The organism is Meridianimarinicoccus zhengii, from assembly GCF_003254465.1.
In the GTDB taxonomy this organism is placed as follows: domain Bacteria; phylum Pseudomonadota; class Alphaproteobacteria; order Rhodobacterales; family Rhodobacteraceae; genus Meridianimarinicoccus; species Meridianimarinicoccus zhengii.
In genome coordinates, this window is sequence record NZ_QDFI01000007.1 from 1 (window position 1) to 98,518 (window position 98,518).

The 98,518-nt window shown below is 66.9% G+C and carries 102 protein-coding genes, 1 tRNA gene and 4 pseudogenes; 44 read left to right on the forward strand and 63 right to left on the reverse strand.

All coding sequences use genetic code 11. The features are described 5' to 3' along the window. The 3 genes and pseudogenes from DDE13_RS22750 to DDE13_RS03440 form a co-directional block, all read right to left on the reverse strand. Window positions 1–245 (reverse strand): annotated as a pseudogene (locus DDE13_RS22750) (signal recognition particle-docking protein FtsY); the annotation flags it as partial. A gap of 92 nt (window positions 246–337) precedes the next feature. Then, on the reverse strand, window positions 338–1,075 hold the full coding sequence (locus DDE13_RS03435; RefSeq protein ID WP_111401493.1) for an FG-GAP repeat domain-containing protein: 738 nt from the start codon (window positions 1,073–1,075) through the stop codon (window positions 338–340). Continuing rightward, window positions 1,075–1,398: a 2Fe-2S iron-sulfur cluster-binding protein gene (locus tag DDE13_RS03440; RefSeq protein WP_111401495.1), complete on the reverse strand. Its 324-nt coding sequence runs from the start codon at window positions 1,396–1,398 to the stop codon at window positions 1,075–1,077. The genes DDE13_RS03435 and DDE13_RS03440 overlap by 1 nt, the downstream gene beginning before the upstream one ends. A gap of 120 nt (window positions 1,399–1,518) precedes the next feature. Between DDE13_RS03440 and DDE13_RS23665 the strand changes: the two are divergent. Next, window positions 1,519–1,926, forward strand: a pseudogene (locus DDE13_RS23665) (OB-fold nucleic acid binding domain-containing protein); the annotation flags it as partial. Between the two features lie 294 nt (window positions 1,927–2,220). After that, entirely contained in the window at window positions 2,221–3,375 is a 1,155-nt protein-coding gene (locus DDE13_RS03450) for an MFS transporter (protein WP_111401499.1), read from the forward strand. 86 nt (window positions 3,376–3,461) lie between these two features. Here the strand turns inward: DDE13_RS03450 and DDE13_RS03455 are convergent, their stop codons facing one another. The 10 genes from DDE13_RS03455 to DDE13_RS03500 form a co-directional block, all read right to left on the reverse strand. Beyond that, window positions 3,462–4,928, reverse strand: a complete 1,467-nt coding sequence (locus DDE13_RS03455) for a DegQ family serine endoprotease (RefSeq protein WP_111401501.1) — start codon at window positions 4,926–4,928, stop codon at window positions 3,462–3,464. A gap of 135 nt (window positions 4,929–5,063) precedes the next feature. Beyond that, window positions 5,064–5,987 (reverse strand): hypothetical protein, encoded by a 924-nt coding sequence (locus DDE13_RS03460; protein ID WP_111401502.1) that lies wholly within the window; start codon window positions 5,985–5,987, stop codon window positions 5,064–5,066. Window positions 5,988–5,997: 10 nt separating this feature from the next. Continuing rightward, window positions 5,998–6,189: a DUF2065 domain-containing protein gene (locus DDE13_RS03465; RefSeq protein ID WP_111401503.1), complete on the reverse strand. Its 192-nt coding sequence runs from the start codon at window positions 6,187–6,189 to the stop codon at window positions 5,998–6,000. After that, window positions 6,186–7,064: a protease modulator HflC gene (gene hflC, locus DDE13_RS03470; protein ID WP_111401505.1), complete on the reverse strand. Its 879-nt coding sequence runs from the start codon at window positions 7,062–7,064 to the stop codon at window positions 6,186–6,188. The genes DDE13_RS03465 and hflC overlap by 4 nt, the downstream gene beginning before the upstream one ends. 3 nt (window positions 7,065–7,067) lie before the next feature. Then, the gene (gene hflK, locus DDE13_RS03475) at window positions 7,068–8,237 is read right to left on the reverse strand and encodes an FtsH protease activity modulator HflK (RefSeq protein ID WP_111401507.1); all 1,170 of its coding nucleotides are present in this window, start codon (window positions 8,235–8,237) and stop codon (window positions 7,068–7,070) included. A 106-nt stretch (window positions 8,238–8,343) separates the two neighbouring features. Then, on the reverse strand, window positions 8,344–9,699 hold the full coding sequence (gene gorA, locus DDE13_RS03480; protein ID WP_111401509.1) for a glutathione-disulfide reductase: 1,356 nt from the start codon (window positions 9,697–9,699) through the stop codon (window positions 8,344–8,346). 9 nt (window positions 9,700–9,708) lie between these two features. Further along, entirely contained in the window at window positions 9,709–10,482 is a 774-nt protein-coding gene (gene rpiA / locus DDE13_RS03485) for a ribose-5-phosphate isomerase RpiA (RefSeq protein ID WP_111401511.1), read from the reverse strand. 74 nt (window positions 10,483–10,556) lie between these two features. Continuing rightward, window positions 10,557–11,234, reverse strand: a complete 678-nt coding sequence (locus DDE13_RS03490) for a thiamine diphosphokinase (RefSeq protein ID WP_111401513.1) — start codon at window positions 11,232–11,234, stop codon at window positions 10,557–10,559. Further along, window positions 11,231–11,461: a DUF2842 domain-containing protein gene (locus DDE13_RS03495; protein WP_111401515.1), complete on the reverse strand. Its 231-nt coding sequence runs from the start codon at window positions 11,459–11,461 to the stop codon at window positions 11,231–11,233. Before DDE13_RS03495 ends, DDE13_RS03490 begins: the two co-directional genes overlap by 4 nt. Before the next feature lie 59 nt (window positions 11,462–11,520). Continuing rightward, window positions 11,521–12,816, reverse strand: coding sequence for an adenylosuccinate synthase (locus tag DDE13_RS03500; protein WP_111401517.1), 1,296 nt, complete (start codon window positions 12,814–12,816; stop codon window positions 11,521–11,523). Between the two features lie 157 nt (window positions 12,817–12,973). On the opposite strand from DDE13_RS03500, the gene DDE13_RS03505 reads away from it, so the two are divergent. Further along, window positions 12,974–14,005, forward strand: a complete 1,032-nt coding sequence (locus DDE13_RS03505) for a M42 family metallopeptidase (RefSeq protein ID WP_111401676.1) — start codon at window positions 12,974–12,976, stop codon at window positions 14,003–14,005. Window positions 14,006–14,084: 79 nt separating this feature from the next. Here DDE13_RS03505 and DDE13_RS03510 read toward each other — a convergent pair whose 3' ends face one another. Together DDE13_RS03510 and DDE13_RS03515 are read right to left on the reverse strand one after the other, a co-directional pair. Continuing rightward, window positions 14,085–14,600 (reverse strand): GlcG/HbpS family heme-binding protein, encoded by a 516-nt coding sequence (locus tag DDE13_RS03510; RefSeq protein ID WP_111401519.1) that lies wholly within the window; start codon window positions 14,598–14,600, stop codon window positions 14,085–14,087. Then, a complete protein-coding gene (locus DDE13_RS03515) occupies window positions 14,597–14,974 on the reverse strand; it encodes a hypothetical protein (RefSeq protein ID WP_111401521.1) in 378 nt (125 codons plus the stop codon). The genes DDE13_RS03510 and DDE13_RS03515 overlap by 4 nt, the downstream gene beginning before the upstream one ends. Before the next feature lie 99 nt (window positions 14,975–15,073). Between DDE13_RS03515 and DDE13_RS03520 the strand changes: the two genes are divergently transcribed. From DDE13_RS03520 to DDE13_RS03595, 16 genes are all read left to right on the forward strand, one after another. Beyond that, window positions 15,074–15,823 carry a cytochrome c biogenesis CcdA family protein gene (locus DDE13_RS03520; RefSeq protein ID WP_111401523.1) on the forward strand — a complete coding sequence of 250 codons (750 nt, stop codon included), beginning with the start codon at window positions 15,074–15,076 and terminating at the stop codon, window positions 15,821–15,823. Window positions 15,824–15,846: 23 nt separating this feature from the next. After that, the gene (locus tag DDE13_RS03525; protein WP_111401525.1) at window positions 15,847–16,431 is read left to right on the forward strand and encodes a thioredoxin family protein; all 585 of its coding nucleotides are present in this window, start codon (window positions 15,847–15,849) and stop codon (window positions 16,429–16,431) included. Window positions 16,432–16,548: 117 nt separating this feature from the next. Then, entirely contained in the window at window positions 16,549–17,034 is a 486-nt protein-coding gene (soxX, locus tag DDE13_RS03530; protein WP_111401527.1) for a sulfur oxidation c-type cytochrome SoxX, read from the forward strand. 22 nt (window positions 17,035–17,056) lie between these two features. Further along, window positions 17,057–17,473, forward strand: coding sequence for a thiosulfate oxidation carrier protein SoxY (soxY, locus tag DDE13_RS03535; protein WP_111401529.1), 417 nt, complete (start codon window positions 17,057–17,059; stop codon window positions 17,471–17,473). 17 nt (window positions 17,474–17,490) lie between these two features. Beyond that, window positions 17,491–17,820, forward strand: a complete 330-nt coding sequence (soxZ, locus tag DDE13_RS03540) for a thiosulfate oxidation carrier complex protein SoxZ (protein ID WP_111401531.1) — start codon at window positions 17,491–17,493, stop codon at window positions 17,818–17,820. Between the two features lie 25 nt (window positions 17,821–17,845). After that, window positions 17,846–18,697 carry a sulfur oxidation c-type cytochrome SoxA gene (gene soxA / locus DDE13_RS03545; RefSeq protein WP_111401533.1) on the forward strand — a complete coding sequence of 284 codons (852 nt, stop codon included), beginning with the start codon at window positions 17,846–17,848 and terminating at the stop codon, window positions 18,695–18,697. Window positions 18,698–18,792: 95 nt separating this feature from the next. Next, on the forward strand, window positions 18,793–20,490 hold the full coding sequence (soxB, locus tag DDE13_RS03550) for a thiosulfohydrolase SoxB (RefSeq protein WP_111401535.1): 1,698 nt from the start codon (window positions 18,793–18,795) through the stop codon (window positions 20,488–20,490). A gap of 34 nt (window positions 20,491–20,524) precedes the next feature. Further along, a complete protein-coding gene (soxC, locus tag DDE13_RS03555; RefSeq protein WP_222626021.1) occupies window positions 20,525–21,796 on the forward strand; it encodes a sulfite dehydrogenase in 1,272 nt (423 codons plus the stop codon). Beyond that, window positions 21,780–22,478 (forward strand): c-type cytochrome, encoded by a 699-nt coding sequence (locus DDE13_RS03560; RefSeq protein ID WP_111401537.1) that lies wholly within the window; start codon window positions 21,780–21,782, stop codon window positions 22,476–22,478. The genes soxC and DDE13_RS03560 overlap by 17 nt, the downstream gene beginning before the upstream one ends. A gap of 116 nt (window positions 22,479–22,594) precedes the next feature. Continuing rightward, a complete protein-coding gene (locus tag DDE13_RS03565; RefSeq protein WP_111401680.1) occupies window positions 22,595–23,371 on the forward strand; it encodes a c-type cytochrome in 777 nt (258 codons plus the stop codon). A 36-nt stretch (window positions 23,372–23,407) separates the two neighbouring features. Continuing rightward, entirely contained in the window at window positions 23,408–24,670 is a 1,263-nt protein-coding gene (locus DDE13_RS03570) for an NAD(P)/FAD-dependent oxidoreductase (RefSeq protein WP_111401539.1), read from the forward strand. 62 nt (window positions 24,671–24,732) lie between these two features. Beyond that, window positions 24,733–25,173, forward strand: coding sequence for a DUF302 domain-containing protein (locus DDE13_RS03575; RefSeq protein WP_111401541.1), 441 nt, complete (start codon window positions 24,733–24,735; stop codon window positions 25,171–25,173). 78 nt (window positions 25,174–25,251) lie between these two features. Continuing rightward, window positions 25,252–26,328, forward strand: a complete 1,077-nt coding sequence (locus tag DDE13_RS03580; protein ID WP_111401543.1) for a YeeE/YedE family protein — start codon at window positions 25,252–25,254, stop codon at window positions 26,326–26,328. A 71-nt stretch (window positions 26,329–26,399) separates the two neighbouring features. After that, window positions 26,400–26,765 carry a preprotein translocase subunit SecG gene (gene secG, locus DDE13_RS03585; RefSeq protein WP_111401545.1) on the forward strand — a complete coding sequence of 122 codons (366 nt, stop codon included), beginning with the start codon at window positions 26,400–26,402 and terminating at the stop codon, window positions 26,763–26,765. A gap of 148 nt (window positions 26,766–26,913) precedes the next feature. Then, on the forward strand, window positions 26,914–28,551 hold the full coding sequence (locus tag DDE13_RS03590; protein WP_111401547.1) for a CTP synthase: 1,638 nt from the start codon (window positions 26,914–26,916) through the stop codon (window positions 28,549–28,551). A 198-nt stretch (window positions 28,552–28,749) separates the two neighbouring features. After that, a complete protein-coding gene (locus tag DDE13_RS03595) occupies window positions 28,750–28,956 on the forward strand; it encodes a cold-shock protein (RefSeq protein ID WP_111401549.1) in 207 nt (68 codons plus the stop codon). A gap of 86 nt (window positions 28,957–29,042) precedes the next feature. Here the strand turns inward: DDE13_RS03595 and DDE13_RS03600 are convergent, their stop codons facing one another. Then, window positions 29,043–29,438 (reverse strand): DUF4168 domain-containing protein, encoded by a 396-nt coding sequence (locus DDE13_RS03600; protein ID WP_111401551.1) that lies wholly within the window; start codon window positions 29,436–29,438, stop codon window positions 29,043–29,045. Between the two features lie 256 nt (window positions 29,439–29,694). On the opposite strand from DDE13_RS03600, the gene DDE13_RS03605 reads away from it, so the two are divergent. After that, window positions 29,695–29,901 carry a cold-shock protein gene (locus DDE13_RS03605; protein ID WP_111401553.1) on the forward strand — a complete coding sequence of 69 codons (207 nt, stop codon included), beginning with the start codon at window positions 29,695–29,697 and terminating at the stop codon, window positions 29,899–29,901. 27 nt (window positions 29,902–29,928) lie between these two features. Here DDE13_RS03605 and DDE13_RS03610 read toward each other — a convergent pair whose 3' ends face one another. Then, window positions 29,929–30,798: a helix-turn-helix domain-containing protein gene (locus DDE13_RS03610; protein ID WP_235868569.1), complete on the reverse strand. Its 870-nt coding sequence runs from the start codon at window positions 30,796–30,798 to the stop codon at window positions 29,929–29,931. Window positions 30,799–30,902: 104 nt separating this feature from the next. Between DDE13_RS03610 and DDE13_RS03615 the strand changes: the two genes are divergently transcribed. Continuing rightward, a complete protein-coding gene (locus DDE13_RS03615; RefSeq protein ID WP_235868570.1) occupies window positions 30,903–31,118 on the forward strand; it encodes a DUF2061 domain-containing protein in 216 nt (71 codons plus the stop codon). A 3-nt stretch (window positions 31,119–31,121) separates the two neighbouring features. Here the strand turns inward: DDE13_RS03615 and parA are convergent, their stop codons facing one another. From parA to DDE13_RS03660, 9 genes are all read right to left on the reverse strand, one after another. Beyond that, on the reverse strand, window positions 31,122–31,757 hold the full coding sequence (gene parA, locus DDE13_RS03620) for a ParA family partition ATPase (RefSeq protein WP_111401559.1): 636 nt from the start codon (window positions 31,755–31,757) through the stop codon (window positions 31,122–31,124). A 145-nt stretch (window positions 31,758–31,902) separates the two neighbouring features. Then, window positions 31,903–32,898 carry a zinc-dependent alcohol dehydrogenase family protein gene (locus DDE13_RS03625; protein ID WP_111401561.1) on the reverse strand — a complete coding sequence of 332 codons (996 nt, stop codon included), beginning with the start codon at window positions 32,896–32,898 and terminating at the stop codon, window positions 31,903–31,905. 10 nt (window positions 32,899–32,908) lie between these two features. Beyond that, window positions 32,909–34,375 (reverse strand): mannitol dehydrogenase family protein, encoded by a 1,467-nt coding sequence (locus DDE13_RS03630; protein ID WP_111401682.1) that lies wholly within the window; start codon window positions 34,373–34,375, stop codon window positions 32,909–32,911. Window positions 34,376–34,386: 11 nt separating this feature from the next. Further along, the gene (locus DDE13_RS03635; protein WP_111401563.1) at window positions 34,387–35,151 is read right to left on the reverse strand and encodes an L-iditol 2-dehydrogenase; all 765 of its coding nucleotides are present in this window, start codon (window positions 35,149–35,151) and stop codon (window positions 34,387–34,389) included. Then, window positions 35,148–36,152: an ABC transporter ATP-binding protein gene (locus DDE13_RS03640; protein ID WP_111401565.1), complete on the reverse strand. Its 1,005-nt coding sequence runs from the start codon at window positions 36,150–36,152 to the stop codon at window positions 35,148–35,150. The genes DDE13_RS03635 and DDE13_RS03640 overlap by 4 nt, the downstream gene beginning before the upstream one ends. Before the next feature lie 11 nt (window positions 36,153–36,163). Continuing rightward, window positions 36,164–36,997 carry a carbohydrate ABC transporter permease gene (locus tag DDE13_RS03645; protein WP_111401567.1) on the reverse strand — a complete coding sequence of 278 codons (834 nt, stop codon included), beginning with the start codon at window positions 36,995–36,997 and terminating at the stop codon, window positions 36,164–36,166. A 13-nt stretch (window positions 36,998–37,010) separates the two neighbouring features. Beyond that, window positions 37,011–37,883, reverse strand: coding sequence for a carbohydrate ABC transporter permease (locus tag DDE13_RS03650; RefSeq protein WP_111401569.1), 873 nt, complete (start codon window positions 37,881–37,883; stop codon window positions 37,011–37,013). Between the two features lie 133 nt (window positions 37,884–38,016). Beyond that, on the reverse strand, window positions 38,017–39,339 hold the full coding sequence (locus tag DDE13_RS03655; RefSeq protein ID WP_111401571.1) for an ABC transporter substrate-binding protein: 1,323 nt from the start codon (window positions 39,337–39,339) through the stop codon (window positions 38,017–38,019). Window positions 39,340–39,436: 97 nt separating this feature from the next. After that, a complete protein-coding gene (locus DDE13_RS03660) occupies window positions 39,437–40,480 on the reverse strand; it encodes a LacI family DNA-binding transcriptional regulator (protein ID WP_111401573.1) in 1,044 nt (347 codons plus the stop codon). A gap of 207 nt (window positions 40,481–40,687) precedes the next feature. Here DDE13_RS03660 and DDE13_RS03665 point away from each other — a divergent pair, with 207 nt between their 5' ends. Together DDE13_RS03665 and DDE13_RS03670 are read left to right on the forward strand one after the other, a co-directional pair. Further along, window positions 40,688–41,638, forward strand: coding sequence for a sugar kinase (locus tag DDE13_RS03665; protein WP_111401575.1), 951 nt, complete (start codon window positions 40,688–40,690; stop codon window positions 41,636–41,638). Then, a complete protein-coding gene (locus DDE13_RS03670) occupies window positions 41,635–42,897 on the forward strand; it encodes a D-tagatose-bisphosphate aldolase, class II, non-catalytic subunit (RefSeq protein ID WP_111401577.1) in 1,263 nt (420 codons plus the stop codon). Before DDE13_RS03665 ends, DDE13_RS03670 begins: the two co-directional genes overlap by 4 nt. Before the next feature lie 9 nt (window positions 42,898–42,906). Here DDE13_RS03670 and DDE13_RS03675 read toward each other — a convergent pair whose 3' ends face one another. The 4 genes from DDE13_RS03675 to DDE13_RS03690 all read right to left on the reverse strand — a co-directional run bounded on the left by DDE13_RS03675 (window position 42,907) and on the right by DDE13_RS03690 (window position 46,510). Beyond that, window positions 42,907–43,575 (reverse strand): uridine kinase, encoded by a 669-nt coding sequence (locus DDE13_RS03675; protein ID WP_222626023.1) that lies wholly within the window; start codon window positions 43,573–43,575, stop codon window positions 42,907–42,909. 2 nt (window positions 43,576–43,577) lie between these two features. Beyond that, window positions 43,578–44,360, reverse strand: coding sequence for an ATP-binding cassette domain-containing protein (locus DDE13_RS03680; protein WP_235868571.1), 783 nt, complete (start codon window positions 44,358–44,360; stop codon window positions 43,578–43,580). Next, window positions 44,357–45,418, reverse strand: coding sequence for an ABC transporter permease (locus tag DDE13_RS03685; RefSeq protein WP_111401581.1), 1,062 nt, complete (start codon window positions 45,416–45,418; stop codon window positions 44,357–44,359). Before DDE13_RS03685 ends, DDE13_RS03680 begins: the two co-directional genes overlap by 4 nt. Before the next feature lie 78 nt (window positions 45,419–45,496). Continuing rightward, a complete protein-coding gene (locus tag DDE13_RS03690; protein ID WP_111401583.1) occupies window positions 45,497–46,510 on the reverse strand; it encodes a sugar ABC transporter substrate-binding protein in 1,014 nt (337 codons plus the stop codon). A 391-nt stretch (window positions 46,511–46,901) separates the two neighbouring features. On the opposite strand from DDE13_RS03690, the gene DDE13_RS03695 reads away from it, so the two are divergent. The 5 genes from DDE13_RS03695 (at window position 46,902) to DDE13_RS03715 (ending at window position 51,568) form a co-directional block, all read left to right on the forward strand. Next, window positions 46,902–47,393, forward strand: coding sequence for an OsmC family protein (locus tag DDE13_RS03695; protein ID WP_111401585.1), 492 nt, complete (start codon window positions 46,902–46,904; stop codon window positions 47,391–47,393). 38 nt (window positions 47,394–47,431) lie between these two features. After that, the gene (locus DDE13_RS03700; protein ID WP_111401587.1) at window positions 47,432–48,502 is read left to right on the forward strand and encodes a C4-dicarboxylate TRAP transporter substrate-binding protein; all 1,071 of its coding nucleotides are present in this window, start codon (window positions 47,432–47,434) and stop codon (window positions 48,500–48,502) included. Further along, the gene (locus tag DDE13_RS03705) at window positions 48,499–49,089 is read left to right on the forward strand and encodes a TRAP transporter small permease subunit (RefSeq protein WP_162630840.1); all 591 of its coding nucleotides are present in this window, start codon (window positions 48,499–48,501) and stop codon (window positions 49,087–49,089) included. Before DDE13_RS03700 ends, DDE13_RS03705 begins: the two co-directional genes overlap by 4 nt. Then, entirely contained in the window at window positions 49,076–50,413 is a 1,338-nt protein-coding gene (locus tag DDE13_RS03710; protein WP_111401591.1) for a TRAP transporter large permease, read from the forward strand. Before DDE13_RS03705 ends, DDE13_RS03710 begins: the two co-directional genes overlap by 14 nt. A gap of 96 nt (window positions 50,414–50,509) precedes the next feature. After that, on the forward strand, window positions 50,510–51,568 hold the full coding sequence (locus DDE13_RS03715; protein WP_111401593.1) for a LacI family DNA-binding transcriptional regulator: 1,059 nt from the start codon (window positions 50,510–50,512) through the stop codon (window positions 51,566–51,568). Between the two features lie 28 nt (window positions 51,569–51,596). Here DDE13_RS03715 and DDE13_RS03720 read toward each other — a convergent pair whose 3' ends face one another. Continuing rightward, window positions 51,597–52,661, reverse strand: coding sequence for a hybrid-cluster NAD(P)-dependent oxidoreductase (locus DDE13_RS03720; RefSeq protein ID WP_111401595.1), 1,065 nt, complete (start codon window positions 52,659–52,661; stop codon window positions 51,597–51,599). Window positions 52,662–52,665: 4 nt separating this feature from the next. Further along, window positions 52,666–53,898: an aromatic ring-hydroxylating oxygenase subunit alpha gene (locus tag DDE13_RS03725; protein WP_111401597.1), complete on the reverse strand. Its 1,233-nt coding sequence runs from the start codon at window positions 53,896–53,898 to the stop codon at window positions 52,666–52,668. Window positions 53,899–54,044: 146 nt separating this feature from the next. On the opposite strand from DDE13_RS03725, the gene DDE13_RS03730 reads away from it, so the two are divergent. Further along, entirely contained in the window at window positions 54,045–54,941 is an 897-nt protein-coding gene (locus DDE13_RS03730) for a LysR family transcriptional regulator (protein ID WP_111401599.1), read from the forward strand. A gap of 69 nt (window positions 54,942–55,010) precedes the next feature. Here DDE13_RS03730 and DDE13_RS03735 read toward each other — a convergent pair whose 3' ends face one another. The 3 genes from DDE13_RS03735 to DDE13_RS03745 form a co-directional block, all read right to left on the reverse strand. Beyond that, on the reverse strand, window positions 55,011–56,444 hold the full coding sequence (locus DDE13_RS03735; RefSeq protein WP_111401601.1) for an NAD(P)(+) transhydrogenase (Re/Si-specific) subunit beta: 1,434 nt from the start codon (window positions 56,442–56,444) through the stop codon (window positions 55,011–55,013). Between the two features lie 16 nt (window positions 56,445–56,460). Beyond that, a complete protein-coding gene (locus DDE13_RS03740) occupies window positions 56,461–58,032 on the reverse strand; it encodes a Re/Si-specific NAD(P)(+) transhydrogenase subunit alpha (protein ID WP_111401603.1) in 1,572 nt (523 codons plus the stop codon). Window positions 58,033–58,203: 171 nt separating this feature from the next. Further along, on the reverse strand, window positions 58,204–58,650 hold the full coding sequence (locus tag DDE13_RS03745) for a methyltransferase family protein (RefSeq protein ID WP_111401686.1): 447 nt from the start codon (window positions 58,648–58,650) through the stop codon (window positions 58,204–58,206). Window positions 58,651–58,893: 243 nt separating this feature from the next. On the opposite strand from DDE13_RS03745, the gene DDE13_RS22755 reads away from it, so the two are divergent. After that, window positions 58,894–59,412, forward strand: coding sequence for a GNAT family N-acetyltransferase (locus DDE13_RS22755; protein ID WP_162630841.1), 519 nt, complete (start codon window positions 58,894–58,896; stop codon window positions 59,410–59,412). On the opposite strand, the gene DDE13_RS03755 is transcribed toward DDE13_RS22755, so the two are convergent. The 3 genes from DDE13_RS03755 to DDE13_RS03765 all read right to left on the reverse strand — a co-directional run bounded on the left by DDE13_RS03755 (window position 59,399) and on the right by DDE13_RS03765 (window position 61,990). After that, window positions 59,399–60,175, reverse strand: coding sequence for a gamma-glutamyl-gamma-aminobutyrate hydrolase family protein (locus DDE13_RS03755; protein WP_111401605.1), 777 nt, complete (start codon window positions 60,173–60,175; stop codon window positions 59,399–59,401). The two genes, DDE13_RS22755 and DDE13_RS03755, sit on opposite strands and share 14 nt — an antisense overlap. A 112-nt stretch (window positions 60,176–60,287) precedes the next feature. Beyond that, window positions 60,288–60,458 (reverse strand): DUF2256 domain-containing protein, encoded by a 171-nt coding sequence (locus DDE13_RS03760; RefSeq protein WP_111401607.1) that lies wholly within the window; start codon window positions 60,456–60,458, stop codon window positions 60,288–60,290. Then, window positions 60,458–61,990, reverse strand: a complete 1,533-nt coding sequence (locus tag DDE13_RS03765; RefSeq protein WP_111401609.1) for an FAD-binding domain-containing protein — start codon at window positions 61,988–61,990, stop codon at window positions 60,458–60,460. Before DDE13_RS03765 ends, DDE13_RS03760 begins: the two co-directional genes overlap by 1 nt. 97 nt (window positions 61,991–62,087) lie before the next feature. On the opposite strand from DDE13_RS03765, the gene pepN reads away from it, so the two are divergent. The 3 genes from pepN (at window position 62,088) to DDE13_RS03780 (ending at window position 66,784) form a co-directional block, all read left to right on the forward strand. Then, complete coding sequence (gene pepN, locus DDE13_RS03770; RefSeq protein ID WP_111401611.1) at window positions 62,088–64,649, forward strand: aminopeptidase N; 2,562 nt, start codon at window positions 62,088–62,090, stop codon at window positions 64,647–64,649. 97 nt (window positions 64,650–64,746) lie between these two features. After that, window positions 64,747–65,796, forward strand: coding sequence for a glycerophosphodiester phosphodiesterase family protein (locus tag DDE13_RS03775; RefSeq protein ID WP_111401613.1), 1,050 nt, complete (start codon window positions 64,747–64,749; stop codon window positions 65,794–65,796). 106 nt (window positions 65,797–65,902) lie between these two features. Then, the gene (locus DDE13_RS03780; RefSeq protein ID WP_111401615.1) at window positions 65,903–66,784 is read left to right on the forward strand and encodes a lysophospholipid acyltransferase family protein; all 882 of its coding nucleotides are present in this window, start codon (window positions 65,903–65,905) and stop codon (window positions 66,782–66,784) included. Between the two features lie 3 nt (window positions 66,785–66,787). On the opposite strand, the gene DDE13_RS03785 is transcribed toward DDE13_RS03780, so the two are convergent. The 6 genes from DDE13_RS03785 to DDE13_RS03810 form a co-directional block, all read right to left on the reverse strand. Next, on the reverse strand, window positions 66,788–67,549 hold the full coding sequence (locus tag DDE13_RS03785; protein ID WP_111401617.1) for an ABC transporter permease: 762 nt from the start codon (window positions 67,547–67,549) through the stop codon (window positions 66,788–66,790). Next, window positions 67,546–68,475 (reverse strand): ABC transporter ATP-binding protein, encoded by a 930-nt coding sequence (locus DDE13_RS03790; RefSeq protein WP_111401619.1) that lies wholly within the window; start codon window positions 68,473–68,475, stop codon window positions 67,546–67,548. The genes DDE13_RS03785 and DDE13_RS03790 overlap by 4 nt, the downstream gene beginning before the upstream one ends. Then, on the reverse strand, window positions 68,472–69,560 hold the full coding sequence (gene ribD, locus DDE13_RS03795) for a bifunctional diaminohydroxyphosphoribosylaminopyrimidine deaminase/5-amino-6-(5-phosphoribosylamino)uracil reductase RibD (protein WP_111401690.1): 1,089 nt from the start codon (window positions 69,558–69,560) through the stop codon (window positions 68,472–68,474). The genes DDE13_RS03790 and ribD overlap by 4 nt, the downstream gene beginning before the upstream one ends. Before the next feature lie 26 nt (window positions 69,561–69,586). Continuing rightward, the gene (nrdR, locus tag DDE13_RS03800) at window positions 69,587–70,054 is read right to left on the reverse strand and encodes a transcriptional regulator NrdR (protein ID WP_111401621.1); all 468 of its coding nucleotides are present in this window, start codon (window positions 70,052–70,054) and stop codon (window positions 69,587–69,589) included. 99 nt (window positions 70,055–70,153) lie between these two features. Beyond that, window positions 70,154–70,585: a hypothetical protein gene (locus tag DDE13_RS03805; RefSeq protein ID WP_111401623.1), complete on the reverse strand. Its 432-nt coding sequence runs from the start codon at window positions 70,583–70,585 to the stop codon at window positions 70,154–70,156. Window positions 70,586–70,807: 222 nt separating this feature from the next. After that, the gene (locus DDE13_RS03810) at window positions 70,808–72,253 is read right to left on the reverse strand and encodes a TrkH family potassium uptake protein (RefSeq protein ID WP_111401625.1); all 1,446 of its coding nucleotides are present in this window, start codon (window positions 72,251–72,253) and stop codon (window positions 70,808–70,810) included. Between the two features lie 107 nt (window positions 72,254–72,360). On the opposite strand from DDE13_RS03810, the gene DDE13_RS03815 reads away from it, so the two are divergent. Continuing rightward, window positions 72,361–73,365, forward strand: coding sequence for a zinc-binding metallopeptidase family protein (locus tag DDE13_RS03815; protein WP_111401627.1), 1,005 nt, complete (start codon window positions 72,361–72,363; stop codon window positions 73,363–73,365). A gap of 108 nt (window positions 73,366–73,473) precedes the next feature. Here DDE13_RS03815 and folE2 read toward each other — a convergent pair whose 3' ends face one another. Both folE2 and metZ read right to left on the reverse strand, forming a co-directional pair. Further along, window positions 73,474–74,577 (reverse strand): GTP cyclohydrolase FolE2, encoded by a 1,104-nt coding sequence (gene folE2, locus DDE13_RS03820; protein WP_111401629.1) that lies wholly within the window; start codon window positions 74,575–74,577, stop codon window positions 73,474–73,476. Window positions 74,578–74,695: 118 nt separating this feature from the next. Continuing rightward, window positions 74,696–75,916, reverse strand: a complete 1,221-nt coding sequence (gene metZ / locus DDE13_RS03825) for an O-succinylhomoserine sulfhydrylase (protein WP_111401632.1) — start codon at window positions 75,914–75,916, stop codon at window positions 74,696–74,698. A gap of 90 nt (window positions 75,917–76,006) precedes the next feature. Here metZ and DDE13_RS03830 point away from each other — a divergent pair, with 90 nt between their 5' ends. From DDE13_RS03830 to coaD, 4 genes are all read left to right on the forward strand, one after another. Continuing rightward, complete coding sequence (locus DDE13_RS03830; RefSeq protein ID WP_111401634.1) at window positions 76,007–76,189, forward strand: hypothetical protein; 183 nt, start codon at window positions 76,007–76,009, stop codon at window positions 76,187–76,189. Window positions 76,190–76,448: 259 nt separating this feature from the next. Then, a complete protein-coding gene (locus DDE13_RS03835) occupies window positions 76,449–77,027 on the forward strand; it encodes a VPLPA-CTERM sorting domain-containing protein (protein WP_162630842.1) in 579 nt (192 codons plus the stop codon). 229 nt (window positions 77,028–77,256) lie between these two features. Next, window positions 77,257–77,694, forward strand: coding sequence for a CBS domain-containing protein (locus DDE13_RS03840; protein ID WP_111401638.1), 438 nt, complete (start codon window positions 77,257–77,259; stop codon window positions 77,692–77,694). Window positions 77,695–77,805: 111 nt separating this feature from the next. Beyond that, a complete protein-coding gene (coaD, locus tag DDE13_RS03845) occupies window positions 77,806–78,300 on the forward strand; it encodes a pantetheine-phosphate adenylyltransferase (RefSeq protein WP_111401640.1) in 495 nt (164 codons plus the stop codon). Window positions 78,301–78,399: 99 nt separating this feature from the next. Here the strand turns inward: coaD and DDE13_RS23170 are convergent, their stop codons facing one another. Both DDE13_RS23170 and DDE13_RS03850 read right to left on the reverse strand, forming a co-directional pair. Beyond that, window positions 78,400–78,564, reverse strand: coding sequence for a hypothetical protein (locus DDE13_RS23170; protein WP_222626022.1), 165 nt, complete (start codon window positions 78,562–78,564; stop codon window positions 78,400–78,402). A 161-nt stretch (window positions 78,565–78,725) separates the two neighbouring features. Then, complete coding sequence (locus DDE13_RS03850; protein ID WP_111401642.1) at window positions 78,726–79,265, reverse strand: RSP_2648 family PIN domain-containing protein; 540 nt, start codon at window positions 79,263–79,265, stop codon at window positions 78,726–78,728. Window positions 79,266–79,414: 149 nt separating this feature from the next. Here DDE13_RS03850 and edd point away from each other — a divergent pair, with 149 nt between their 5' ends. Together edd and eda are read left to right on the forward strand one after the other, a co-directional pair. Continuing rightward, window positions 79,415–81,244 carry a phosphogluconate dehydratase gene (edd, locus tag DDE13_RS03855; protein ID WP_111401644.1) on the forward strand — a complete coding sequence of 610 codons (1,830 nt, stop codon included), beginning with the start codon at window positions 79,415–79,417 and terminating at the stop codon, window positions 81,242–81,244. 25 nt (window positions 81,245–81,269) lie between these two features. Next, a complete protein-coding gene (eda, locus tag DDE13_RS03860) occupies window positions 81,270–81,914 on the forward strand; it encodes a bifunctional 4-hydroxy-2-oxoglutarate aldolase/2-dehydro-3-deoxy-phosphogluconate aldolase (RefSeq protein WP_111401646.1) in 645 nt (214 codons plus the stop codon). A gap of 16 nt (window positions 81,915–81,930) precedes the next feature. Here the strand turns inward: eda and DDE13_RS03865 are convergent, their stop codons facing one another. From DDE13_RS03865 to DDE13_RS03885, 5 genes are read right to left on the reverse strand one after another with little or no spacing between them, the layout of a single operon-like run. After that, window positions 81,931–82,287, reverse strand: coding sequence for a hypothetical protein (locus tag DDE13_RS03865; RefSeq protein ID WP_328587833.1), 357 nt, complete (start codon window positions 82,285–82,287; stop codon window positions 81,931–81,933). Continuing rightward, complete coding sequence (locus DDE13_RS03870) at window positions 82,271–85,150, reverse strand: [protein-PII] uridylyltransferase family protein (protein WP_235868572.1); 2,880 nt, start codon at window positions 85,148–85,150, stop codon at window positions 82,271–82,273. The genes DDE13_RS03865 and DDE13_RS03870 overlap by 17 nt, the downstream gene beginning before the upstream one ends. 25 nt (window positions 85,151–85,175) lie before the next feature. Continuing rightward, a complete protein-coding gene (gene htpX / locus DDE13_RS03875) occupies window positions 85,176–86,099 on the reverse strand; it encodes a zinc metalloprotease HtpX (protein ID WP_111401648.1) in 924 nt (307 codons plus the stop codon). A gap of 60 nt (window positions 86,100–86,159) precedes the next feature. After that, a complete protein-coding gene (ctaA, locus tag DDE13_RS03880; RefSeq protein ID WP_111401650.1) occupies window positions 86,160–87,302 on the reverse strand; it encodes a heme A synthase in 1,143 nt (380 codons plus the stop codon). 21 nt (window positions 87,303–87,323) lie between these two features. Beyond that, window positions 87,324–88,118, reverse strand: coding sequence for an RNA methyltransferase (locus tag DDE13_RS03885; protein WP_111401652.1), 795 nt, complete (start codon window positions 88,116–88,118; stop codon window positions 87,324–87,326). Window positions 88,119–88,331: 213 nt separating this feature from the next. Between DDE13_RS03885 and DDE13_RS03890 the strand changes: the two genes are divergently transcribed. Then, window positions 88,332–88,964 (forward strand): thiamine phosphate synthase, encoded by a 633-nt coding sequence (locus DDE13_RS03890; protein ID WP_111401654.1) that lies wholly within the window; start codon window positions 88,332–88,334, stop codon window positions 88,962–88,964. On the opposite strand, the gene DDE13_RS03895 is transcribed toward DDE13_RS03890, so the two are convergent. The 3 genes from DDE13_RS03895 to DDE13_RS03905 form a co-directional block, all read right to left on the reverse strand. Further along, complete coding sequence (locus DDE13_RS03895) at window positions 88,933–89,808, reverse strand: lysophospholipid acyltransferase family protein (protein WP_111401656.1); 876 nt, start codon at window positions 89,806–89,808, stop codon at window positions 88,933–88,935. The genes DDE13_RS03890 and DDE13_RS03895 overlap by 32 nt on opposite strands. A gap of 7 nt (window positions 89,809–89,815) precedes the next feature. Next, window positions 89,816–90,595, reverse strand: a complete 780-nt coding sequence (locus DDE13_RS03900; RefSeq protein WP_111401658.1) for a GNAT family N-acetyltransferase — start codon at window positions 90,593–90,595, stop codon at window positions 89,816–89,818. Between the two features lie 153 nt (window positions 90,596–90,748). Further along, window positions 90,749–90,922 (reverse strand): DUF3553 domain-containing protein, encoded by a 174-nt coding sequence (locus DDE13_RS03905; RefSeq protein WP_111401660.1) that lies wholly within the window; start codon window positions 90,920–90,922, stop codon window positions 90,749–90,751. A gap of 49 nt (window positions 90,923–90,971) precedes the next feature. Here DDE13_RS03905 and DDE13_RS03910 point away from each other — a divergent pair, with 49 nt between their 5' ends. Further along, the gene (locus DDE13_RS03910) at window positions 90,972–91,589 is read left to right on the forward strand and encodes a histidine phosphotransferase family protein (protein ID WP_111401662.1); all 618 of its coding nucleotides are present in this window, start codon (window positions 90,972–90,974) and stop codon (window positions 91,587–91,589) included. Between the two features lie 8 nt (window positions 91,590–91,597). On the opposite strand, the gene DDE13_RS03915 is transcribed toward DDE13_RS03910, so the two are convergent. The 7 genes and pseudogenes from DDE13_RS03915 to DDE13_RS03945 all read right to left on the reverse strand — a co-directional run bounded on the left by DDE13_RS03915 (window position 91,598) and on the right by DDE13_RS03945 (window position 97,496). After that, entirely contained in the window at window positions 91,598–92,866 is a 1,269-nt protein-coding gene (locus tag DDE13_RS03915; RefSeq protein ID WP_111401665.1) for a glutamate-5-semialdehyde dehydrogenase, read from the reverse strand. An 11-nt stretch (window positions 92,867–92,877) separates the two neighbouring features. Then, window positions 92,878–94,005, reverse strand: coding sequence for a glutamate 5-kinase (gene proB, locus DDE13_RS03920; RefSeq protein WP_111401696.1), 1,128 nt, complete (start codon window positions 94,003–94,005; stop codon window positions 92,878–92,880). Then, window positions 94,002–95,063 (reverse strand): GTPase ObgE, encoded by a 1,062-nt coding sequence (gene obgE, locus DDE13_RS03925; RefSeq protein ID WP_111401667.1) that lies wholly within the window; start codon window positions 95,061–95,063, stop codon window positions 94,002–94,004. Before obgE ends, proB begins: the two co-directional genes overlap by 4 nt. A 79-nt stretch (window positions 95,064–95,142) precedes the next feature. After that, a complete protein-coding gene (locus DDE13_RS03930) occupies window positions 95,143–95,682 on the reverse strand; it encodes a GNAT family N-acetyltransferase (RefSeq protein ID WP_111401670.1) in 540 nt (179 codons plus the stop codon). 145 nt (window positions 95,683–95,827) lie between these two features. After that, entirely contained in the window at window positions 95,828–96,097 is a 270-nt protein-coding gene (rpmA, locus tag DDE13_RS03935) for a 50S ribosomal protein L27 (protein WP_111401672.1), read from the reverse strand. A gap of 21 nt (window positions 96,098–96,118) precedes the next feature. Next, a pseudogene (rplU, locus tag DDE13_RS03940) lies at window positions 96,119–96,493 on the reverse strand (50S ribosomal protein L21); the annotation flags it as partial. A 172-nt stretch (window positions 96,494–96,665) separates the two neighbouring features. Then, complete coding sequence (locus tag DDE13_RS03945) at window positions 96,666–97,496, reverse strand: hypothetical protein (protein WP_111401674.1); 831 nt, start codon at window positions 97,494–97,496, stop codon at window positions 96,666–96,668. A gap of 149 nt (window positions 97,497–97,645) precedes the next feature. Between DDE13_RS03945 and DDE13_RS03950 the strand changes: the two genes are divergently transcribed. Further along, window positions 97,646–97,735: transfer RNA gene (locus DDE13_RS03950), tRNA-Ser, on the forward strand. Window positions 97,736–98,131: 396 nt separating this feature from the next. After that, a pseudogene (locus DDE13_RS03955) lies at window positions 98,132–98,458 on the forward strand (transposase); the annotation flags it as partial. Between the last annotated feature and the right edge of the window lie 60 nt (window positions 98,459–98,518).

The following is a 98,518-nucleotide window of genomic DNA, read 5'->3' on the forward strand; positions in this document are numbered from 1 at the left end:
GTCCGGGGCGCATCGGGCGCCTGCGCCACGCGGGCCGGGTCCGCCGTGGCTGCAGGTGCGGGTCCGGGTGCGGCAGGCGGCGGCAGCGGATCGGTGGGGTGCGGCAGGTCCGGACCCTTCGTCGCCGCTGGCGCGGATGACGGTTCGGGCGCCGCGGAATCCGATCCGACGATGGCATCCATCCCCTCCTCGATCTTCGAGGAGGATTTGAACATCCGCTCCTTGAGCTTCTTGAAGAATGCCATGCCGTGTGTCCTTGCGCCCGCGCGTTGCGCGCATCCCTAGCGAAGCGCGCAGGTGGATGGAAGGCCCGCGCCCTGCCCCGCCCGCGTGGTGACTAGCGCGCGCAGGCCAGCGCCGCGTCGAAATCCGCCGGGCCATCCAGCGGGCCGATCTGGTGCGCCGCCAGCGCGCCACCGTCAAAGCGCACGGCCATGATGTCGCGCCAATCCCCATCGGCCAGCACCAGTTCCGGTCCCGCGCCGCAGTCGCGCATCCCGCCCGAGATGAACGGATCCCCGATCCGGTGATTGGTCACACCGCCCATCGACGCGATCTCGGTCAGCCCGCCCGGCGCCCAGGACCACACGCGGAGCGTCTTGGCGAGGTGCGGCCTGTCCACATAGGCCAGATCGGTCACGCCATCGCCGTTCAGGTCCGCCACCGCCACGGGGGCGAGCCAGCGGAACCGCGTGCCGATATGGGGCGTCGCCGCGACCTTGGCGAGCGCGCCGCGCCGCAATCCGTAGACCGCCAGTTGCGCGCCTGCGGACAGGTCGGATTCCACCACCACGATATCCGGCGCCCCGTCGCCGTCGGCATCGACCACCCGCGGGGCCACATCCTCGAACACCGCCGCATCCCCCGGCGCGTCCCGCAGGTCGAACCGGTATTCCGCACCGTCCGCCCCGCGCGCGGCCAGCACGAACGCCTCGGGGATGTCGCCCAGCACCCGGTGGCCATAGACCCCGGTCGGCGCCTCCAGCCACGCCGCCACCAGTGGCGCCGGCGCACCGTCCGCCGCGGCCCCGCCCGCTGCGCAGACCACCGCGAAGGCGCAGGCGGCCCGGCCCATCAGATCTGCTTTTCGGGCATCTGCACCACCAGACCCTCCAGCGCCTCGGTCACCTTCAACTGGCAGGTCAGGCGCGACCGCTTCGGATCGGGCTGGTAGGCGAAATCCAGCATGTCCTCTTCCATCGGATCGACCGCGGGAAGCTTTTCCATCCAGTCGGGATGGACATAGACATGGCAGGTAGAACAGGCGCAGGCCCCGCCGCAATCCGCCTCGATCCCCGGAATGCCGTTGTCGCGCGCGCCCTCCATCACCGTCAGCCCGACCGGCACATCCACGACATGCTCGGTTCCGTTATGCTCGATATAGGTGATCTTGGGCATGGCTCGTCTCTTTCGCTGCTGCGGCATTGGATACCGCCCTCAGATATGCCAGTGCCCCGCCATTTTCCAGCCGCGGAATCACGGCTTGCGCCGCCGCGCATATGTTCTATTTTCGTTCTCATGGATCACGGACCCTACGCCCCCGACCCGCACCGCTTCGACCGCCCCCGCTTCGACCGCCCCAGCGTGCCGCCGCCGGGGCGGCCCTGGCCGCGCCCGCCCGCGGCCCTGCCCGCAAGCTGGCTGGACCGCCCGCCGGGGGGCGCGCGTGTGACGGTTGCGGGGCTCGTGATGCTGCGCCAGCGGCCCGGCACCGCCAAGGGGGTCATCTTCGTGACGCTGGAGGACGAGACCGGCACGGTCAACGTGGTCGTCTGGAAGAAGATCTATGAACGCTTCCGCCGCGCGGTGATCGCTTCCCGGCTGATGCGGGTAACGGGAAGGGTGCAGCGCGAAGGCCCGATCACCCATGTCATCGCCGACCGGGTGGAGGATATCTCGGACATGCTCGACCGGCTTCTGGCCGAAGACGACCGCGCGGGCCCGCTGGTCGCGCGCCCCGCCCCCGATCCGCGCTGGACCCGCCAGCTGGTGCCCGAACAGGCGCGCGCGGGCGACCAGCCGGGCCGGACCTATCCCGACCGGCGCGCGGCCCCGCCCGACTGGGCCGATTGAACGCCCCGCGCGCGGCAACGCCACACAGGGACAGCGCCACGCCCGGCACCGTGCCGTTCTCCTTGCCGGGTTCCCGGCCCTGTGGTTAGCCTGATCCGCCGGTGATCCTTGTCGCAGGCACATCGTGACCTGCACCGGGGCCGTGTCGTGCACAATCGCTGGATCATCCTGTTCGTGCTGTTCTTCGCCCGGACGACCATGGCGTTCCAGTTCCAGTCCGTGGCGGCGCTGTCGCCGCTCATGATGGACAGCCTGCTGCTGTCGGTCGTGGATATCGGGCTGCTGATCGGTCTCTATCTCGGTCCCGGCGTCGTCGTGGCCTTTCTCGGCGGGTCGGTCGCCTCCCTGCTCGGCGACAAGCGCGTCGTGGTGGCGAGCCTCGTGCTGATGGTCGCGGGCAGCCTGCTGATCTTCAACGCCACATCGCTGCCGGGGCTGATCGCCGGGCGCATCACCGCCGGTATCGGCGGCGTCGTGCTCAACGTCCTGATGACCAAGATGGTGATCGACTGGTTCGCCCGGCACACACTCGCCACGGCCATGGCGATCTTCATCAGTTCGTGGCCCATGGGGATCGGGCTTGCGCTGGTCGCGCTGCCATGGCTGGCCGACCGGGGCGGGCTGGGCGCGGCGTGGATCGGCGTCACGACCGTCACGGCGCTGGCACTGGTCCTGTTCACGGCACTCTACAGGACGCCCGAGGGGGCGGTGGCCCACGGGCGCATCTCGGTCGTCGGATTGCCCTGGTCCCCGCTTGTCCTCGCGGCCCTGACATGGGGGTTCTACAACGCGGGCCTCGCCATGGTCTTCGGCTTCGGTTCCATCATCCTCGTCGGGAACGGCCTGCCGGTCACAAGCGCCAGTACAGCCACCAGCCTGTTCATGTTCGCCATCGTCATCGCCGCCCCGCTGGGCGGCTGGATCGCCGACCGCACGGGCCGCCGCGACGGGGTGATCCTGTTCACCCTGCTGGCCGGAATCGTCCTGCTGCCGCTGATGCAGGGGCTGTCCGCGAAGGCGGCATGGATCGTCTATGGCGTGTCCGGGTTCGTCATCGGCCTGTCGCCGGGTGCCATCGTCAGCATGACATCGCAGATTCTGCCGCCGCAGGCCCGCGCCTTCGGAACCGGCGTCTACTACGCGATCTACTATGCCGTCATGATGCTGGCGCCGCCCGTCGCGGGTGCGGTCGTGGACTTGACGGGCAGCGCGGGCAGCGCCCTGTTCCTCGCGTCGGGCATGATGGGCGTCTGCGTACTGACGCTCGTGCTGTTCAGGCAGCGTGCCGCCGCCACGACCTGAAACGCAACAGCGCCCGGCGCGACCGGGTCGATACGAAAAGGGCGGCCCCGCAGGACCGCCCCCTCTAGCGTCACGCGCAAAGCGCCTCAGCCGTCCAGCGGCAGCGCCATGAAGCGCGGTTCGCCCGCGCGTTCGATCAGCAGCAGCAGCGAGGTGCGCCCGGCATCCTTCGCCGCATCGATGGCGTCGGACAGGTCGCTGGCATCCGCCACCCTTTCCTGACCGGCTTCGGTGATGACGTCACCGCGGCGCAGGCCCTTCTCGAAGGCCGGGCTGGCCTCGTCGATCTCCGTCACGACCAGCCCTTCCGCCCCCTCGGGCAGATCGAGCTGCGCGCGCAGCTCGTCCGTCAGACCCGTGACCTCGATGCCCAGCATCTCCTGCGGCACCGGGTCGTTCGCGGGCGCCGATGCGGGCACGGCCTCGGCCGTTTCGCGGCGGCCCAGCGTCACCTGCAGCGTGGTCATCTCGCCGTTGCGGAAAACCGTCACGGGCACGGTCGCACCAACGGCGGTGTTGCCCACGCGGCGCACCAGTTCGCGGGTATCCTCGACTTCGTTGCCGTCGAAGGACAGGATCACATCGCCCGACTGCATGCCCGATTCCGCCGCCGGACCCTCGGGGACATCCGTCACCAGCGCACCGGCCGCTTCTTCAAGCCCGAGCGCATCGGCCAGCTCGTCCGTGACGTTCTGGATGCGCACGCCCAGCCAGCCGCGGCGAGTTTCGCCGTATTCCTGCAACTGCTCGATCACGGGCACCACCACTGCCGAGGACATGGCGAAGCCGATCCCGATGGACCCCCCGTTGGGCGACAGGATCGCGGTGTTCACGCCAATCACCTCGCCATCCATGTTGAACAGCGGCCCGCCCGAGTTGCCGCGGTTGATGGCCGCGTCGGTCTGGATGTAATCGTCATAGCTGCCCGACAGCGCCCGGCCGCGCGCCGACACGATGCCCGCGCTGACCGAAAAGCCCTGCCCCAGCGGGTTGCCCATGGCCATGACCCAGTCGCCCACGCGCGCGGCATTGCTGTCGCCGAACGGCACGAAGGGCAGCGGATCGTCGCTTTCGACCTTCAGAAGCGCGATATCGGTGTTGGGATCGGTGCCGATCACTTCCGCGGGCAGTTCCTCGCCCGAGAAGAATTCGATCATGATCTCGTCCGCGCTTTCGATCACGTGGTTGTTCGTCACGATGAAGCCGTCCGCCGAGATCACGAAACCGGACCCAAGCGCCGATCCGCGGCGCTGGCGCTGCTGCGGACCCTCGCCGGGGCCGTTGCGCTCCATGAAGTCGCGGAAGAACTCCTCGAAGGGCGACCCTTCGGGCACCATCGGCAGACCGGGGTTGGCCGCGCTGGACACCGAGGTGCGCGTGGTGATGTTCACGACCGAGTCGCTGACCTGTTCGGCCAGTTCGGCAAAGCTCGCGGGGGCCGCGCTTTGGGCGGCCAGCGGCAGCGGCTGCCCCAGCGCCACCACGACTCCGAGACCCAGGGCCACGATCGCCGCCCGGAACCCCCCTTGCCGCGCTTGCTCGTTGCGTTCCATTCTCGTTCCTCTCTTCTGATCGACGCCGTCTTGAAACGGTCCTGGCACAGGATATGGGCCCCATCGACCCGGACTGCCAATGCGGGCGCGCGAACTGTCACGCACTCGTGACGCAAGGTCCGCCGCGACGCCGCGTCAGAACCGCAGCGACACCTGCCCGCCGACGACCGGCGCGTCGTCGTAGTCGGTACGCGACAGAAGCCGCCCCTCGTCGTCCCGCACCGTCAGCTCGCCCCCGTATTCCATGCCGGCGAACGCACTGACCGAGGTGCCGGGATTGGGCTGCCAGCCCACCGTCGCCACGACCGGGAAGCTGTCATGCCCGCCAACGCCGCCCGGCCCCGCGCCGCTGTCGTCGAGCCGGAATTCCGCGCTCTCGATCCGGCCCGCCAGCCCGACCCGCAGCGCGTCGGTCACCGCATAGCTGAGCGTCAGGCCCGGCCCCTGCGTCGCCCCCACGCCCTGCCCCGTGGACAGGTTCCAGCGGTCGGTCACGTCCCAGTCGATGGCGAGAAAGGGAAACACGGTGCGGTCCCGTTCCAGCCGGCTGAACACGCCGATGCCGGGGCCGATGGACAGGCGGTCGGACACGTCCCAGAACACCGCGCCGAACACGCCCCAGGTGCGCCCGTCCGACAGCGACGCCCCGGTCTCGGCGGTCTCGCGCAGGGACGGCACCAGGATCATGCTGGCTCGCTCCCCCAGCCGCGTGCGGAACGACACCGACAAGCGCCGCTCCTCCACATCGTCCCACAACGGGGCACCGCCGAAACTGTAATCCGCCCCGCCCGCACCGAGGCTGACCCCGAGGATCGTTCCGCCCGGCGCGATGCGCGACCCCGAAAGCGATGCGAAATACCGCGTCACGCCGACATCGCCGCCGCCATCGCGGTCGGCCTTGGCCTGGTGCCCCACCAGCGCGCTCACACCGGGGGAAAACCGCGGTGCATCGCCCATCGGTCCGCCCTGCCCCTGCGCCGCAGCCGGCACGGCCAGCACCGCGGTACAGGCGACCGCCAGCATCCGCCGCGCCCCGGCGCCCGTCTCCGTCACCCGCATTCCTGCCCTCCTACCCGACCGCCTGCGCGATCCACACCAGCATCACCCCGGCCGCCAGCGCACCCAGACCAAGCATGCGCCGCAGCGGCACAGGCATATCGATCAGCACGCGCAGCATGTCTTCCACGCGCGAAGGGGCCAGTGCAAGCACCAGCCCCTCGAACACAAGCACGCCCGCAAGCGCGACAAGCCACAATGTCACGGACGCCCCGTCGCGCTGTTCAGATAGTTGAAGAATTGGCTGTCCGGCGACATCACGATGGACGAATTCTCGCCCTGCAACGCCCTCTCATAGGCCGCAAGCGACCGGTAGAAGCTGAAGAACTCCTCGTCCGCGCCATAGGCTTCGGCATAGATCGCCGTGGCTTCGGCATCGGCCTCACCGCGGGTTATCTCCGCTTCGCGCCGCGCTTCCGACGTCAGTTCGACCACGGTCCGATCGGCCTGCGCGCGCACACGCTGCGCGGCCTCGTTACCGCGGGCGATCTCGTCCGCCGCCTCGCGTTCGCGTTCCGCCCGCATCCGGGCAAAGGTCGCCTCCAGGTTCTGGTTGGGCAGGTTGGTCTGCTTGAGCCGCACGTCCACGACCTCCAGCCCCAGCGCGTCGGCGCGCGCCTGCGCCTGGTCGCGGATGCGCACCATCAGGTTGGCCCGCTCGGGCGACAGGATCGTGTTCGACGTCACGCCTTCCGACCCCAGCACTTCCCGCGTCTGGGTCGTCAGAATGTCCGCCAGCCGCTGCTCGGCCACCCGCAGGCCGCCCACACCGACCGCCTGCCGGAACCGCACGACATCGCGAATCCGGTAACGCGCGAAGGCGTCGACGATCAGGCGCCGGTCGTCCGACGGCGTCACTTCGAGCGGCGAGGTGTCGAGCGCGAGGATCCGCGCGTCATAGCGCACGACTTCCTGGATCAGCGGCACCTTGAACGCCAGGCCGGGTTCTTCCTTGACCTGCTTGATCTGACCGAACTGCAGCACAAGCGCCTTTTCCCGTTCGTCCACGATGAAGATGGACGACAGGAACACGACCACCAGCACCACCAGAACGGGTACGAGATATGAGAGTTTCTTCATGGCTCAGTTCCCCACTGCCTGCTGGTTGCGGCGCAATTCGTTCAGCGGCAGGTACGGCACGACGCCATTCGCGCCCGAACCGCCTTCGGTTCCGCTGTCGAGGATCACCTTGTCGATATCGCCCAGCACCGATTCCATCGTCTGGAGATAGAGCCGCTGGCGCGTCACCTCCGGCGCCTGCCGATATTCCGTCAGAACCGCCGAGAAGCGCGACGCCTCACCCTGTGCGGCGTTGATCGTCTCGGCGCGATAGGCTTCGGCTTCTTCGAGGATCTGCGCGGCTTCACCGCGCGCCCCCGCAAGAACCCGGTTGGCATAGGCATCCGCCTGCCGCTGAAGCCGGTCGCGTTCCTGTTCGGCCGCCTGCACTTCGCGGAACGCGTCGATCACTTCCTCGGGCGGGTCGGCCTGGTCAAGGTTGACCCGGATGATGTTGATCCCGCTGTCATAGTTGCGCAGCGTCGTCTGGATCAGTTCCTGCGCGCTCGCCTCGATCTGCCCGCGGTCCCGGTTAAGGATCGGCGACAGGTTCGACTGCGCGATGATCTCGCGCATGGCCGATTCCGCGACCGACCGCACGGTCGCCTGCGGGTCCGCAAGGTTGAACAGGAACATGGCCGGATCACCGATGTTCCAGACCACCTGGAACTCGATATCGACGATGTTCGCATCCGTCGTCAGCATCAGGCCGCTGCCCGTGCCGCCGCCCGATGTCGCCGTCCCGATCGATTCCGACTGTTCGCGCGTCACCGGGATCACCTCGGCCGTCACCAGCGGCCACGGCGCGAAATTCAGGCCCGGCTCGCCGATGGACGAGAACTTGCCGAGGAACAGTTCCACCGACTGTTCTTCGGGGCGCACCGTGTAGAGCGACGAGAACACCCAGAGCGCGAAGGCCGCCAGAACGCCCAGCCCGACGGTGCCGCGCGTCAGCTTGGGGCCACCGCCGCCACCGCCCGTGCCGCGCCCGCCGCCAAAGCCGCCGCGCCCGCCCATGAGCACCTTGAGCTGTTCCTGCCCCTTGCGCACCAGGTCGTCGATCTCGGGGATCTGCGGGCCATCGCCGTTCTGGCCGCCGGGCCGTCGTCCGCCGCCCCGGTTGTCGCCGCCGCCGCCACCGCCGGTCGGGCGATTTCCGCCACCGCCCCACGGGCCTCCGCTGTTGCCTGCCATGGTCTACCTTCTTCCTGTTCCGATCCCGGATGCATGACCCTTAGATGATCGTCATGCCATCAATATCAACCCGCGCCGCGGCGCGGGCACGGCCGTCTGCGCGCGCTCAGGCGGTGCGCAGCGGCGTCTTCATCGTCACCAGCTCCTCGGCCATCGTGGGATGGACTGCAACCACGCGGTCGAAATTCTCCTTGGTGGCGCCCATCTTCACCGCGATCCCGGCCAACTGGATCATCTCGCCCGCCTGCGGTGCCACGATGTGGCAGCCCAGAACGCGGCGGGTGGCCGCACTCACGATCAGCTTCATCAGTACCCGGTCCTCGCGCCCCGCAAAGGCCTGCTGCATCGCCTTGAAGGACGCGCAATAGACCTCGATCGGTTCCTGGTCGCGGGCTGCTTCCTCGCTCAGCCCGATGGTGCCCAGTTCCGGCTGGGTGAACACCGCCGACGGGATCAGGTCGTGATCGGGCGATGTCGGGTTGCCCTTGAACACCGTCTCGACAAAGGCCATCGCCTCGCGGATCGCCACGGGCGTCAGGTTCACCCGGTCGGTCACGTCGCCGATGGCATAGACCGACGGCACGCCCGTCTGGCTGTATTCATCGACCTTGATCTGGCCATTGCGCCCCGTCTCGATCCCAAGCGCCTCCAGCCCCAGCCCGGCCGTGTTGGGCTTGCGCCCCGTGGCGTACATCACCGCGTCATATGTCTCGTGCGATCCGTCCGTCGCCTTGACCCATGTCCCGCCGTCGCGGGCTTCCATCTCCAGCACGTTGGTGCCCGTGCGCAGATGGATGCCGTTCTCTACCATCTTCTCGGCCACCAGTCCCCGCGCCTCGTCGTCGAAGCCGCGCAGCACTTGCGCCCCGCGGTAGAACTGCGTGACCTCGACCCCCAGCCCGTTGAGGATGCAGGCGAACTCGCAGGCGATGTACCCGCCGCCCACGATCAGCATCCGCTTGGGCAATTGCGGCAGGTGGAAGATGTCGTTGGAGGTGATGACATGCTCCGCACCGGCCATGTCAGGCACGAAGGGCCAGCCGCCCGTGGCGATCAGGATGTGCTTGGCGCTGATCCGCGTGCCATCGGCCAGTTCGACCTCGTGCGGGTCGCGCAGCACGGCGCGCTGCCCGAACCACGTCACGCCCGACCCGTCCAGCAGCCCCTGGTAGACCCGCTCCAGCCGGTCCAGCTCCGCCTCCAGCTTGCCGCGGAAATGGCCCCAGTCGAACGCGCCCACCGACGCATCCCAGCCATAGCCGCGCGCATCGTCCACCACCGCCGGATACCCGGACGCGAACACCATCAGCTTCTTCGGCACGCAGCCGCGGATGACGCAGGTGCCGCCCATGCGGCTTTCCTCGGCCAGAGCCACCTTCGCGCCGGTGCCGGCGGCCACGCGCGCCGCGCGCACCCCGCCCGAGCCCCCGCCGATCACGAAAAGATCATAGTCGAACGCCATGCGCCCCCCTCATTCCGGCAATTCCATGGCCGCGGCCATGTCCACATCGGCCCAGTCCACGCCGCCGCCACGGGTCCGCGTCTCGGCCCGCCCGTCGGGATGGCCGATCACCACCGTGTCGCACATCCCCAGGAACAGCCCGGTTTCCACAACGCCCGGCACGCAGGTCAGATCGCACATCAGCCGGTCGGGATCGCCGATCCGCTTCAGATGCAGGTCGTAGATCAGGTTGCCCTCGTCCGTCACCACCGGCGCGCCGTCCCGGACCCGCAACACCACGTCGCGCCCGTCCACATCCGCATCCGCCAGAACCCCGGCGATGGCCCGCCCCGTGGCACCGTGCCCGAAGGACGTCACCTCCACCGGCAGTGGGAAGGCCCCCAGCATATCCACCGCCTTGGTCGGGTCGGTGATGACCACCAGCCGGTCGCTCGCCGCGGCCACGATCTTTTCCAGCAGATGCGCCGCCCCGCCGCCCTTGATGAGCCGGAATTCCCAGTCGAACTCGTCCGCCCCGTCGATGGTCAGGTCGAGCCCCGGCACATCGTCCAGCCCCACGACCCGCAGCCCCAGCCGCGACGCCAATTCCCCCGTCCGCGTGCTCGTCGGCACGCAGGTCAGGTCCAGCCCCTCGGCCGCCGCCCGCGCCGCGAGCGCCCGCACCATCCACGCCGCGGTGGACCCGGTGCCAAGCCCGACCCGCATCCCGTCCTCGATCAGGTCGATCGCCCGGCGCGCGGCCGCGAATTTCCCGGCATCGGCGCCGGTGGGGGGCTGGGGCATCCCGGTCTCCTCTCGCAACATCGCCTTCCCTATAAAGAAGCGCCCCGCGCAGCGGTAGACCAAAGCGGCAAAAATCAGCCGGCCGGCCAGCCCGGCGCAGCCTCCAGGCCCGCCAGCACCGCCCCCAGGCAGCGCCGCGGCAGCATCAGCAGCATTCCCGGCGCATCGAACGCCAGATCGACCGGCCCCTCGGCCTGGTTCGATGTGCCGATCACGCCGCCGGGGGCAAAGCCGATCCCGTCGATTGGCCAGTGAAGGCCACGGCTCTTGCCCCTCACCGGCGCCATGGGAAACAGCGACACCCGCGTGCCCGGTGCCAGATCCAGCCCGATCCGCGGCGGGGCCAGCACGATCACCTCCCGCGCGGCCAGCACGACGCAGCGCCGCATAGGCAAACGCGCCAGCGCGTTGAACACCGCCAGCGCATGGTCAAGCCGCCCGCCCCCGAATCCAACGGCCAGCACCAACGGTGCCGCGATCCGCGTGAGGCATTTCTCGAAATCGGTGCTGTCCTGCTCGGCGACCGGGTGCACCGCATCCCCCAGCGCCGCCCGCGCCGCGGCGCTCAGGCTGTCCATGTCTCCGATCACGGCGCGCGGGGTCACCCCCAGCGCCAGCGCCCTGTCGGCGCCCCCGTCGGCGGCCACCACCGGGCGGTCATGGGCACCCGCATCGGCCATGTCCGCCGCCCTCACGGGCCCGCCGCCGACCAGCACGACCGGCCCGTCCGACGACAGGACCGGGGCGGTCACGATCTGCCGTCCTCCGCATCGGGGTCCGGCTTGCCGATGCCCCGGAACACGGCCCGAAACGGGATCGCCCAGACGATGCCGAGCACGACATAGACAAGGAACTCCACCACCAGCGGCGGACGCCCCAGCATGTTCAGCACCGTGATGACGGCCACGATATAGGCGGGCAGACCCACCAGCAGCACCACGAGCGACCAGCGCCGCCGCGCCTTCCACGACAGGGCCATGGCATGTCTCCTTTGCTTTGCACCGGACCTAACCGCGCACGCGCCGCTTTCAACGCCGATCAGTCCGCGAACGGATCGGTGACAAGGATCGTGTCGTCGCGTTCCGGCGAGGTGGACAGCAGCGCCACCGGGCAGTCGATCAGCTCCTCGATCCGGCGCACATACTTGATGGCAGCGCCCGGAAGGTCCGCCCAGGACCGCGCGCCGGCCGTGCTGCCCTGCCAGCCCTCCATCTCCTCATAGACCGGTACGACCCGCGCCTGCGCCTCGGCGGCGGTGGGCAGGTAATCCAGCCGCTCCCCGTCCAGCTCATAGCCCACGCAGATCTTCAGCGTCTCGAACCCGTCGAGCACGTCGAGCTTGGTCAGCGAAATCCCCGTCACCCCCGACACCGCGCAGGTCTGGCGCACCAGCACCGCGTCGAACCACCCGCAGCGGCGCTTGCGCCCCGTGGTGGTGCCGAACTCGTGCCCGCGCTCGCCCAGCCGCTGCCCGTCGTCATCGAACAACTCGGTCGGGAACGGGCCTTCGCCCACGCGGGTCGTATAGGCCTTCACGATCCCCAGCACATAGTCGATGGCCGACGGGCCCACGCCCACGCCAGTCGCCGCCTGCCCCGCGATGACGTTGGACGAGGTCACGAACGGATAGGTCCCGAAATCGATGTCCAGCAGCGCGCCCTGCGCCCCTTCGAACAGGATGCGTTTCCCGGCGCGGCGCTTTTCGTTCATGACCTTCCAGACCGGGGCCGCATAGGGCAGGATCTTGGGCGCTATCTCGCGCAGGCTTGCGATCAGCGCGTCGCGGTCGATGGGGTCGATCCCCAGCCCCCGGCGCAGCGGGTCGTGGTGCTGGAGCGCCCGGTCCACCCGTGCCTCCAGCGTCGCGGCATCGGCCAGGTCCGCCACGCGGATCACCCGGCGGCCGACCTTGTCCTCATAGGCCGGGCCGATCCCGCGCCCCGTGGTGCCGATCTTGGTGCCCGAACTTGCGGCTTCCTCCCGCGCGCGGTCCAGCTCGCCATGAAACGGCAGGATCAGCGGCGTGTTCTCGGCGATCATCAGCGTCCCGGGCGTGATCTCCACACCCTGCGCGCGGACCGTCTCGATCTCCTTCACCAGATGCCACGGGTCGAGCACGACGCCGTTGCCGATGACCGACAGCTTGCCGGGGCGCACGACCCCCGACGGCAGCGCGTGCAGCTTGTAGACCGTCCCGTCCACCACCAGCGTGTGACCCGCGTTGTGCCCGCCCTGAAAGCGGGCGATCACGTCGGCACGCGCGCTCAGCCAATCGACGATCTTGCCTTTTCCCTCGTCACCCCACTGGGCGCCGACTACGACGACATTGGCCACGGTTCATCCCCTCGTTCTGGTCCGGCGACCGCTATAACGGCGCCCCGCGCGGGGAACAATCGGGTTGCGGAGTCCTACGAGAGTCATACAGGAGTCATATGCAATTCATACGCGGCTCAGACGCCCCGAAAGGACCCCCATGACCGATCAGCCCGACCTGAACATCGACCTGTTGCGCAAGCTCTGCGAAACCCCCGGCGTACCGGGCCACGAGGACCGTATCCGCGACCTCATCCGAAGCGAAATCAATGGTCTGTTCGACGATGTTGAAGAAGACGCGATGGGGTCGCTCCTGTGCCGGCGCAAGGGCACGGGGACCGACCCGCTCAAGGTCATGCTGCTGTGCCACATGGACGAAATCGGTTTTCTTGTCAGTCACATAACCGACAAGGGCTTTCTTTACGTCCAGCCCGTCGGCGGCTTCGATCCGCGCAATCTGTTTTCCCGCCGTGTCCGCGTCTGCACGGAAAACGGCGACCTGATCGGCGTGATGAACCCGGGCGGCCGCCCGGTCCATATCGCCACGCCCGAAGACCGCAAGAAAGTCCCTGAAATCAGTGATTTCTTCATCGATCTTGGACTCGGCGAGGCGACCAAAGACCATGTGCAGGTCGGCGACATGGTGGTCATGGAGGAACCCTTCATCGAAATGGGCGACAAGGTCGTGTCCAAGGCGCTCGACAACCGCATCGCCTGCTGGATCGGCATCGAAGCCATTAAGATGCTTGGCGAATTCCGCGCAGATGCCGACATCCACGTCGCCTTCACCTGCCAGGAAGAGGTCGGCTTGCGCGGCGCGCGCACCGCGTCCTTCGCCATCCGCCCCGATATCGGCATCGGCGTCGACACGACGCTCGCCTGCGACACGCCCGGCGTGCCCGAACAGGACCGCACGACCGAGCAGGGCAAGGGCTTCGGGCTGCATATCCGCGACGGATCCTTCATTGCCGACAAGGGCTTGGTCGATACCTTCGCCAATCTCGCCGAGGCGGAGGAGATCCCGTTCCAGCGCACGATGCTGCGCGCCGGCGGGCAGGACGGTGCCGCCGCCCAGCAATCCGCCGCCGGGGCCCGCGCCATCGGCATCGTCGTCGGCACCCGCTACATCCACACGGTGACCGAGACGATCCACAAGACGGACCTTGCCGCCGCGCGCGACATCGTCGCCGCCTACCTGCGCACGATGTAGGATCGCCGTGGAAGCCTATGGAAAACAAGGAACCCCGGATGCGACAACATCCGGGGTTTCGTGTGCGAAACGCCTGCGATCAGAACGCGATGTCGAACTCGATCGCGGCGATCCCTGCCTCGGCGCAATCGTCGTCCAGCGACGGACCCGGCGCACCCGACACGCCGATCCCGCCCACGACCGACCCGTCGCCCGACATCACGAGCATCCCCCCGCCCAGCGGCAGCGCCATGTCGAGGAACCGGATGCCGTAGGATTCGGTTTCCGGCAGGGTCTCCGTGTGCAAATCCGACGTCGCCGTGCGGAAACTCACCGCGGTCCAAGCCTTGCGGAAGGACGTGTCATGCACATGCGCCCCGGCGAAGCGATCGCGCAGGAACACCTGTGGCAGACCGAAACGGTCCACAACGGTCACGCCGACCTGGTACCCGGACTCCCGGCAGTTTTCCAACGCAGCTTGCGCAGCTTTCAGGGCGATCTCGGGCTTCAGCACCTGCAACGTGACGAAGGCCCCGTCATCCTGCGCCTGCGCGGTCCCCGCCGCCAGCCCGACCGCCAGCGCCAGCGCGGCGGCGCGCCGTGTCTTTCCTGTCATTCCTGCTCTCCTCCAAATTCCGTGTTGTCCCGCAGCAGGCTGGCCAGCCCCCACCAGAACATCTCCTCCCCCGGATAGCCTTCCATCCGGGCCAGTTCGCGCCCGTCCTCCACCAGAATGAACGTCGGCGTGAACACCGCGCGCCCGGCCAGGTCCAGGTCCTCTGGAACGGGTGCGCGCAGGTCGATCCGCCGAAGCGGCGCGAACGCGCCTTCGGGCGTCTTGGGATAGATCGGCGCGATGGCCGCGTCCCATTGCGCGCACCAGTGGCAGCCGTGCTGTTCCACCATCACCAGTTCGACCTGCGCCGCCGCTTGCGACACGACCAACGTGACAGCCGCGGCGATCCGGGCGACCCATCGACATCTGCGCATGTTTGCCGCACCTCCCGCGAACCGGCGTTCTTGCAAAGATCATAGAATGAGAATGTAATCCTCACAAGCCGCGGCTTACGGCGGCTGGAGGAGGGACCCTTGTTCGACGTCACCGTGCTCAGCGCCCTTGTGGGCGGGCTGATCGTGTTCTTCTCACCCTGCATCCTGCCGATCGTGCCGTTCTACCTGTCCTACATGGCGGGGGCGAGCATGGCCGAGATTCAGGGCGAGGGTCATGATGGCGCCCTGCCCGCGGGCCTGCGCCGCCGGGCGGTGTTGGCGTCGATCATGTTCTCGCTCGGGATCATCACGGTGTTCGTTCTTCTGGGGGCGGCGGCGTTCAGCCTCAGCCAGCAGTTCCGCAGCTACCAGACCGAGTTCCGCATCGTCGCGGCGCTGATCGTGCTGGTGCTGGGGCTGCATTTCCTCGGGGTGATCCGGGTGGGGTTTCTCAACCGGTCGTTCAGCGTGGACAGCGGCCGCACGGGCGAGATGTCGGTGATGGGCGCCTTCGTCGTGGGCCTTGCCTTCGCCGCGGGCTGGACCCCGTGCGTCGGTGGCGTGCTGACGGCGGTGATCTTCCAGGCCAGCCAGGAAAGCACGGCGCAACAGGGCTTGCTGCTGATGCTGGTGTTCGGTGTGGGCATGACGGCGCCGTTCGTCGTCGCGGCGGGGTTCATCGGGCCGTTCCTGCGCTTTGCCAGCCGGTTCCGGCGGCATCTTGGCAAGGTCGAAAAAGGGATGGGCGCGTTCCTGATCCTGTTCGCGGTGCTGATCGCCACGGACAGCGTCAACTTCATCGCCGCGTGGATGCTCGACACGTTCCCGGCGTTTCAATCCATGGTCTAGGCCATGACAGAAGGGAGGATGACATGACACGATTTCTGGCCGCACTGGCGACCGCACTGGCCTTCGCGCTGCCCGCGGGGGCGGCGGAACTGGGCGACGACGGGCTGCACAAGACCGACTGGATGCGCGAGACGTTCCTCGACCTGCGCGAGGATCTTGCCGAGGCCAATGCCGAGGGCAAACGACTCGCCATCATCTTCGAACAGCGCGGCTGCATCTATTGCGCCAAGATGCACGAAGAAGTGTTCCCTCGCCCCGAGATCGCCGACTATCTGCGCGAGAATTTCTTCGTGGTGCAACTGAACCTGCACGGTGCGCTGGAGGTCACGGATTTCGACGGCGACGTGCGCAGCGAACGCGACATGGCGCGCAAATGGGGGCTGCTGTTCACGCCGACGATGATCTTCCTGCCGCCCGATGTGGAGGAAGACGACACCACCGCCGTCCAGGCCGCCGTTGTCACCATGCCCGGCGCGTTCGGCGCGCAGACGACCTATGACATGCTCGTCTGGGTGAACGAGGAACGCTACGCGATCGAGGATGGCGAGGATTTCCAGCGCTACCACGCGCGCATGATCGCGGAACGGCAGGCCGCTTCGGCGCAGTGATTCGAACCGGACGTTCTGCACAAACTGACGCAGGCGGGTTTCTGTTCTTGCACCGGCAAAGGGTGCTCGCATAGATTTGAATATAAGAAACTGATAGCTTCGACTTTGGGAGGAGACATGAAGCACCTGTCCAACATGATCGCGGCCGCGGGGCTGGCGGTGCTAGGCGCTTCCGCCGGGCACGCGGCCGAAACCGCCCCCGGCGCGGTCAGCCATGACGAATACGGTGGCGTCGCGACCTCGCTGACCGGCGCGCCGGGCGACCCGGCGCGGGGAGCCGAGATCATGACCAGCCGCGGGCTCGGCAACTGCATCGCCTGCCACCAGGTGTCGGCACTGAGCCATGCGCCGTGGCATGGCGAGGTGGGCCCGCCGCTCGACGGCGCGGGCGACCGCTGGACCGAAGCGGATCTGCGCGGGATCGTGGTGAATTCCAAGATGGTCTTCGATGGCACCATCATGCCGGCCTATTACAAGGTCAGCGGCTTCACCCGTCCGGGCGACTTGTACACCGGCAAGGCGGCGCCCGCCGACCTGCCCCCGGTCCTGACGGCGCAGCAGGTGGAAGACGTGGTCGCCTTCCTGCTGACGCTCAAGGACTGACATTCACCGAAAGGAGCACATCATGAGCTTTACACGACGCGAGACGATGGTTCTCGGCGCCGGGGCCGCAATGGCAGGGTTCCTGCCGATGACGGTCAACGCGGCGGCGGACGACGCAATTGCAGCCTTCACCGGCGGCGCTTCCGTGACTGAGGGCGGGGTCGATCTGATCGCACCGGAAATCGCCGAGAACGGCAACACCGTGCCCATCCAGGTTGGCGCCGAGGGCGCGGTGGCCATCATGCTTCTGGCCACGGGTAACCCGACGCCGGGTGTCGCCACCTTCAGCTTCGGCGATCTGGCCGGCGCGCACATGGCCTCCACACGTATCCGCCTCGCCGGCACGCAGGACGTGGTGGCGGTGGCGAAGATGGCCGATGGCAGCTTCAAGCAGGCCAGCGCTAACGTCAAAGTCACAATCGGCGGCTGCGGCGGCTGAGTTCAGGAGAAAATCACATGGCAGACAACGTCAAACCCCGCGTCAAGGTGCCCCGTTCGGCGGCGGCGGGCGAAACCATCGTCATCAAGACGCTCATCAGCCACCCGATGGAAAGCGGCCAGCGCAAGGACAGCGACGGCAACACCATCCCGCGGTCGATCATCAACCGCTTCACCTGCGAGTTCAACGGAACCATGGTGATGGACGCCAAGCTGGAACCGGCCGTGTCCACCAACCCGTTCATCGAATTCGAGGCCGTGGTGCCCGAAGCGGGCGAATTCACCTTCACCTGGTACGATGACGACGGGTCCGTCTACACGGACACCCAATCCATCGCGATCGGCTGAGCAATTGAATCTAGGGAGGAATTCGATGGCCAAGCTGACCGTGACCACCGCCATCGCCGCGTGCGCCCTCATGGGCGGCGCTGTGGCGGCATCGGCGGACGAGAACGCCACGCTCATCGTGAACGGCGAGATCGAGATGGTGACCCGCACCGCGGCACCAGATCATGTGCCGCTGGGGGAAATACGCTCGGGCTGGACCTTCCGCACCGGCGAGACGCAAGCGCTCCAGATGGACGATTTCGACAACCCCGGCATGATCTTCGTCGATCAGGCCATCGACGCCTGGAACACGGTGGAGGGCAGCGCCGAAAAGTCCTGCGCATCGTGCCACGAGGATGTCGAGACCTCGATGGAAGGGGTCCGCGCCGTCTATCCCAAGTGGAACGAAGACGCGGGTGAACTGCGCACGCTGGCCATGCAGATCAACGACTGCCGCGAATCCCAGATGGGGGCGGAACCCTACGGGTACACCAGCGCGGACATGACCGCGATGGAGGCGTTGATCTCGGTGCAGTCGCGCGGCATGCCGGTGAACGTGGCGATCGACGGGCCTGCCGCCCCCTATTGGGAGATGGGCAAGGAGATCTACTACACCCGGTACGGCCAGTTGGAACTGTCCTGCGCGAATTGCCACGAGGACAATTACGACAACATGATCCGGGCCGACCACCTGAGCCAAGGCCAGATCAACGGCTTTCCGACCTACCGGTTGAAGAACGCCAAGCTGAACCAAGTGCAGGACCGGTTCAAAGGCTGCGTGCGCGATACCCGTGGCGAGACCTTCTCCCCCGGCGGCCCCGAGTTCATCGCGCTCGAACTGTATGTCGCGTCGCGCGGCAACGGCCTGTCGGTCGAGGGCCCGTCGGTCCGTAACTGACCGGACCCGCCTGAAATGTCCATCCGGACCCAGCCCCTTCCGCCCCGTGCGTGGGAGGGGAACAGTCCCTGCATGACCAACGGAGACCCACGCGCATGATATCCCGCCGCGATTTTCTACAGACCACCATGGCGGCATCGGCGATTGTCGGCGCGTCCGGCTTCGGCAACTGGGCCCGGCTTGCCGCCCAGCAGAGCCTGACACAGGACCAGCTTCTGGACTTCGACACGTTCGGCAACGTGACGCTGATCCACATCACCGACATTCACGCGCAACTGAAGCCGATCTTCTTCCGCGAGCCCGAGATCAACCTTGGCGTGGGCGACGCAGCGGGCAAGGTGCCGCACATCACCGGCGCGGATTTCCGGCGGCTCTACGGCATCGAAGACGGAAGCCCCAGCCACTATGCGCTGACCTATGACGACTTCTCGGCGCTGGCGCAGACCTATGGGCGCGTCGGCGGGATCGACCGCTGCGCCACGGTCATCAACGCGATCCGCGCGGACCGGCCCGACGCGCTGCTGCTCGATGGCGGCGACACGTGGCACGGCAGCTATACCTGCTACCACACCGCTGGGCAGGACGTGGTCAACGTCATGAACGCGCTAAAGCCCGACGCGATGACCTTCCATTGGGAATTCACGCTCGGGTCCGACCGGGTGCGCGAAATCGTGGGCGGCCTGCCCTTCGCGGCGCTCGGCCAGAATATCTTCGACGCGGAATGGGACGAACCGGCCGAGGATTTCGCGCCCTACCAGATATTCGAACGCGGCGGCGTGAATATCGCCGTGATCGGGCAGGCCTTCCCCTACATGCCCATCGCCAACCCCGGCTGGATGTTCCCAGAATACAGCTTCGGCATCCGCGACCAGCGCATGCAAGAAATGGTGGACGAGGTCCGCGCTGCCGGCGCCGATCTGGTCGTGTGCCTGTCGCATAACGGCTTCGACGTGGACCGCAAGATGGCGAGCCGCGTCACCGGCATCGACGTGATCCTGACCGGCCACACACATGACGCGCTGCCCGAGCCGGTACTGGTGGGCGACACGATCCTGATCGCGTCCGGGTCCAACGGCAAGTTCATCAGCCGCGTTGATCTCGACGTGCGGGACGGGCGGATGATGGGATTCCGCCACAAGCTTATCCCGATCTTTTCCGACGTGATCGCGCCCGACCCGGAGGTCGCGGCCGTGATCGACGAACAGCGCGCGCCATTCGCCGACCAACTGGCGGAGGTGATCGGCCAGACCGACAGTCTTCTGTACCGGCGCGGCAATTTCAACGGCACCTGGGACGACCTGATCTGCGAGGCACTGATATCGGAACGCGAGGCGGATATCGCCATGTCGCCCGGCGTGCGCTGGGGACCGTCGATCCTGCCGGGGCAGGACATCACCCGCGAAGACATCTGGAACGTGACCTCGATGACCTATCCCAACGCCTATCGCACGGAGATGACGGGGGAGTTCATCCACACGATCCTCGAAGACGTGGGCGACAACCTGTTCAACCCGGACCCCTATTACCAGCAGGGCGGCGACATGGTGCGCATCGGCGGCATGGGCTACCGAATCGACGTGAGCAAGCCCATGGGCAGCCGGATCAGCGACATGACGCTGTTGAAAACCGGCGAAGCGATCGACCCGGCCAAGACATACGTGGTCGCGGGCTGGGCCAGCGTGAACGAAGGCACCGAAGGTCCGCCGATCTGGGACGTGGTCGAAAACCACATTCGCAAGATGGGCACCATCAGCCTGACCCCGAACACCAGCGTGCAAGTGACCGGCGCCTGACCGCAGGTGGCCGATGCAAAGGAGGCATCATTCGATGAGCGGAATTTTCAAGGGCATGAAGCCTTCGCGCCGGGCGTTCCTACGCGGGGCCGCGGCGGCGGGCGTCGGGGCGGCCTCCGGTGGGGTCGCGGCGCGGGCGGCACAGGACCCGGCCTTCGACGGGTTGCAGCCGTGGATGCAGCAACTGGGCGATCCGGTTGATGCGGCCCCCTACGGGATGCCGTCCGAGTTCGAGGCGCATGTCCAGCGCAAGACGGTCTACTGGCTGACCGCCGATCCGATCAGTTCCATCAACTTCACGCCGCTGCATGAACTGGACGGGATCATCACCCCGAACGGGCTGTGTTTCGAACGGCACCACGGCGGTGCCGCCCATGTGGACCCTGCCCTGCACCGGCTGATGATCAACGGGCTCGTGGACCGCGAGCTTGTGTTCACCATGGAGGATCTCAAGCGGTTCCCGCGGGAAAACCACGTCTACTTCCTGGAATGTGCGGCGAATTCGGGCATGGAATGGCGCGGGGCGCAGCTCAACGGCTGCCAGTTCACCCACGGCATGATCCACAACGTGATGTATACCGGCATCCCGCTCAAGCTGTTGTTGCAGGAAGCGGGCGTGCAGACCGCGGGCAAGTGGATCCTTGCCGAAGGGGCGGATGCGTCGGGGATGACCCGGTCGATCCCCATCGAGAAGGCGCTGGACGATTGCCTCGTCGCCTTCAAGATGAACGGCGAGGCGCTGCGTGTCGAACAGGGCTATCCCCTGCGGCTGGTCGTGCCCGGCTGGGAAGGCAACATGTGGGTCAAATGGCTCCGCCGGATCGAGGTGGGCGACGCGCCCTGGCACCACCGCGAGGAAACCAGCAAGTACACCGACCTTCTGGCCGACGGGAACGCGCGCCGCTTCACCTGGGAGATGGACGCGAAATCGGTCATCACTAACCCCAGCCCGCAGGCACCGATCACCCATAGCAAAGGCCCCACGGTCATCACCGGGCTCGCGTGGTCCGGGCGCGGCACGATCCCGCGGGTGGACGTGACCATCGACGGCGGCAAGAACTGGTACAAGGCGCGCATGTCCGGCCCGTCGCTGACGAAGTCGATGCACCGCTTCTATTTCGATTTCGACTGGGATGGCAAACCGCTGCTGCTGCAAAGCCGGGCCCACGACAGCACGGGCTATGTCCAGCCTACCAAGGACCAGTTGCGCGCCGTGCGCGGCGAAAATTCGATCTATCACAACAACGGCATCCAGACCTGGCATGTCAACGAAAAGGGCGAGGCCGAGAATGTCGAGATTTCCTGACCCCCGCATGATCCGCGGCTCGCTGGGCGCCTTCGTCGTTGCAGCGCTCGCCCTGCCCGCGCTGGCCGAGGATGCCGGACAGTTTCCCGAAGGCGGCTTCGGTCTGGGCCGCGAAGCGACGCCCGATGAAATTGCGCTGTGGGACATCGACATTCGCCCCGATGGCAAGGGCCTGCCCGCAGGCTCCGGCAGCGTCGAGGCTGGCGAGGAAATCTGGACCTACGAATGCGCCCATTGTCATGGTGATTTCGCCGAAGGCATCGACCGCTGGCCGGTGCTGGCAGGCGGCGAAGGCACGCTTGCGAACGACCGGCCTGTCAAGACCATCGGGTCCTACTGGCCGTACCTGTCGACGGTGTACGACTACGTCTACCGCGCGATGCCCTTCGGCTATTCGCAATCGCTCAGCGCGGACGACATCTATGCCATCACGGCCTACCTGCTCTACTCCAACTACATCGTCGAAGACGATTTCGTCCTCAGCCGCGAGAACTTCACCGAGGTGCGCCTGCCCAACGAAGACGGCTTCTTCATGGACGACCGGGCGGAGACGGAGCTGCCCGTCTTCATCGGCGAGCCCTGCATGACGGATTGCAAGGACAGCGTGGAAATCACAGCGCGTGCGGTGATCCTCGACGTGACGCCAGAGGATGGCGGCGAAGGCGGCGGCAGCATAGACTGAACCTGCCGCCCCGGCCCTGCCCGCCTCTGCCGGGCGGGGCCGCAGCGGACCGGGCATCCCTCCCGTTGCCCGGTCCGACCAGATGCAAGGAGGAACGACACGCTTTGGAGGAGGCCATGACGTTCTTGCCCACTACGCACCGCCGCCGCATTGCAGGCCGCGCCACACGGTCCGTCCGGACCCTGTGCGCGGCCTTTTTGATCGTGGTTGCCAGCGGCCCGGCGCTGGCGCAATCCGCCGATGACGGGCTTGCGGGCGGCGATGCGGACCGGGGTGCGGAGCTTTTCCAGGAGTGCAGTGGCTGCCACGAGGTCGGCCCCGACGCCCGCAACCGCATCGGCCCTCATCTCAACAGGGTGTTCGACCGCCGCGCCGGCAGCATCGACGGCTTCGCCTATTCCAAGGGCATGGACCGGATGGGCGCCGACGGGCTGACATGGGGGTACGAGACGCTCGACGCCTATATCGCCAATCCGCGCGCGCTCGTGTCGCGCACGCGCATGAGCTACCGCGGCATGGAAGACCCCGCGGACCGGCGTGACCTGATGGCGTTCCTGCGTGCCTATTCCGCCGCCCCGTCGGACATCCCCGAAAGCCCGCCCACGGCATCGGATGCGGGCCACGACCTCGACCCTGCGATTCTGGCGCTGGAGGGCGATCCGGCCTACGGTGAATACCTGTCCGGCGAGTGCATCACCTGTCACAGCGCGCAAGGCGCGGACAGCGGGATCCCGTCGATCACGCAATGGCCGGAGGAGGATTTCGTGGTCGCTCTGCATGCATACAAGCAGAAACTGCGCCCGCATCAGGCGATGCAGATGATCGCGGGCCGACTGAACGACGAGGAGATCGCGGCGCTGGCTGCATACTTCGCAACGCTTGCGCCGCGATAGGCGCAGGCATCACCGTGTTTCGGGGAGGAGACACCAATGACGCTATCAAGACGCCATTTCATCGGCACCACCATGGCCGCGGGGGCCGCGCTGTCGGCGCCCATGATCCGCGCACAGGCCACGCCGCGCGTCGTGGTCATCGGTGGCGGCGCGGGGGGCGCCACGGCCGCGCGCTACATCGCCAAGGACAGCGCTGGCGCCATAGACGTGACGCTGATCGAACCCACGCGCAGCTACTACACATGCTTCTTCTCGAACCTCTATCTCGGCGGCTTCCGCGAGATCGACTCGCTCGCCCATTCCTATGGCCGGCTGGCGTCGGATTACGGGATCAACGTCGTGCATGACTGGGCGACCGGCGTGGACCGGGACGCGCGGACCGTGGCGCTGGCGGGTGGGGGCGCGGTGCCCTATGATCGGCTGATTATCGCGCCGGGCATCGATTTCGTGGATGGATCCGTGCCCGGCTGGTCGCTGGCGGCACAGAATGCCATGCCCCACGCTTACAAGGGCGGCTCGCAGACCGAACTGCTGAAGGCGCAGGTCGCGGCGATGCCTGAAGGCGGCACCTTCGTGATGGTCGCCCCGCCCAACCCCTATCGTTGCCCTCCGGGGCCTTATGAACGCGTGTCGATGATCGCGCACTACCTGCGCGAGAACAATCCGACCGCGAAGATCATCGTGGCAGATCCCAAATCCGCCTTCTCCAAGATGGCGCTGTTCCAGGAAGGCTGGAACGACAATTATCCCGGCATGGTCGACTGGATCGGCCCGGATTTCGGCGGCGCGAGTGTGGAGGTGCGTCCCGACAGCATGGAGGTCGTGATCGACGGTCAGGCCGTGAAGGCCGACGCCGCCAACGTGATCCCCGGCATGAAGGCGGGCAACATCCTGGCCGCCGCGGCGCTGACCGACGGCGACTGGGCGCCCATCGTGCCCGCCACGATGCAGAGCCGCATGGACGAGAACATCCACATCCTGGGGGACTCCGCGGCGCAGGGCGACATGCCGAAATCGGGCTTCGCCGCCAACAGCCAGGCCAAGGTCGCAGCTATGGCCGTGCGCGGCGCGCTGACCGGCAGCCGCGTGTTCCCGGCAAAGTTCTCCAACACCTGCTGGTCGCTGATCGACACCGACAACGGCGTGAAGGTCGGCGCGAGCTATACCGCGACGGACGAGAAGATCGCGTCGGTGGACAGCTTCATCAGCCAGACGGGTGAGACGGCAGAGTTGCGCGCCACGACCTACCGCGAAAGCCTTGGCTGGTACGATGCCATCGTTGCCGACATGTTCGGCTGAACGTGCTGCGGCGCGCGGCAGTCCCGCCGCGCGTCGTTCCCCAAACCTGGAAGAGACCAGCCATGACACGCTTGCTTTCCCTGATCCCCGCCCTTGTCGCAGCGTCCATGGCCGTGCCTGCAGCGGCGGACGATGTGATGACCACCCCCTATGACGGCAGTTTCGACGATGCGACGCTCGCGGTGGAAACCGCCATCGTCGGGCGCGGGCTGGTCATCGATTATGTCAGCCATGTGGGCGAGATGCTGGCCCGCACCAAGGCCGATGTCGGCGGCGAAAAGGATCTGTTCGTCGAAGCCGACGTGTTCCTGTTCTGCTCCGCCGTCACGTCCCGCGCGGTGATGGAGGCCGACCTGCTGAATATCGCGCACTGCCCCTATGGCATCTTCGTCGCCGACATGGCGGGCGAGATCGTGATCGGCTATCGCACGTATCCCGATGGCCCGATGCAGCAAGTTCAGACTCTGCTGGCAGACATCGTGGCCGAGGCTGCGGCGTTCTGACCTGCGGCGCTTGACGCAGGTCAAGCGCAGCCCGTCCGTCCTGCCCTAGGTTGCGCCATCCGCCGATGGAGGGACGCCATGCTGGAATTTCTGCTCGACCGCTTCGGCGATCTGCGGGTGCTGTTCGCTCTCGGGTTGGGCGTGGGGCTGTTGTTCGGGGCGGCGGCGCAGCATTCGCGGTTCTGCCTGCGTGCGGCGACGGCGGAACTGGGATCAGGACATGCCGGGCCACGGCTGGGGGTCTGGCTGATCGTCTTCGCCACGGCGCTGCTGCTGACGCAGGGCGCGGTCGCTGTCGGTCTGCTCGACCCGAGCCAGTCGCGCCAGATCAGCGGCGTGGGCAGTCTGTCGGGCGCGATCATCGGCGGATTGATGTTCGGCTGCGGCATGACCCTCGCGCGCGGCTGCGCGAGCCGGCTGCTGGTTCTGTCGGGTACGGGCAACATGCGCGCGCTCATCACCGGGCTGGTGCTGACGATCGTGGCGCAGGCGTCCTATCGCGGGGTGCTCGCCCCGGCGCGGGAATGGCTGTTCAATCTCTGGACGGTGCCTGGCGGGGCCGCACGCGACCTGCTGGCGGTCGCGGGCCTGTCGTGGCCCATGCTGCTCGCCGGCGGTGGGGCCATGCTGGGGGTCGGCATCGTGCTGGCACGACGCGGCGGGCTTGGCCGGTCACGGGTGGTCGCGGCCGGGCTTGTCGGTGCCGCCGTTGCGCTGGGATGGGTCGGCACCTTCACCATAGCGCAGATATCCTTTGACCCGGTCGCGGTGTCGTCGGTGACGTTCACCGGCCCATCCACCGACACGCTCATGGGTCTCATCAACGAACGCGGCCTCACGCTCGGCTTCAACGTGGGGCTGGTACCGGGCGTTTTCCTCGGCGCCGCGGCGATGGCCCTGCGCGCGGGCGAGTTCCGGCTGGAACGGTTCGATGCCTCCACAGGGATGGAGCGCTACTTGGTCGGCGCAGTCCTGATGGGCTTCGGGTCCATGCTGGCGGGCGGCTGCGCCGTGGGTGCGGGCGTTTCGGGCGGCGCGGTTCTGGCGCTGACCGCATGGGTTGCGGTGGCCTGCATGTGGATCGGTGCGCTGGTGACGGGCTGGGTCATGGCACTGGCGCCGCGCATCGGTACTGTCGCGCAGCGCCCCGCCTGACCGGGCCGCGCGCCCTTGCGACCGGCGGCCACATCCCTTAGGTAGCCCCAAACCGAACCGAGGCTTCCCCCATGGAAAACGTCCTGCTCATCGTGCATCTGGTCCTTGCGCTGTGCCTCATCGGCGTGGTGCTGCTGCAACGCTCCGAAGGGGGCGGTCTGGGCATGGGTGGCGGCGGCGGAGCCGTGTCCAGCCGCGGCGCGGCGACCGCACTCGGCAAGCTGACCTGGGCCTTCGCCATCGCGTTCATCTGCACGTCGATCGCCCTGACCATCATCGCCGCGCGAAACTCGGCCGACAGTTCGGTTCTGGATCGGCTCGGCACACCCGCGACGACAGAGGACGCGGCACCCACGGCGCCCGCCTTGCCCGATGGCGACTCCCTCCTGCCGCCTCGGGCCGAGGATGCACCGTTGCTGCCGCCCCGCGCCGAGTGACCGCTACAATCTGTTGAAATCCCGGCCGCGGCATGCGCAGCATGTTGCGGCTTTTCCCCGAATCCTGTAACTGGAAATCCCGTGATGCTGCGTGTCCGGGCTGGATGATCGCGGCCGTTTCGCAGCACATCACGGGGAGCACCCGCGCATGACACGATACATCTTCATCACCGGCGGCGTCGTGTCGTCGCTTGGCAAGGGTTTGGCTTCGGCCGCATTGGGCGCGCTGCTTCAGGCGCGCGGTTTTACCGTCCGGCTGCGCAAGCTCGACCCCTATCTGAACGTCGACCCCGGCACCATGTCGCCCTTCGAGCATGGAGAGGTCTTCGTCACCGACGATGGCGCGGAGACCGATCTTGATCTTGGCCATTACGAACGCTTCACCGGCGTGTCCGCACGCGCCACCGACAGCGTGTCGTCGGGGCGGATCTATTCCAACGTGCTGGAGAAGGAACGCCGCGGCGATTACCTTGGCAAGACGATCCAAGTGATCCCGCACGTTACCAACGAGATCAAGGATTTCATCGCCATCGGCGACGGCGAGGTCGATTTCATGCTATGCGAGATCGGCGGGACCGTGGGCGATATCGAGGGCCTGCCCTTTTTCGAAGCAATCCGCCAGTTCGGTCAGGAACGCCCCCGTGGAAGCTGCATCTTCATGCACCTGACGCTTCTGCCGTGGATCGCGGCGGCGGGCGAGTTGAAGACCAAGCCCACCCAGCACAGCGTAAAGGAACTTCGCGCCATCGGCATCGCGCCGGATATCCTCGTATGCCGGGCCGAGAACCCGATCCCCCAGAAGGAACGCGAGAAGCTTGCGCTGTTCTGCAACGTGCGGCCCGAGGCGGTCATCGCCGCGCTCGATCTCGACACGATCTACGACGCGCCGCTCGCCTATCACCGCGAAGGGCTGGACCAGGCGGTTCTGGACGCGTTCCAGATTTCGCCCGCGCCGCGCCCGAACCTGAGCCGCTGGGAAGACGTTCACGACCGTATCGTGAATGCCGAGGGCGAAGTGCGGATCGCCATCGTCGGCAAGTACACGCAGTTGGGCGACGCCTACAAATCCATCGCCGAGGCACTGACCCATGCGGGGATGGCCAACCGGGTGCGCGTGAAATCCGAATGGATCGACGCGGAAATCTTCGAGACAACCGACCCTGCCCCGCATCTCGAAGGGTTCCACGCGATCCTCGTGCCCGGAGGGTTCGGAGAACGCGGGACCGAGGGCAAAATCCGCGCAGCCGAATTCGCGCGCACGCGCGACATTCCCTATTTCGGAATCTGTCTCGGGATGCAGATGGCCGTTGTGGAAGCCGCGCGCAACCTTGCCGGTCTGACGGATGCGGGGTCCGAGGAATTCGAAACCGAGGGGCGCGCGCTGACGCCCGTGGTCTATCACCTCAAGGAATGGGTGCAGGGCAATCACGCCGTCACCCGCCGCAAGGACGACGACAAGGGCGGCACGATGCGGCTGGGCAGCTACAGCGCCCATCTACGCGACGGCAGCCGTGTCGCGGCGATCTATGGCAGCCCGGTGGTCGAGGAACGGCACCGCCACCGCTATGAAGTGGACATGCGCTACCGCGAGGCACTGGAAGAGAAAGGCATGATATTTTCCGGCGTGTCCCCTGACGGAAAGCTGCCTGAAATCGTCGAATTGCCCGATCATCCGTGGTATATCGGCGTACAGTTCCATCCCGAGCTGAAATCGAAACCCTTCGCGCCGCACCCGCTCTTTGCCGATTTCGTCAGGGCCGCCAAGGAAGTCAGCCGGCTGGTGTAGCCCGCGGCACCGGGGCGCCTGCGCGCGCCTTGCGGCGATAGACTGTTGCGCGAAGTCGCGCGACCTGTCATACGGACGTGGCTACGTTACTCCACTCGACCTGCTGTCTCCCTCACCGGCGCTCAGACTATCGATACGGACCGACCGCGCCGGCCCAGTGCATTCTGCGACTGGGACACAAGACAGGAGACCACGGATATGGCCAAAGGCACCGTGAAATGGTTCAACACCACCAAAGGCTTCGGCTTCATCGCACCTGAAACGGGCGGCAAGGATGTGTTCGTGCACATCTCCGCTGTCGAGCGTGCTGGCCTGACCGGCCTTGCAGACAATCAGAAAGTGACCTTCGACGTCGAATCCGGCCGTGATGGCCGTGAGAGCGCGTCGAACATCCAGCTGGCATAAGCTGCTGACCCTGCGGGGCTGTGACCGGAATTTGAAAAGGGCGCCCGTTGCGGCGCCCTTTTCGCTGTGTGCCACGCGGCGCGGGATTATCCTTCGCTGCGCCGCTGTTCGACGATCTCGGTAATCCGGGCAGCGAGTTGTTCGTCCTGCTGCGCTGCTTCGCCGATGGCGACATAAGTATCCACATCCATGCCATCGACCTCTTCCACCGCGGCGAGCATCGCGGTGTTGGCGTCATCCACCAGCGCCTGGGCATCCTCTTCCGACTCGGCGGCCTGAAGCTGGGCGGTGTACTCTTCACGCACCGCGCTGACCTCCATAGCGGCCGTCACGAACCGTTCCAGCGTGGCGTCGTCATAGCTTGGCGCGGGGGCGACGCTTCCCGTGTCCTGTGCCACCACGACCATGCCGGGGGCCGCAGCCAGCGTCAGGCCAAGTGCCACGGCGGTTGCGGTCCGGGTGAGCGGGTTTGTCCAGGTCATGCAATCTCCTTTGCGGTGTTGCGCGGGCAAAGCCGCGACTGGACAAGACCTGTCCCCGGCCACGCCCGGTTTCAACCAAGAAACCGGGAAAACATCAGAGAATCGTTGCGTCAGCGAAATTCCGCTGGCACCAAAAAAGAGCGACCGTTACCGTTTTCGATCCTGCTTGCCTCCGGCTGTCAGTGCCATCGACGATTGACAGACGCCACGCTGCCGCACTTCCGCGGGCAGGGACACGGACAGGAGACACGGGAACATGGCCAGCGGTACCGTGAAATGGTTCAACACAACCAAGGGATATGGCTTCATCGCACCCGATAGCGGCGGCAAGGATGTGTTCGTGCACATCTCAGCGGTCGAACGGTCGGGGCTGACGGGCCTTGCCGACAACCAGAAAGTCACCTTCGACATCGAAGCGGGCCGCGACGGGCGGGAAAGCGCCGTAAACCTGTCGCTCGCCTGATCTGACGCAGCGTTCCGCCGCCAGGTGTCACGAACCGCGTGGTGCCTGCGGCGGTATCGTTGATGCAAGGTCGCTCAGCCACGCCGAGGTATCGCGGGCATCCACCACCGCCTCGCGCACGAGCCAGTCGAAATGCTCGGTCAGGCGGCGAAGCCGTTCGCGTTCGCGGAAGGCAAGGTGAAACCGCCCGACATAGATCACGCCCAGCATCGGTCCGAAAACGCTGACCGGGGCGCTGAAGACCTGTCGCGCGTCGAACAGGAACAGGCGCAGCGTCGGAAACAGCGCGTCGCAGCGTGCGGCCATGTGCTGGAGCTGCGCACGGCGGATATCCGGGGACAGGCCCGTGTAATAGCCCGCCCCGGCAGCGAAGGCGCGCAATTCGCCGATGGGTACCGCGATTTCGTAGTCGCTGCCCGCTTCGTCCAGCCAGCCCAGAAGCCCCTCCGCCACCTCGACCGCGCGATCCGCGGAAGCCCCGGGCAACAATGCGTATTCCCAGCGCAGCAGCGCCTCCGTCTTGAGAAGGTCGGGCAGCGTGGCGGGGACATGCCGGATCTTGTAGCCCCGCGCCTCCGCATGCCACGCCATGATCTGCGCATCCGCGGTGCTGCGTTCCGCCCCCGTCAAGGTCAGCGCGGCGGCCAGCACATCCCCGGGGCGTTCGGGCCGATCCGTGAGCCCGAGAAGCCAGTCGGCGCTGACCCCCAGCGCGGCCGCGAGTTCCGCGACAAGCTGCCCGCCCGGCAGACGCACCGCCCCGTCCTGCAGCACCTGCGCAATGGTGGAGCGATCCACGCCAGTTGCACGGGCAAGCGCGCTGCGCGACAGCCCTTCGCGTTGCATCGCGGCGGCAACCCGTGTGCGGAAAAGGGTCGCGCGATCCTCCTTGTCCACTCTACTCACCATTGCTGCATAAACTCCACAGATGCAGACTTACGTTTACAATTCCCGCAATTCCGCCACAACGCAAGCGCGTATACACCGCCAGTGATCCGTCAATGACAGAGGACACCATGGACCGCCCGCACCGAACACTCGTGAAAGCCCTGACATGGCAGGCACTTGGCCTGCTGACCATGACCGGTATCGGCTATGCCGTCACCGGATCGGTCGGCGCGGGCGGATCCATCGCGGTCGCGGGCGCAGCGGCTGGGATCGTGTTCTACGTGGTCCACGAACGTGTCTGGGCGCGCATCCGCTGGGGTCGCGACTGACGCTCAGCCGTCGAGAAACGCGGCGATCTCGTCCAGCAGGGCCTGTACCTCCTGCGCGGCGGGGCCTTTGGGCGCGCGCTCGGTCACGCCGTAACCCTCCCCCAGCGTTTCGGCATAGATCACCCGGTTGCGCAGCGGTGTCTGGGCGCGCGGCGCAGACAGCGTGTCGAGCGCCGCGCTGATCTCGCCGGTCAGCCGTGCGCGCGGGGCGGCGCGGTTCAGCACCAGCATCACGGGGCGCCCCACCCTTTCCGTCATCTCCAGCACGGATTCCGTCGCCCACAGGTCCACATGACTCGTGGCGACGGGCACCAGCACCAGCGCACTTTCCCGCAGCGCCGGACGCAGGTCGCTGTCGATCTTGGGTGGCGTGTCCACGATCACGAAATCGGCGTGTTTCTTGAGCTTCTCGCATTCGTATCCGACGCCCCAGGCGCTGGCCGTAGCGAACTCCAGTCCCGGCGCGCCGTCCCGCTCGCGCCGGGCCATGAACCAGCGGCCGAGCGATCCTTGCGGATCCGTATCGAGAAGCGCCACGCTGTGACCGCGCCCCAGCAGCGCGATGGCAAGGTTCACCGCGAGCGTCGTCTTGCCCGACCCGCCCTTTTGCTGCGCTACCGTGATTGCCCTGCCAGCCATGCCTGCCCCCGTAGGTCTACCCCTTGCCTGACGCTAGGACCTCGCCCGTGCCCGGTCCAGCAGGATTGCGCCGCGCGACGCGAATTCGGGCGTTCTTTCAAGGGGTCGTGCCATGCGGCGGCACTTGGGTGCGGCAGCGCCCGGTTCAGTCCGCCACGGCCTGAATCTTGAGGCTGCCCTTCGGTGCGTGCGACGCGAAGATGTCGGCCACCGCGTCCAACGGCAGGCTGTGGGATATCACACGGTCCAGATCGGGGCCGATGGCCGAGATCGCATCCAGTGCCGCGGGGATATTATGGTTCAGCGAATGCGACCCCACCAGCCGCAACTGGCGGCGGAAAATGTCGAATGGCGAGATTTCGATCCGCGCCGACGCCGGGCAGACGCCGAAGAACAGACCGCCGCCCCCCGGTGCAAGATAGTCGGGCAGACCGGCGGCGACCGCCGGCACCCCCGTCGCATCGACGGCCAGATCGGCCCCGTGACGCCAGCCTTCCAGCGCGGCGCTGCCCGCGGCGACGGCGCCCAGCCTGAAGCTATCGGCCAGTTCAAGACGGCTGTCGTCGAGATCGACCATCACAACCTGCGTCACACCGCGGCTGCGCAACGCCAGCGCCATCAGCACACCCATGGGCCCGGCTCCGAAGATCAGCGCGGTCTCGGCCATGGTGACCCCAAGGGCGTCGATGCCGTTCAGCACACAAGCCATCGGTTCGGCCAGCGCCGCCCGCCCGAAGGGCAGATCGCCGATGGGATACACGGCCGATGCGCGGACGACACTTTGGGCGGCAAACCCGCCATCCACAGTGACGCCGTAGGCGCCCAGCCGGTCGCACAGATGGGCCCAGCCCCGGCGGCACGCGCGGCAGTCGCCGCATTCGATATTCGGGTCCACGACAACCCGGTCGCCTGCGGCTATGTCCGTCACACCTGCGCCGATGTCGGTCACGACGCCCGCGTATTCGTGCCCCGGCACGACCGGAAAGGCGGAACTGCCATAGTTGCCCCGCATCACCTCGATATCGGTATGACACAGGCCACTGGCGCGGACGGCCACCAGAACCTCGCCCGGACCGGGGCGCGGGTCGGGGCGGTCGCCGAACAGGACGGTGTCTTTCGCCGGAAAATGGATCGCCTTCATGCCACGCCGCTCACCGCGCGAGGTAGGCGGCCAGCGCCGCGTCCATCCCGTCCCGCCAGATCGTCGTCAGCGCAGCGACGAAGGCATCCGCGAACCGGGGCTGTGCCGCGAGATCGCCATACACATGCCGTTGCGCAAGCCAGGCCGCCGGATCGTCCCGTGCGGCCAGCGCCACGGGTGCCAGCCGGTCCCAGGCCGGGTCGTTGGGGTCGATGGTACTGCCATCCTCCCGCGTGCCCGCGCACATGCGCGCCCAGGCGGCCTCTACCAGGGCCAGCCCGTCGAGCGGCGCATCCGCCGCAAGGGCTTCCTGTATGGTAGGGAGGATGAACCCAGTGTGCCGCCCCAGCCCGTCGAAAGCGACCCGGCGCGTCGTGTCCACGATGGCCGGGTTCGAAAACCGCGTCGCGATCAGGTCGATATACTCCGCCGCGGGCATCCCCGGCACCGGCAGCAGATGCGGCGCGATCTCGTCATGGGCGAGCCTGCGGAAGAACGCGCCGATGCGCGGATGGGCCATGCAGCCCGCGATCGTGTCCACCCCAAGCACTTCGCCCGGATTGGAGATCGCCTGATGGCCACCATTGAGCACCCGGATCTTCATCGTTTCGAACGGATGCACATCGGCGGTGAAGGTGGCCCCCGCCTTGTCCCAGTCGGGGCGCCCGGCACAGAAATCGTCCTCGATCACCCATTGGCGAAAATTCTCGTGCGTGACCGGCGCCGCGTCGTCGATCCCGAATTCACGCACAAGGGCCAGTTCCTTCGGGCCGGTGGCGGGCACGATGCAATCCACCATGGCGTTGGGAAAGCTGCACGCCGCATCGATCCAGTCGGCAAGGTCCGGGTCCGACAGGCGCGCGAGCGACACGACGGTCTGGCGCAGGACATGCCCATTGCCCTGCAGGTTGTCGCAGCTCTGTCCGGTGAACGGCCCCGTCCCGCGGTCGCGCCGCAGCTTCAGCGCGGCGACCATCGCGCCGAAGGCCGTGCGCGGTGTGTCGGGGTGTGCGGCATCATGGCGGATATCGGGGTGGTCCGCATCGAACCCGCCCGTCACGGGGTCGATGAAATAACCGCTCTCGGTCACGGTCAGGGCAACGATCCGGATCGCAGGGTCGGCCATCTGTGCGATCAGGGGGCCGTTGCCGTCGGCCACCGGAACGAAATCGATCATCGATCCGGTCACCTCGGCGGATTTGCCGTCGGGCCGCAGCTCGATCAGCGTCGTCAGGCAGTCCTGCGCCAGCAGGCGGTCGCGCTGCGCGGCGTCGGCGGGGCGAACGCCCGCGCCGATGATCGCCCAGTCGTGGTTCAATCCCATCCCGAATAGCCGGTGCAGGTACCACGCCTGGTGGGCGCGGTGGAAATTGCCCAGCCCTATATGCACGATCCCGGGTGTCAGCGTCGCACGGTCGTAACGGGGGCCGATGACGCCTTCGGGCAGGTCGTTCAACGCGGCGTTGGACAGTTTCATGGCAGGCATCCTCAGCTCATCCAGTTCCCGCCGTCCACGTTCAGCGTCTGGGCGGTGATGTAGCGCGCGTCGTCGGAGGCAAGGAAAACGCAGGGATCGGCGATGTCGGCGGGGCTGCCCATGCGGCCAAGCGGCACGGCTTCCCCGACCTCGCGCTTCTTCTGGCCCTTCGGCTTGTTTTCGTATTCCGCGAACTGCGCATCGACCACGTCCCACATGGGCGTGTCGATCACGCCGGGGGCGATGGCATTGACGCGAATGTTGTCGCGGGCGAGTTCGAGCGCCATGGACTGCGTGATCGAGATCACCGCCGCCTTGGTCGAACAGTAGAGCATAACGTTCGCCTCGCCCCGCCGTCCGGCCTGCGAGGCGAAGTTGATGATCATGCCACCGCCCCGCTGGCGCATGCCGGGCACCACGGCCTGGATGGCGAAGATGGTGCCGCCCACGTTCACGTCATACTGGCGCCGGTAATCATCGACTGTCACCTTGTCGATGGAGGCCATGTTGAAGATGCCCGCGTTGTTGACGAGGATGTCGATCCCGCCAAACGCATCCTCGACCTGCTTCACGCCCGCCGCGATGCCCGCGAAATCGGTCACATTCATCGCAAGGGCCATGCCGCCGATGGCCTGCGCCGTGTCCCGTGCCTCGTCCTCGCGCAGATCGGCGACGGCAACCCGCGCACCTTCTGCCGCGAAGGCTTCGCAGATCGCCCGGCCGATACCGCGGGCGCCGCCCGTGACAAGGGCCACTTTTCCATCGAGCCTTTTCATTCGATCCTCATGCCGTTGTCGTCGAAGCGGTGGATCAGGTTCTGGCGCGGGGTCAGGAACACCGTGTCCCCGTGGCGTACAGAAACCTCTCCATCCGCGCGCACGGTCAGCGGGTCGCAGCCCGGAACACCGTGGATATGGATGAACGTGTCCGACCCAAGATGCTCGGCAATGCCCACCGTGCCCTGCCACTGGCCTTCGGTAGTGGACACTTCCACGTGCTCGGGGCGGATGCCGATGGTGCGGCAGCCGTGTTCGTTAGCAAGTTCGCCTTCGATCAGGTTCATCTTCGGCGAGCCGATGAAACCGGCGACGAACTTGTTGCGCGGCGCGCGGTAGAGTTCGAGTGGGCTGCCCACCTGTTCGATCACGCCCGCCTGAAGCACCACGATCTTGTCGGCCATGGTCATCGCCTCGACCTGGTCGTGGGTCACGTAGACCATGGTGGTGTCGAGCTTCTTGTGCAGCTCGCTTATCTCCATCCGCATGCCCACCCGCAGAGCCGCGTCTAGGTTCGACAGCGGCTCGTCGAACAGAAATGCCGCCGGTTCGCGCACGATGGCCCGGCCGATGGCGACGCGCTGGCGCTGGCCGCCCGACAACTGCCCCGGACGACGGTCGAGATAATCGGTCAGGTTCAGCGCCTTCGCCGCCGCCGCGATGCGGCGTTCCTGTTCGGCCTGGTCCATCCCGGCCATCTTCATCGGGAACGCGATGTTCTTGCGCACGGACATGTGCGGATAGAGCGCGTAGGATTGAAACACCATGGCAAGACCACGCTTGGCGGGCGGCAGGCCCGTGGCGTCCGTTCCGTCGATCTCGATGGTGCCCGAGGTGGTGTCCTCCAGCCCGGCGATCAGCCGCAGCAATGTGGACTTGCCGCAACCGGAGGGGCCGACGAAGACCACGAATTCGCCATCGTCGATTTCAAGGTCCAGCGGCGGGATCACCGTCACGTCGCCGAAGGATTTCTGGACCTGCTTCAGTGCTATGCGTCCCATGTTTCTGTTCCTTATTTCACAGCGCCGAAGGTCAGGCCCCGGACGAGTTGCTTCTGGCTGAACCAGCCCATGATCAGGATCGGCGCGATGGCCATGACGGAAGCCGCGCTGAGTTTCGCGTAGAACAGGCCCTCGGGGCTGGAGTAGCTGGCGATGAAGGCCGTCAGGGGGGCCGCGTTGGAAGCGGTCAGGTTGAGCGTCCAGAAGGCTTCGTTCCATGCCAGGATGATGTTGAGCAGCACCGTGGACGCGATGCCGGGGATCGCCATGGGCGTGAGGACATAGATCACCTCTTCCCGAAGCGATGCCCCGTCCATGCGCGCGGCTTCGAGGATCTCGCCGGGGATTTCGCGGAAATAGGTGTAGAGCATCCAGACGATGATCGGCAGGTTCATGAGCATCAGCACGATCACGAGTCCGGTGCGCGTATCCAGCAGTCCCACGTCGCGGAAGATCAGGTAGATCGGAACCAGCACGCCCACGGGCGGCAGCATCTTGGTGGACAGCATCCACATCAGCACGTTCTTCGTGTGCTTGGCCGGAACGAAGGCCATCGCCCAGGCCGCGGGTACCGCCACGAGAAGCCCCAGGATTGTCGACCCGAGCGCCAGCACGACCGAATTGGTGAAGTGCTTGAAGTAGTCGGACCTTTCCTGAACGGCGCCGAAGCTTTCGGTCGTCCAGCCGGTGCTGAACAGCACCTGCAGCGGAGCCTTGATCGCGTCGCCTTCGGTCTTGAACGACAGGATCAGGATCCACAGGATCGGAAAGAAGATGATGAAGCCCAGCGTGCCGGCGACCGCGGTGTTGATCGCCTTTCGGGAATTCGGAACTGCGCGTGCCATGGGTGTTCCCTCCTCAGGCGTCGAGGTTCTTGCCGATCATCCGCATCAGGAAGATCGCAACGATATTGGCGAGGATGATAGCGATGACCCCCCCTGCACTGCCCATGCCCACGTCGTATTGCAGCAGCGAGGACACGTAGATCAGGTAGGTCAGGTTCGTGGTCGCCACGCCCGGCCCGCCATTCGTCGTCACCAGAATTTCTGCGAAGATCGACAGCAGGAAGATCGTTTGGATCAGGATCACGACGGTGATCGCGCGCGCGAGATGCGGCAGCATAATGTACCAGAACCGGTTGAACCAGCTCGCCCCGTCCATTTCCGCAGCTTCGAGCTGTTCCTGGTCGAGCGACTGGAACGCCGTCAGCAGGATCAGCGTGGCGAAGGGCAGCCATTGCCACGACACGATCAGCACGATGGACAGGAGGGGGATAGAACTGAAGAAATCTATTGGCGCCGCACCGAGCGATTGCGCGATGTGCCCGAAAATCCCGTTCACCGGATTCATGAACATGTTCTTCCAGACCAGCGCGCCCACGGTCGGCATGACGAAGAAAGGCGCGATCACCATGATCCGGATGAGTCCCTGCCCCCACATCGGCTGGTCCAGAAGCAGCGCGAACATGATGCCCCCGATCGTGGTGATCAGCAGAACCCCGCCCACAAGCACGAGCGTGTTGATCATCGCTGCGCTGAAGCTCGGGTCGGTCACGAACCAGCGGTAGTTTTCCCACCCCACGAACGGGTTATCGCCGGGGTTGAGCAGGTTGAACCGCAGGAACGAGAAATAGACCGTCATGCAGAGCGGGATAAGCATCCAGCCCAGAAGCAGAACCACGGCGGGCGATATCATCAGACGCGCGGCCGATCGTGAAGCTTTGGTTGCCATGGTATCCGTCCTCCCAACGTGCACCGGCACGAGCCACGGGGATCCTGCCCGGAGCGCGCGTTGAATGTCTGTGAATGCAAAGGGTCCGGGGCGTTCGGGCCGGCGCGATGCCCCGGCCCGAACCCTGTGGCGGTTACTGGATGTAGCCGGCCTTCGTCATTTCGCGGACCGCGAAGCGCTGGCTGTTTTCCAGTGCCTGGTCCACGGTCTGCTGCCCAGCAAGGGCGGCGGCAATCTGCTGGCCGACATAGTTGCCGATTCCCTGGAATTCCGGGATCGCCACGAACTGGATGCCGGTATAGGGGACCGGATCACGGGTCGGGTTTGCCGGATCCGCGGCGAGGATCGAATTCTCGACCGTTTCCGCAAAGGGCGCCGCGGACAGATAGGCCTCGTTCGCATAGGTGGACTTGCGGGTGCCCGGAGGTGCCGCAACCCAGCCTTCGCGCTCGCCGACGAGTTCGATGTATTCCTTGGATGTCGCCCACGCGAGGAAATCCTTGGCCGCATCGGCATTGGTCGAGCTTGCGGGCACACCCAGCGCCCAGGCCCAGAACCAGCCCGTGCCGTTCTTCGTTTCCTGGTACGGTGCCTGGAAGAAATCGGTCCGGTCCGCGACAGAGCTTTCGTTGGGATTGAAGATGTATCCCGCCGCCGAGGTCGCATCGACCCAGGTCGCACAGCGTCCATCGGCGAACAGCGCGCGGTTCTCGTTATGCCCGTTCGACGACGCGCCCGGAGGGCCGTAGTTCTGCACGAGATCGACGTAGTAGTTGATCGCCGTGCGCCATTCTTCGCTATCGATCTGCGGCTGCCAGTCCATGTCGAACCAGCGGCCACCGAACGCGTTCACAAGCGGACCGACGAAGGCCATGTTCTCGCCCCAGCCTGCCTTGCCACGCTGGCAGGTGCCGAACACGCCGTTGTCCGGGTCGTGAAGCTGCGCGACCATCTCTTCGAACTGGGTGTAGGTGATCTGCTCGGTCGGCGCTTCGATCCCCGCGGCCTCGAACAGGTCCGTGCGGTAGAATGTGAAGGAGCTTTCCGCGTAGAACGGAACGGCGAACAGCGTTCCATCGGCCGACAGGCCATTGCGCACGGGTTCGTAGATATCCTCGAGATCGTAGTCCGGGTTGATCTCGGTCAGGTCGTCCAGCGCCACCAGCCAGTCACGTGCCCCCCAGATCGGGGCCTCGTAAGCGCCGATCGTGATGATGTCGAACGACCCGCCATTCGTCGCGATGTCGGTGGTGACCCGCTGGCGCAGGGTGTTCTCTTCGAGCACGACCCAGTTGAGCGTATGGCCCGTCGCCTCTTCCCACACCGGCGATAGCTTCTGCATGATGATCATGTCGGAGTTGTTCACCGTCGCGATGGTGAGTTCCGCTGCTGTCGCCGCACCGGCCGACGCAATGGAAAGCGCAGTTGCCCCGAGAAGGGCGCTCTTCAGGTTCATGGTATTCCTCCCGTTACGCGCTTAAATTCGCAGCGCCAGAAAAACCCAGACCTGCCCCACAGTCAACAAATTTCTTTACGCGCGCAAACATTATTTTTCACGCGGAGAGACGCAGCACAAGCCGCGCGGGAAAAAGCGTCTCCGTCCGTCCGCCAGCCTGGGTGCCCGGAACCTCCCCCCGTTCGATCAGTTCGAACAGCGTGTCCACCCCGCGATTCGATACAAGGACGAAATCGTGGCCGACCGTGGTCAGCGACGGGCAGGTGAACCGCGCATAGGGGTGGTCGTCATGGGACGCAACGCGCAGCGCGCAGCCCGGCCCGCGCCCGACCCGGTACCCCTTTTCGTAGCACGCCGCGAGCAGCCCGATCGCCAGACGGTCGTTGCTGCACAGGATCGTATCGGTGGGCAGCGCGCGCTCGTTCAAGGCACGCATCGCGCCCTGGTATCCGATCTCTTCGCTCACCCAGCCCTCGCCGCGCACACGATGGATCATGGGTTCAAGCCCGTGGCTTTCCATGACCGAGATGTAGGCGTTGCGGCGACTCAGGGAGTTCGGGTTCTTCGGGTTCTCCATCTCGAAGAAAACGGGCGGCTCCCCGGTGCGCAGCAGGTAGTCTACGCTCTGGTTGACGAAGCTGTTGTTGTCCGACCCCACGAAGGCATGGCCCACCCCGTCGATGTTCCGGTCCAGCAGAACTGTCGGAACTTCTTCGCAGAATCGCACCAGGTGCTCCACGTCCGAATGCCGTCCGAGCGGCGCCAGAATCACACCGGCGGGCCGCAGCGACCGAAGGCTGTCAAGGATCTCCCGCTCGATCTCGCGCTCGCCATGGGCGCTGAACAACGACGGTCGGAACCCCGCCTCGATGCAGCGCCGTTCGATGTTGCGCGCCATTTCCGCGAAGGTAGGGTCGGCCAGGTACGGAACGACGATCCCGACATTCTTGGTCAGACGGCGGTTCTGGTTCATGGCAAAGATGTTTGGGCGATAGTCGTAGCTTTCCAGCGCCTCCTCGATGCGCTGCCGGGTGGATTGCCGGACGCTTTCGGGGTCGTTGAAATACTTCGACACGGTCGGACGGGAGATCCCGCTGACGGCTGCGAACTCTTCCATGTTTCGGATTTTCTGGCTTTCCATCCCACCCTCCGGCGCATCTGCATGTGCGCCAGCACCTCTTGCCTCGTACCGATCGGCCATGACCGGCGCGATCCTCCAGGACCTCTTGCAGTATCTTATCGCGCGAAAAGTATTCATTGACAGTAAAAAGAGCCGATGGCATCGGTCAAGAGCGTGTTTTTCGGGCAACGGCGCCCGTGCGCAGCGGCGGGAGGCCTGCGGAAACCGATGCAGAAGATCGTTGTGATGGGCGAGATCCTGGCCGAGATCATGGCCGACACCATCGGGGCCGGGTTTACCGAACCCGTGGCGCTGACCGGGCCGTTTCCATCGGGTGCGCCCGCGATCTTCGCAGCGCAGGCCGCGCGAACAGGCCAGCCGGCGGCCATCGTGTCCGCGGTGGGGGACGACGATTTCGGGCGGGTCAACCTGGACCGGCTCCGGCGCGACGGGGTGGATTGCAGCGCGGTCCGGGTCGATCCAGACCGGCCGACCGGCAGCGCGTTCGTGCGCTACCGCGCCGATGGCGGGCGCGATTTCGTGTTCAACATCCGCCACAGCGCGTGCGGGACCATCAGCGACACACCCGCGGTGCAAGCCGTTCTCGATGCGGCCGACCACCTTCATGTCATGGGATCGTCCCTGTCGAGCCCGGATTTCATCGCCCGCAACATCGCTGCCGCCGAGGCCGTGAAGTCGCGCGGCGGCACGGTGTCCTTCGATCCCAACCTGCGCAAGGAAGTGCTGGACGCGCCCGGCCTGAAGGACGCCATGGCGCACGTTCTCGGGTTGACCGACCTGTTCCTGCCCAGCGGCGCGGAACTGACGTTGCTGACCCGCACGGACGATCCCGCGGCGGCGCCGGACGAGTTGCTGGACCGGGGGATTCGCGCCATCGTCCACAAGCGCGGCGCCGATGGCGCGCGATATCACGACCGTACCAGCACGATCGACGTCCCCGCCTTTCCGGCGACCGAGATCGACCCCACCGGCGCGGGCGACTGTTTCGGGGCGGCATTCGTCGCCTTGTGGCTGCGCGGCACCGACACGCGCTCGGCGCTGACCCTCGCCGCCGCCGCCGGCGCCTGCGCCGTGCAGCATCGCGGCCCGATGGAGGGCATCAAGGATCTGGACGCCCTGCGCGCCTTTGCCACGAGCCATGGAGCAGACATCCGATGACCCATCCCTTGCTCGGTATCCCAGCCGACCAACAAGTCGGGCGCACCCGCGGCATCACCTCGGTCTGTTCGGCCCATCCGCTGGTGATCGAGGCGGCGCTGGCCCTTGGGCGCGACCGCGACCGCCCCGTGCTGATCGAGGCGACCTGCAATCAGGTCAACCAGGACGGCGGCTATACCGGGATGACCCCCGCCGCGTTCCGCGACTTCGTCGAAGCCATCGCGGCGCGCGTGGGGTATGACCCGGCCCGCATCATCCTTGGCGGCGATCATCTTGGCCCCAACCCATGGAAGCATCTTGCGGCCGACGCCGCCATGGCGAAGGCCGAGGCGATGATCGCCGCCTATGCCGCGGCCGGGTTCACGAAGCTGCATCTCGACACGTCGATGGGCTGCGCGGGCGAACCCGTGGCCCTGCCCGACGAGACAACAGCCAGCCGTGCCGCAAGGCTGGTGGCGGTAGCAGAGACGCTGGCGGCGGGGCCGCTGCGGCCAGTCTATGTCATCGGGACGGAGGTGCCTGTGCCCGGCGGGGCGACGGGCGGGTTGGACCATATGGAAGTGACAGCGCCGGATGCGCCCATGCGGACCCACGCAGTGCATCGTGAGGCGTTTGACGCGCTGGGTCTGCGCGACGCCTTCGGTCGCGTCATCGCCCTCGTGGTGCAGCCGGGCGTCGAATTCGGCCATGACGGCGTGATCCAGTTCGACCCGGCGCGCGCGGCAAACCTGTCTGCGGCACTTGGCACCCTGCCCGGCATCGTGTTCGAAGCGCATTCCACCGACTACCAGACCGGCCCCGCGCTGACGGCCCTGGTGCAGAACGGTTTCGCCATCCTCAAGGTCGGGCCGTGGCTCACCTTCGCGCTGCGCGAGGCGCTTTACGGACTCGACGCGGTGGCGGACGTGCTGGACGGCCATCCGCCGAAGGGGCGGTTGATGGCAGCGATGGAGGCAGCGATGCAGGCGGACCCTGCCCATTGGCGCAGCCACTATACCGGCTCGGACCGTGAACAGTGGCTGCTGCGCCATTTCAGCCTGTCGGACCGTATCCGGTATTACTGGCCGTCCGGCACGGCACAGGCGGCGGTCGGGGAACTGCTGGCCCGGCTTGGCGACACGCCGGTCCCTGCGCCGCTCGCGGCGCAGTTCCTGCCCGCGGCATCGGTGACGGAGGCCCTGCCCGCCCATGAATTGATTGTGCAAGCCGTCGCCGGGGTGCTCGACATATATGACACGGCCTGCGCCCCGCCCCGGTAGCCGCTGCCGTCAGGTTCCGGTGGCGGAATCCGTTTTCGTGATCGGGGCGATGTGAAGGTCCGCGGCCGCGCTGAGGGCCAGAACGGTCCTGGCATTCGCCAGGTCGTTCCCTCGCGCGCGGGTGGCCGCCGCTTCGGGTGAAAGCCCATAGGACAGCCAGCGCTCGATCAGCCGTTCCTCCAGCACCGCGATCGGGGGCGCGATCATCACGGTCGCATCGAAGATGTCGCGCAGATCTGCCCATGCCCCGTCGCGCAGCAGCAGGTAATTTCCCTCGGCCACCACGATTTCGGTGTCTGCCCGCAAGAACCCTGCATCGGGCACCGTGCTGTCGGCGGCCCGGTCGAACAGGGGATAGCGCAGATCGCCGGCTTCGTGCCTGATCCGCCGCACCAGTGCCACGAAGCCTGCGGCATCGAACGTGTCGGGCGCGCCCTTGACCGCGCGCAACCCGCGCGCGTCCAGCGTGGCGTTATCGAGATGATAGCCATCCATCGGCAATAGCGCCGCCGCCCCGTCACCCCGCCGGTCGTTCAGCGCGGCCACGACCCGGTCCGCCAGCGTCGACTTGCCGGAGCCGGGCGGCCCGGCGATCCCGATCATGATCCGCCCGTCTGGGTGCGGCAGCCCGTCGATCAGCGCCAGCACCGCGGCGACATGGTCGTTCAGATCGTGCATGGTCACGCCGCCGTCGTCAGGTCGTCGGGCCGCATCGCGCCCGTCATCAGGGCCACGGCGTCGGACATGGTCACCTCGCCCGGTTTCAGCACGCAAAGCCGCCGCCCCAGCCGGTGCACATGGATGCGGTCGGCCACTTCGAACACATGGGGCATGTTGTGACTGATGAGAATGATCGGCACGCCGCGGTCGCGCACTCGCCCGATCAGGTCCAGCACCTTGCGGCTTTCCTTGACCCCGAGCGCTGCGGTCGGTTCGTCAAGGATGATGACCCGCGACCCGAACGCCGCGGCGCGCGCCACCGCCACGCCCTGCCGCTGGCCGCCCGACAGGGTTTCCACGGTCTGGTCGATGTTCTGGATCGTCATCAGCCCCAGTTCCGACAGCTTATCGCGGGCGATGCGGCGCATCGCGGCCTTGTCGAGTTGCCAAAGCCAGCGTCCCATGAAGCCGTCCTTGCGGATTTCGCGGCCCATGAACATGTTGTCGGCGATGGACAGCGCAGGCGACATGGCAAGCGTCTGGTAGACGGTCTCGATCCCGCGCTGACGGGCTTCGATGGGGGACGCGAACTCGACCCGCGTGCCATCCAGCGTGATTTCGCCCTCGTCGGGCTGAATGGCCCCAGACAGCGCCTTGATCATGGTGGACTTGCCCGCACCGTTATCGCCGATCACGGCCTGGATCTCGCCCGGGTACAGGTCGAAGTCGCACCGGTCGAGCGCGGTGACACGGCCATAGCGCTTCACCAGCCCGCGGGCCGACAGGATGGGTTCGGTAGTCACAGGCTCGCCCTCCTGATGCGCTGATCGACGGACACCGCGGCAATGATCAGAACACCGATCAACAGGTAGGTCCATTGCACGTCGGCACCCAATAGCCGCAGTCCCAGCGTGAATACGCCGACGATCAGCGCGCCGAAAAGCGTGCCTGCGACGGAGCCACGTCCGCCGAACAGGGAAATGCCCCCGATGACCACGGCGGTGATGGATTCGATGTTGGCCAGTTGCCCCGCCTGCGGCGACACCGACCCGATGCGCCCGATCAGGGCCCAGCCCGCGAAGGCGCAGATCAGCCCGGCCAGCGCATAGACGGAAATCAGCGTGCGCCGCACGTTGACGCCCGACAATTCGGCCGCCTGCGGATCGTCCCCCACGGCATAGACATGCCGCCCCCACGCCGTCTGGCCGAGCGCATAGGACAACGCCGCCACCAGGACCAGCAGCAGGATCACGCCATAGGTGAAGACGGCGCCGCCGATTTCGATGGTATTGCCGAAGAACTGCAGCAGCGGTGCCTGTTCGGCGATATCCTGGCTCCGGATCACCTCGGATCCGGAATAGAGAAAGTTGGCTGCCAGCACGATCTGCCACATGCCCAGCGTGACGATGAACGGCGGCAGTTTCCAGAACGCGACAAGGTAGCCGCTGATCGTTCCGCAAATCAGGCCGCAGACCAGACCACAAAGCACGCCGACCGCGGGCGGAAGCCCCAGGTCGAAGGTGAACTTGCCCATGACGACCGACGACAGGATCATGACCGCACCAACCGACAGGTCGATCCCCGCGGTCAGGATGACCAGCGATTGCGCTGACGCGACGATGCCGATGATCGCCACCTGTTGCAGGATCAGCGTCAGTGCGAAGGGCGAAAAGAACCGCTCGCCCAGCAGCAGCCCGAAGATCGCGATGGCCGCCAGCAGCACCACAAGCGGCACGATGGCGGGCGAGACATAAAGAAGGTTGGCGATCCTGCCCTTCAGGCCGGTGGGGCCGGCGAAGGATGCGACCGCCTCATCCTCGGGGGGTGCCGCTTCGGTATCGGTGCGCGTTGCGTCCTGCATGTCGACCTCCGTTCCGGAAAGGGGATGGGCGCGTGAACGGGAACCGGCCCGGGACAAGCCCGGACCGGTTGCACCGGTTCAGCCCCAGCAGCGTGCGAGACCCTCTTCGACACTCAACTGCTCCATGCCGTCCACGGGAGACGCGGTGACAAGACCGACGCCGGTGTCGAAGAACGCCTTGCCCTCGGTGGCCTCCGGCTTCTCGCCGGTCGCGGCGTAATTCGCGACCGCCTCCACACCCAATGCGGCCATGTCGAGCGGGTATTGTTGCGCGGTCGCGCCGATCACGCCCTCGGCCACATCCTCCACACCGGGGCAGCCGCCATCCACCGACACGATCAGCACGTCATCCTGCATGCCAAAGGATCGCAGCGCCTCGTAGGCCCCGGCTGCTGCGGGTTCGTTGATCGTGTAGACCACGTTGATGGACTGGTCGATCGCCAGCAGGTTCTCCATCCCTTCGCGCCCGCCTTCCGCGTTGCCGCCGGACAGTTCGTGCCCGACGATGCGCGGGTCTTCCTCGTCGCCCCAGCGGTTTGCATCGCCAATGTCCACGCCGAATCCCGTTAGGAAACCCTGGTTGCGCAGGACGCCCACTGTCGGCTGGCTGACATTGATGTTCAGAAGGCCGATACGCGCGTCCGACGTGTCGCCCATGGTCTTCGCCGCCCATTCGCCGATCAGGCGCCCGGCTTCGAAATTGTCCGTGGCGAAGGTCATGTCGGCGGCATCAATCGGGTCGAGCGGCGTGTCGAGCGCGATTACGAGCATGCCTGCATCGCGTGCCTGCTGCACGGACCCGGTGATCGCCTTGGTGTCGGATGCCACCAGCAGGATGCCATCGACCTCCGCCGCCATGCAGGTTTCGATCGCGGCCACCTGCGTTTCATGATCGCCGTCGAACTTGCCGGCGAAGGACCGCAGCTCCACGCCCAGTTCCGCCGCCTTGGCAAAGGCGCCTTCGGCCATCTTGACGAAAAAGGGGTTTGTCGCGTCCTTCGTGATCAGGCAGACACTGCCTTCGGCTGCTGCAGTGCCCGCAAGGGCCGTCGTCGCCACGAGGCCCAGAGCACCCGCTTTAAGTCCGTTCATGTCGTTCTCCTCATTTGCTCCCCGGGACGACCGACGCAATTTCCGGAACACGGTGTCGGCACTGCGCGATCCACGCGCCCTGCCGGGCGCGCGTCGCTGGTGCGCCGACGGCTCCTCCCTGCCGCCCAACGTATGACATGGGTAGGATCGACGGCAGCGCGCTGTCAATAATAACTTTGCTATGAATTAGTAAAACCGCACGCTCGGGGCGAAGCGCGGCGGCCGGTTCCGCGGCGACCCTCACGTCTCACACCGTCCCCGAACAGGCCATAATGTCGGGAATGGATATAATCGGCTTTGACCCATACGCGCCGCTACGAACAAATTGGACTTGGGTGCGCAAACGATTGCGCAACCGTCAATCGACGCGAAACGCGCGGAAAGGGCAGCAATGTCAAAGGACAAGGTCTTCGACGTGGTCTTCACGTCGCACGGTGTCTGCGTCGGGAAGATGCGCAACGAGGTAACGAACACCGCGCATCAGCCGTTCCAGGTAAGCCGGATGCTGGCCACCGACGAAGGCAAGTTCCAGGGCGGCGAGGATACGTCGCCCACGCCGCTGGAGTTCTTTCTCACCGGGCTCGTGGGGTGCCTGATGACGCAGATCCGCGTTTTCGGCCGGCGCATGAAGGTGGAATTTGACGATCTCGAAGTGACCTGCGATGCGCGCTGGGTGGCGCACAAGGGCGACATCGGACCCTACGAGGCAAGCCCGGTCGGCTTCGACATCGGTATCACGATGAATTCTGACGCACCCGAACCCGATATCCACAAGCTGATCGAGGCATCCAGGCGCGCCTGCTTCGTGGAAGCGACGCTCGCCCAGGCGAACGAGATCACCCACAGCCTGCGGATCAACGCGGGCGAACCGCAGGCTGTCTGACCTGCAAGACGACCATCACCAAAGGGAGGAAACGACATATGACCATCAAGGCAACTGTGTCCGGCGCGGCGATCCTTGCGCTATGCACCGCATTGTCCAGCCCGGCGCAGGCCCAGCAGGAAATCGACGTGACCATCGTGTCGGGCTTCTCGCCCGCCGTCGCGGTCGTGCGGATGCTGCAGGAAAGCTTCATGCCGGGCGTGAACGAACGGCTGGCCGAGACCGGCAACTACACGATCAACTGGCAGGAGGCGTTTTCCGGCACGCTGGCGAAACCGGCGGGGGAGCTTGAGGCGATCCAGACAGGACTGGCGGATATGGGCGTGATCCCCACCGGGTTCCACGCCGACAAGCTCCCGGTCTACCAGATCGGCTACGTCACGCCCTTCACCACCACCGACCTCGTGCTGATCCACGAAGTCGTGGACGGGCTCGTGGACAAATATCCCGCCTTCCGCGACACGTGGACCAGCCTGAACCAAGTGACGCTATCGGCCAGCGGCATCCCCGACAACTACATCCTGTGCTCGTCCCAGCCGATCGGTTCGGTCGCGGATATCGACGGGCTGAAGGTCGCGGGCGCCGGGCCGAACCTGCGCTGGATCGAACCGGCGGGCGCAACTGGCGTCACCGGCACGCTGGGCAATTTCTATCAGCTGGTGGAAACGGGGGTGGCCGACGCCATGCTCGTCTGGGGTGAAAGCGTCGTGTCGCTCAAATTCTACGAGGTCTGCAATCACTATTTCGACGCCAGCCTCGGCGGCGTGAACTCCTACGTCATCAATGCCAACAGCCAGGCATGGGATCGCTACCCGGATGAGGTGAAGGAGGCGATGGTCGCCGCCGCCAAGGAATTCGGCGTGGATATCGGCAACTTCGCGGCCGAACTCGGCGCACAGGCCAAGGACACCGTTCTGGAAAATGGCGGGACCGTCGTGGATATCGACCCGCAGGAACGCATCGACATGGCCATGGGCTTGCCCAACCTTGCGCAGGAATGGGCCGAGGCGCTCGAAGCCCGCGGCGTGCCCGCGCAGGCCATTCTCGACGACTACATGCAGGCGATGCGCGACGCGGACCAGCCCATCGCGCGGCAGTGGGACGAGTGACCGGCGAACGTGACCGTGGCCGCGGCGGGGGCACCCCCCGCCCGGCCGCACCCGAACCGCCCGAAGCCGCCGGTCCGCCGGTGCTGACGCCGGTGACCACGGCCATGAACACGGCCGGCGCGCTTCTGGTGCTGGGCATGGTCGTCATCGTGAACATCGACGTGTTCGGACGCTGGCTGTTCAATTCTCCACTGGCCGGAACGCTGGAGCTGACGGAAATGGGCGTCGTCGCCGTCGTCTACCTGACCATCGGCCACGCGGTCGTTGGCCGCCGCCTGACCCGGTCCGAAGCTGCGCTCGGCCTGCTGGAACGCCGCGGCGCGCGCCGTACCGACCTTACCCTGCGCATGGTGTTCAACGCTGCGGGAACGGTGGTCTTCGCCATCATCGCATGGGGCCAGGTGCCCCGCTTGGTCGATGCGTGGAACAACGGATATTTCAAGGGCAACGTGGGGATCTTCACCGCCCCGACATGGCCGCTCGAGGCAATCATGCTCACCGGTGCAATCGCCGCAGCACTGCACTTCGCCGTGCTCTGCCTGCGTCGGGCCCGCGCTCTGGCCGGAGGCCCCGATGACCGGACTTGAAATCGGGCTTCTGTCCGTCGCCGTGATCGTGGCGCTCATCTATTCGGGGATGCATGTCGCCATCGCGCTGTCCCTCGTGTCCTTCCTGTCGGTCGCGTTGCAGCGGGGCGATCCGGTGCTGGCGTCGAAGCTGCTGACGCTGGCCGCCGCCGATGGCGTGGCTGACCAGACCTTCGCCGTGATCCCGCTTTTCGTGCTGATGGGGCTGGTCATGAGCGCGTCCGACGTCGGGCGCGACGCCTATGACGTGGCCGACCATTTCCTGCGGCGCATCCGCGGGGGCCTCGGGCTTGCGACCGTGTCGTCGAACGCGGTCTTCGCAGCCGTGACAGGCGTGTCCATCGCGTCCGCCGCCGTCTTCACACGCGTCGCGGTGCCGGAAATGCTGCGTCTCGGATACAGCCCGCGCTTCGCCGTTGGAACGGTGGCCGGGTCATCCGTGCTGGGCATGCTGATCCCGCCATCGATCCTGCTCATCATCTACGCCATCCTGACCGAGCAATCCATCGGGCAGATGTTCTTCGCGGGCATCGGGCCGGGGCTGCTGCTGTCGGGCGTCTACTGTGCCGGTATCGTCGGCATGGCATACCTGACGCCGCGCTTCGTCTATGACGATACCGGGCGCTTTTCCGATCCGGAGGCGACGCTCAATCCACCGGACCGCAGCCCGCTGGAACTTGCAGGCAAGATCGCGCCGATCCTCGTGCTCGTCGTGATCGTGCTGGGCGGGATCTATGGCGGCATCTTCACCCCGACCGAGGCTGGTGCGGTCGGCTCCGCGGCTGCGCTGATCCTGGCCTTCGCGCGCCGCAAGATCACGCTGCCCGCGCTTTGGGGCGTGCTGAAGGAAACCGGGCACATCACGGCGTCGGTCTGTTTCCTCGTGATCGCGGCGACGATGTATACCCGGTCGCTCGGACTCGCCGGCGTGCCGGTCGAGATCGGCAACATGGTCCGCATGGCGACCGAGAACTTCTTGGTCGTGCTGCTGATCTACATCGCGGTGATCCTGTTCCTCGGCACGATCATCGACAGCGTGTCGATCCTGCTGATCATGGTGCCGCTCTTCCTGCCGATCATGCAGGGCTTCGGGGTCGATCCGATCTGGTTCGGCATCATCACCATCATCGCCGTGGAGGTCGGCCTGCTGACCCCGCCCCTGGGCATGGCGTGCTTCGTCATCAAGGGCTGCCTGGACGACACGCGCATCACGCTGGGTGATGTTTTCATCGGTGCCCTGCCGTTCGCGGCGATGATGGTGTTCGTCCTTGGACTGCTGACACTCTGGCCGGATCTCGTCTATATCGACCGCTGGTTCGGCTGATGACCGCACGCGACGCCCCGGCACCGGTTTGCGCTCGAATGGTTGCCGGGGCTCCGCCATAGAGGCAACGGGCCATAGAGGAACGGACACGGGGCCATGCCGGACGACAGAGTGCCGCAAAAGGGGCGCCGCGCGCGCGCCAAGCTGGCCGATGTGGCCGCCGCCGCGGGTGTGCATGTGTCGACCGTGTCCCGGGTCCTGCGGGACGACCGGACCGGGCGGGTGTCCCCCGCCGTCGCGGCGCGCATCCGCAACACGGCGCAGGCGCTCGGCTATTCCGCGCATCCGCTGGCGGCGGGGATGCGCACCCGCTCCACCCGTTCCATCGGCATGATCGTCCATGACATCAGCGACCCGGTCTATCCGCCGATCCTCGGCGGGCTCGAACGGCGCATGGGCGCTGCGGGCTACATGGTCGTTCTGGGCAACACGGGCTACGAACCCGCCGCCGAACTGGCGATGCTGGACCAGATGGCGGCGCGCATGATGGACGGGGTCATCCTGTGTACGACGCGCCGGGACGACCCTGTGGCGACCCGCGCGCGCGACCTCGGCATTCCGGTCGTGTCGGTGCTGCGCCAGACCGACGCCGGCCTGTGCAGCGCGGTCGTCAACGATTGCGCCGCCGGGATGCGCGCCATCGCACAGGCGGTGCTGGACTGCGGCCACCGCGACATCGCCGCCATCGGCGCGCCGCAAGACCTGTCCACCGCCCGCGAACGCCAAGCGGCAGTGGCCGGAACGCTGCACGCCGGAGGTGCGGCGCTGGCAGAGGACCGGGTCGCCTTCGTGCCACGGATGACTGTCGAGGAGGGACGCCGCGCCATGGAACAGGTTCTGTCACGGCGTGCGGATCGCCCGACCGCGGTGATCGCCGTCAACGACCTCGTGGCTATCGGCGCGCTACAGGTCTGCCGCGCGGCAGGGTTGCGCTGCCCGGACGACATCTCGATCACCGGCTACAACGACATCCCGCATCTGGACATGCTCGACCCGCCCCTGACCACGGTCGCCATGGACCTGACGGCCATCGGCGCGCGCGCCGCGGCGCTGATGCTGGACCACCTGGCAGACCCCCGGATGCCCCTGCGCGTGGATACCGTGGCGCCGACACTTCGCCTGCGCGGCTCGCTCGGCCCGCCGCCCGGGCTGTGACGCGGCGACCGGGCCGACGGCGCGGCGATCACGCCTCGATGCTGACCTTGCCGATCGGGTTGGAACAGCACGCAAGGATGTAGCCCTCGGCGATATCGTCGTCGGTTATGCCGCCATTATGCACCATGTGCACCTGCCCGCCGGTCTTGCGCACCTTGCAGGTGCCACACACTCCGAAGGTACAGCCCGACGGGATCACAAGCCCCGCCGACCGCGCCACCGCCAGAAGCGTATCGGTCTCGGTACATTCGACCGTCTTGCCGGACAGCGCGAATTCGACCTGTGCGGCCGCGTCCTCTGCGGGGGTCACATCCTCGGGCACGGCGTCGGTGGACCCCACAGGCGCGGTGAAGCTTTCCTGATGATAGCGGTCCATGTCGTAGCCGAGACCGGCCAGCGCCTCCCGCACGGCGGTCATGAAGGGCTCGGGACCGCAGCAGAACACCTCCCGCTCCATGTAGTCGGGCGCGGTCAGGCCCAGCAGAAGCTGGTTGAACGGCCCGCGATACCCTGTCCAGGGCTGGTATCGGTCGGGCTGATCCACCACCCAGGCCAGTTCGAGCCCCGCCATGCGCGATGCCATGTGCTCCAGCCGCTGCCGAAAGACGATTTCCGACGGTCGGCGGGCGCAGTTGATGAACACGATGTCGGCCGCGCGCCCGGAATCGTAGATGAAGGTCGTCATGGACATCATCGGCGTGATGCCCGACCCGGCCGAGACGAACAGGTATTTCGGCGACGGGTGGTTCAGGTGCGAGAACGTGCCCCCCGGCCCGATGGCGCGGATGCGCATGCCGGGGCGCAGATGGTCGAGCATCCAGCGCGTACCGATGGACCCCGCCTGCGCCTTGACAGTGATCGTCAGCGACGTGGGCCGCGACGGCGAGGAGGACACGGTATAGGTGCGATGCAGCGGCCCGCCCGCCACCGGCAGCTCCAGCGTCACGAACTGGCCCGGCTTGAAACGGAACAGCGCGCCCGACGGGGCCTGAAAGGTGAAGGTCACCACATCCGGCGCCTCGGGCAGGAAGGACACGCATTCCAGCGGTTCGTCGTCGCTCCAGAAGGCCAGCGTCGGGGTCATCGCGGTCATCGATTCACTCCGCCGCGACGGCGCGGGGGGCCATCCGCGCCTGCATCGTGCGGGTGTACCAGTCCACGAACTGGATGACGCCGTCCTCCATCACCGGGCTGTAAGGGCCGGGCGTATAGGCGGGCGAGTTGATGCCGAGCTGGTTGTCCTCGACGATGCGGCGGTCCTCGTCATTGGTGGAGAGCCAGACCTCGGTCAGGCGGTGCAGGTCGTAATCCACGCCCTCCACCGCGTCGCGATCCACCAGCCAGGTGGTCGTGACCTCGGTTTCCTGCGGGCCGATGGGCATTACCCGGAAGGTGAGCGAGATGTCGGGCAGGAAATGGTTCCACGTGGACGGGTAGTGGAACTTCAGCAGCGTGCCCGCGTCCGGCACCGCCACCCGCCCCAGCGGACGGCGCGATGCAGGTGCGAGATCCATGGTATAGCTGAGCGCGTTTTCCTCCAGCGGCATCCGCGCGAAGCGGTATTGCCCCGCGAACCCACCCATCCGGAAGCGCGACGGCGCGCCCGCGGCCTCGCACCGGTCGAAATGGGCCTGCAGTCGCGGCGGGGTCGTGCCATCCGCGGACACGCCGGCCACCGCAGGATCGAGCGGAAAGGACCGGCACAGCGCCGGGTGCGTGCCCGCGCAGTGGTAACACTCGCGGTTGTTTTCCCACACGAGCTTCCAGTTGCCCTTCTCCACGATGGTGGAACTGTGCGCGACCTTGGCCCGGTGCAGGTCGTGAACGTCCAGATAGGGCCGCGCGACATCCGCGAAGGCGTCGAAATCGGGCGCGTCATCGGCCAGGCAGATATAGATCAGCCCGGACAGGTCGCGGACATGCACGGGGCGCAGGTTGTGCTGCGCCGGGTCGAAATCCGGCCCCATGTCGCGCGCCCAGATGAGCCGCCCGTCAAGGTCGTAGGTCCATTGGTGATAGGGGCAGACGAGCTTGGCGACCTGCCCGCCGCGGTCCTTGCACAGCACCGACCCGCGATGCCGGCACGAATTGTGGAAGCCGCGGATCGCGCCATCGGCGCCGCGCACCAGAACGACGTTGTAGGCGCCCACCTGCACCCGCGCATAGGCGCCGGTTTTGGTCAGCTGGCAAGCCGGGATGGCATAGAGCCAGTCACGGTAGAAGATCGCATCGAGATCCGCTTCGTAGATCGACGGATCGGTGTAGAAAGGGCGCTCCAGCGCATGTCCTGGTGCGTGACGGGCCAGCAGGTCGGACAGGTCGGGGGTCATCGCGGGGCTTCCTTCCGATGATCTGGAATAATGCTAGTCATCCCGATGCTCCCTTGAATATTCACGATCAACGGCAATAATTCTCAAGCTGCATTAGAATTTCTCACCTGTTCCCACAGCGTCACCGCCCCGCCTGAAAGCGACACATGCCCCGCCCCTACGACCTGCCCTCCTTGACAGCACTGGTCTGCTTCGAAGCCGCCGCCCGGCATCTGAGCTTCAAGTCGGCCGCGGAGGAACTCATCGTCACGCCTGCCGCCGTCAGCCACCAGATCAAGAGCCTCGAATCGGATCTTGGCGGGCCGCTTTTTCGGCGCCAGCATCGCGGCGTCGATCTGACCGAAACCGGCGCCTTTCTGTTCGTGGCGCTGCAACGGGGGTTCGAGGGGATATCGGACGCGATCCGCCACGTGCGTGCGCCCGATGCGGCGGAAGACGTGATCGTGCAGGCCACCACGGCGGTCAGCGCCGTGTGGCTGACGCCGCAACTCGTGTCGTTCTGGAAACTTCGGCCTGACATCATCGTGTCACAGATCGTGAGCGACGCGGTCGCGCCCGCAGGCCATGCAGACCTGCGCATCCGCTACGGCGCGCCGCCCGCCGACGATCCGGACAGCCGGCTGCTGTTCCGCGGCGATATCGTCGCGGTCGGGACGGCGGAATTCGCACGCGCGCGGGGCATTGCAACCGTCGCCGACCTGTGTGCGGTGCCGCTGATCCATGTCCACGCCGAAGGCACGGACTGGACGGGCTGGTCAGACTGGCTTGCGCATTTCGGCCACGCCCTGCCGGTTGCGCGCGGTATCACGGTCAACAATCACATGATTGCGTTGCAGATGGCGCGCGACGGCGCGGGCGCCGTGCTGGGCTGGACCGGTCTGATCGGCCCGATGCTCGACCGCGGCGAGCTTGTGCATCTTGTCCCAGACCGGATGCCGTCGCCGCACGGGTTCTTCCTGCACACGCATCCGCGCGCGTCGGCCCGCGCACGGGAATTCCGCGACTGGCTCGTGGCGGCACAGGACGGGCCGGACCGGGTGTAGAAACGAAGAACGCGCAGGCCACCGGGGCGGTCTGCGCGTCGTTGCCGTGCTTCTTGTTCGCGGTACGCGTCAGCTCAGCTTGGTCAGCAGCGCGTCGATGCTCGCCTTCGCGTCGCCATAGAACATGCGCGTGTTGTCCTTGAAGAACAGCGGGTTCTCGATCCCCGAGTATCCAGTCCCCTGCCCGCGCTTGGACACGAAGACCTGCTTGGCCTTCCACACCTCCAGCACCGGCATTCCGGCGATGGGGCTGTTGGGATCTTCCTGTGCTGCCGGGTTCACGATGTCGTTCGAACCGATGACGATCACCACGTCGGTATCGGGGAAGTCCTCATTGATCTCGTCCATTTCCAGGACGATGTCGTAAGGCACCCGTGCCTCGGCCAGCAGAACGTTCATGTGCCCCGGCAGACGGCCCGCAACGGGGTGGATGGCGAAGCGCACCTCCTTGCCCTTGCCGCGCAGGCGCTTGGTCAGTTCGCTCACGGATTGCTGCGCCTGCGCCACCGCCATGCCGTAACCCGGCACGATGATGACGCTGTCGGCCTCGTCCAGCGCGGTCGCCACGCCGTCGGCGTCAATGGCGATCTGTTCGCCCTCGATCTCCGCCGCCGGACCCTGCGCGCCGCCGAAGCCGCCGAGGATCACGCTGATGAAGCTGCGGTTCATCGCCTTGCACATGATGTAGGACAGGATCGCCCCGGACGAGCCCACCAGCGCGCCGACCACGATCAGAAGATCGTTGCCAAGGCTGAAACCGATCGCCGCCGCCGCCCAGCCGGAATAGCTGTTGAGCATCGACACCACGACGGGCATGTCCGCACCGCCGATGCCCATGATGAGGTGATAGCCCACGAACAGCGCGGCCAGCGTCATCAGGAAGAGCGGGAAGAAGCTGCCCGAGGAGTAGTACCACACGAGGCACAGCACCCAGACCGCCGCCGCGGCGATGTTCAGAAGATGCCCGCCGGGCAGTTTCGTCGCGGCACTCGACACCTTGCCGGCGAGCTTGCCATAGGCGATCACCGACCCGGTGAAGGTCACGGCGCCGATCAGGATGCCGAGATACAGTTCCACCCGCAGGATGTTTTGCTCGACGATGTCCTTCTTCGCGATCAGCGCGCCGAAGCCGCGCAGACCTTCGCGCGTGGCTTCGTCCATGGCCAACACGCGGACCAGTTCGAAATGGGCGTTGAAGCCCACGAACACCGCCGCAAGGCCGACCAGCGAATGCATCGCCGCTACCAGCTGCGGCATGCCAGTCATCTGCACCCGCATCGCAAGCTGCCAGCCGATGACACCGCCAGCCGCGATCAGCGCAAGCGACACGGGCCAAAGCCCCTCGCCCGGCCCCATGAGCGTGGCGGCAATGGCCAGCGCCATGCCGACGATGCCGTACCAGACGGCCCGTTTCGCGCTTTCCTGTCCCGACAGCCCGCCAAGGCTGAGGATGAACAGAACCGCCGCGACCACATAGGCCGCCGTCGTGAATCCGAATTCCATATGTCCCGGGCCCTTCTTACGATTTCTGGAACATGGCGAGCATGCGCCGTGTCACGAGGAAGCCACCGAAAATGTTGATCCCGGCCATGAAGACCGACAGCGCGGCCAGGAGCACGACAAGGAACGACCCCGACCCGATCTGCATGAGCGCGCCAAGGATGATGATCGACGAGATGGCGTTGGTGATCGCCATGAGCGGGGTGTGCAGCGAATGGCTGACGTTCCAGATCACCTGGAAGCCCACGAAGACCGCCAGAACGAAGACGATGAAGTGCTGCATGAAGCTCGCCGGTGCGACCAGACCGACCCCCAGCAGCAGCACGGCCCCTGCCACCAGCAGAGTGACCTGCTGGCGCGTCTGCGCCTTGAATGCGGCCACTTCGGCGGCGCGCTTTTCCTCGGGCGTCAGTTCCTTGGGCTTGTCTTTCTTGGGCGCGGCCGCGATGGCCTTCACCTTGGGCGGCGGCGGCGGGAAGGTGATCTCGCCCTTGTGGCAAACGGTGGCGCCGCGGATCACGTCGTCATCCATGTTGTGCACGACCTGACCGTCCTTTTCGGGGGTCAGGTCGGTCATCAGGTGCCGCACGTTCGTAGCGTAGAGGGTGCTCGACTGCGTGGCCATGCGGCTGGGGAAATCGGTGTAGCCGATGATGGTCACGCCGTTGTCGGTCACGATCTTCTCGTCGGCGACGGTCAGCTTGCAGTTGCCGCCCTTTTCGGCCGCCAGGTCGATGATGACCGAGCCGGGCTTCATCGCCTCGACCATATCCTTGGTCCAAAGCTCCGGTGCCTCGCGGTTCGGGATCAGCGCCGTGGTGATGACGATGTCCACCTCGGGCGCCTGTTCGCGGAAAAGCTTGAGCTGCGCTTCGCGGAACTCGGGCGACGACGGCGCGGCATAGCCACCCGTGCCCGCGCTGTCCTGGCTGTCCTCGAAATCGAGGAACAGGAACTCCGCGCCCATGCTCTCGATCTGTTCTGCCACCTCGGGGCGCACGTCGAAGGCGCGCACGATGGCGCCCAGCGATGTCGCCGTGCCGATGGCGGCGAGACCGGCCACACCCGCGCCGACGACCAGCACCTTGGCCGGAGGCACCTTGCCCGCGGCGGTCACCTGCCCGGTGAAGAAGCGGCCGAAATTCGCCCCGGCCTCGATCACGGCGCGATAGCCCGCGATATTGGCCATGGATGACAGCGCGTCCATCTTCTGTGCGCGTGAAATCCGCGGGACCATGTCCATCGCGACGACGGTCGCACCGCGCTCCTTGGCGCGTTCCAGCAGCGCCTCGTTCTGGGCGGGCCAGAAGAAGCCGATCAGCGTCTGTCCTTCGCGCAGCATGTCCACTTCGGCGTCGCGCGGCGGGCGGACCTTGGCAATCACGTCCGCTTCGGCGAAGACGGCGGCAGCGTCGGGCAGAACCTTGACGCCCGCAGCCTCGTAATCGCTGTCCGCGATCCCCGCGGCGGTTCCGGCCCCGGCCTCGACGCAGCAGTCGTATCCAAGCTTGGCCAATTGCTCGGCCGAGGCCGGGGTCAGCGCGACCCGCGCCTCGCCCGGTTCGATTTCACGTATGACACCGAATTTCAAAAGATCGCTCCTTCCTCATGGCACCTTGCGGCGCGCGATGGTCCGCCCGCCAGCGCGCACGTCAATCCCTGCACGGGGGTGCGATACCACGCCCGGAATTGCAAGTGAACTGTTGGGCCGGACCGGGCCCGACGAAGCAGGCACTGTGGCACATGGATGCATGCGGGCATGTCAGATCCAGCGCCGCGTCGTGGCGGCGTATCGGTCGAAGGCCGCGCCGAAATGGTCGCGCAGGCGGGCCTCTTCGGGGACAACGAAACGGTCGGTGATGACCCAGACGAAAAGCGGCAGCAGGATCAGCGACGGCCACGCCTCCCACCGCAGCATGAGACCGGCAAGGATCAGCGCATCGCCAAGATAGATGGGGTTGCGGGTCCGCCGGAAGATGCCGGTCGTCACCAGCGCATCAGGGTCACGGTGCGGGATCAGCGTCGTGCGCGCCTGCATCATCGCGTGGGCCGCCAGCCCGATCAGCACGATCCCGCCGCCGACCAGCAGCCCACCAGCCAGATCGACGACGGCAGGACCGGGCTGCCCGACCGGCAGGCGCGTGGTCTGCACCCAGGCGAGCGCCGCGAACACCGCAAGCCAGACAGGCGGAAGATCCATCCATTTCAGCACGCTACGCAGCAAGTCGTATCCTTTGCCAAAAGAGGCAGCCGCGACCGAGCCGCCGGACCCGAAACAATATGTCGTGGCGCCTATCGTCATCAACCGAGCAGGTCAAATCCAATCGCTAACCCATGCGGCGGATCGGGATGGACGGGAAATCGCGCTTGGCATACACGGAAAGGCCAGTATCGGGACAAAATCGGGCATGTAGCGAGTGACCAAGTGACAGAACGCAGACCGGAGGCGCGGGTGCAACAGCGGCCGGAGACGGGGACAGCACCGATTCATGTTCGTCCATACCGCGAAGAAGATGCGCCCGTACTGGCCCGCATCTTCGACCGTGCGGTGCGCGAAGGTGCGGCCAGTGCCTATGACGCGACCCAGCGTGCCGCTTGGGCAGGTGCCATAGACGCGCCGCCCGAATGGTGCCAGCGGCTGAGCGAGGAGATCACGCTCGTGGCCGAGCGCGACGGCCAGATGGCGGGGTTCATGACGCTCGGGCGTGACGGGTTTCTCGATCTCGCCTTCGTTCTGCCCGAAGCGATGGGAACCGGCGTCGCGGCAGCGCTCCATGACCGCGTGCTCGCCGAGGCAGAGTCGCGCGGGCTGTTCCGGCTGACCACCGAGGCAAGCCACATCGCCCGGCGGTTCTTCATCAAGCAGGGCTGGCGCGAGATGGGCGAGATCCAGGTGGACCTCGGCGGGACGACGCTGACCAGTTTCAGCATGGAAAAGCGGTTGCGGGGCGCGGGCGTCAGGCGGTCCTGAGCGCGGCCCGCCCGCCGCGCGCGGCCCAGTCGGCGACGGCCTGCCCGAACGCCGCGAACAGTGGCCGCGACACCGGGTCGGTGGCGGCGTTCCATTCCGGATGCCATTGCACCGAGAGCGTGAAACCGGGCGCGTCGCGCACATGGATGGCCTCGGGCGTGCCGTCCTCGGCCCGGCCATCGACCACGATCCGCGGCCCCGACCGGGCGATCCCCTGCCCGTGCAGCGTGTTGGTCACGACCGCCTCGGCGCCGAAGAGCCGGTGGAACACGCCCCCGGGCGTGAAATGCACCTTGTGACGCAGGGCGAACTTCTCTTCGAGCGTGCCGTCGGGGGGCATCCGATGGTTCATGCGCCCCGGCAGATCGCGGATCTCCGGGTGCAGCGTGCCGCCCATGGCCACGTTGACCTCCTGGAAACCGCGGCAGATGCCGAACACCGGCTGCCCGCGTGCCACGCAGGCCCGCACCAGTGGCAGCGTTAGCGCATCGCGGGCCCGGTCGAAGGCACCGTGGGCCTCCGTCGCTTCCTCGCCGTATTCTTCGGGGTGCACGTTGGGCCGGCCCCCTGTCAGCAGGAACCCGTCGCAGGTGTCGAGCAGGTCTTCAAGCGGCACGAGCGCGGGATCGGCTGGCACCAGCAGCGGCAGCGCGCCCGCGACCTCGGCCACGGCGGAACTGTTCATCTCGCCCCCCGCATGGGCGGGGTATTCATCGTTGATGAGATGGCTGTTGGTTATGATCCCGACGATGGGGCGCGGCATGGTGATCCTCGAAGACTACTGCGTTGAAGGTAAGCACGCGGCGCGGTCGCGTCGACAACCGACTTCGCACACTGCGCCGGAACTCTGTGCGCTGATGCAAAACCGGGCGGCGTCAGCGGGGGATGCTGCGCGCGGCAGCGGTCTTGCGTGCACCAGCGCATCGTTTCGAACAATGGCGCACGTTTTCCCAATCCCGTGCCCATTTCTTGCGCCACGAGAAGGGCAGGCCACAGGTTGCGCAGGTCTTGGTGGGCAGATCGGCCTTCTTCACACCGCGCGGCATCAGAACCCGAAGCTCCCCTGCCGGTCGTCCTGCGCCTTGGTTCGTTTGCGCGGTGCGCGGTCATTCACGAAATGGCCGACAGAATCCTTGCGGCTCGCGTGCTTGTGGACAATGCGCTGCGCCTCGTCGCGAAAAGCGCCGCCCTTGCGCACGCCCCAGACCTTGTCGCGGGCGGCGCGCGCGGCAGCCTGCACATCGATTATGGGCGCAGGGTAACGGCGGTCGAGCAATCTGCCGGCCCCCTCCCATGTCCACGGCGTTTGAAGGTGACGGTCGGGCACCTCCGCAAGCTCCGGCAGCCAGCGGCGGGTGAAGACGCCATCCGGGTCCTGGTCGTGCCCTTGCTTGACCGGGTTGTAGATGCGCACCGTGTTCATGCCTGTCGTGCCGCTTTGCATCTGCATCTGCGACCAGTGGATGCCCGGCTCGTAATCTGTGAAGGCCCGCGCAAGGTGCAGCCCCGTCACCCGCCAGTCGAGCCAAAGGTGATAGGACGCCACCGCCACCAGCATCGACCGCATGCGGAAATTCAGCCAGCCGGTATGGTTCAGGTACCGCATGCAGGCATCGACGAATGGGATGCCCGTTTCCCCCGCTTCCCATGCCGCCAGCCGCACCGGATCGGGGTCACGCGGGCGCAGCCCCTCATAGGCGGAATGCAGGCAGCGGTGTTCCAGCGCAGGTTCGTCCTCCAGTTTCTGCATGAAGTGGTCGCGCCACGCGAGCCGGGACTGGAACGACTTGAGCGACCCCGCCCAGCCGTCGCGGCTGCCGCGCACCTCGCGCTGGCGGGCACCTGCCGCCTGCGACGCCTCCCGCCCCGACAGGGCGCCGAGCGCCAGATGAGGCGAGAGCCGCGAACAGGCCCATTCGCCCGCCAGCGGCGAGGACATGGCGGCACGATACCCCTGCCCGCGTTCGGTCAGGAACCCGCCCAGCAGCGACAGCGCGGCACCCCGCCCGCCTGCCTGCCGACCGGGGCAAGGATCGGGGGCAAGACCCAGATCCGCGGCGGTGGGGATCGCGCCGGGGTCTTCGCCGAAGGTATCCAGCCGGGCGGCAGCGGCGCAGACCTGCGGCGCGCGCAGGAACCGGTCGCGCCGGGCCGACCAGCCGTCGCGGTGGTTCAGCCGCCGCACGACCCCGGATTGCGGCACCTCATCCCACGCGACCCCGTTCGCCGCGGCCCACGCGGCGACGCGCCGGTCTCGGGCATAGGTCCAGCCGTTGCCGGTTTCCTCGTGGCTCACGATCCGTGTGATGCCGTGGGCCCGGCACAGGTCCGCCAGAACCTCGACCGCATCGCCTACCAGCACCAGAAGCGGTGCGCCCTGCGCGGCACAGGCGGCCCGCAGGTCCGTCAGACACTCGGCGCTAAAGTTCCACTGGCGCCCGGACGTGTCGGGCTGCGCCCAGTAGCCCGGTTCCACGACATAAAGCGGCAACACGCGACCATCGCTCTGCCCCGCAAGGGCAAGAGCCGGATGGTCGAAAAGGCGAAGGTCGCGCTTGAACCAGAGGATCGCATCCATGCCCGTGAGATAGAGGACCGATCACGGCGGGAAAGCCCCTGCCCTTGTGCCGACCGTCCGAACCGATACATCTGCCACAACCCGATCGGAGGACATGATGCGCGACGCGACGCCCCAGACGACCCCGAAGACCATCCGCCTTGCCGACTATACCCCGCCCGCCTTCTGGGTGGACAGCGTGCACCTGACATTCCGGCTGGACCCGTCGGCGACGCGGGTCGTTTCGCGCATTGCGTTCCGGCCCAACCCGGACGCGAAAGGGTCTTTCTTCCTGCATGGCGAGGGGCTCAAGACGATCCGCGCGACGATCGACGGTGTGCCCGTCACGCCGGAACCGGCGGAGGGCGGCATCACCTGCGCCGTCCCCGACACGCCCTTCGTGTGGGAGGCCGAGGTGGAAATCGACCCGCAGGCCAACACCGCGTTGGAGGGGCTGTACCGCTCGGGCGGGATGTATTGCACCCAGTGCGAGGCCGAAGGGTTCCGCAAGATCACGTGGTATCCCGACCGGCCCGACGTGATGGCCCCCTTCACCGTGCGGATCGAAGGGCCTGACCCCGTGCTTCTGTCCAACGGGAACCCGGTGGGCGGCGGCGACGGATGGGCCGAATGGCACGACCCATGGCCCAAGCCCGCCTATCTGTTCGCGCTGGTCGCGGGGGATCTCGTGGCGCATCGCGACAGCTTCACCACAAAGACCGGCAAACATGTCGATCTGGCGATCTGGGTCCGGCAGGGCGATCTGCACAAATGCGCCTTCGGCATGGATGCACTGAAGCGGTCGATGGCGTGGGACGAACGGGTCTACGGGCGGGAATACGATCTCGACGTGTTCAACATCGTCGCGGTCGACGATTTCAACATGGGCGCGATGGAGAACAAGGGGCTGAACATCTTCAACGCTGCCGCCGTGCTCGCCAGCCCCGACACCGCGACCGACGCCAATTTCGAACGTATCGAGAGCATCATTGCGCATGAGTATTTCCACAACTGGACCGGCAACCGCATCACCTGCCGCGACTGGTTCCAGCTGTGCCTGAAGGAAGGGCTGACGGTCTTCCGCGACCAGCAGTTCTCGGCCGACGAACGCAGCGCGCCGGTGCAGCGGATCAGCGACGTGCTCGCCCTGCGCGGGCGGCAGTTCCGCGAAGACAACGGCCCGCTCGCCCATCCGGTGCGGCCCGAAAGCTTTGTCGAGATCAACAATTTCTACACGGCGACTGTCTATGAAAAGGGCGCGGAACTCATCGGGATGCTCAAACGGATTGTGGGAGATGACGCCTATGCCCGCGCCTTGACCTTGTATTTCGATCGCCATGACGGGCAGGCCTGCACGATAGAGGACTGGTTGCAGGTATTCGAGGACGTGACCGGGCGGGATCTCGCTCAGTTCAAGCTCTGGTACGCGCAGGCCGGCACACCGCGTATCGACGTGACCGAGGATTTCGCGGACGGGACCTATACCCTGACACTGCGCCAGCACACGCCGCCGACCCCCGGCCAGCCCGACAAGGCACCGCTTGTGATCCCCGTGGCGGTGGGACTTCTGGCGCGGGACGGTCATGAAATGGTGCCGACGACCCTTCTGGAACTGACCGGGTCGGAGCAAAGCTTCACCTTCGACGGGCTGCCCGACCGTCCGATCCCGTCGATCCTGCGCGGGTTCTCCGCCCCCGTGATCGTGACGCGCCAGCCGGACGCGGCGGAGCGCGCCTTCCTGCTGGCCCATGACACCGATCCCTTCAACCGGTGGGAGGCCGGGCGGTCGCTGGCCAAATCCGCCTTGGTGACGATGGTGACGGACGGGGCCGCGCCCGATCCAGCCTATCTGGATGCGCTGGGGCGTGTGCTCGACGATGACACGCTCGACCCCGCCTTCCGCGCGCTGGTGCTGGCGCTGCCGGGCGAGGACGATGTCGCGCAGACGCTGTTCGACACTGGCGTGACCCCGGACCCGACGGCGATCCGCGCAGCCATCGAGACGATGTCGGTTGCCATGGCCGCCAGCCTGGAACCACGTCTTGCCGCGCTTCACGAGACGATGCAGGTGCCCGGCGCCTACAGCCCCGATGCTGTATCGGCAGGCCGACGCGCGCTTGGCAATGCGGCGCTGGCGTTGCTTTCGCGCCGGGATGGCGCCGAGCGGGCGCGTGCTCAGTTCGACACCGCGGACAACATGACCCAGACTATGGCCGCCCTGTCGGCGCTGGTGCGCGCTGGCAAGGGCGATGGCGCGCTCGCCGCTTTCCGCGACCGCTGGCAGGGCGACCGGCTGGTGATGGACAAGTGGTTCGCGCTGCAACCGGCTCTTGCCCGGCCGGAGAACGCGGCCGCCACCGCCGAACGGCTCACCCGCGATCCCGCGTTCGACTGGAAGAACCCGAACCGCTTCCGCGCGGTGTTCGGCGCGCTGGCCGGCAATGCCGCCGGGTTCCACCATCCCGACGGATCTGGCTACGCGCTGATGGCGGACTGGCTGATCCGGCTCGACCCGGTGAACCCGCAGACCGCCGCGCGGATGACCACCGTGTTCGAGACGTGGCGGCGATACGATGCCGACCGCGAGGCGATGATGCGCGCGGCACTTGACAGGATTGCTGCCGCGCCGGGCCTGTCACGGGACACGGGGGAGATGGTCGGCCGCATCCTTGGGGCCTGAGCGCGGTCACGAAAGAGTCACACCGCCGTAAAGAACACGTCACGCTGCCGGGCTACCGGTAGCGTCCGTTAATCGTGTTCTCCCCGGGAGTCTCCCAATGATCCGTTCCCTCGTCCTTGCCACGGGCCTTGCCGCGCTGTCCCTGCCCGGTCACGCCGCCTCTTTCCTGACGCTCGACGGCGATGCGCCGCTGGTGATCGCCCATCGCGGCGCGTCCGCCTATCTGCCCGAGCACACGCTGGGTGCCTATGAACTGGCCATCCGGATGGGCGCGGACATCGTGGAGCCGGACGTGCAACTGACCGCCGATGGCGCGCTGGTGGCGATGCACGATACCTCGCTGGCACGGACGACCAACGTGGAGACCCTGTTCGCCGCGCGCAATGGCGGCTACGACGTGTCCGAATTCACGCTGGCCGAGATCAAGACGCTGACCGTCGAACCCACCGGACCCGCCGCCACGTCCTATCCCGGCTTCACACCCGGCACGGCCGCGCCCTTTGCCGTGCCTACGCTGCGCGAGGTACTGGATTTCGTGAACACGCATAACGCCGCGACGGGCGACAAGATCGGCGTCTACCCGGAGTCGAAGACCCCCAACCGGTCCGAACTGTCGCGCAAGATCGTCGACGAGATGGATGCCGCGGGCTTCACCGGCGCTGACCAGAACAGCTACATCCAGACCTTCAGCCATGATGGTGCGCTGGAAATCGCGCTCTACCAGGCCGGGCTGGGCATGGATGTGCCTGTCGCGGCTCTGGGCGCCGCCGTGGGCGAACCGGGCGCGTTCGGCGTGTTCGATTTCACCACGAGCACGATCAGCAGTCTTGAAACCCTCGCGGGCTTTGCCGGCGGCGTGGGCGTGACCCTGTCGAGCCCGTCCCTGAACGCCGACTTCATCGCAGCGGCCCACGCGCTCGGCCTCGAGGTGCATGGCTGGACGTTCCGCCCGACCAGCATCGAAGCTGCTCGGACGCAGTTCGGAACCTACTTCGCGCTCGGCATGGACGCGGTGTTCACCGACTATCCCGATCTCGGCGTGCGGGTCCGGAACGAGCTGACGGCACCGGTTCCGCTGCCCGCGAGCCTGCCGCTGGTTCTGGCCGGTCTGGGCGGACTTGCCATCCTGCGCCGGTCACGGCGCTGAACGCGGGTCGGTCTGCGTGACGCTTCGCCGGGTTGCTGGTCAAACGGCGGACAAATCGGTAGACTGTCACGAAGCTGTTGCCATCGTGGCAGTACTTGGTGGAGCCATGGAAGACCGACTCGATCCCCTCATTGCCGAACGGGCGCCATGGCTCTTCGCCGACCGCGTCACGTCGAAAACCGCGCGCGCCGTGCTGATGCGGATGCTCGGTTACGAACGGACCCTGCGTCTGGGCCGGTTCCTAGAAGACAAGAGCACGCTCGAGATCATGGCGATCATGGGCGGGATCCTTGCGAAGGACGTGGAAATCGACGGGCTGGACAACCTGCCATCACGGGGTGCAGCGCTGGTGGTGGCGAACCACCCGACCGGGATCGCGGACGGGATCATCCTGAACGCGATGATTGCCAAGGTTCGCACGGACGCGTTCTTTTACGCCAACAGCGACATCCTGCGCGTGTTGCCGCAGATGGAAAGCATGATCTGCCCGGTGGAATGGCGGCTCGAAAAGCGCACCCATGCCAAGACGCGCGAGACGATGGCCTATACGCGCAAGGCCGTCGATGACGGTCGGCTCGGCGTGATCTTTCCGTCCGGGCGGCTGGCCAAGCGGCGCGGGCTGCGGCTGTTCGAACGGCCCTGGATGGCTTCGGCCGCGATGATCGCGCGCAAGTTCGACCTGCCGGTCATCCCCGTCAACATCCGGTCGCGGAATTCGGCGCTGTTCTACCTGTTCGACCTGATCCACCCGACGCTGCGCGACATCACGCTGTTCCACGAGACGCTGAACAAGCACAAGCAGCCCTACCGCATCACGGTTGGGGAGGCGATCTCGGCCAGCGCCCTGCCCGCAAAATCCGACGACGGGATCGAGATGCTGCGCGCGGCCACGCTGGCGCTAGGGGGCCGCTATGCGCCCTCCGTGTCGCTGGTGCAGAACACGCGCCTGCCCGCATGGGCGCGCAAGCCCGCCATGCGGATCGCCTGACCGTCAGTCCCGCAACCGCCATCCGGTGCGGAAGATCCATGCGACTACCGCAAGGCATGCGCCCGTGAAGCCCGCGATGGCCAGCAGGCTGAACGCCACAGGAATGTCCTCAAGCCCGAAGAAGGCCCAGCGGAACCCCGACACGAGATAGACCACCGGATTGAACAGCGACACGGTCTGCCACGGCGCGGGCAGCATGGATATCGAATAGAAGCTGCCGCCAAGAAAGGCGAGCGGCGTGATAATCAGAAGCGGCACAAGCTGCAACTGTTCGAAGCTACGGGCCCAGATGCCGATGATGAATCCCAGCAGGCTGAACGACACCGCCGTCAGCACGAGGAACGCAAGCATCGCCATTGGGTGCGCGATCCGCAACTCCACGAAGAAGAATGCGGTCGCAAGGATCACCGCACCCACGATCAGTGCCTTGGTCGCCGCGGCCCCCACGTAACCCAGCAGAATCTCCGCATAGCTGACGGGCGCCGACAGGTGTTCATAAATCGTGCCGATGAATTTCGGGAAGTAGATGCCGAAGGACGCGTTGCTGACCGCCTGGGTCATCACGCTCAAGAGCACAAGCCCCGGCACGATGAATGCGCCATAGGGAATGCCCTCGACGGAGTCGATCCGCGATCCGAGTGCCGCGCCGAATACCACGAAGTAGAGCGCGGTGGACAGGACCGGTGACAGAAGGCTCTGCCCGAGCGTGCGGCGGAAGCGGGCCATCTCGTGGCGATACATCGTCCAGATGGCGATCCGGTTCATGGCGTCTCCCGCAGCAGATCGACGAAGATGTCCTCCAGCGAGCTTTCCTGCGTGCGCACGTCGCGCAGCCCCAGCCCCGCAGCCGCCACATCGGCCAGAAGCGGGCCGATATCCGTACCCGCGCCGACCGTGTAGCGATAGAGGATCGCCCGGCCGTCGTCGGACAGATCCAGCCCGCGGCCCTGCAGCGTGTCGGGCAGCCCGTCGACAGCCCTGTTCAGGTCCATCCGCAGCTCCTTCTGGCCCAGCCTGCGCATCAGGGCGTGCTTGTTCTCCACCAGCCCGATGCGCCCGCCATTGATGATGGCGATGCGGTCGGCGATGGCCTCGGCTTCCTCTATGTAGTGGGTGGTCAGAATTATCGTGACACCGCGGGATTTCAGGTCGCGCACGATCGCCCACATGTCCCGGCGCAGTTCCACGTCCACGCCGGCTGTCGGTTCGTCCAGGAACAGCACCCGCGGATCATGGGCCAGCGCCTTGGCGATCATCACCCGCCGCCGCATACCCCCCGACAATTCGCGCAGCATCGCGTCGCGCTTGTCCCACAGGGTCAGCCGCCGCAAACGATCCTCGATCAGTGCGGCGTCATGGGGCAGCCCGAAGATGCCGCGCGAAAACGCCACCGTGTCACACACGCGGGTGAAGGGTTCGAGCACGATTTCCTGCGGCACCAGCCCGATCAGCCGCCGCGCAGCGCGGAAATCGGTCACGACGTCATGCCCGCCGACGCGAACCTGCCCGCCAGAAGGCTGCGTGATCCCGCAGATGGTCGAGATCAGGGTCGTCTTCCCCGCGCCGTTCGGCCCGAGAAGGGCGAGGATTTCGCCGGTCTGGACGGTCAGGCTCACGTCATGCAGCGCCGTGAAGCCGCCCGCATAGGTTTTGGTCAGCCCATCGATGGAAATGATCGGCGCGTCGGTCATGCCGATATGTTCCTTAGCCGCTGCCAATGGTGCAACACGTCGCCACCCAGCGACCGGGTTTCCACCAGCGCGAAACGCGGCGCCTGCGCCAGCGCCGAAAGCCCCATCGCGCCGAAGGCGGGCCAGCCTTCGGCCCCCAGCACCACGCCCGCCGAATAGCCGATCAGGTCGTCCACCAGACCGGCGCTTAGCAGCGATGCCGCCAGCGCTCCACCGCCTTCACAGAAGACAGAGTTGATCCCCGCAGATCCGAGCGCCTGAAGGCAGGCCAGCGGGTCGAGTTGCCGGTCCGCACCGGCGGCCACCACCATGCATCGCGCGCCACGCGCCTGCCATTGCGCGATGCGGTCGGCGGGTGCGTCGGCACCGTGCAGCAGCCACAGCGGTACATCGGCGGCGCTGCCGGCCAGCCGCCCATCTTCGGGCAGGTCGAGACGGCGAGACGCCACGACGCGCACGGGCTGCCGGGCCACGCCAAGGTCGCGCACCGTCAGCATGGGGTCATCCGCCCGCGCCGTGCCACCGCCCACCAGCACCGCGTCGTGGCGCGCACGCATCAGGTGCACGTGGCGGCGCGCGTCCGGTCCGGTGATCCAGCGGCTTTCCCCGGACGCCGTGGCGATGCGCCCGTCGAAGCTCGCGGCCAGTTTCAGGGTCAGCGCGGGGAGCCCCGCCCGCTGGCGTTTGAGAAACCCGGCATGGACCTGTTCGGCCCGGTCCGCCAACAGCCCCTCGGTCACAGCGATGCCCGCGGCGCGGATGCGCGCGACACCTCCGCCGTTCACCCGCGGATCAGGATCGCGCAGCGCGATCACGACACGGCCCACACGCGCGGCCACGAGCGCGTCGCAACAGGGCGGTGTCTTGCCGTGATGGGCGCAGGGTTCGAGCGACACATAGGCCGTGGCCCCCGCCGCCGCGCCCCCGGCCTGCGCCAGTGCCTCGGTCTCGGCGTGGGGTCGCCCGCCGGGCTGGGTCCAGCCGCGCCCGACGATCCGGCCATCCTTCACGATCACGCAGCCCACGGCGGGGTTGGGCCAGCACGACCCCTGCCCGCGGGCGCCAAGCGCCAGCGCGAGCGCCATGAACCGCGCATCGGCCCCCGTGCCGGTCACGATCCGGAGGGCGCCTCGGGCCGCAGTTCCGCCACGAACCGGTCGAAATCGTCCGCGGCCTGGAAATTCTTGTAGACGCTGGCAAAACGCACATAGGCCACCGTGTCGATCCGCGCGAGCGTCTCCATCACGATCTCGCCGATGGTACGCGACGGGATGTCCTGCTCGCCAAGGCTTTCGAGCCGCCGCACGATGCCGGAAATCATCTTGTCCATGCGCTCGGGTTCGATGGGCCGCTTCTGCAGGGCGATACGGATCGACCTTTCCAGCTTGTCGCGGTCGAAATCCTCGCGCCGGCCATTTGTCTTGATGACCACGAGATCGCGCAGCTGCACCCGTTCATAGGTGGTGAAGCGCCCCCCGCATTCCGGGCAATACCGCCGCCGCCGGATCGCCACGTGATCCTCGGCCGGGCGCGAATCCTTCACCTGTGTGTCGACATTGCCGCAGAAGGGACAGCGCATCGAACATCTCCTGTCGGGGTTCCGCCCCCATTGGCCACGACTATATGCAGATCACCACAGGTTGGGTAGCCCCGAATTTCTGCCGCTATATGCGCCAAGTCAGCTGATGGTATGGGGGCTGTTGCGATCCGGGCGGCAAAGCGCCTGCGCCGAGGCGACGGGCAGCGACGCCCCCGCCTGACGCATGGGCACGGTGGAGATCAGGGCTTGGGTGCGCGGCCCCGGCGGTCCCACTTCGAAGATGGCCGACCGCGCGCCCGGAATGTTGCCCGACGGGCCGTCCGGCCGCACCATGATGACCCGGTCCGTGGCCCGCGCGCCAAGGCGGACACGCGCAAAATCGCCCGCCGCGCAGAAATAGGCCGGCCCCGCGGTGCCGGGGCGCGCGACGATTTCGAACGCGCCGTTGGGTCGTTCGTAGATCAGAAGCCCGTTCCGCGCGACATGATCCTGCGGCGGCGGTAGGCTTGCGCATCCGACGAGAAGAGCGATGGCCCCGAGGGCTGCAGGCTTGAAGAATGCACCTATCATGGACGCGAACCTAGCGCTGCGGCCCTTCATTGAAAAGCGCCGCCGGAGCCCGTGGACACATTCGTGCCAAGTACAGGTGCGATGGGTCCCGCAACCGGCCCCGAACCTTGGATTGCGCCCTGCATGGATGTCCAACGCGCGGCACGCGAACAGGCAAGTCAGGCTGTTCATGGCGGTCCTCGGCGCCGGAACATCGCAACCCGGAAACCGGACGGCATTCGATCAATCGCGCCAGAATTGCGGGGTCAGGATCACCAGCACCGCCATCAGTTCCAGCCGCCCCAGCAGCATCGCCGCGCAGAGAAGCCATTTGGCCGTATCGTTGAGCGTGGCGAAATTGCCGGCGGGTCCGATGATCGGCCCGAGGCCGGGCCCGATATTCGCCAGCGCCGTGGCCGCACCCGAAACCGATGTGATCAGATCGAGCCCTGTCAGCCCGAGCGCCACGGAAAACAGCCCCAACAGGAGCACGAAGGTCACGAAGAAGATCATCACCGACCCCAGCACATCGTCCGACACGGGGCGGCCCTCGTAGCGCGGGACGAACACGCCGTTCGGCGCGTGGATGCGCCGGATCTGCGCCTTGAGCGACGCAAAAAGAAGCTGGTAGCGGAAGATCTTCACCGAGCATGCGGTGGACCCGGAACACCCGCCCACCAGCCCGGTGAAAAAGATCAGCACCACCGGGAACGCCCCCCATGCGCCGTAATCCGCACTGGCATAGCCCGTGCCCGTGATGACCGACACGGCGTTGAACAGCGCCTCGCGGAACGCGATCTCGCTCGCCCCGTCGCGCGACCACAGATGGATGGTCAGAAGCCCCGTGACCGTCGCGATCACGATCAGGAAGGTGCGGATCTGTCCGTCGCGCCACAACGGGTTCATGTCCCCCGCCACGGCCTGCACGTAGCGCACGAAAGGCAACGCCGCGAGGATCATGAAAATGGTGGCGACATAATGCGCGGCCCCGCTGAACGCCACGAAGGACGCGTCGTAATTGGCAAACCCGCCCGTCGAGATCGTCGTCATCGCATGAACCGTGGCGTCGAAACCGGACATCCCGAGGGCTGCGTAGATCAGCCCGCAGGCGAGCGTCAGCGCCACGTAGATGACCGAGATCTGCGCCGCGATCGCCTTGGCCCGTGGCAGGATCTTGCCGCCTGTTTCGAACCCTTCGGACTTGAAGATCTGCATGCCGCCCACGCCGAGTTCGGGCAGGAACACCATCGCCACGACCACGATCCCCACACCGCCGAACCATTGCAGCATGCCCCGCCACAGCAGGATGCCATGGGCGGTGTCGTCAAGCCCGGACATCACGGTGGAACCGGTCGTGGTCATGCCCGACATCGCCTCGAAGAAGGCATCGACCACGCGCAGTTGTGTATCGCCGAAGAACAGCGGCATCGCCCCGAACATCGGGGCCACCACCCAGATGCCCGTGGTCAGCAAGAAGATCTGTTGCAGGCTGAGCTTGTCGCGCGCGCCGTTGGCGCAGGCGATGGCCGTGGTCCCACCCGCCGCGACGGAGATCGCACCACTCATGAGGAACGCCCACCAGTTGCCATTGCCCATGCGCAGGTCCAGCGCCATCGGCGCCAGCATGGTGACCCCCAGCACGGCGGTCAGCAATCCTATGACATAGCCCACCGGCCGGAAATCGATCATGGCAAAGCCATGGGCAGCGGCGTCACGCCTGTCAAGCGGACCCCCTTGCCAAGCGGTGCGCACTGCGATCTTGCTGAAACAGCACCGAAGCCCGGGAGACACCGCCGATGCAGCGTTTCGCCTGCCCTGCCTGCGCGGCAGAGGTCTATTTCGACAACACAGAATGCCTGAGCTGCGGCGCCATGATCGGCTACGATCCGCGCGCGGCGAACTTTGTCCATGCCCACGCGATTCAGCCCTGCGCCAACCGCGACAGCGCCTTCTGCAACTGGGCCGCTGCCGACGACGGCCCGCTATGCGTCGCCTGCGCCCATAACCGCACGGTGCCCGATCCGGATCCGCCGGGGAACCTCGACAACTGGCGCGCGATCGAAGGGGCGAAGCGGCACCTGTTCTATTCCATCCTGCGCTGGGGCCTGCCGCACCCGACCCTGACCGAACGGCCCGAAAGCGGCCTCGCCTTCGACTTTCTCGCCGATGGCACGGACGAGGACGGAAAGCCGACACGGGTGCTGACAGGCCATGCGGGGGGTCTCGTAACGCTCAACATAGCCGAAGGCGACGATGCGGAGCGCGAGGCACGCCGCAGCGCCATGGGCGAACCCTATCGCACGCTGATAGGCCACATGCGACACGAGATCGGTCATTACTACTGGGACCTGCTGGTGCGCGACGGCGGGCGGCTGGACGATTATCGCGCGCTATTCGGAGACGAACGCGCGGATTACGGCAAGGCGCTGGAACGCAACTATGCCGAGGGACCGCCGCCGGACTGGGCCGACCGTCACATCAGTGCCTATGCCTCCGTGCATCCGTGGGAAGATTTCGCGGAAACATGGGCGCATTACCTGCATATCGTGGATGCGTCGGACACCGCGCGCGCCTTCGGGATGCGCCTGCGCAGCCGCGGCACCCATGTCGTCGTGGACACCGATCCCTATGCGCCGGGGAACCTCGACGGCACGATCGAGGACTGGGTCCCGCTGACATTGGCGATGAACTGCCTGAACCGGGCCATGGGCCAGCCCGATCTTTATCCGTTCGTGCTGAACGATCCGGTGCGCGCCAAGCTCGCCTTCATGGATTCCATCGTGCACCCGGCGCATTCTTGAAAATGACGCGCAGGCGACCCGGCGCACGCTGGGCAGGCATCATGCGGACCAACTCTGCTCTGCGTGATGCGCAAGCGGCATGAACGGGTGCCGCGCCCCGGCGCGCCGTCAGCCGACGTGGAACAGGCTGGTGAAAAGCCGCGGATCGATGCTGTCGGCTGCGAAACTGTCGCCTTCGGTCAGCACGCTCACGGCGTCATGGCTGTGGAGACTTTCCTGGTGGCTTGCGACCACCCGAAAATCCCCGATCCGCGCATCTGCCAGAAGCCCCGCGCAGAACAGTCGTGCGGCGTCTTCCACGAAAATGGGGTTGGCGGCATTGAGTTCCGCGAAAGCCTGCTCGTCCTCGCGCTTCACCATGACCTGCGTTTCCGTGGGCACCGCGGCGCGGCACAGGTCCACAAGGTCCTCGAACCACAGAACAGGTGCGTCTTGGGCCAGTTCCACGGAAATCCGGGCCACGGACCGCTGCGAATGGGGCGTGGCAAGCTGGCCGCGGCTGCGGCGCGCATGTTCCGACAGTTCCAGCGAACAGGGACAGGTCGACGAGTAGACGTAGTCGAGATGCAGGAACCGCTTGCGCTGCCCGTTCTTGTCCACGACCTCCAGCGCGATGTCATAATACTGGTAGCCGGACAGGCCCGACCGCAGGCTTGCCACCTTCATCGGGAAGGAAAACCGCATCTGCAGGCGCGCATCGAAGCTGTCGAGATCGGTCTTGTAGGCGTCAAGCGTGGCTTCCATCACGTCGAAGCTGAAGGTTTCTTCGGCCTTCGTGTAGAAGGTCCGCATGATCCGGGACATGTTGATGCCCTTCTTCTCGGCCTCAAGGCTCACGGTGCCGGTCACGCTGGTTTCTAGCGTCACGTCGCCGTTGTCGCGGGTCCGAAAGCGGATCGGCAGGCGGAAGTTGGAAATACCCACGTGCTGGATCTGCGCCCGCGCCCCCTTGATGAGGCTGGCGGGACCGTTCTGAAGGTCCGGCAACGCTGCCTTGTACTCGGGCGTGACCTCGAACGTGTCGGGGTAGAGCCGGGACAGGTCCGGGTAGCCGTCCCCGCCGCGATCCCCCGCCAGACGCGCCACTGCCGGGTCGAGCGTATCCACTTCGGCCGGCGACGCCTGCGCGGCCCAGCGGCGCAGCACGGCCAACGCCTCGGCGGCCTCGTCACGGGTCGGGTCACGGTCAAGCACGGGCGAATGGATGTTCATCTCGGGGCTCTCCTTGGATCGGTCGCCCTTAGATGGCGCGCGCCGAGGGCTTGTCCAGTCGCAGGAATGCACGTCCTTGCCGGCGTCTCGGCACAGTCGGCGGGGCTGACCGATCGGCTCAGGCCACGTCCAGCGCCGCGCGCAGATCGGCCAGCAGGTCGTCCGGATCTTCCAGTCCCACAGAGATCCGGATCAACCCTGACGTGATGCCAAGCTGCGCCTTGCGGTCGTCGGGCAGGCGTTGATGGGTCGTCGTCGCAGGATGTGTCACGATGCTCTTGGCGTCGCCGAGATTGTTGGAGATCGTGAAGATCTCCAGCGCGTTGAGCACCCGGAACGCGGCATCGCGCCCGCCGGCCACGTCGATGGAGAGAACGGTGCCGCCACCCTGCATCTGGCGCGCCGCAAGATCGTGCTGGGGATGGTCCGGCAGACCGGGGTAGATCACCCGCGCCAGTGCCGCGTGCCCCTGTACCCCCGTCGCCAGTGCCTGCGCGGTCGCGGTCTGCGCGCGCACGCGCAGATCCATCGTCTCCAACCCCTTTAGAAGCACCCACGCATTGAACGGGCTCATGGAGCCACCCGTATGCTTCATGTAGGGTTCGACTACCTTGCGGACATAGTCGCGGGTGCCCAGGATCACGCCCCCCAGCACGCGCCCCTGCCCGTCCATGTGCTTCGTCGCCGAGTAGATCAGCGCGTCGGCGCCCAGATCGAGCGAGCGCTGCAGGACCGGCGTAGCGAAGACGTTGTCCACCAGCACCATGGCCCCCTTGGCATGGGCGATGTCGGCCACGGCGGCGATGTCGATCACCTCCAGCGTGGGGTTGGAGATCGCTTCGAGAAAGACCGCCTTCGTGTCGGACCGGACGGCCGCACGCCACTGGTCAAGATCCGTGCCGTCGACAAAGGTGACCGCCACCCCGTAGCGGGTCAGCACCTCTTCGAGAACGTAGAGGCACGAACCGAAGAGCGCCCGGGACGCCACGACATGGTCGCCCGCACGCAGAAGCGCCATCAGCGCACCACTGACCGCCGCCATGCCCGAGGCGGTGGCGAAACCGTCCTCCGCCCCTTCCAGACCGGCAATCCGGTCCTCGAACATGCGCACGGTCGGGTTGCCGTAGCGGGCATAGATGAATTCGTCCGGCCCGGCCGCGATGAACCGCGCCTCGGCCTGTTCAGCACTGTCGTAGACGAAACCCTGGGTCAGGAACATCGCCTCGGACAGTTCGCCATACTGGCTGCGCCGGACGCCGCCATGGACCAGCTTGGTCCGGTCGGCACGGGGCCTGACCGCGCCTTGGGCGTGGGGGGGGCGTGAACGGTCGTCGGGCATCGGGGCGCTCCTCTGGCGGACAGCGGACAGGTCGGGCGCTAGACCAGCCCCGTCGAGCCGTCAAGCCCGGCTGCGGCGCAAGAAATGCGGGTGGCGCAGCCTGCGATGCAGTGGCGGCGGCCCAAGGAGCGGGACCATATCGACAGGGTGCAGCACAACTCGGCGCTTGTCCAACGGTGGTGGAAGATGGTCATCGCGGCGCAGGAGACATCGAGACACCGCAAGGCGGACGCGCCCGTGCCGGACATGGCTGTACCGGACCACTCGGACTGAGTCGCCCTCTGATCAGCCCTGCAATCCTGAATTGTGCCACGCAGCCACGAAGAAACGTGTGCTCGCGTATTGCGTGCAAGCCCCAACCTTGGCCCCGCAAGAAATCGCTTATTTCGGCAACCCCAGATTGAAAATTAACCGGTTTTCAAGGAATACTCTACCGGCGCGGGGCCGAGATTGGTAAACATCTAATTATCAAGCACTGGAGCCTTTGATGAATATCTCGCTTTTTCTCAAGTCCGGAGCGACAGCAGCGGTAATGGCCGTCGCCTACGCGGGCGCAGCGGCTGCCGCAACGGCTTGCAGCGGTGTGCTGGCGGCGGATGGCATGACGCAATGCGTCGAATACAACGTGGGTGGCGGCAACCCGGTCGGCGGCCCTGCCACAGAGGCCGAAGACCTCTTTGGCGACTCGATGGACTGGTACAAGCTGAGCGATCAGCTTGAAGGGGGAACGGGCGGGACGATCAGCTTCGGTGCCTTCGACGCGACGTTCTTCGACGGGGCCTTCGATGGCGCGGCCAAGAGCGGCGACTGGTCCGTGAATTACTGGCCTGAAGAAGTGGTGCCGATGATCGAGATTGCCTTCGTCCTGAAGGCGGGTCCCGGCTACGTTGCCTATCTGATGGACCAGGTCGCCGGCAGCTTGAGCGGCGAGTGGAATACCGTCCAATTGGGCGACAGGGGAATCTCGAACATCTCGGTCTGGGCGAAGACCGTCGACGGCACTGTGCCGGATCCTTTCGACTCGCCCGAACCGATCCCGCTTCCGGCGGCAGCGTGGCTGCTTCTTGGCGGTTTGGGCGGGCTAGCTGGTCTGCGACGCTTCAAGCGCTGATCGCACCAGCAAGACGACATGAAGGGGTGGCCAAACTGGCCGCCCCTTTTTCATGTCCGATGGTTCGCGCAGCGGGCCAAGGCGTCGTCACGATGCCGCGGACCGGCCATGGCGGCGGTCCCGGACACCCTGCCGCCGATCACGGGACTGCGGCCCGATGGCCCTTGACAGACCGGACCGCACGGATGGACCTTGAAACGAGGACGCTTTCCCGGAGGAGGAGAATACAATGCGCGTGCAGCAGATCCTGCAACAGAAGGAAAACAACGCGGTCGAAACCGTCCGTCCCGGCTCCAGCGTCGAGGATGCCGCGAAGCTGCTCTCCTCCAAACGCATCGGGGCCGTGATCGTATCCGCCACCGGTGACACGGCAGATGGGATCGTGTCGGAAAGGGACATCGTGCGTGAACTGGGCGCCAAGGGGGCGGCCTGCATGGGGCAGACCGTCAACACCATCATGACCGCCAACCCGATCACCTGCGGGCTTGACGATCGCAGCGACGACATTTTCCGCAAGATGACCGAAGGCCGCTTCCGTCACCTGCCGGTCGTGGACGATGCGGGCAAGATGGTCGGCCTGATTTCCATCGGGGACGTGGTCAAGACCCAGCTTTCGCAACTGGAAATGGAAAAGGACGCGCTGCAGGGCATGATCATGGGGTTCTGACCTGCGGGTCACAGGCGTTGGCGAATTGGCGCAGACCGGCCCGGACCGCTTGCGCAGCTGCGCGCAATATCGTTGCGTGCCGCGGGAGCAGGAGAACAGGGAAAGGCCAGCATGCGCATCGGGCTCTATCCGGGGACATTCGACCCCATGACGCTGGGACATGCCGACATCATCCGACGCAGCTTCGCGCTGGTGGATCGACTGGTGATCGGCGTGGCGATCAATCGCGACAAGGGTCCGTTGTTCGATCTGGACGAACGCGTCGGGATCATCCGCGCCGCATTCGAGACCGAAGCCCGCGATGCGGGCTGCGAGGTCGTCGTGCACCCGTTCGAGAACCTGCTGATCGATTGCGCCCGTGACGTGGGCGCGACCGTCATCATCCGCGGCCTGCGCGCCGTGTCGGATTTCGAATACGAATTCCAGATGGTCGGGATGAACCGCGCGCTGAGCGACGAGATCGAGACCGTGTTCCTGATGGCCGAAGCGCAGCACCAGGCCATCGCATCGCGTCTGGTCAAGGAAATCGCGCGGCTTGGCGGCGACGTGTCCAAGTTCGTCACGCCCGAAGTGGCGGCGGCCCTGCGCCTCAAGTTCGCGTCGTGACGGGCCCGCGCCCATGAAAAAGGGGCGCTCCGATCATCGGGCGCCCCTTTCGGTCGGCATCGTGTCGCACCGGGTGCCGGCCCGGCTGGCCGCATCGTGTCATTGTCCGTACACGGCAGAACGGGCGATGCGGTCGAAATCGTTGGGTGCGATGTCGAAATCGATCATCGTTTGCAGGGGCATGGCGCGAAGCTCGGCCAGCGTGCGGTTGTATTCGGCCCGTTTGCGGGCGCGGTCGCGGAAGCTTGCGATCAGGTCGGTCATTTTAGCGTCTCCCTCAAGGGTGTGGCTGTGTGGCGTGGCCATCAGCCTCCCCGATCCGGGTCAGCGCAGCCACAGTTCGAAGATGGGGCATCCCCCGGCATGCCACAACGGCCGATGCCGCAGTGCCGCATTGCACTGACTGCAAGGCGGCGGGCAGCCGTTCAGCCCTGCGCCAGTGCCTTGCCGAGACGCGGCAGCCCGGCCCGTTTCAGCACGTCGCGCTGCGCGATCCCCGCTGCCTGCGCCATGGCCCTTACGACCGGACCCGCGATGGCCGCGACCGTTTCGGGCTGCGCAGCCCACAGTTCAAGGAACAGGCTGTCCGGGGCGCGCGGCGAAATCCCGTAACGTGCCAGTGTCCGTGCCGGGAAATCGCGCATGTTTCGGGTCAGCAGAAGCTTGGCCTGTCCCGCGATGGCCGCGGCCAGCACATGCCGGTCATCCGGATCGGGCAGCGACAGGGACTCTGCCAGACCTTCCGGCACGGGAATTTCGGCTTGCGGGCAGGCGAGTCGCGCCAGCGCGATCTCGGAGGCGACCTGCGCCGCGGCTGACGCCCCGTCCCGCGCCACGGCCCGGCGCCATTCCCCAAGAATGCGGTCCGACCAGAGCGGAACGATCACCCCTTCTTCCGCGGCCCCCAGCACCAGCGCACGCGGCACGGTGGAATACAGCACACAGGCATCCACGAGCACGCGCATCGGACATCCCTTCCCCTTGCCTTGCGGGCTTGCCACGCCACACACGCGGTGCGCAAGCGCCGCGGGCTGGCTGGCGGTTTTCCGGTGGCACTGGTATCGCTAACAGATTATGCTTTCCCGACTCCCGTCTGACCGTCAGAGGAGACGACATGCCACTGAATGCCACGATCGACCGCGTCACCGACCGGATCCGCGAACGCAGCCACGCCACCCGCAGTGCCTACATGGCGCAGATGCGCCGCGCGGGCGACGACGGGCCGGTGCGCGCCCATCTGAGCTGCGGCAACCAGGCCCATGCCTATGCCGCCATGGGCGAACAGAAGGACACGCTGGCCGAGGGGCGCGCGCCGAACCTCGGGATCGTCACGGCCTATAACGACATGCTCTCCGCCCACCAGCCGTTCGAGGATTTCCCCAAGCTCATGCGCGCGGCGGCGCAGGCCGCGGGCGGCACCGCGCAGGTCGCCGGCGGCGTGCCCGCCATGTGCGACGGCGTCACCCAAGGGCAGCCGGGGATGGAGCTGTCGCTCTTTTCGCGCGACGTGATCGCGCTCGCCGCCGGGGTCGCGCTGTCGCACAACTGCTTCGACGCGGCGGCCTATCTGGGCGTGTGCGACAAGATCGTGCCGGGTCTCGTGATGGCCGCGGCGACCTTCGGGCATATCCCGGCGGTGTTCGTGCCCGCGGGGCCGATGACGAGCGGCCTGCCCAATGACGAGAAATCCAAGGTCCGCCAGCAATTCGCCACCGGCGAGGTGGGGCGCGACAAGCTGATGGAGGCCGAGATGGCCTCCTATCACGGGCCGGGCACCTGCACATTCTACGGCACGGCCAACACCAACCAGATGTTGATGGAATTCATGGGCCTGCACCTGCCCGGCGCGGCCTTCGTCAATCCCGGCACGCCCCTGCGCACCGCCCTGACCGAGGCCGCGACCCAGCGCGCGCTGGCGATCACGGCGCTGGGGAACGACTACCGCCCCGCCTGTGATATCCTTGACGAACGGGCCTTCGTGAACGGCATGGTCGGGCTGATGGCGACGGGCGGGTCCACCAATCTTGTCATCCACCTGCCGGCCATGGCGCGCGCGGCAGGGATCATTCTCGACCTGAAGGATTTCGAGGAGATCTCGGACGCCACACCGCTGCTGGCCAAGGTCTACCCCAACGGGCTTGCGGACGTGAACCATTTCCATGCGGCGGGGGGTCTCGGATTCATGATCGCGCAGCTTCTGGGCAAGGGGCTGCTGCACGAAGACGCCAAGACCGTGGCGGGCGACGGGCTGGAACTTTATACCCGCGACCCGCAACTGACCGAGACCGGGCTCGACTGGGTCGAGGGGCCGAAGGAAAGCCTGAACGACAGGATCCTGCGCCCCGCCGCCGATCCGTTCCAACCCAAGGGCGGATTGAAGCAACTCTTCGGCAACCTGGGCCGCGGCGTGATGAAGGTGTCTGCCGTCGCGCCCGAGCGCCACGTGATCGAAGCGCGCGCGCGCATCTTCCACGACCAGCACGCGGTGAAGGCAGCGTTCCAGGCGGGCGAATTCACCGAGGACACGGTGGTCGTCGTCCGCTTCCAGGGTCCGCGCGCCAACGGGATGCCCGAATTGCACAGCCTGACACCCACGCTCGCGGTGTTGCAGGATCGCGGGCTCAAGGTCGCGCTCGTGACCGACGGCCGGATGTCGGGCGCATCGGGTAAGGTGCCCGCCTGCATCCATGTCGCCCCTGAAGCCACCGAAGGCGGGATGCTCGCCAAGTTGCAGGACGGCGACCTCGTGCGGGTCGACGCCACCGCCGGCACGCTTGACGTGCTGACCGAGGGCGTGGAAGACCGCCCCGCCGCCACGCCTGACCTGTCGGCCAACGGCGTCGGCATCGGGCGCGAACTGTTCTTCGCGTTCCGCGACCGCGTCGGCCCGGCCAGCGCCGGGGCCAGCGTCGTGGTGCCCTGCGAAGATCCGGAAATCGCGTGAAAGCACAGAACCAAGGACGACCGACATGACCCCCGAACATGCAAGTGAACGCCTGATCGCCGTGGCCCGCAAGGCGCCGGTGATCCCGGTACTGGTGATCGACGATGCGGGCAGCGCCGCCGATCTCGCCAAGGCCCTTGTGGATGGCGGGCTTTTCGCGTTGGAGATCACCCTGCGGACGCCCGCCGCACTCGATGCGATCACGGCCATGGCGAAGGTGCCGGGCGCGATTGTCGGGGCGGGCACCGTGCTGACACCGGATGACGCCCGCCGCGCGCAGGATGCCGGGGCGACCTTCGCCGTCTCGCCCGGCTCTTCCGACCGTCTGATGGATGCGTGCGAGGCGACGGACCTTCCGCTCCTGCCCGGCGCCGCAACGGCAACCGAGGCGATGCGCCTGCTGGAACGCGGCTACCGCTTCCAGAAATTCTTCCCGGCCGAAGCGAACGGCGGTGTACCGGCGCTGAAATCGCTGGCCGCGCCCCTGCCCCAGATCACCTTCTGCCCAACCGGCGGCGTGTCGCCCGACAACGCCGAAGACTATCTCAGCCTGCCCAATACGGTCTGTGTGGGCGGGTCGTGGGTCGCGCCCGCGGGCATGGTCAAGTCGGGTGACTGGGCGGGGATCACGGCGCTGGCCCGCACGGCGGCTGCGCTGACGGTATCCTGACGCGATCGGGGCGGCGTCAGCGCGCCAGCCGCGCCGCACGTCCCCCGCGCCGTCCCCGCCGCGGCGCATCCTGTAGCCCCGCGCGCAGCACCCCTGTCATCGGGTGATCGGGATGGCTATCGCCATGGCGCGTCAACAGCGCAATTATGGCCGTGGCAGGTCCACCCGAAGGCATGTCCGTGGACAGAACCCAGTCGAGAAAGATCGACCGGCATTCCGCCGCGCCGATACCGTCGATCCGGTAGCTTTCCGCGATCACGCCCTTGGGATCGATTCCGTCGCGGCCGCTCCCGACAGCCGTGGCACAGGGCTGCACCTCCGGCGCTGCGCCATGAACCGGCATATCGGCGGGGGGATCAGCCTGCGTGACCATGGCGCGACTCCTTGCTCGGCTCAGGGTTCCCCGACAGTCCATCGGCGTCAAGCCCTGTCTCGAGGCCGCACGCAATGGCTGCCGCGGCTTCGTTCCGGGCCGCTGCCACGGCCGCCTGCAGGGCGTCGAGATCCGCCGCCGACGTGTCGCGCAAGAGCATCTGCCGCCCACCATGGCCCAGCCGTTCCGGGTCGAGCGGCTGATCGGTCAGCAGCCGCGCCACGGCCTTGATGCGCGCGAACAGGTCACGCGCCGCGGATAGCCGCCGGCAGTCCGCGCCATTCGCCAACGGTCCCGGCAACGCAAGCTGGTCGGGAACCTGCCGCAGCGGCGACCCGCCGACAAGCGCCAGCAATTGCCCGAACAATTCGATATCCTGCAAGCCCCCCGGCCCGTTGGTCACGTCCCATGGCCCTGCCTGCGGCTTGGCGGACGCCAGCCGGGTGCGCATGTCCGACAGATCGGCACAGAGCTGCGGCAGGCCGCGCGGCTGCTCTGCCAGCATCGTGCGGCGGAAATCCTCGAGATCCGTGCCCAGCCCCGCATCGCCCGCGATCACCCGCGCCCTTGTCAGCGCAAGATGTTCCCAGGTCCAGGCTTCGGTCTGCTGGTAGTTGCGAAAGGACACCCAGGACGCGGCCGCAGGCCCCTGGCGCCCCGACGGGCGCAGGCGCATATCCACCTCGTAAAGCGCACCGGCGGCGGTCTTGGCCGACAGCGCCGTAACCAGCGCCTTGGTCAGCCGCGCGTAATACGCCCGCGCCGCCAATGGCTTGCGCCCGTCCGATTCGGCATCCGGGTCTGCGTCATAGACCACGATCAGGTCCAGATCGGACCCCGCCGACAGGGTCCGCGCGCCCAGCGAACCCATCCCGAGCACAACCGCGCCGCGCCCCGGCAGCGGCCCGTGGCGGCGGGCGAACTCGGCGCAGGTGGCATCCCAGATGCCCGCCACGCAGGCTTGCGCGAGGTCGGAGTATTCCGCCGCGGCCTCGTCCGGGCCGATCAGCCCGCGCAGATGGTGCACGCCCACGCGGAAATGCCAGTCCTTCTGCCAGTAGCGCGCGGTATCGAGCTGCCGCTCGTAATCCAGATCGGGATTGGCCAGCCGTTCCGCCAGATCGGCGGTCAGCGCGTCGAGGCCCGGCCAGCCTTCGAAGAAAGACCCGCCGATCACCGCGTCGAGCACGCCGGAATTGGCCGCGAGGTATCGCGCAAGCGCCGGGGCCGTAGACGAGATATCTACCATCAGATCGATCAGCGTGGGGTTTGCGTCGAACAGTGAAAACACCTGAACACCGGCGGGCAAACCCTTGAGAAAACCGTCGAACTGCACCATCGCCTCGTCGGGATGCGCGGCGCGTTCGAACCCTTCGATCAGCCGCGGCAGCAGCCGTTCGAAAATGCCGCGCGCGCGTTTCGACCGCAGCGCCGGGTAATGCTGCCACTGCTCGACCAGCCGTTCGGCCGTGTCGGACAGCGGCGGCGGGGGTGCGGTGGGTTCGGGGGCGAAGAAATCCTCTGTCCGCTCGAACACGCGCGCCATCAGGTCCGTGATCTCGGCCCGCAAGGCCGCCACGTCGCCGCCGCCGGTGAAATCGGCCAGCCGCTGCCAGTCGTCCGACCGGGTTGGCAGATCGTGGGTCTGGGCGTCCTGAACCATCTGGACCCGGTGTTCCAGTTCGCGCAGGCGCGCGTAATCGGCATCCAGCCCCTCGGCCTCCGCCTGTCCGACCCAGCCGTGGTCCGCCAGCCGCGCCAGCGCCGCGCGGGTGCCGCGCAGGCGCAGCTTCGGGTCGCGCCCGCCCGCGATCAACTGACGGGTCTGGGTGAAGAACTCGATCTCGCGGATGCCCCCGGGCGCGAGCTTCAGGTTGGTCCCGTCGAGGCCAGCGCCGCCCAGCCCCTTCTGCGCGCGGATCTTCTGGCGGATGTCATGCACATCCTGCACGGTCGTGAAATCCAGGTGCCGCCGCCAGATGAAGGGCCGGATGTCGCGCAGGAACCGCTTGCCCGCGTCGATGTCGCCCGCGGCGGGCCGCGCCTTGATGAAGGCCTGCCGCTCCCATGTACGCCCCAGCGCTTCGTAATACCGTTCGGCCGCGGCGAAAGACACGACGATGGGCGTGGCGGACGGGTCCGGGCGCAGCCGCAGGTCGGTGCGGAACACGTATCCGTCGCCGGTATTGTCGGACAAAAGCGCCATGGCCCGGCGCGCGGCCTTGAGGAACACCGACCGCGCCTCGGCCAGGTCCGCGCCGTCGAAACGCGCGTCGTCGAACAGCAGGATCAGGTCGATATCGCTGGAATAGTTCAGCTCGAACGCGCCCATCTTGCCCATGGCCAGCGCCACAAGCCCTGCCGCGGTATCAAGATCGTCCAGCGTCTGCCCCGGCAGCTTGCCGCGGGTAAGGTCGGCCAACAGTGCCGATTTCAGCGCAACGTCCGTCGCCGTGTCCGCCAGCCGCGTGAGCGCGCGGGTCACGTCATCGAGCCCCCACACACCGCCGAGATCGGCCAGCCCCGCCAGCAGCGCCACCCGCGCCTTGGCACGCCGCAAGGCCGGTGCGATGTCCGCGGCGGGACCAGGGGCCAAGTCACCGAGCACGGCATCCAGTGCCGTGCAGGGATCACCCGCGAAAGCGCCCTCCAGCCAGTCGCCTTCGCGCGCCATCAGCCCGGCAAGATAGGGGCTGCACCCCGCCGTACCTGCGAGCAGGTCGCGCAGCGGGCCATTCCCTGCCCAACCCAGTCCCCTCAGCGCCTCCGCGGCGCGGTCCGGGTCATGGGGCAAGGGTGTGCGGGTGATGCGTGCGGCGAAATCCATGGGCGCAGGATGCGCCGCACGCTGCGGCAGGGTCAATCGCGTTCCGGTCGGCCCCGCTCTGTCACGCCCATGGCCCGGACCCGCCGCGGTCGCGCCCGGTGCGCGGCATCATGGTCGGGCGTTCCACCCGCCTTGGCATGGGCTGCGCAGGCCCGCCTGCCATGGCCCGCAGCCGGGCCACGCGGTTCTCGGTCGCCGGGTGGGTGGCAAACAGGTTATCCATCTTGCGGCCATGCAGCGGGTTGATGATGAACATATGCGCCGTGGCCGGGTTTCGCTCCGCCGTCTCGTAATCGATCCTCGCACCCGCGCGCTGGATGCCCTCCAGCGCGGAGGCGAGCCGGATCGGGTTGCCGCAGATCTCGGCCCCGATGCGATCGGCCTCGTATTCGCGCGACCGGGAAATTGCCATCTGCACCAGACTTGCAGCGAGCGGCGCAAGGATCATCAGCGCGAGCGTGCCCACGATGCCAGCGCGTTCGCGCGACCCGCCGAAGAACAACGCAAAGTTCGCCAGCATGGAGATCGCCCCGGCGAAGGTCGCGGTGACGGTCATGATGGCCGTGTCGTGATTGCGGATATGGGCGAGCTCGTGCGCGATGACGCCCGCGACCTCTTCCCGCGACAGCCGCGCAAGAAGGCCCGTGGTGACGGCCACGGCGGCGTTCTGCGGGTTGCGTCCGGTGGCAAAGGCGTTGGGCTGGTCCGTGTCGATCAGATAGACCGCCGGCACCGGCATGTCGGCGCGGCGGGCCAGATCCGCGGTCAGGTCGTGTAGGCCCCAGCTGTCACCGGGCGCAAGGAACTTCGCGCCGTGCATCCGCAGGACCATCTTGTCGGAATTCCACCAAGTCAGCAGGTTCATGCCCGCCGCCACGACGAACGCGATCATCGCGCCGCCCGTGCCGCCAAGCAGCGCGCCCACGCCCATGAAGAGCGCGGTCATCGCCGCCATCAGGATCGCCGTGCGCATGTAGCCGCCCATCAGAACCTCCGGTTTGTGTCTCCGCAGAGCAGATGGGGCGCGGCGGGCATGTCCGCAAGATCAGACCCGCAGGCTTTGCGCGACAGGGTATTGCGCAAGAAACCGCGCGCGGATGATGGAAACCCAGAGGGCTACGGCCAGAAGCTGGTGCAGGATCGCCAGTTGCCAGGGTGCGGCATACCAGACCGTCGCAATGCCGAGCACGATCTGGCCAACAAGAACCAGCGCCATCAGGTCGAACGCGCCCGCAGTGACCCGGTTGGCCGACCGCCGCCCGCGCAGCCAAGCGACAATGCCGAAGGCCAGCAGCGCATACCCCGTCACGCGGTGGATGAATTGCACGAGACCGGGGTTTTCGAAGAAGTTGCGCCAGATCGGTTCGATGACGAAGGCACTGGAGGGGAAAACCTCGCCGCCCATCAGCGGCCAATCGGTGTAACTGCGGCCCGCGTCGATCCCGGCAACGAGTGCACCGAGAAGAATTTGCAGGAATGCCAGATGCATGAGGCCCGTTCCTGAAGCGAACAGGCGCGCGTCCCGGCTGCGGCGCGCGGTCATCAGCGCTGGTGAAGTACGCCCCAGTAGAAATGCGAACCACGCGATCAGGCCGAGGATCACGAAGGCCAGCCCCAGATGGGTGGCGAGGCGATAGGAGGCCACGTCAACCCTGTCGCCGGTCAGGCCCGAGGCAACCATCCACCAACCGATGGCCCCTTGCAGGCCGCCGAGCGCACCGAGCAGCAGCAAGCGCCCAGTCCAGCCCGCCGGGATCTTCCGGGCGGCAAGAAATCCAACGAATCCAACGGCCCAGACCAGTCCGATGACGCGGCCAAGCTGCCGGTGGCCCCATTCCCACCAGTAGATGACCTTGAACTCGGACATGGTCATGCCCTTGTTCTGCAATTGGTATTCTGGAATATCCCGGTACTTGTCGAACTCCGCCTGCCATGCCTCGGCGGACATGGGCGGCAGCGCGCCGGTGACGGGGCGCCATTCGGTGATCGACAGCCCGCTATCGGTGAGCCGCGTCAGCCCGCCAACGGCGATCATCAGCACCACCAGCGCGAAGAGGATCATAAGCCAGATGCGGATCGCGTTGCGCGCACCGCCGCCCGCGCGGTCGATCAGGCCGCCCGCGGGCTTGGCCGCAGGTGCGGAAGGGCTGGCAACCTCTTCGAAAAGCTGGCGTTTCTTCTGGCTCATGGCATCCTCCGCATGGCGGAATTAGGGCTGGGGCGGCGTGTCGGACACGGGCTGCGGCGCCGCGTCGCTGCGGGTCTTCCAACGCACCATCTGGCGCATCACACCGTGCAGGATCTGCACGTCAGCGCGGGTCAGCGGCATGCGCGACCACAGGTTGCGCAGGTTGCGACGCATATGCGCGGCCTTCACCTCGGGGAAGAAAAACCCTGCGTCGTCAAGGCGTTCTTCGTAGTGCTTGGCGAGGATCTCGACCTCGGCGCCCGTGGCCCAGTCGGTGCCGGCCAGTTCGGTGACATGGCCGGGGGCATCATGGGTGGCGCGGCGCCATTCGTAGCCCGTCAGAAGCACGCATTGGGCGAGGTTGAGGGACGGGAAATCCGGGTTCACGGGCACGGTGACGATGGCATTAGACCTTGAAATGTCGTCGTTTTCCAGCCCCGCGCGTTCGGGGCCGAACAGAACGGCGACACGCTGGCCCGCGGCCATGCGTGCCGAGGCGTCGGCCATGGCGGATTCAGGCGTGAAAACCGGTTTCGTGAGGTCACGAGCGCGCGCCGTGGTGGCGTAGACATAGTGGCAATCCGCGACCGCGCCGGGCAGATCGTCATGCAGCGTGGCGGCGTCGAGAAGCCTGCCCGCGCCGCTCGCCATGGCCACGGCGGCGGGATTTGGCCAGCCATCACGTGGACTTACAAGCCGCATCCGATCTAGCCCGAAGTTCAGCATGGCGCGCGCGGCCGCACCGATATTCTCGCCCATCTGGGGGCGGACCAGCACGAAGGCGGGCTGTCTGAGGGTGGCTTCTGGCGCTGTCATGGCGGGGGTTTAGGCCAGCCGGAAGGGCGGTGCAACGTGCTGCGGTCGTGTGCCGACGTTCTGGAGGAGACCTGTCGGACTCGCGTATGACTCCCGTATGACTTTTGTATGACTCGCATGTCACCGCCGTCACCCGTGATCTGGCTTGCCGCCGCCCCTTTCCACCCGCCGCGCCGCGCGGTATGGCACGCAGGCTCCAGACCCGAGGCCGCCATGACCGAACCCACCGCCCCCGACCGCCCGCAGATCTACCTTGTCACGCCCGCCGACCCGTCGGGGGACGCGTTCACCGACGATCTGGCGCGGATGCTGGACGCGGTGGAGATCGCCTGCCTGCGCCTGCGCATGGCGAGCACGGTGGAGGACGACATCGCGCGGGTCGCGGACCGGCTGCGGCCCATCGCCCATGCGCGCGACGTGCCGCTGGTGATCGATACCCATCTGGGGCTGGTGGACCGGCTGGGGCTGGACGGCGTGCACCTGACCGACGGGGCACGGTCCGTCCGCAAGACGCGCAAGGCGCTGGGAACGGATGCCATCGTGGGCGCGTATTGCGAGGCGTCGCGCCACGAGGGGCTGAGCGCGGGCGAAGCGGGCGCGGATTACATCGCCTTCGGGCCCGTGGGTGAAACGGTGCTGGGCAGCGGCGTGCGTGTGGAACGCGACCTTCTCGCGTGGTGGTCCGAGGTGATCGAACTGCCCGTCGTGGTCGAGGGTGCGCTGGATACGGATCTCGTGCGGGATTTCGCGCCCGTGACGGATTTCTTCGCGCTGGGGGACGAGGTGTGGCGCAGCGCAGACCCCATGGCGACACTCAGGGGCTTCGCCGCGGTTCTGGCGGGCTGAGCGCCGCGGTGTGACCGGCGCGCACTACGTGTTCGGCGGCGCCCGACAGCGCCTTGCGCCCGGCGAAATCGGCCACGGGCAGCGGCGGGTGCCAGATCACCGTGACCGATCCGGGCCCGCGATGGGCAAGGATCTTCAGCAGATGCGCGGCGAAGTCCATGTCGCCCCACCAGCCGTAGAGCTTTGGGTCGGCACCTTCGGGCGCATGGTAGGCCACGGAGACGGGCTGCACCCGCAGGCCCGGTGCGAGATCCGGGTCGAAGAACGCCTGGAACAGGGTCGGCTTGAACGGCAGCACGCGGCGGCCGTCGGTGCTGGTGCCTTCGGGGAAGAACAGCAGGCGGTGGCCGGCGGCAAGCCGGTCACGCAGCGCGGCGGTCTGGGCCGCGGCCTCGGCCCGGTCCCGGCGGATGAAGAGCGTGCCGGTGGCGCGCGCCAGCCAGCCGATCCCGGCCCAGCCCGCGACCTCGGCCTTGGCGACGAAATAGATGCGCGCGCAGGCGTTCAGCACGAAAATGTCGAGCCACGAGCCGTGATTGGCGACGATGGCACCGGGCCGGCGCGCGGGATCGTGGCCGCGATCGGGCATGGGCGCGCCCTGCTGGTCCAGACGCAGCCGCAGGATGCGCAGCGACAGGCGGCAGACGGTGCGCGTGATCGAGGGCGTGACCGGCCGGTGCAGACCGAAAACCGGGCGTTCGACCAGCCGCACGGCCAGCAGGACCACCAGACCGCCGAAATTCACGAGCCCGAGCGCCAGCCCGCGCAGCGCGACGCGGACCCAGCCCGCGGGCGTGATCGGTGGCGCGGGCGGCGGGGGCGCGCCCTGCCACGGCCCGGTCATGTGCCGTTCATCCCGGCAGGCCGCGGGTGTAGATCGTGCGCTGCCGGTCATTCATCCGCGCGGTGTCCAAAAGCAGGCACACGTCGATCGTGTTGAACTCGTGGTCCACGAAGCCGCCGTCGCCGATGAAGCCGCCCAGCCGCAGATACGCCTTGATGAGCGAGGGCATGGCCCGCATCCCCGCCGCCGCGTCGATCGCGTGTTCGGGCAGCAGGTCGAGCGGCAGGTGGTGGCCGGGCAGCGCGCGCACGCGGATATCCGGCGGCGCGAGGTAACGGTGATGCAGCAGCGACAGGGGTTCGGCCAGCGGCGCGGGGTCGGTGCCGTGAAAGCTGGCGACGCCGAAGAGCACGTCGATATCGTGTTCCAGCGTATAGGCGGCAAGCCCGTTCCACAGGTGCCACATCGCCTTGCCGCCGCGGTATTCGGGCTTCAGGCAGGAGCGGCCGAGTTCCAGCAGCCGCCGTCCGCTTTGCATCAGCACCGACAGGTCGTATTCGCCCGCGGTGTAGAAGCCCCCCGCGCGCGCCGCGTTCTCGCCCCGCATCAGGCGGTAAACGCCGATCACGTGGTCAAGGCCGGTCCCGTCGTCGCGGGCGGGATCGATGGCGAGCATGTGGTCGTAGAACGGGTCGTAAGCGTCCCTTTCGAAACGGTTTTCATGGTCCACCAGCGGGCCGTCGCCGCCCAGTTCCTCCACGAACACGGCATAGCGCAGGCGCTGCGCGGCCAACAGGTCGCGGTCGTCCCGCGCCAGCCGCACGGTTATGGGCAATGGCGCGATCATGCGCGGGTGGCAGGGTGCGGGGGCACGGTCATGGACGGGTGATAGAAACCGCGCCGGGGCGATGCAAGCGACTTTGCCCCGGGTGCCGCGATGGCACGATTTGACACACGTTTAAAGTGTGCTAGCGTTTCCCGACGGTGGCGGACCTGACCGTCACTCCGTAAACACAACCTGAAGTTCGATGCGTGCGGTATCGATGACCACTTTCCCGGCATTGCGGAAATTCACGGTCACGCGGCCCTGCACATTGGACTGAACCTGCCCGGTCCCCCAGTCGGGGCATTGGGGATGGCGCACGAGGACGCCCGGCTCCAGCAATGATGACATCTTCTTTCCTGCCTTCCATCCGGTTCCTGGCAATCCGCGGCATCTGGCGATGAGCGGAGACGCGTACCCGGATTTGCCGGGTCTTCTGGGCTCGCGCCTGTGTCACGACCTGATAAGCCCCGTGGGGGCGATCGGCAACGGTCTTGAATTGCTGTCCATGTCGGGTTCGGGCGGACCGCGGCGGGAGGAAATGCAGCTTGTGGCCGACAGCGTGGCGCAGGCACAGGCGCGCATCCGCTTCTATCGCGTGGCCTTCGGGCTGAGCCGCGAGGACCAGGCGATGGGGACCCCGGAGCTGTGCGACACGCTGGACGGGGTGTACGGCGCGGGCCGGTTGCAGGTCGCGTGGGACGTGAGCGGCGAGGTGCCGCGCCCGGCGGCGCGGCTGGCCTTCCTGATGGTGCTGTGCGTGGAGGCGGCGCTGGCACGCGGCGGCCGGGTCACGGTGGCGCGGGACCGGCGGTCATGGCGCGTGGCGGGCAGCGGGCCGCGGCTGCGCGATCTTGGACCGTTCTGGGCACTGCTCGAGGGCCAGCCCTGCGACGAGCCGCTGACGCCGGAACGGGTACAATTCCCGCTGCTGGCCCGGCAGGCCGAGACGATGGGGCTGCGCGTGGCGGTCAGCGCGGGCGAAGGCGGCGTGACGCTGAACGCGGTGCCGCGCTGAAGGCCCCGTCAGGCGCGGGTCGTGCCCGCGCCGTCGACGAGATACTTGAAGCTTGTCAGTTGTTCGGCACCGACAGGGCCACGGGCGTGCAGCTTGCCCGTGGCGATGCCGATTTCCGCGCCCATGCCGAATTCGCCCCCGTCCGCGAACTGGGTGGAGACGTTGCGCATGACGATGGCGCTGTCCACCCGGTCGAAGAATGTCCGCGCGGTGGCGTCGTTGGCGGTCAGGATGCAGTCGGTGTGGTTGGACCCGTAGCGCGCGATGTGGTCGATGGCGCCGGTGACGCCGTCGACCACGGTGGCGGCGACGACCATGTCGAGAAACTCGCGCCCGAAATCGTCCGGGGTGGCGGGCGTCGTGCCGGGGATGTCCGACAGCGCGCCATCGGCGCGGACCTCGACGCCCGCAGCGACCAGGTTGGCGATGAAGGGCGCGCCGTGGGCCGCGAGGTAGGCGCGATCCACGAGCAGGCATTCGACCGCGCCGCAGATACCGGTTCGGCGGGTCTTGGCGTTGACGATGACCTTGCTGACGATCTCCGGGTCGGCGTCGGCGTCCACGTAGATATGGCAGATACCTTCGAGATGGGCGAAGACCGGCACCCGCGCCTCGCGCTGGACCAATCCCACAAGCCCCTTGCCCCCGCGCGGCACGATCACGTCCACGTAGTCGGTCATGCCCAGCAGGGCGGACACGGCGGCACGGTCGCGCGTGGGCACCATCTGCACCGCGTCGGCGGGCAGGCCGTGGGCGGTCAGGCCATGGGTCAGGCATGCGGCGAGAGCGGCGGAGGAATGCAGGCTTTCCGATCCGCCGCGCAGGATCACCGCGTTGCCGGATTTCACGCACAAGGCACCCGCATCCACGGTCACGTTGGGGCGGCTTTCATAGATCACGCCGATCACGCCAATGGGCGTGCGCACCCGGCGGATATGCAGGCCCGAGGGCTGGTCCCAGTCCGCGATCACCTGCCCGACCGGGTCGGGCTGGTCCGCGACGGCGCGCAACCCGGCGGCGATCCCCTCCAGCCGTGCGGGGCTGAGTTCCAGCCGGTCAAGCATCGCCGCCGACAGGCCCTTGTCGCGGCCGAAATCCATGTCGCGCGCATTGGCGGCGAGGATCGTATCGGCCTGGTCCATGATCCGGTCGGCAGCCGCGTGAAGTGCCGCTGTCTTGGTCGCAGCCGGGGCGATGGCCAGCGCGCGGGCGGCCACGCGGGCGCGGCGCCCCAGATCGTCCATCAGCGCGGCGATATCGGTCTGTTGTCCATCCATCGGATCAATCCTCATAGCACCATGTCGTCCCTGTGGATCAGCGCGGCACGGCCCGGATAGCCCAGCACCGCTTCGATCCTGTCGGAGCGCAGGCCCGCGATGCTGCGCGCTTCGTCGCTGGTATACCGGATCAGGCCCAGCCCCAGTGCGGCGCCATCGGGGCCGTTGATCGTCACCGGCTCGCCGCGCCCGAAATCGCCCATGACCGCGGTGACGCCCGCGGGCAGAAGCGACCGGCCCTGCGCCAGCGCGCGTCCGGCGCCTGCATCGACAGTGACCCGGCCCGCCGGTTTCATCGCGGCGATCCAACGCTTGCGCGCGACCTGCGGATCGTCGCCCGCGCGGAACCATGTGCAGGGCGCCCCCCGTTCCAGCGCGCGCAGGGGCCGGTCGGCATTGCCCTTGGCGATGACCATGGCGCAGCCCGCGCCGGTGGCCATCTTGGCCGCCATCAGCTTGGTGACCATGCCGCCGCGGGACAGGCCGGATATGCCCTCGCCCGCCATCGCCTCGATCTCGGGGGTGATGCGGTCCACCACGTCGAAGCGCGTCGCGGCCGGATCCAACCCTGGATTGGCGGTGTAGAGCCCGTCAACGTCGGACAGCAGCACAAGCTGGTCGGCGCCGATGGTCGCGGCGACCTGTGCGGCCAGCCGGTCGTTGTCGCCATAGCGGATCTCGTCGGTGGCCACCGTGTCGTTCTCGTTCACGATGGGCACGGCGCGCAGGGCGATGAGCTGGCCCAGCGTGGCGCGGGTGTTGAGATAGCGCCGCCGGTCGGTGCTGTCCTCGCGCGTCACCAGCACTTGTGCCGTGACGATGCCGTGGGGGTTCAGCGCGTCCTCGTAGGCGCGGGCGAGCCGGATCTGGCCGACCGCCGCCGCGGCCTGGGACTGTTCCAGCGGCAGAGGACCGGGCGGCAGTTCGAGCACGCGCCGCCCCAGCGCGATGGAACCGGACGACACGAGCACCACATCGACGCCGCGCGAACGCAGGTCGGCCACGTCGGCGGCCAGCCCGTGCAGCCAGTCGCCGCGCAGGCCGCTGGACTGGTCCACCAGCAGGGCCGAGCCGATCTTGACCACCACGCGCGCGCCGGGCGTGGTGGCGAGGCTGAGCCGCGCGTCGGTTTCGGTCAGGGCCGCCACGGCGCGTCATCCCCAGATCCGGGCGCGTCGGGCGCGGGGTCGAGCGCGCGGCGGCGCAGGCGGTCATCCGCGATCTCGGCCCGCAGCGCGCGGAGCACCTGGGTCAGCCCCTCACCCGACACGCCGGACATGGGGTAGACGCGGGTGCCCGCGGCCTCTTCCAGCGCCGCGCGCGCCTCGGCCAGCATGTCCGGCTCCAGCGCGTCGATCTTGTTGAGACCCGTGACGCGCGGCTTGTCGGCCAGATGGCCGCCATAGGCCTCCAGCTCTTCGATGATGGTGCGGTAGTCCTCGACCATGGTGGGCGAGGTCGCGTCCACCAGATGCAGCAGCACCGCGCAGCGTTCCACATGGCCGAGGAACCGGGTGCCCAGCCCCCTGCCCTCGTGCGCGCCTTCGATCAGGCCGGGAATGTCGGCGATCACGAATTCCGCGTTGTCCACGCCGACGACGCCGAGGTTCGGGTGCAGCGTGGTGAAGGGATAATCCGCGATCTTGGGGCGCGCGTTCGACGTGGCCGCGAGGAAGGTGGACTTGCCCGCGTTGGGCAGGCCCAGAAGCCCCGCATCTGCGATCAGCTTGAGCCGCAGCCAGATCGTGCGTTCCACCCCCGGCTGGCCCGGATTGGCCCGGCCCGGCGCCTGGTTGGTGGCGGTCTTGAAGCGCAGGTTGCCCCAGCCGCCATTGCCGCCCTCGGCCAGCACGACGCGGTCGCCGGGATTGGCGAGGTCCGCGATCACGGTTTCCTCGTCTTCATCGAGGATCTCGGTCCCCGCGGGCACGCGCAGGGTGATCGTGTCGCCCGACCGGCCCGTGCGCTGGCGGCCCATGCCGCCCTGCCCGTTCTGCGCGAAGAAATGCTGCTGGTAGCGGAAATCGATGAGCGTGTTGAGCCCGTCCACGGCCTCGGCCACGACATCACCGCCGCGCCCGCCATCGCCGCCGTCCGGGCCGCCGTATTCGATGAACTTCTCGCGCCGGAAGCTGACCGCGCCGTTGCCGCCGCTGCCCGAGCGGATATGCACCTTGCAGAGGTCGAGGAATTTCATGGCGGCGGTCCTTAGGGGTCAGGGGCGGCGATACTGCGAAACGACCCGCGGCTCAAGCCCGCTGACCCCGCGCGCGGGGTCAGGCCAGCTTGCGCAGGTAGGTCCAGATCGGCACGGTGCAGTTCTGCGCGACCGAGAACGCCTCGGCATCGCCGATATAGTCGAAGCCCGCGTTGGTCAGCACGCGCGCAGAGACCGGGTTGGACTGGAACACCTCGGCGAAGAGGGTCTTCACGCCCTGCGGGTTGGCCGCAATGATGGCCTGCACGGCTTCGGTGGCGAAGCCGGTGTTCCAGAAGGCGGGCGCCACCCAGTAGCCGATTTCCGACCGATCGTGGGACAGCCGCTTGAGCGAGATGAGGCCCAGCAGTTCCGCAAGACCCGTTTCGGACGCGTCCATCGCCCAGATATCCTCGCGCCGGTCGTCGGCCACGGCGCGGGTCACCAGCGCCTCGGCAGCACCTGGCGGATAGGGATGCGGGATGGACCGGGTGTTCTGCGCCACGCGCAGGTCGCCCGCATAGAGCGCGATCAGCCCCTGGTCCGAGGGACGCAGCGGGCGCAGCGACAGGCGTTCGCTGGCGATGACGGGCTGAGCGGTGGTGAGGTCATGGGCCATGGCTTCCTCCCTGAAGCGCATGAGATGTGGGGCGGCGGCGACTGCCGCGCAATGGCGCCGCGTGCGTGCCGCCCCGAATAGACCGGGGGGCCGGCGTGTCCGCCGACCCCCCTTTTGTGACCTTGCGGTCCGATCCGGGTGCGGCTTACTCGGCGGCCTCGGCCGCTGGCTGCACGGAAATGAAGGTACGGCCCTTGAGGCCCGTGTGGAACTTCACGGCGCCTTCGACGGTGGCGAAGATCGTGTGATCCTTGCCCATGCCGACATTCGTGCCCGGCCACCACTTGGTGCCGCGCTGGCGCGCGATGATGTTGCCGGGGATGACGGCTTCGCCGCCGAATTTCTTGATGCCGAGGCGGCGGCCTGCGGAATCGCGGCCGTTCCGGGACGAACCGCCTGCTTTCTTGTGTGCCATGCTGTCGGTCCTTTCTTATTCGGCCGCGGCAGCGACGGGAGCTGCGCGGTTGGTGGCGGGCTTGACGCCGCTGGCGTCCGCGCCGGAGGCGAGGATTTCGGTGACGCGGATCAGCGTCAGTTTCTGGCGGTGGCCACGGGTGCGCTGCGAGCCGTGCTTCCGGCGGCGCTTGACGAAGGAGATGACCTTGTCGCCCTTCACGTGGTCCACGACCTGCGCCTGCACGCCGGCGCCCTCGACGCGGGGGGTGCCGAGTACGGGGGCGTCGCCGCCCACCATCAGCACCTCGTTGAACTGGACGGTGTCGCCCGCTTCGGCGATCAGCTTTTCAACGCGCAGAACGTCGCCGCTCTGGACCTTGTACTGCTTGCCGCCGGTCTTGATTACCGCAAACATCGTGTGTCGTCCTTGTTGTCGCGCCCTGTGGCCCCGCAGCATGGCGGTGTTGCGGGGGCGATCCCCCTGCCGTCGGACAGCGCGCCCTTGCCGGGCGGATGGATTGGGTCCGGCGTTTGATCCGGAGCGCGCCTGATGCGCGAGAACGGGGGCAAAGTCAAGCCCGCCGCGATCAGAGATCCTCTGACGCGAGAAGCCGCGCCAGCGCAGCGCCCGTATCGTAGGACAGGTCCGTGAGCACCGTGTCGAACGCCGTGAAGATGGCGTCGTTGAACGCCTGCCCCGCGGGGGATTCGGAAAAGGCGATATGGGTCTGCAACTCGGCCGTGTCGAGCGGACCGTAGGCGAGCGACACGAAGGCATCCAGCCAGTCCTCGGTGCTGGCGCGGATCGCGGGTTCCTGTTCCCAGACATCGGCCAGCACGTCGCCAGTGCCCATGGTCCCCGGCGCGTCCGCGCCCTCCTGAAGGCCGGTCAGGAAGGCCGCGTTGGCGGCCAGCGCGCCGGTGACGTTGCGGTCCACGAGATCGTTGATTGCGATGAAACGGTCCACCGCCGTGGCGAAGTCGCTGCCCGCCGCCCGGTCCACCTCGAAACGCGCGAGCACCGCCTCCTCGATCCCAGGTTCGTTGAGCGCGGCGCGGGCCGACAGTTCCAGCCCGACGATCCGGTCGCCCGGCGGCGTGGTCAGATAGGTCAGGATCGCCGTGCCCTGCGCGTCAGACCCGCCGGGCGCCGCGTCGAGGGCCACGGCGAAGGCATCGCGGAATTCCGGCAGCACCGTGTCGGGATCGTTCAGGCGCGCTAGCGTGCGTTCCCACCCGGCGAGATCGCGGCCCGGCATCATCTCGGCCCCCAGATCGAGGCCGGAGGCGACGGCTTCCTGCTGCAGCATGTCGAACAGGGCCGCGACCTCCATCGCGTCGAGTACCCGGTCGGACAACCGCTGCGCCTGCGCGCCGAACGGAAGAAAGCAGAAGAGCAGGACGATGACCGTGCGCATGGGAGTCTCCGATCTGGATGCCCGGAAAAAGATGGGGCGCGCGCAGGGTATTGTCCATGGCGATTGCCGCGCGCGGGGTTCCGCGGACGGCCAGAAAACCGCTTGCACCCCTACCCCGCTTTGACTAAACGGCCCCGGTGACCCTTCGCGGAGAGGTGCCGGAGTGGTCGAACGGGGCGGTCTCGAAAACCGTTGACCCTTCACGGGGTCCCAGGGTTCGAATCCCTGTCTCTCCGCCATAAATCCCTGATAACATGGAAAAACTGCAGAACGCGCGCCAAACGCGTTGATCGCGTATCGCGCGCAGAGTCGGCATACTATGCCCCATTTCTCTCTCGCGGCGGGTACCGACTATGCCGCATCGGGGCTGGCCCTCACCCGCCACGGCCTTGATTTGGCGCCCGTGAAACGACAAGAGCCCCGCCGTTTCGGCTGAGGCTCGCATCGATCGGCGTCGGGCGAAACGACAGCCCGACATTGCCGTTTTGGGATGGCGCTCTGGTGTGGCGCGTGAGTAAGGCAGCGGAAGCCGCGTCGCCCGGTCGTCTTCACCGAGCCATGCGCGATACTCCCGGGGTCGGCATACTATGCCGTGTTTCTCCCCCATGGCGTGTCCGGACTATGCCGCATCGGGGCTGGCCGCGGAGTTCGGGATCGCCATCGCTCGAGGCGTCGCGCGGGCCATCGATTTTGCGAAAGGGATCATCGAGGGCAAGCCGTCCGGGTTACCCGAGCTCGCCCAAGACGTTCTGCGGGTCCTCAGCCGTCAGCTGGTCGACCTGCACAACCGCCTTGGCTGGTACGAGATCACGATGCGCATTCAGGCCCGTCTCAGCCATCAAGCGCAACTCTTGCAGACCATTCCCGGTGTTGGACCGGTGACGGCCTCGGCCGTGGCCGCTACGATCGGGTCGGGTCACCAATTCAAGAGTGGTCGGGAATTTGCGGCTTGGCTTGGTCTGATAGCGTCCGTCAAGCTGGTGTAATTTCCCTGATGGCCTGAGGGCATGATCAGGCGGCTT

Coding starts and splice junctions, on each gene's coding strand:
- folE2 (WP_111401629.1), bottom strand. CDS start 74,577: ATGAACATCCATTCGCCCGTGCTTGACCGTGACCCGACCCGTGACGAG.
- DDE13_RS03670 (WP_111401577.1), top strand. CDS start 41,635: ATGACCCATCCCTTGCTCGGTATCCCAGCCGACCAACAAGTCGGGCGC.
- ctaA (WP_111401650.1), bottom strand. CDS start 87,302: ATGAGCCAGAAGAAACGCCAGCTTTTCGAAGAGGTTGCCAGCCCTTCC.
- eda (WP_111401646.1), top strand. CDS start 81,270: ATGACCCCCGAACATGCAAGTGAACGCCTGATCGCCGTGGCCCGCAAG.
- DDE13_RS03905 (WP_111401660.1), bottom strand. CDS start 90,922: ATGTCATCATTGCTGGAGCCGGGCGTCCTCGTGCGCCATCCCCAATGC.
- DDE13_RS03525 (WP_111401525.1), top strand. CDS start 15,847: ATGACACGATTTCTGGCCGCACTGGCGACCGCACTGGCCTTCGCGCTG.
- DDE13_RS03790 (WP_111401619.1), bottom strand. CDS start 68,475: ATGACCGACGCGCCGATCATTTCCATCGATGGGCTGACCAAAACCTAT.
- DDE13_RS03695 (WP_111401585.1), top strand. CDS start 46,902: ATGTCAAAGGACAAGGTCTTCGACGTGGTCTTCACGTCGCACGGTGTC.
- DDE13_RS03775 (WP_111401613.1), top strand. CDS start 64,747: ATGATCCGTTCCCTCGTCCTTGCCACGGGCCTTGCCGCGCTGTCCCTG.
- DDE13_RS03730 (WP_111401599.1), top strand. CDS start 54,045: ATGCCCCGCCCCTACGACCTGCCCTCCTTGACAGCACTGGTCTGCTTC.
- gorA (WP_111401509.1), bottom strand. CDS start 9,699: ATGGCGTTCGACTATGATCTTTTCGTGATCGGCGGGGGCTCGGGCGGG.
- DDE13_RS03815 (WP_111401627.1), top strand. CDS start 72,361: ATGCAGCGTTTCGCCTGCCCTGCCTGCGCGGCAGAGGTCTATTTCGAC.
- DDE13_RS03440 (WP_111401495.1), bottom strand. CDS start 1,398: ATGCCCAAGATCACCTATATCGAGCATAACGGAACCGAGCATGTCGTG.
- DDE13_RS03765 (WP_111401609.1), bottom strand. CDS start 61,990: ATGGATGCGATCCTCTGGTTCAAGCGCGACCTTCGCCTTTTCGACCAT.
- DDE13_RS03625 (WP_111401561.1), bottom strand. CDS start 32,898: ATGAAGGCGATCCATTTTCCGGCGAAAGACACCGTCCTGTTCGGCGAC.
- rpmA (WP_111401672.1), bottom strand. CDS start 96,097: ATGGCACACAAGAAAGCAGGCGGTTCGTCCCGGAACGGCCGCGATTCC.
- DDE13_RS03435 (WP_111401493.1), bottom strand. CDS start 1,075: ATGGGCCGGGCCGCCTGCGCCTTCGCGGTGGTCTGCGCAGCGGGCGGG.
- DDE13_RS03660 (WP_111401573.1), bottom strand. CDS start 40,480: ATGGAAAGCCAGAAAATCCGAAACATGGAAGAGTTCGCAGCCGTCAGC.
- rpiA (WP_111401511.1), bottom strand. CDS start 10,482: ATGCCCCAGCCCCCCACCGGCGCCGATGCCGGGAAATTCGCGGCCGCG.
- DDE13_RS03455 (WP_111401501.1), bottom strand. CDS start 4,928: ATGGAACGCAACGAGCAAGCGCGGCAAGGGGGGTTCCGGGCGGCGATC.
- DDE13_RS03565 (WP_111401680.1), top strand. CDS start 22,595: ATGACGTTCTTGCCCACTACGCACCGCCGCCGCATTGCAGGCCGCGCC.
- DDE13_RS03570 (WP_111401539.1), top strand. CDS start 23,408: ATGACGCTATCAAGACGCCATTTCATCGGCACCACCATGGCCGCGGGG.
- DDE13_RS03685 (WP_111401581.1), bottom strand. CDS start 45,418: ATGCAGGACGCAACGCGCACCGATACCGAAGCGGCACCCCCCGAGGAT.
- parA (WP_111401559.1), bottom strand. CDS start 31,757: ATGGCTGGCAGGGCAATCACGGTAGCGCAGCAAAAGGGCGGGTCGGGC.
- DDE13_RS03675 (WP_222626023.1), bottom strand. CDS start 43,575: ATGCACGATCTGAACGACCATGTCGCCGCGGTGCTGGCGCTGATCGAC.
- htpX (WP_111401648.1), bottom strand. CDS start 86,099: ATGGGCGGCTACATGCGCACGGCGATCCTGATGGCGGCGATGACCGCG.
- DDE13_RS03560 (WP_111401537.1), top strand. CDS start 21,780: ATGTCGAGATTTCCTGACCCCCGCATGATCCGCGGCTCGCTGGGCGCC.
- DDE13_RS03805 (WP_111401623.1), bottom strand. CDS start 70,585: ATGATAGGTGCATTCTTCAAGCCTGCAGCCCTCGGGGCCATCGCTCTT.
- DDE13_RS03840 (WP_111401638.1), top strand. CDS start 77,257: ATGCGCGTGCAGCAGATCCTGCAACAGAAGGAAAACAACGCGGTCGAA.
- DDE13_RS03720 (WP_111401595.1), bottom strand. CDS start 52,661: ATGACCGCGATGACCCCGACGCTGGCCTTCTGGAGCGACGACGAACCG.
- DDE13_RS03755 (WP_111401605.1), bottom strand. CDS start 60,175: ATGCCGCGCCCCATCGTCGGGATCATAACCAACAGCCATCTCATCAAC.
- DDE13_RS03600 (WP_111401551.1), bottom strand. CDS start 29,438: ATGACCTGGACAAACCCGCTCACCCGGACCGCAACCGCCGTGGCACTT.
- DDE13_RS03605 (WP_111401553.1), top strand. CDS start 29,695: ATGGCCAGCGGTACCGTGAAATGGTTCAACACAACCAAGGGATATGGC.
- DDE13_RS03890 (WP_111401654.1), top strand. CDS start 88,332: ATGACCGAACCCACCGCCCCCGACCGCCCGCAGATCTACCTTGTCACG.
- DDE13_RS03715 (WP_111401593.1), top strand. CDS start 50,510: ATGCCGGACGACAGAGTGCCGCAAAAGGGGCGCCGCGCGCGCGCCAAG.
- DDE13_RS03810 (WP_111401625.1), bottom strand. CDS start 72,253: ATGATCGATTTCCGGCCGGTGGGCTATGTCATAGGATTGCTGACCGCC.
- DDE13_RS03615 (WP_235868570.1), top strand. CDS start 30,903: ATGACAGAGGACACCATGGACCGCCCGCACCGAACACTCGTGAAAGCC.
- DDE13_RS03930 (WP_111401670.1), bottom strand. CDS start 95,682: ATGGCCCATGACCTCACCACCGCTCAGCCCGTCATCGCCAGCGAACGC.
- coaD (WP_111401640.1), top strand. CDS start 77,806: ATGCGCATCGGGCTCTATCCGGGGACATTCGACCCCATGACGCTGGGA.
- DDE13_RS03575 (WP_111401541.1), top strand. CDS start 24,733: ATGACACGCTTGCTTTCCCTGATCCCCGCCCTTGTCGCAGCGTCCATG.
- DDE13_RS03850 (WP_111401642.1), bottom strand. CDS start 79,265: ATGCGCGTGCTCGTGGATGCCTGTGTGCTGTATTCCACCGTGCCGCGT.
- DDE13_RS03910 (WP_111401662.1), top strand. CDS start 90,972: ATGAGCGGAGACGCGTACCCGGATTTGCCGGGTCTTCTGGGCTCGCGC.
- DDE13_RS03945 (WP_111401674.1), bottom strand. CDS start 97,496: ATGCGCACGGTCATCGTCCTGCTCTTCTGCTTTCTTCCGTTCGGCGCG.
- obgE (WP_111401667.1), bottom strand. CDS start 95,063: ATGAAATTCCTCGACCTCTGCAAGGTGCATATCCGCTCGGGCAGCGGC.
- hflC (WP_111401505.1), bottom strand. CDS start 7,064: ATGAAGAAACTCTCATATCTCGTACCCGTTCTGGTGGTGCTGGTGGTC.
- hflK (WP_111401507.1), bottom strand. CDS start 8,237: ATGGCAGGCAACAGCGGAGGCCCGTGGGGCGGTGGCGGAAATCGCCCG.
- soxZ (WP_111401531.1), top strand. CDS start 17,491: ATGGCAGACAACGTCAAACCCCGCGTCAAGGTGCCCCGTTCGGCGGCG.
- DDE13_RS03495 (WP_111401515.1), bottom strand. CDS start 11,461: ATGGCCCTGTCGTGGAAGGCGCGGCGGCGCTGGTCGCTCGTGGTGCTG.
- DDE13_RS03590 (WP_111401547.1), top strand. CDS start 26,914: ATGACACGATACATCTTCATCACCGGCGGCGTCGTGTCGTCGCTTGGC.
- soxY (WP_111401529.1), top strand. CDS start 17,057: ATGAGCTTTACACGACGCGAGACGATGGTTCTCGGCGCCGGGGCCGCA.
- DDE13_RS23170 (WP_222626022.1), bottom strand. CDS start 78,564: ATGACCGACCTGATCGCAAGCTTCCGCGACCGCGCCCGCAAACGGGCC.
- edd (WP_111401644.1), top strand. CDS start 79,415: ATGCCACTGAATGCCACGATCGACCGCGTCACCGACCGGATCCGCGAA.
- DDE13_RS03510 (WP_111401519.1), bottom strand. CDS start 14,600: ATGACAGGAAAGACACGGCGCGCCGCCGCGCTGGCGCTGGCGGTCGGG.
- DDE13_RS03655 (WP_111401571.1), bottom strand. CDS start 39,339: ATGAACCTGAAGAGCGCCCTTCTCGGGGCAACTGCGCTTTCCATTGCG.
- DDE13_RS03640 (WP_111401565.1), bottom strand. CDS start 36,152: ATGGGACGCATAGCACTGAAGCAGGTCCAGAAATCCTTCGGCGACGTG.
- DDE13_RS03460 (WP_111401502.1), bottom strand. CDS start 5,987: ATGCGGGTGACGGAGACGGGCGCCGGGGCGCGGCGGATGCTGGCGGTC.
- soxC (WP_222626021.1), top strand. CDS start 20,525: ATGAGCGGAATTTTCAAGGGCATGAAGCCTTCGCGCCGGGCGTTCCTA.
- DDE13_RS03700 (WP_111401587.1), top strand. CDS start 47,432: ATGACCATCAAGGCAACTGTGTCCGGCGCGGCGATCCTTGCGCTATGC.
- DDE13_RS03645 (WP_111401567.1), bottom strand. CDS start 36,997: ATGGCACGCGCAGTTCCGAATTCCCGAAAGGCGATCAACACCGCGGTC.
- DDE13_RS03650 (WP_111401569.1), bottom strand. CDS start 37,883: ATGGCAACCAAAGCTTCACGATCGGCCGCGCGTCTGATGATATCGCCC.
- DDE13_RS03580 (WP_111401543.1), top strand. CDS start 25,252: ATGCTGGAATTTCTGCTCGACCGCTTCGGCGATCTGCGGGTGCTGTTC.
- soxB (WP_111401535.1), top strand. CDS start 18,793: ATGATATCCCGCCGCGATTTTCTACAGACCACCATGGCGGCATCGGCG.
- DDE13_RS03760 (WP_111401607.1), bottom strand. CDS start 60,458: ATGCCGCGCGGTGTGAAGAAGGCCGATCTGCCCACCAAGACCTGCGCA.
- ribD (WP_111401690.1), bottom strand. CDS start 69,560: ATGGCGCTCGCGCTGGCGCTTGGCGCCCGCGGGCAGGGGTCGTGCTGG.
- metZ (WP_111401632.1), bottom strand. CDS start 75,916: ATGCCCGACGACCGTTCACGCCCCCCCCACGCCCAAGGCGCGGTCAGG.
- DDE13_RS03780 (WP_111401615.1), top strand. CDS start 65,903: ATGGAAGACCGACTCGATCCCCTCATTGCCGAACGGGCGCCATGGCTC.
- pepN (WP_111401611.1), top strand. CDS start 62,088: ATGCGCGACGCGACGCCCCAGACGACCCCGAAGACCATCCGCCTTGCC.
- DDE13_RS03515 (WP_111401521.1), bottom strand. CDS start 14,974: ATGCGCAGATGTCGATGGGTCGCCCGGATCGCCGCGGCTGTCACGTTG.
- DDE13_RS03785 (WP_111401617.1), bottom strand. CDS start 67,549: ATGAACCGGATCGCCATCTGGACGATGTATCGCCACGAGATGGCCCGC.
- DDE13_RS03725 (WP_111401597.1), bottom strand. CDS start 53,898: ATGACCCCCGACCTGTCCGACCTGCTGGCCCGTCACGCACCAGGACAT.
- DDE13_RS03635 (WP_111401563.1), bottom strand. CDS start 35,151: ATGAAAAGGCTCGATGGAAAAGTGGCCCTTGTCACGGGCGGCGCCCGC.
- DDE13_RS03915 (WP_111401665.1), bottom strand. CDS start 92,866: ATGGATGGACAACAGACCGATATCGCCGCGCTGATGGACGATCTGGGG.
- DDE13_RS03710 (WP_111401591.1), top strand. CDS start 49,076: ATGACCGGACTTGAAATCGGGCTTCTGTCCGTCGCCGTGATCGTGGCG.
- DDE13_RS03595 (WP_111401549.1), top strand. CDS start 28,750: ATGGCCAAAGGCACCGTGAAATGGTTCAACACCACCAAAGGCTTCGGC.
- DDE13_RS03895 (WP_111401656.1), bottom strand. CDS start 89,808: ATGACCGGGCCGTGGCAGGGCGCGCCCCCGCCGCCCGCGCCACCGATC.
- DDE13_RS03835 (WP_162630842.1), top strand. CDS start 76,449: ATGGCCGTCGCCTACGCGGGCGCAGCGGCTGCCGCAACGGCTTGCAGC.
- DDE13_RS03865 (WP_328587833.1), bottom strand. CDS start 82,287: ATGGTCACGCAGGCTGATCCCCCCGCCGATATGCCGGTTCATGGCGCA.
- DDE13_RS03630 (WP_111401682.1), bottom strand. CDS start 34,375: ATGAAACTGTCCAACGCCGCGTTGAACGACCTGCCCGAAGGCGTCATC.
- DDE13_RS03900 (WP_111401658.1), bottom strand. CDS start 90,595: ATGATCGCGCCATTGCCCATAACCGTGCGGCTGGCGCGGGACGACCGC.
- DDE13_RS03735 (WP_111401601.1), bottom strand. CDS start 56,444: ATGGAATTCGGATTCACGACGGCGGCCTATGTGGTCGCGGCGGTTCTG.
- soxX (WP_111401527.1), top strand. CDS start 16,549: ATGAAGCACCTGTCCAACATGATCGCGGCCGCGGGGCTGGCGGTGCTA.
- DDE13_RS03885 (WP_111401652.1), bottom strand. CDS start 88,118: ATGACAGCGCCAGAAGCCACCCTCAGACAGCCCGCCTTCGTGCTGGTC.
- DDE13_RS03665 (WP_111401575.1), top strand. CDS start 40,688: ATGCAGAAGATCGTTGTGATGGGCGAGATCCTGGCCGAGATCATGGCC.
- soxA (WP_111401533.1), top strand. CDS start 17,846: ATGGCCAAGCTGACCGTGACCACCGCCATCGCCGCGTGCGCCCTCATG.
- secG (WP_111401545.1), top strand. CDS start 26,400: ATGGAAAACGTCCTGCTCATCGTGCATCTGGTCCTTGCGCTGTGCCTC.
- DDE13_RS03690 (WP_111401583.1), bottom strand. CDS start 46,510: ATGAACGGACTTAAAGCGGGTGCTCTGGGCCTCGTGGCGACGACGGCC.
- nrdR (WP_111401621.1), bottom strand. CDS start 70,054: ATGCGCTGTCCCTTCTGCGGCAATGTCGACACACAGGTGAAGGATTCG.